Genomic DNA, 110,402 nt, shown 5'->3' on the forward strand with positions numbered 1-110,402 from the left:
GGCATCATCGCGCGCAGCTTCTCGCCGACGATTTCGATCTGGTGTTCGGCATTGATGCGACGACGCGACAGCAAGGTCGGTGCGCCGGCCTTGTTTTCCAGGATGAAGCTCTTGGCGTATTCGCCGGTCTGGATGTCGTTCAACACCTGCTTCATGACCTTCTTGCTCTCTTCGTTGATGATGCGCGGGCCGGTGACGTATTCGCCGTATTCCGCATTGTTCGAGATCGAGTAGTTCATGTTGGCGATGCCGCCTTCATAGATCAGGTCGACGATCAGTTTCAGTTCGTGCAGGCATTCGAAGTATGCCATTTCAGGCGCGTAGCCGGCTTCCACCAGGGTTTCGAAACCGGCCTTGATCAGTTCGACGGCGCCGCCGCACAGCACTGCCTGCTCGCCGAACAGGTCGGTTTCGGTTTCTTCGCGGAAGTTGGTTTCGATGATGCCGGCACGGCCGCCGCCGTTGGCGGTAGCGTACGACAGAGCAACGTCACGCGCAGTGCCGGACTTGTCCTGGTACACCGCGATCAGATGCGGCACGCCGCCGCCTTGGGTGTAGGTCGAACGCACTGTGTGGCCCGGGGCCTTCGGCGCGATCATGATGATGTCCAGGTCGGCGCGCGGCACGACCTGGCCGTAGTGGATGTTGAAGCCGTGGGCGAAAGCGACTGTCGCGCCTTGCTTGGCGTGCGGCGCGACGTTTTCTGCATAGACCTGGCCGATGTTTTCATCCGGCAGCAGGATCATGATGACGTCGGCGCCCTTGACCGCTTCGTTGACTTCGGCAACGTTCAGGCCGGCGTTCTTGGCCTTGTTCCACGAAGCGCCGTCCTTGCGCAGCGCAACGGTGACCTTGCAGCCGGAGTCGTTCAGGTTTTGCGCGTGGGCGTGGCCTTGCGAACCGTAACCGATGATGGTCACGTTCTTGTTCTTGATCAGGGACAGGTCTGCGTCTTTGTCGTAAAAAACTTTCATGATTTTTCCTATTAACTAATTTTTAAAATATGGATGATTGAATATCTACAGAGTTACCAACGATGGTCGTGTCTCAGACCTTGAGAATCCGTTCGCCGCGGCCGATGCCGGAGCCGCCGGTACGCACAGTCTCAAGAATCGCCGCACGGTCGATCGAGTCGATAAACGCGTCCAGCTTGCCCTTGTTGCCTGTCAATTCGATGGTGTAGGTCTTTTCGGTGACATCAATGATGCGACCGCGGAAGATGTCCGCAGTGCGCTTCATTTCTTCACGCTCCTTGCCCACGGCACGTACCTTGATCAGCATCAGTTCGCGCTCGATATGCGCGCCTTCAGTCAGATCCACGACCTTCACCACCTCGATCAGGCGGTTCAGGTGTTTGGTGATTTGTTCAATCACGTCGTCCGAGCCGCTGGTCACGATGGTCATGCGCGACAAGGTGGCGTCTTCGGTAGGTGCAACAGTCAGGGTTTCGATGTTATAGCCGCGCGCAGAGAACAGGCCCACCACACGGGACAGAGCGCCGGCTTCGTTTTCCAGCAGTACAGAAACAATATGGCGCATTACAGATCCTCCGAACCCAAGAGCATTTCAGTCAAACCCTTACCTGCCTTGACCATTGGCCAGACGTTTTCGGTTTGATCCGTAATGAAGTTCATGAAGACCAGCTTGTCTTTCATGCCGAACGCTTCTTTGAGCGCACCGTCCACATCGCCCGGCTTTTCGATCTTCATGCCGACGTGGCCATAGGACTCGGCCAGCTTGGTGAAATCGGGCAAGGAATCCATGTACGACTCGGAGTAGCGCGAACCGTAATCGATTTGCTGCCACTGGCGAACCATACCGAGGAAACGGTTGTTCAGCAGAATGATTTTTGGCGTCAGGTGGTATTGCTTGCAGGTCGCGAGTTCCTGAATGCACATCTGGATCGACGCTTCGCCGGTGATGCAGGCGACGGTCGCATCGGGATTGGCCTTCTGCACGCCCATGGCGTATGGCAGACCGACGCCCATGGTGCCCAGGCCGCCGGAATTGATCCAGCGGCGCGGCTTGTCGAAACCGTAATACTGCGCAGCCCACATCTGGTGCTGGCCGACATCGGAGGTGATGAAGGCGTCGCCCTTGGTGATGTCCCAGACGTTCTTGATCACCGCCTGCGGCTTGATGAACTCGTCCGAGGTTGCGAACTTCAGGCAGTCGCGCTCACGCCACTTGTTGATCTGCTTCCACCAGTTGGCCAGCGCAGGCGCGTTCGGCTTGGTTTCGGCGGCATCCAGCTGGGTCAGCAATTCCTGCAGCACGTCCTTGACGTTGCCGACGATAGGAATGTCGACCTTGACGCGCTTGGAAATCGACGACGGATCGATGTCGATATGGATGATCTTGCGCGCGTTGGAGGCGAAGTGCTTCGGATTACCGATCACGCGGTCGTCAAAGCGCGCGCCGATGGCGATCATCACATCGCTGTGCTGCATCGCCATGTTGGCTTCGTAGGTACCGTGCATGCCCGGCATGCCGACGAACTTGTCGCTGGTCGAGCGGTAAGCGCCCAGGCCCATGAGCGTATTGGTGCAAGGGAAACCGAGGCGATCCACCAGCTTGTTGAGCTCGGGAGCGGCATTCGCGAGAATCACGCCGCCGCCGGTGTAGATCATCGGACGTTCCGCTGTCAGCAGCAGTTGCAACGCCTTGCGGATCTGACCGGAATGGCCTTTGTCGACCGGCTTGTACGAACGCATTTCGACGGTTTTCGGATACTCGTAGGCACAGGTGTGCATCGAGATATCCTTCGGAATATCGACCAGCACCGGGCCCGGACGGCCGGTGGTGGCGATATAGAAAGCTTTTTTCATCGTCTCTGCGAGGTCTTTCACATCCTTCACGAGGAAGTTGTGCTTGACGCAGGGACGTGTGATGCCGACGGTGTCGCATTCCTGGAAGGCGTCCTGACCGATGGCGGTCGAAGGCACCTGGCCGGAAATCACGATCATCGGGATCGAATCCATGTACGCGGTCGCCAGGCCGGTCACCGCATTGGTGACGCCGGGACCGGAGGTCACGATGCAGACGCCGACTTTTTCGGAACTGCGCGAATAGGCATCCGCTGCATGCACCGCAGCCTGCTCGTGGCGTACCAGAATATGTTGGAATTTGTCTTGCTTGAAGATAGCGTCGTAGATGTAAAGCACGGCGCCACCAGGATAGCCGAAGACGTGCTCAACGCCCTCTTCAGCCAGGCAACGGACGAGTATCTCCGCACCGGTGAGGTTTTCTGCACTCATTACTACTTCCTTTCAAGGTCCATTGGAGATTGATCGGATGTTCTCTCCTGGCGAAATCGCACTGATCGACCTGCTTCCTGCGGCATCCCTTCTTTGTGCGGTCACGTCATTTCTGCATCTCAACCGTAGTGAGATTCAAAATGCCGCTCAGCGCGACTCGTTCAGCCTTGGTGCAAGTACACCGTTACGAATTTCTCGCGCTTGTGGCGCGGGTTAGAACAAACAGCTTTTTAAATAAAGCGCGTCTTTGACAATCGCTACATTATGCGTAGCAACGGTAAAGACCATAGAACTTCATGTTGATGAAGCGGACTGACACGTTAATGCGTCGCATCATTTTGGTCAAGCGAATTTAGTGCAGCAGCTCGCAAAACCGCCCTGTAATTGTGCTTTTCCGATAAACACCACCACAAACAAGGGCTTTTTTGCTAGCATGCGCTCTGTTACAAATCCGTACATTCCACCAACATGTCGGAATTGCATCCGATTCATCTATTCCCGGCGCTACATCGACAAGCCGTATTGCATGGCAACTGACAAAGAACTCTCCGATTTTCTCGAAAATGTCGAACGCCGCGCCTTCAAGCAGGCTGTCTACGCCGTGCGCAAGGATGAAGTGGCGCTCGATATTGTCCAGGATGCGATGATCAAGCTCGCCGAGAAGTACGGCGACAAGCCGGCCAACGAACTTCCCCTGCTGTTCCAGCGCATCCTGCAAAACACCATCCATGACTTTTTCCGCCGGGAAAAAGTACGCACCACATGGGTCAGCCTGTTTTCCAGCATCGGCCGCGACAGCGAGAACCAGGAAGACTTCGACCTGCTCGAAAGCTACGAAGCCGAAGAAGGCACCCAGGCCTCGGAATCCAGCGCAGACAAGGTTGAACGCGAACAAACGCTCGCCTTGATCGACGCCGAAGTACAAAAACTTCCAACCCGTCAACGGGAAGCCTTCCTCATGCGTTACTGGCAAGACATGGATGTCGCCGAGACAGCTGCCGCGATGGGATGCTCAGAGGGCAGCGTCAAAACTCATTGTTCTCGCGCAACACACGCCCTGGCTCAAGCTCTCAGGGCCAAAGGAATCACTTTATGAACAACAAAGAACTACAATTTGCTTACCGGGTAAAGCGCGCGCTGGACGCCAATCTGGAACACCTGCCCGAATCGACCACACAAAGCCTGGCGGAAGCCCGTCGCGTGGCACTTGCCCGCAAAAAAACGACCGCGCCGGTTCGCGTCGCGGCGTCGCAATTTGCCCTGGCCGGCGCCATGGGCGGCAACTTCACGCCCTCGTCGTCGTTCTCCTGGCTGGGCCGCCTTGGCGTCGCCATCCCGCTGCTGGCCGGCGTGATGCTGTTTGCCGGCTTGTATGAACACGAACATCAGCAGCGCATCAGCGCCCTGGCCGAAATCGACGCCGGCGTGCTGTCGGATGAACTGCCGCTGTCGGCTTATCTCGATCACGGTTTCAATGCTTATCTGGCGCAGCAAGGCGAATAATTGATGGCAGGCACCCGGACTTCCATGAGCACCGCAGCACGCAACATTCTGGGCTTTACCGTTGCCGCAGTCGTCGCACTGACCGGCCTGTCCGTCCTGACGTGCAAAGCAGTGCATGCGCAAGGCCCGAACACCACGGCGGCAACGCAGCAGCAGCCGGCTTCGGCCACTGCGCTGACCACGCCTTCGAAGATCACCAAGAAACCGGATTCCAAGCCGACCTGGAGTGAACTGACTCCGGTGCAACAGCACGCACTGGCGCCGCTGGCCGGCGAATGGAAGAAGATGGAGTTCAGCAGCAAAGAAAAATGGCTGGTCATCGGCAACAAATTTGCCGCCATGAGCCCTGCCGAACAGGAGCGCATGCAGAATCGCATGCGCGACTGGGTCAAGCTGACGCCGATGCAGCGCCGCTCGGTGCGCGAAAGCTATACCCGCGCCAAGAAGCTGGACGCCGACCAGAAGTCCGCGCAGTGGAAGGAATACCAACAGTTGTCGGACGAGCAAAAGAAAAAACTGTCGCAAGCCAAGCTGCCCAAGCATGTTGCCGCCCTGCCGCCGACTCCGGCCAAGGCTGCGCCGACAATCCAGCTGCCTCCTGAGGCGCTGGAGCAGACGCTGGTGCCGCCGCCGACAATGGTGACACCGACAGTGGTGACACCGACAACCGCGACGCAGACCGAGGTCAAGTAAGGTATCCGAAGCATCCGGGGCTTGCGCCTCTCAGCAAGATTCAGGAAAACAAAAACGCCATGTCGCGCATACGCCCCGACATGGCGTTTTTGCGTGGCTGCGGGCATGTCAGTTTGCCCTGACTCCCCCACAGTTCGCGTATCATGCTTCCCGGCACACACTTGCCCGCGCGCGACCCCGACCGAAAATACTTGCCACCACCAAGAGAAGAGACCGCCTTGAGTTCCGTACCCACGTCTGCAACAGCAACCCCATCCGCTTTGCCCACACCGTCCCTGCGCCGCCGCCTGTGCAGCATGGTGTACGAATCCATGCTGCTGTTCGGCGTGGTGTTCATCTCGACCTGGATCTTCTCGACCGTCCTTGAACAACGCCACGCACTCTACCTGCGCCATGCGCTGGAAAGCTGGCTATTCGTCATCCTCGGCCTGTACTTCATCTGGTTCTGGAGCCATGGCGGCCAGACGCTGGCGATGAAAACCTGGCGCATTCGCCTGGCCGGCAAGGACGGCGCGCCCGTGAAAGCATGGCGCGCGCTGCTGCGCTTCCTGCTCAGTTGGCTGTGGTTCCTGCCGGGACTGGCGCTGGCATGGGCGCTGGGCGCCAAGGGCTGGATGCTGATATGGATTCCCGCTGTCAATGTCGTGGTCTGGGCTGCGCTGATCTACACTGATCCGCAACGCCAGTTTCTGCACGATCGCCTGGCCGGCACGCGGATCGTGGATTTGAATCCGTCCAAAAAGAAACAATAAGCTGCGCTGCAATAAAACGGTCATGCAATCCTGTTACGCTAGTTCTTTCGACCAAAATCAAGAGGCCGTCGCTGCATGATCGCCCGCATTGCCCGAACCCTGCTGCTGACCCAATTCGGCGTCGCCGCCCTGTTCTATCTTCTGCTCGTCAAGCTGCATGTCACCAACGTTCCGCTCGCCGTCGTCCTCAGCCTGGCGATGGTCGGGCTGTTCCGCGCTTCGATCACGGCCAACAGCTTTTTCCTGACCTGGCCCAACCGCGCCAAGTCGGCGCACACGCCTGAACTCACTTGGCCCGGCATCTTCCGGCTGTTTGCCGGCGAATATTGCGCGACCATGGTGTGCTCTTCGTGGGGCATGCCGTTTCAGCGTTTCGACAAGCGCATCTATACCGACACCACTTCATTGCCGGTGCTGCTGATCCACGGCTACGGCTGCAACAGCGGCTATTGGCACTGGATGAGCAAGGCGCTGGAAGAAGCCCACATCACGCATTACGCGGTCGACATGGAGCCGGTGTTCGGCAGCATCGACGGTTATGCGCCGCTGGTCCACGAAGCGGTGCAGCGGCTGGTGACCGAAAGCGGCCAGGACAAGATCGTCATCGTCGCCCACAGCATGGGCGGGCTGGCGGCGCGTGCTTACCTGCGCGACCATGGTTGCGCCAACATCGCCAAGGTCATCACGCTGGGAACGCCGCATCACGGCACCACCATCGCCAACTTCGGCATCGGCATCAACTGCGGCGAAATGAACTGGCTCGGCCGCGCCGAAGAAGGCACCAGCAGCGAGTGGCTGCAAAAGCTCGCCGCCACCGAAGAACCGGCCACGCGCGCCATCATCCTCTCCATCTATTCGCATCACGACAATATCGTTTCGCCGCAAATTTCCTCACACTTGCCCGGCGCCGAAAACGTCCCCATCAGCGGCATCGGCCATGTTGCGCTGGCGCTGAACCCGACCATTCAGGCGCGCGTCGTCGCAGAAATCCATAAGGCGGGGATATAAAAAAACCCGCATGGCGACATGCGGGTTTCGGTGATGCAAGCGCAATTCAAGCGCGGAGTCACTTCTGCGCTTCTTTCGCAGTGTCCTGTATTTTCTGGCCTGCGGCTTCCATCTTTTCACCGGCTTTCTGAGTCAGGTCCTTGGCGCCTTCCTTCATGTCGCCAACGGCCTTGTCCAGCTTCTGGCCGGCTTCTGCAGCCTTCTCCTGCGCCTTGTCAGCCACGACAGCAGCCTGATCGCCGGCGTTCTTCACCGCACTGTCGATCTGCTTGCCCATGGTTTCTGCCGGCCCCGGCGTTTCCTCTTTCTTCTGGCAGGCGGAGATCGCCAGTCCCACCGCGCCGATCGCCAACGCAGCGCCGATTACTTTGATCAATTTCATAGCATCCTCTCACAAGAAAACAGCGGAAAAACATCCTGCCGCACGATAACATGGTGAAGGGACAGCGCGGTATCCAAAACGTAAAAACGGTAATAATTCCCCGCCGAAATAACACTATCTCCAGACTGCCTTCGCCTTACATCAAGGCAAGTTCAGCCTCGGTAAATCCTGCTGCGCGACGCGCTTCCATGTTGAACGGCCCGCGCATCGCCGGCGCCTTGAATTCGACCGTCAGGCGCGCAAACGTCGCAATCGGATCAAGTCCGCGCTGCCCGCACAACCAGCCGTACCAGCGATTGCCGATGGCCACGTGACCGATTTCGTCGCGCATGATGATGTCGAGGATGGCCGCTGCCGCATGGTCGCCGGCCTGCGCCAGCTTGTTGCGCACCGGCGGTGCGGCGTCGAGGCCGCGCGCTTCCATCGTACGCGGCACCAGCGCAATGCGGGCAAGAATGTCGTCTTTGGTTTTCTCTGCCATGTCCCACAGGCTGTTATGCGCGGTGAAGTCGCCATAGGCGTAACCGAGCACCTGCAAATGCGCTTCCAGCAACGAGAAGTGGTAAGCCTCTTCGTCGGCCACCTTGAGCCAGTCGACGTAGAACGCCTCAGGCATGTCCGGGAAACGCCAGATCACGTCAAGCGCCAGGTTGATGGCATTGAATTCTATGTGCGCCAGCGCATGGATCATCGCCGCGCGCCCCTCGTCGGTACGCATCGAACGCGACTTCACCAGCAACGGCGACACCAGCTCGGGATGCGCCGGCCTTCCCGGCACAGGAGCATCGGTAAACAACGCAACGTCACGGTCCAACGTCAGCTCTCCCGCATGCCATGCCTGCGACATGGCGCGCACGCCGGCCGCCTTGGCCGCGCTGTCGGTGTGGACCAGCCAACGCAGCGCGGCGCGGCGCAATTCGCTCAGGACAGAAAACTTGTCGTCAGGAAAATGGGGGTTCTGAGAGGGATTCACGATCATTTATGTCAGCAGCGGTAAAATGGCGGGTTGATGGAACACGGTTTGTCCCAATATGGATGTCTGTGTTCCCGAATAACCGAGGAGACAATTTTATTATGGCAATTTACAAGTTGGAAGAAAACACGCCGGAAATCGCGGAAACCGCCTGGGTGGCCGAGTCGGCCGTGGTAGTCGGCAAGGTCAAGCTCGAAGAGCACGCCAGCGTGTGGTTCAACGTCAGTATCCGCGGCGACAATGAATTGATCACCATCGGTGAAAACAGCAACGTCCAGGAAGGCGCAGTATTGCACACCGACGTCGGCTATCCGATGCACATCGGCAAGAACGTGACGGTCGGCCACCAGGCCATGCTGCATGGCTGCACCATCGGCGAAGGCGCCCTGATCGGCATCCAGGCCATCGTGCTCAACGGCGCCAGGATCGGCAAGAACAGCCTGGTCGGGGCCGGCGCGCTGGTCACCGAAGGCAAGGAATTTCCGGAGAATTCGCTGATCATCGGTTCGCCGGCCAAGGCCGTGCGCACCCTGAGCGAAGAAGATATCGCCCGCATGCGCGCCGGCACCGACAGTTATGTCGAACGCGCACAATTATTCAAAACCAGTCTCAAGCGCATCGCCTGAAGCGCCCTCGAAGCAAGGCAACAGCACAACTGCACGATGCGGCCGCATGACGCCTCTCGTCAGTCAGTGAGCAACAAGAAAGAAACAATGAAAGATACGCTGCAAAAATTCATGGTGGAAAACGCACCGGTTCGCGGAGAACTGGTGGAGATTTCGTCGACCTGGCAACAGGTGCTGGCGCGTCGCGACTATCCGGTTGCGGTCAAGGCGCTGCTCGGCCAGATGCTGTCGGCGGCGGCGCTGCTGACGGCCAACCTCAAGTTCAACGGCATGGTCGTCATGCAGATCCACGGCGACGGCCCGGTCCGCCTGCTGGTGGTCGAGTGCGACTCCGAGCTGCGCCTGCGCGCCACCGCCAAGCTGGTGGAAGACGCCGAAGTGGCCGACGACGCCACGCTGACGCAACTGGTCAACGCCAACGGCGAAGGCCGTTTCGCCATCACGCTCGATCCCAAGGACAAGATGCCGGGCCAACAGGCTTACCAGGGCATCGTGCCGCTGGACGGCGACACCGTCGCCACCGTCATCGAAAACTACATGCTGCGCTCCGAGCAGCTCGACACCAAGCTGTGGCTCGCCGCCGACGACAAGGTGGCGCGCGGCCTGTTGCTGCAAAAGCTGCCGAACCACGGCGGCAAGGACGTCGGCAAAGCCGCGCCCGAGGAAGAGCTGGAAACCTGGAATCGCCTGTCGATGCTGGGCAACACGCTGCGCGCGGAAGAACTGTTGAGTACCGACATCGAGACGCTGATGCATCGCCTGTTCTGGGAAGAAACCATCCGCGTCTTCGATCCTGCGCATCCGGAATTCCACTGCACCTGCTCACGCGAGAAGGTCGGCAACATGCTCAAGATGCTCGGCCAGGCGGAAGTCGAAGATGCACTTTCGACACAGGAAAAGCTCAGCGTCGATTGCGATTTCTGCGGCTTGCATTACGAGTTCGACGCGGTTGATTGTGCGCAGATCTTCCGCACTGAAACACCGGCAGACGCCGTACCGCAGACCGATACGCGTCACTGAGATTCATCTCTGCACGCAAAAATGGCCGCCGCTGGATTCCAGCCGCGGCCATTTTCTTTGTGGAACGGGCTACAGCTTCAGGCCGGAACCAGCAAACCCAACTGCTCTGCATCGAGATAACACCACTCGCCCTCTTCCAGCTCCAGCGCATCCAGCTGCAAACCGCCGATGGCGGTGCGACGCAAGGCGCTGCAATGGTTGCCGGCGGCCGCCAGCATGCGCTTGACCTGATGGTATTTGCCCTGCTCCAGCACGATCTCCAGCAGGTGTGCGTCGAGCTTGCGGCAAGTCACCGCCGCCAGCGGCGCCGGTTCGTCGTGCAACTGCACGCCGCCCAGCAATTGCGCGATCAGTTCATCCGTCACGGCATCGTGCGTGGTGGCCGCGTAGACTTTCGGCACATGGCGCTTGGGCGATGACTGCGCATGGATGAACGCGCCGTCGTCCGACATCAGCAGCAAACCGGTGGTGTCGTGGTCGAGGCGGCCGACCGGCTGCACGTCGCGCCACGAAAACTGTTCCGGCAAAATCGTCAGCACGCCCGGATGGTGGCTGGGCTTGCGCGAACATTCGAAATTGGCGGGCTTGTTCAGGGCAATGTAGACGTGCTCGCGATAGACCCATTCTTCGTCGAACAGCGTGAACGCCAATCCTTCAGTATCGGGTGCGAAACGGTAGTCGTCGACGACTTCGCCATTGATGGCGACTTCGCCGTCTTCGATCAGCGAACGGCAATACTTGCGCGATCCGAAACCTTGCGACTGGAGGATGCGATCCAGGGTCAACTTGCTCATTGCTTGGGCTTTCTGTCTTGTTTGGGCGTCAATATCTGGCGAGCGATGCCGCGCAGGATATTGACCTCTTCGGTTTCCAGTTGCGTGCGCGCAAACAGGCGTTTGAGGCGCGGCATCAATTTTTTTGGACTGTCGGGCTTGAGGAATTCGATCGCCACCAGCGCTTCTTCCAGATGGCGGAACATGCCTTCGATCTCCGCCACGCCAGCCATCTCACCCTGGAAGCCGATGTCGGTGGCCTGCTTGCGGTCGCCCAGTTCGGCCATGCGGCATTCGTAGGCCAGCACTTGCACCGCCTGCGCCAGATTGAGCGAGGAATAATCGGGATTGGCCGGAATGTTGATCAGCACGTTGCATTGCTGCACCAGCTCGTTGGGCAGGCCGAAACGCTCGTTGCCGAAGATCAGCGCCGCGTTCAGTCCGACATCGCCGGCAATTTGCTCTGCAATCGTGCGCGGCGACACCACCGGCGGCGAAAACTCGCGCAGGCGGGCACTGATGGCGGCGGCGAAATTGCAATCCTGCAACGCCTCCTCGATGCTGATCACGATGCGTGCGCCGGACAGCACGTCCTGCGCGCCGCTGGCGAAGGCTATGGCTGCCTCCTCCTGGACCGCATTGGGAAAGCGCGGGTTGACCAGCACCAGCTCGCCGAACCCCATGGTCTTGATGGCGCGGGCAGCCGCGCCGATATTGCCTGGACTGCTGGTTTCCACCAACACGAAACGCAGGCGCTTGAAAACAGAATTATCGATTTTGGGCGTGTTCATTTAAAATAGCGGTATTCGCACGTCAGGAAACATCGTAAGCCGGGCTGTAAGGGATCAAAAACGATCCGGAACACGCCGGGCAATGCCGGTTTGATGACAAACCGGCAATTTTCGGACAGTGCATCGCTCATTAATTTCATAGTTGTGCAAATTTCCGCCGGGTAGCGAACCGGGCGGCGAAGACGCCATTTTAACGGAACCCTCAGGATGCTTATCCCCCCAATGCTCAATACGGCCATCAAGGCCGCTCGCCGCGGTGCCGCCGTCATCAATCGCGCGTCGTTCGACGTCTCGCTGCTCAAGGTCACCAAGAAGCAACACAACGACTTCGTCACCGAAGTCGACAAGGCGGCGGAAGACGCCATCATTGAGGTCCTGAAGACCGCGTATCCCGACCACGCCATCCTGGCGGAAGAGTCCGGCCCATCGGCCAACCTGCACGACGAAAATGAAAACGTCTGGATCATCGATCCACTCGACGGCACCACCAACTTCATCCACGGCTTCCCGCAATACTGCGTCTCGATCGCGCTGCAACAGCGCGGCCAGATCACGCAAGCGGTGGTCTACGACCCTACCCGCAACGACCTGTTCACCGCTTCCAAAGGCGCCGGCGCCTACCTGAACGAAAAGCGCATCCGCGTCAGCAAGCGCGACAAGATCGCCGACGGCCTGATCGGCACCGGCTTCCCGTTCCGCGACATGGACGGCCTGAATGAATACATGAAAATGTTCAAGATCATGACCGAAAGCTGCGCCGGCCTGCGCCGTCCGGGCGCCGCTGCGCTGGACCTGGCCTATGTCGCCGCCGGCCGTCTCGACGGTTTCTTCGAAAAAGGCCTGAAGCCCTGGGACATCGCCGCCGGCTCGCTGCTGGTGACGGAAGCCGGCGGCATCGTCGGCACCTTCAAGGGTGAAGCGGATTACCTGTACAAGGGCGACGTCCTGGCCGGCAATCCGAAGATTTTCTCCCAGCAAGTCAATTTGCTGTCGGAATTCGCATAAGATTCAGGCTTCAGTTCTGCGTTGCAAGCAGCACCAGCAGCCCAGGCATCACGATCCGGCCGGAGAGCCGGAGCAGTCACCAAGTCACGCCAGGGAAGCGCCACGATTCAGTCGATTCAGTCGATTTGCAGCGCTTCCCAGCCACCCAAGGAGACGAGCATGGCAGTCAATTCCATCCCCGAAGGCTACAGCAGCGTCACGCCGTACCTGATCGTCTCCGACACCGCCAGCGCCATCACGTTTTACAAAAAAGCCTTCGATGCCACCGAAGTCATGCGCATCGACGGTCCCCACAATAAAATCTGGCACGCCGAAATCCAGATCGGCAACGCCCGCGTCATGCTCGCCGACGAATTCATCGAAATGGGCATCCATTGCCCCAAGACGCTCGGCGGCGCCGGCGTCAGCATGCTGATTTACGTCGACGACGTCGACGCTGTATTTGTCCAGGCCATCGCCGCCGGCGCCGCCAAACTGCGCGCCGTGCAGGACCAGTTCTACGGCGACCGCTCCGGCGTGCTGCGCGATCCCTTCGGCCACATCTGGTCGATCGCGACGCACAAGGAAGATCTGTCCGACGAAGAAATCCGCAGCCGCTCGCAGGCGCTGCTCAACAAGTGCAAACCCAATCAGGCCTAACCCTTTTCCATCCCATGCCATTCGTCGTCAGCACCGGAAGGCGCATCCATTACGAAGTCAGCGGCCAAGGCCCTGACCTGTTCCTGCACCACGGCTTCACCAGCAGCTCGCAAGCCTGGCGCTTCTTCGGCTTCACCGAAGTACTGCAGCAACACTACCGCGTCATTGCGCTCGATGCGCTGGGCCACGGTCTCAGCGACAAACCGCGCGAGACGGAGGCCTACACGCTGCAGCAACGCAGTGCCGATGTAGTCGCCGTGCTCGACGACCTCGGCATCGGCAAGGTGCATTACTGCGGCTATTCGCTCGGCGGCTGGGTCGGTTACGGCATGGTCCGCCACGCGCGCGAACGCCTGCAATCACTTACCCTCGGCGCCGCGCATCCGTATGCCGACACCAGTTGGGATGCCTTCAAGGGACTCGACGGGACTGACGTCAACGCCTTCATCACCGCATTTGAAAGCGTACTCAACGAACGCATCTCGCCCGAGGTGAAGATGATGATCCGCGCCAACGACCTGCAAGCCTTGGCTGCCGCCGCGCAACAGCCGCGCGTCTCGATGGAGGAATTGCTGCTGCTGATCGACCTGCCCTGCCTGATGTTTTGCGGCGACGCCGATGCGCGTCATGCGGCGGTCGGGCGCTGCGTCGGATTGCTGCCGCGCGCCCGCTTTGTGTCGCTGCCCGGCGTGACGCATTTCGGCGGCCTGATGCAAAGCAAGCTGGTGCTGCCGCCGCTGCTGGAATTTCTCGCCGGACAGTAGGAACCGGGTCTTATTTGAGCTTGTGCACCAGACGACCGGCGACCTGTTCGCCGTTTTTTTCATTGTCGAATTGCTCACGCGCGCGTTGCAAATCCGCGTGATGGCGTTCGGCCCAGTTGTCCAGCGCAATCAGCGTGTCGCTCAGCGATTCTCCCAGCGGGCTCAGTTCGTATTCCACGTGCGGCGTCGCCGTCTCCAGGTTACAGCGCGTCACGAGACCGTTGCGCTCCAGCTCCTTGAGCGTCTGCGTCAACATCTTTTGCGAGATGCCTTCGATCTTGCGCAGCAGCGCGCTGTTGCGCATCGGCCCCGCCGCCAGCGCCGGAAAAATCAGCAAGGCCCACTTGCTGCCGACCAGTTCCAGCGCCTTGCGCGATGGACAGGCGAGACTGTAGATATCGGTTTGCGGTTCTTCGACGGAGAGTTTTTTTACCGGTTTCATGGTTACCAAAAAGTGCCTTCTTGTTGCGCCCGCCCTGCCTGCCTATGCTGAGCGCCTGTTCAATTCACGGAGAAAAATAATGGCCTGGGTATTCCTGTCATTGGCAAGTGTAGTGGAAATCATCATGGCGATCGCGCTCAAGTACGCAAACGGCTGGACCCGTCTCACGCCCAGCCTGATCGGCGTCGGTGCGGCCGCCTGCAGCGTGCTGTTCCTGACGCTGGCCATGCGCAGCCTGCCGGCCGGCACCGCCTATGCGATCTGGACCGGCACCGGTTCGGTCGGCGTCGCGGTGCTCGGCATTTACCTGTTCAACGATGCGCTGTCGCCGCTGCGCCTGCTGTGCATCGCGCTGATCATCGGCGGCACCATCGGCCTGCGCCTGCTGGACGCCTGAGCAGTTTCATCCTGACGCCATTCAAACCCGGCGGCGCGCGCCTTGTGCGGCACGACGCCGGACCAAGATTTATCCACGGCCCTTCCCCGCACCTGTTATACTGCGCCCCGTGCGGCACATTCTCCAGTCAAAGTCCGCTGTCCTCCCGACGTTTCAACCCGTTTGCCTGCGACTGGCGCCCACTGCGGCGACAGGCCGATATTTTTAAAATCCCCACTATGTCATTCTCATCTCTCGGTCTTTCCGAGGAAATCGTTCGTGCCGTAACCGAACAAGGCTATACCACGCCCACGCCAATCCAGATGCAAGCCGTGCCTGCCGTACTCGGCGGCGGCGACCTGCTGGCCGGCGCACAAACCGGCACCGGCAAGACCGCCGGCTTCACGCTGCCGCTGCTGCAACGCCTGTCGTCGGTCGAACGCGTCAAGGTCAACGGCCATGTGCCGATCCGCGCGCTGATCCTGACCCCGACGCGTGAACTCGCGGCGCAGGTCGAAGAAAGCGTGCGCGTCTATGGCAAGTACTTGCCGCTGACTTCCGCCTGCATCTTCGGCGGCGTCGGCATCAACCCGCAAATCCGCCTGCTCAAGCAAGGCGTCGATATCCTGGTCGCCACGCCGGGCCGCCTGCTCGACCACATGCAGCAAAACACGGTCGACCTGAAGAGCGTGCAAGTCCTGATCCTGGATGAAGCCGATCGCATGCTGGACATGGGCTTCATCCGCGACATCAAGAAGATCCTCGCGGTCCTGCCGAAGAAGCGTCAGAACCTGTTGTTCTCGGCCACCTTCTCCGACGAGATCAAGGCACTGGCCGACGGCCTGCTGAATTCGCCGGCAATGATCGAAGTGGCGCGCCGCAACTCCACCGTGGAAGTGATCGGCCAGAAGATCCACCCGGTCGACCGCGACAAGAAGCATCCGCTGCTGGCGCATCTGATCAAGACCAACCACTGGAACCAGGTGCTGGTGTTCACGCGCACCAAGCACGGCGCCAACAAGCTGGTCGAACAACTGGCGCGCGACGAGATCACCGCCATGGCGATCCACGGCAACAAGAGCCAGGCCGCGCGCACCCGTGCCTTGGCCGACTTCAAGGACGGCAAGTTGCAAGCGCTGATCGCCACCGATATCGCTGCACGCGGCATCGACATCGACCAGCTGCCGCACGTGGTCAACTATGACCTGCCGAACGTCTCCGAAGACTACGTCCACCGCATCGGCCGTACCGGCCGCGCGGGCGCCACCGGTTCCGCCGTGTCGCTGGTCTGCGTCGACGAACGCGATCTGCTGAACGACATCGAGCGCTTCATCAAGCGTGAAATCCCGGTCGAAATCGTTCCCGGCTTCGAACCCGATCCGAAGGCCAAGCCGCAACCGATCCAGTTGCGCAGCGAAGGTCATCGCAGCGGTGGCGGCGGCGGACGTCGTCCACAAGGTGGCGGCGGCGGACGTAGCGCCAATGGCGGCGGTGGCAATCGTTCCCAGCAGCCGAAGACCGGCGGCCAGGGTCAGGCGCAAGCCGCCAAGCCGCGTCAAGGCGGTCCGGCCAAGCCGCAAGGTCCGAGCGGTCCGGCGCAGAATCGCGGCCCTGCTGCGCGTCCTGCATCGACCCACCGCTCCGGTGGTCGCGGCAGGTAACATCGTCGTTTCCGTTTGCATCGCCCAGAAAGGCATCCGAATTGATAGCCGTCGTCAAAGCTGACCTCAACAATCCGCGACATGGCGCCGCCATACTCGAGATGCTTGATGCGTATGCATCCGACCTGATGGGAGGCGGCGAAGGCATCAGCGATTTCGTCCGCGCCCATCTGATCGGGGAATTGCGCAAGCGCCCTGCCGTGCATGTGTTCCTGGCGTTCGACGGCGAGCAGGCTGCGGGCTTCGCGAATTGCATCGAAGGCTTTTCCAGCTTCGCCTGCAAGCCGCTGCTCAATATCCACGACTTCGCCGTGGCGCCCGCTCATCGCGGACACGGCATTGCGAAGCTGCTGATGCAGGCAGTCGAGGACTGCGCACGCGAACTCGGTTGCTGCAAGATCACTCTGGAAGTCCTGGAAGGCAATACGGTGGCGCGTTCGCTCTACGCCTCCACCGGTTTCGTCGGCTATGAACTGGATCCTTCTTCCGGCAAAGCGATCTTCATGCATCGTTTGCTGTGACGTAAAAAAGCCCCGGACATCCGGGGCGATCCAGGTGCGCCAGCGCGACGTCGAGATACTCGATATGCCGGCCACTGATCAGACTGGCGTCCGGGACCGAGACGCTGTCTTCCACGCCGGTGTGCATCCCGCACTGATCCGGCGTTTTCTCACGAGAAATCCAGCACTACCCGTGACGGCACGTCGCCGCGCTGCAGGCGCTCGAAGACGTTGTTGATGGCCGACAGCGGCTGCAACTCGAAATCCGCCCTGACCTTGCCGGCGGCGGCGAAAGCCAGCGCTTCGGCCATGTCCTTGCGGGTGCCGACGAACGAGCCGCGTATGGTGATGCAGTTGGCCACCACATCGAACAATGGCGTAGGAAACTCTCCGGGCGGAAGACCGACCAGCACGCAGGTGCCACGCTTGCGCGTCATGGCGACGCCCTGGTGGAATGCCTCCAGCGACGGCGCGGTGATCAGCACGCCGTGCGCACCGCCGTCGGTAACTTCACGCAGGCGCGCGATCGGATCGCCGACACGGGCATTGACGACGGCATCCGCGCCGAGACGCTGGGCATGGGCCAGCTTGCCGTCGTCAATGTCAACGGCGCAGACGCGCAGTCCCATCGCCTTGCCGTATTGGACCGCCAGGTGGCCGAGGCCGCCGATGCCCGACACGGCCAGCCAATCGCCCGCCTGCACCTGGCATTCCTTGATGCCCTTGTAGGACGTCACGCCGGCGCAGATGATCGGAGCGGCCGCTGCCGCTTCCAATCCGGCGGGGATATGGGCGACATACCTGGGGTCGGCCAGGATGTACTCCGCGAAGCCGCCGTTCTTTGTGTAACCGCCGAACTCCGCCTGCGCACACACGGTTTCCCACGCCGCCAGACAGTGCTCGCAATGTCCGCACGCCGAGTAAAGCCACGGTACGCCGACACGATCGCCCATTTTCACTTCGCTGACGCCGGCGCCCATGGCGACCACCACGCCTATTCCTTCATGTCCCGGCACAAAAGGCAGGGACGGCTTGACGGGCCAGTCGCCGTGCGCAGCGTGCAGGTCGGTATGGCAGACGCCGCACGCCTCCGTTTTGACCAGAATCTGTCCGGCCCCCGGCGACGGCAGCGGGATTTCCTTGATGACGAGCGGTCCGCCGAATTGTTCGACTACCGCAGCGAGCATGGTGTTTTTCATGGCATTGCCCAAGATGATGCGACGTCATCATCTGACGCCGGTGAAGCAGGAAACGATGTAACGGCCTACGGCGACCGTTCAGTAAACAATTGACAGCTTGTCGACGACTTTGTGGACGCCGGGAGTCCGCGCCGCTGCCGCGAACGCTTCCTCGCGCTCGGCCAGCGACGCGACCGATCCGTTGAGCGTGATCTGGTCGCCGTTCACCGCCACCTCGATCGCTTTCACGGTCGAATGCGCCCGCCGTTGCAAGGCGGCTTCGATATGGGTCTTGATGTCGGCCGGCCGGGCAACATGTTTCACCGCGATCTGGTTGCTGATGCCGATGACGCCGAGCAGGCTGCGCAAGGCGTTTTCTGCCGCCATGCGTTCATACTGATGGTCCACTTCGCCGCTCAACGTGATCCAGCCGTCTTCCACCATGATCTTGACGCTGTCTTTCGGCACCAGGGCATTCCATTCCAGTCCATGGGACGCCGTTCGCACAATATCGGCATCCGTGCGACAGCTTGAACCCGGCAGCACGACGTCGATTTCCACCGCCAGTCCTTTGACGCCGGCGACACGCTGCGCGGCTTTTTCCGCGGCATATTTTTCCGCGTAGCTGTCCAGATTGCCTGTCAGGGTGACAATACCGTCGCGCACCTCGACGCCAATCTCGTTGTCGTTCACGGCTGCATCCCACGCCAGTTCGTCGGCGACATCCTGCTTGATCTGAAAGTCTGTTTTCATGGCAATACCTTCACGCGGTTATAAGTCATGCCGCAGGACTGCGGCGACTTCATTTGAATACCAGCACCGGGATTTTGCTGTAGGTCAGGACCTTCTGCGTTTCACTTCCCAGCATCAGCTTGTCCAGTCCCTTGCGTCCGTGCGAGGCCATGAAGATGGAGTCGCAGCCGTACTCTTTGGCAAAGCGGAGGATCTCTTCATTCGCATGCGTGCCCTTGACGGTATGGACTTCGCAGTCCGCGCCTGCCTTTTTTGCGCAGTCGGCAATGTAGCCGGCATTGAGTTTGGATTGCGCGAATATCTCGGCTTCGATTCCCTGCAGGCCATATCCGGCACCGAGCTCGGGCATGATCAGGCTGGGGAAGATTTCGGAGACGGCCAGGCCGACGATCTTGCTTCCGTACGAGGCTGCGAAATCCACGGCAGCCGCCACCGCTCGTTTGGACAGTTCCGATCCATCCGTTGCCAGCAATATCTTTTTGAGCATGGTGCCTCCAGGAGAAAGATGCGATGAAGGCCATCGTATGCCTCGTTGCGGGCTATCCATTTGACCTGGATCAAAATCGCGCGATGCAGAAAATGTGTTTGTCGCGCCGCCGGTTCTTGCGGCTTCGTTTGATGCAAGTCAATTCGATCCACACCGAAATCATTAGCATGTCCTGATCCGATGGGCCTCACATCAAGGAGCACGCAATGCGCTACCGATCCATTCTGATTTACGTCAGCAACGCCATCGATCTCGAAGGCCGCATACGGCTCGCGGCCCGCCTGGCATCGGGTCAATCTGTTACCGTAATCGGCCTTGCCATCTCGGGCCTGTCTAGATTCATGTCGCAAGTACTACCGGCAGTGACCGGCAGCGCCGGGGAAGTGCTTCCCGACGCAGCGCCGCTTCCAGCCGAAGAACAAGAACGGCGCGAGAAAAAGCATCTGGACATGACCATTTCATTGGAACGATTTAAGGTCCTGGCGCAGGAATTCGGCATTGCCAGAATCCAGACGCTGCGGGTCGACGACGATGCCGCCGCCGCGCTGAGCAACCATGGCAATGCGGCCGATCTGATCGTCCTGGGTAAAAGCGAACTGCACGGCATCGAGGATCGCAAGGACAGCGACTTCATTGAGTTTGTCGCGCTCAACGCAGCGGCGCCGGTGTTGGCGATCAGCGAAAAGCCGTTTTCCTGGCGGCATGCCCTGATCGCATGGAACGGCAGTAGCGCCGCCGCTCGCGCCGTGCGCAACGCCATTCCGCTTTTGCAAGACGTCGGCGCCATCAGTGCGGTGATTTTCGGCGACGGCATTGTTCCCGGCACCAACGCTTCGGCCTCGGAAGACGAACTGAAGCAATGCCTGTCGTCGCTCGACAAGCCAATTGACATCCTGCATCGTCCCGCCGCGACAGATGTCGGGCATGCGTTGCTGGCGTTGGCGGCGGAGCTTGATGCCGATCTCATTGTCATGGGATGCGTTGCGCATCCGCGCTGGCGCGGCGTCCTGCTGGGCGGGACCACCGGCGTCGTGATCGCGGAGTCGCCGGTCGCGCTGCTGCTGTCGCGATGAGGTGCTGCCGTATTACTGAGAATGCTGCTCATGCAGACGCTGGCAATGCGTGCATCGTTTTGCGGTGGGGTAGGCTTCCAGCCTCGCCTCCGCGATCGTGCAGCCACACTCTGAACACAGCCCGTACTGCCGTTGGCTGATCCTGAGTTTCGTCGCTTCGATGTCAGCCAGTTCCGCAAATTCCTTGCGGGAGAGCGCGTCATCCACCTCCGTCACGTCACAACCGTCCGGATCGTCGGGTACGGTAAGCCTGACCCTAAAGCGGATCGCGGCCTCCTGTCGCTCGAGGATTTCCCGAAAGTGCGTCAACTGTTCTTCCGTGAGATAAGACATGCTTTATTTCCTTATGAATGCAGTTTCATGAACCGGAGACCCGGGACCGGCCGACGATGAATTGTCATGCTGCGGCTTGACTCCATTGCGGGCGGCGGTCAGCGCTCCGTCAGATCCTTGCCCGCGCTTCTTGCTCCTGCAGCGACCTGATCCCCGTTCTTCATCGCCCACAAGGCCGATATCAGGACACCGCCGCCGGCGACGACGCAAATCAGGGCCGCGCCACGCTGGTCGTCGAAGCCAAGAATCCAGGGCGACGCCACCGACCAGCAGCCCAGCATCAACAACACCGCCTCTTCCCAGAGCGCCGGCGCAACGATGGCCAACAGGGCAAAGACTGTAATCGCCGATCCGGTCGCCACTGAATTGCGGGATATTGGCTGCTGCGGATAATCCATCAACCAGGGTGAGACCAACAGCGCTATTCCTACGGTCATCATGACGCAAGCCTGCCAGCGCGAGTCAACATCCGGTTCGGCAAGCGTGTTCATGGCAGTCCTCCTGATTCAACATGTGATCCGATTATGAAGACTGCGCCGCGCGGCACGTTGATCTGCATCAAAAGCCGGATGCAAACGCCGACGTATGCTTGAAAAGCGAAAATTTCAACGGAGAATCGCATGTTCAAGAAAATACTGGTGCCCACGGACGGGTCTGATCTTTCCAATCGCGCGGTGCGGGCGGCGATAGAGTTCGCGAAGGATCACGGCAGCGCGGTGGTCGGGTTGTCGGTCGCGCAGACCCACCCCTATGAATCTTTCACGCTCATCAGCCGCCGGGAAGACTTCTCGTTGCTGTCGGAGTCGCTTCGCCAACGCGCAAGGGACTACGTGCACATCATTGAAGATCTCGCCGAAAAAGCCTGCGTCCCTTGCCAGGTGCATACCGTCGACAGCCCGCAGCCCTGGAAAGCGATCGTCGACGCCGCCGCAGAGCATGCATGCGATTGCATATTCATGGCGTCGCACGGCCGTGGCGGCCTCAACCGTATCCTGCTGGGAAATCAGACCCACAAGGTGCTGGTGCATGGCAATGTGCCGGTAATCATATTCAGATAGCACGAGGAGGCGCGCACCCGGGTTCACGTCTCCGGACCACGTTCCACACGCTCTTTTCGGGCATAAATCCATCGGCTTGATCTGCATCAACGCATCGACGAGCCAGATCGTTAGGCTGACCTCACTGTATTTCTCGAGGTCCCCATGACAACAAAGAAAGCTTCGCCGTCGATCGGCACCGAACGCCTGGCCAGCGCCTGGCTGACGCCGCTGACATTTGCGTATCCGGAGGCCGACAATGACGCCGCCCGCCTGGATCTGATGAGCAACGCCTGGCTGGGACGGCTGACCGGCAATATCTCCCCTGCCGCGCTGCTCAACGCCTACGTCGACTGGCTGACGCATCTGGCGCTGTCTCCTACCAAGCGCGCCGCTCTGATGCAGACGGCCTGGCAAAACTGGTGGCGCATGTATGCCTACAGCCGCAGTTGCCAGCTTGGCAACGAACAGGCCTGTATAGAACCTCTTCCCCAGGATCGCCGTTTCAGCGACCCGGCCTGGCAGCAATGGCCGTTCAACACCATCCATCAGGCGTTTCTGCTGCAGCAGCAATGGTGGCATCGCGCCACCACCGGCGTGCGTGGACAATCCCAGCACCACGAGGACGTCGTCACGTTTACCGTGCGCCAGATCCTCGACATGCTGGCGCCGTCGAATTTCCTGTCGACCAATCCGGTGGCGCAGCACGCGACGCTTGCGTCAGGCGGCGGCAATCTGGCGCAGGGATGGCTTAACGCGATGAGTGACTGGCGCGCGAGCATAGCCCCCGGCGAGGAGGCGCAGCCCGGTGCCTTCAAGGTCGGCAAGGATGTGGCGATTACGCCGGGAAAGGTCGTCTTTCATAACGATCTGATCGAGCTCATTCAATACGCTCCGTCAACCAAGACAACCCATGCCGTTCCCCTGCTGTTCGTCCCGGCGTGGATCATGAAGTACTACATCCTCGACCTGTCGCCCCGGAATTCGCTGGTGAAATATCTGGTGGACCTGGGCTATACGGTCTTCATGATCTCCTGGAAGAATCCGCAGAAAGAAGATCGCGAGCTGTCCATGGAAGACTATCGCAGGCTCGGCGTCATGGCGGCAATCGACGCCGTCACCGCGCAGACCGGAGCGAAACGGATCAACGCCACAGGCTACTGCCTGGGCGGCACGCTGTTGTCGATTGCCGCCGCGACCATGGCGCGCGACGGCGATGACCGCCTGGCCAGCATGAGCCTGTTCGCTTCGCAGGTCGACTTTGAAGAACCCGGCGAATTGTCGCTGTTCATCGATGAAAGCCAGGTCAGCTTCCTCGAGGCCGTCATGTGGGAACAAGGCTACCTGGACACCAAACAGATGGCCGGCGCCTTTCAGTTGTTGCGCTCGAACGACCTGATCTGGTCGCGCCGCCTCAAGCAGTACCTGCTTGGATTGCCCGAAGAAAAAAGCGACCTCATGGCATGGAATGCCGACGCCACCCGCATGCCCTATCGCATGCATTCCGAATACCTGCGCCAGCTGTTCCTGCATAACGACCTGGCCGAAGGGCGCTACTGCACCGAGGGCAAGCCCATCAGCCTGAGCGACATCCGCCTGCCCGTGTTCGCCGTGGGTACGGTCACCGATCACGTGGCGCCGTGGCGCTCGGCGTTCAAGATTCATCGCCTGACCGATACCGACGTCACCTTCGTGCTGACCTCGGGAGGCCATAACGCCGGCGTCGTTTCGCCACCGGGTCATCCGCATCGCAGCTATCAGATCGCCACCCATGCCGATAAGCAGGGCATGGTCGACGCCGATACCTGGCAGGCCGGCGTGGCGCTTCATGACGGTTCCTGGTGGCCAGCCTGGGAAGCCTGGTTGCGCAAGCATTCCGGCAAGCGTACCGCACCACCAGCCCTGCCCGCGCACAGACCCGCGGCGCCCGGCAAATATGTTCTCCAACCTTGATGAACGGAACCTGACCATGCCCGGCTCGCCCTCCATCGCTCCTGCGCCGCCGCTGGTTCCCGGGCAGGACGTCCATCCGGATGCGCGCCGGCGCACCTCCCATGGCCCGACGCCGGCGCAGGCTGCAGAAACGACATTGCGCAGCATTGCCGCCATGACGGCGGAAGCGGGACTCGCGCAGCAGTCCTCGTCGCTGCAAGGACTGACGGCGGAGGAAGCCGGCAAGCGACGCCGACAATACGGCGCCAACGTCATTGCCGCCGGTCCCAGCCTGCAGGGCTGGCGCCAGTTCCTCAAGCTGTTTGCCAGTCCATTGTCGCTGCTCCTGCTCGCGCTCACGACGGTCAACCTGCTGATCGGCGAGACCTGGAGCGGGATCATGATTGGCGTGATGGTCGTGTTGTCGTCACTGCTTTCCTTTGTGCAGGAACACCGCGCCGACAAGGCGGCGCAGCAGTTGCGATCGATGGTGGCCACCACCGCCACGGTGCAACGCGCCGGTCAGGGACACGTTGAATTGCCGCTCGCGGAACTGGTGCCGGGCGACATCATTTTCTTGTCGGCCGGCGATATCGCTCCGGCCGACGTCCGCATCCTCTCGGCCAGGATGCTGTTCATCAGCCAGGCCGCGTTGACCGGAGAATCGCTCCCGATTGAAAAGACACCGGTGGCGGTGTCGAACGCTGCGAACGGCAGCCTGACCGACCTGGCCAACCTTGCGTTCATGGGCACCAACGTGGTGAGCGGAACCGGCGCCGCGCTGGTCATGGCAACCGGCGAGCGCACGGCATTCGGCCATATCGCCGCCGACCTCGTCAAGACGCGCGAGACGACCAGCTTTGATCGCGGCGTCGACAGGTATATACGCCTGATCATCCGCATCATGCTGGTCATGGCGCCGCTGGTGTTCCTGATCAACGGCCTGACCAAGGGCGACTGGCTCGAAGCCCTGCTGTTTGCCGTGGCGGTCGCGGTGGGACTCACGCCCGAGATGCTGCCGATGATCATCACCATCAACCTCGCCAAGGGCGCGCTGGCAATGTCGGAGAAGAAAGTCATCGTCAAGCGGCTCAACGCGATCCAGAACTTCGGCGCGATGGACATCCTCTGCACCGACAAGACCGGCACGCTGACCCAGGACCGCATCATTCTCGAAAAACACGTCGACATTGATGGCGTGGATTCGCAGAAAGTAACCAGGTATGCCTACCTGAACAGTTTCTTCCAGACCGGCTTGAAGAACCTGCTGGACATGGCGATCCTGAACTACGTCGACCCCGGCAAGAAATCAGCAACGCCTGCGGAGACGAAAGCCGAGACGGAAAAGGAATTCCGGAAAATCGATGAACTGCCCTTTGATTTCGAACGGCGTCGCATGTCGGTCATCGTCGAGCAAGCCGACCGCACCCGCCTGCTCATCTGCAAGGGCGCGCCGGAAGAAATCCTGGCCGTCTGCACGCACGCCGAGCATGCAGGTGCGCCGATGCCGCTGGCCGGGCATCACGGCGCGGCGCTCAGCAAGACGGTCGACGATCTCAACGAAGACGGTTTTCGCGTGATTGCCGTCGCTTATAAGGAGTTGCCAGCCGCAACGGTCGATGTTCCCGCGCTCGGCAATGCCGATGAATCGGCGCTGACCCTGGTGGGCTACATCGCCTTCCTCGATCCGCCCAAGGACAGCGCCGGCGAAGCCATCGCCGGACTGCATGCCTGCGGCGTAACGGTGAAAGTGCTCAGCGGCGACAATGGCGCCGTGGTGCGCAACGTTTGCCGCCATGTCGGCTTGTCCGGAGAGCAGGCCGTGCTCGGCAGCGACATCGACACGCTGAGTGACGAGGCGCTGGGAGAACTGGCGGAACACAGCAACATCTTCGCCAAACTGAATCCGCAACAGAAGGCCAGGATCATCCGCTGCCTGCAGGCTCGCCGGCATGTCGTCGGCTATCTCGGCGACGGCATCAACGACGGAGCCGCGCTGAAAGCGGCGGACGTCGGCATCTCCGTCGACAGCGCCGTGGACATCGCCAAGGAGTCGGCCGACATCATCCTCATGCGCAAGAGCCTGATCGTGCTCAAGGACGGCGTGCTGGAAGGCCGCAGGGTGTTCGGCAACATCACGAAGTACATCAAGATGAGCTCCAGCTCGGCATTCGGCAACATGCTCAGCGTGCTGGGAGCGAGCGCCATGTTGCCTTTCCTGCCGATGGCGCCGGTGCAGATCCTGCTCAATAACCTCCTCTACGATTTTTCCCAGACCACGATCGCGACCGATCACGTGGACGCGGAGTACCTGAAGCAACCGCGACGCTGGGAAATCCTCGATATCGGCCGCTTCATGATGGTGCTGGGACCGGTCAGCTCGCTGTTCGATTACATGACCTTCGGCGTGCTGTGGTACGTCTTCGGCGCCGCCGGCCAGCCGTTGCTGTTCCAGTCGGGATGGTTTGTCGAGTCGCTGCTGTCCCAGACGCTGGTGGTGCATGTCATCCGCACCGGAAAAATCCCCTTCATCCAGAGCAAGCCCAGCCTGCCGCTGCTGGCCACCACCGCGGTCATCTGCGTGCTGGCGTTCTGGTTGCCGGCGTCGTCCATTGCACATACGCTCGGCTTGACGGCATTGCCCTTGAATCTGAATGCCGCGATTCTGGCGATCGTCTTCGCTTACCTGCTGATGACGCAATTGATGAAATCCTGGCTCATCAGGCGTTTCGGCTTGAAGTGACTGGCGCATCTTTCGGCGCTCATTTGATTGATATCAAGAAGCAACAGCCGGGCGCCCCGTAGACTGTGCTGCATGGCATCAATCGACGCGGGAGCGAAAGTGAGTTCAGCAAGAATGGCTGCGACAAAGGGAAAACGCACTGTGCGCAGCCGTCTGATCATGGCGCTCGCCGCATTGCAACTTGGCGGATGCGTTTCGCTGGCGCCGGACTACATCCGGCCAGCGCTTCCGGTCCCCACGCACTATCCCAATGCCGCAGCCGCATTGCGCGAGTCCGCCGAACCCATCGGCTGGCGCAGTTACTTCCAGGATGCGCACCTGCAATCGCTGATCGAACTGGCGTTGCAGAACAGCCAGGATCTGCGCCTCGCCCTGGCCCGCGTCGACGAGGCGCGGGCTGCTTACGGGATCGCAGCCGCGGCGCAGTTTCCCACTGTCGGCGCCCAGGCTGGACTGGATCGCGCGCGCGTGCCGGGCGACCTCAACCTGACCGGCAAGCCGCTGATTTCCAGCCAATACCAGGTGGGCCTGGGCATGGCTGGCTGGGAGCTGGACTTCTGGGGCCGCGTGCGCAGTCTGAAGGACGCCGCGCTTGAAAGCTACCTCGCCTCCGACGCCGCGCGACGCGCTGTGCGCATCGACCTGATTGCGCAGGTGGCCATCACTTACCTGACGCTCTCCGAACTCAACGAACGCCTGTTCCTGGCCGGCCAGACGCTTGCCAGCCGCGCCGAAAGTTATCGAATATTCAAGCGTCGCGTCGAGGTCGGTTCGACCTCGCGGCTCAATCTCACGCAAGTCGCCGTGCTGCTGACCCAGGCGCAAAGCCTGGTGGCGCAACTGGAGCAGGAACGCGAGATGCAGATACATCGGCTCGCCCTGCTGGTCGGCACGCAACTCAGCGAAGCGACGCTGCAGCAACGCTTGTCGGAGGTCGAGGCGCCCCGCCGCCTCCATCCCGGCATTCCTTCCGACCTGCTCAACAACCGGCCGGACATCATCGCCGCCGAACACCAGCTGCGCGCGGCCAATGCCAATATCGGCGCGGCGCGTGCGGCATTCTTCCCTCGCATCGCCCTGACCGGATCGGCCGGCACCGCCAGCGCCGAACTGGGCGGGCTGTTCGACAGCGGCAGCCGCGCCTGGACTTTTTCGCCCGGCATTTCCCTGCCGCTGTTCGACGGCGGTCTGCGCAACAGCAATCTCAAGCTGACCGAAGCGCGTCGCCACATTGCCGTGCTCAATTACGAAAAAGCCATCCAGAGCGCCTTCCGTGATGTTTCCGATGCCTTGTCCGCCCGCGTCTGGCTGGACTACCAGGTGGACATCGCCGCCGTGACGCTGGAGGTGCAGGCTGAACGCGCACGCTTATCGACCCTGCGCTACGACAACGGCTCGGCCTCCTTCCTTGAAGTCCTTGATGCGCAACGGGACCTGCTCGTCGCGCAACAACAGCTGGTCCAGCTGCAACGCGCGCTGGCCGCCGGCAATGTCAGTCTGTATGCCGCGCTGGGCGGAGCGGCGGACGATGCCGCTGCCGGCCGGCCGCAGCCCGATCCCAAGAACAATCCGGACACCCCGCCATGACCACTCCTCCGCGTCGCACGCTGTATTCACTTTTGCTCGTCATGGCCGTCCTGGCAGTCGCCTGGTATGGCTGGAAACATTTCCGCGACACCGGGCCCGGCGCCGACTTCGCCAGCGGCAACGGCCGCATCGAAGCCACCGAAATCGACGTCGCGGCGAAACTGCCTGGGCGTATCGACGACATCCTCGTCAACGAAGGCGATTACGTCGCCGCCGGCCAGCCCCTCGCGCATATGCAGATCCAGGTGTTGCAGGCGCAACGTGACGAAGCCGTCGCGCAGAAGCAGCAAGTCGTGGCCGCCGTGGCAAGCGCCCAGGCGCAGGTAGCCGTGCGCGAGAGCGACCGGCAGGCTGCGCTGGCGCAGGTGGCGCAACGTGAAAGCGAACTCGATGCCGCACAACGACGACTGGTGCGCTCCGAAACCCTGGTTCAGGAAGGCGCCTCCTCCATCCAGGAGGTCGATGACGATCGTACCCGCGTGCGCACCACGCAGGCGGCGCTCAGCGCGGCAACTGCGCAAGCCGGCGCGGCGGCGGCGGCCATCAATGCGGCCCATATGCAAGTCACCGGCGCCATGGCCTCGGTGACCGCAGCCACCGCGACGGTCGCCCGCATCGACGCCGACATCGTCGACAGCGCATTGACGGCGCCGCGCGGAGGACGGGTCCAATACCGTGTCGCGCAACCCGGCGAAGTACTTGGCAGCGGCGGCAAAGTCCTCAACCTGGTCGACCTCAGCGATGTCTACATGACCTTCTTCGTGCCGGAGGCGGCTGCCGGCAAACTGGCCATCGGCAGCGACGTGCGGCTGATCCTCGACGCCGCCCCGCAGTATGTGATCCCGGCCCGGGTGTCGTACGTCGCCAGCACCGCGCAGTTCACCCCGAAGACCGTCGAGACCGCCAGCGAACGCCAGAAACTGATGTTTCGCGTCAAGGCGCAGATTGACCGCGACTTGCTGGTCAAGCATCTGCACTTGGTGAAGACCGGCTTGCCCGGCGTGGCCTGGGTCAAACTGGCAGGACAGGCAGACTGGCCTGCCGACCTGGCAGTGAAGGTACCCAAGTGAATGCGCTTGCCTCCGATGGCGCGCAGGAAGTCGTTGCACGCCTGAGCGGCGTCAGCCTGCTGCTGGGAAAGACACAGGCACTGTCCGCCATCGACCTGGTCATCCCGGCCGGGCGCATGGTCGGCCTGATCGGTCCCGACGGTGTCGGGAAATCCAGCCTGCTCTCGCTGCTGGCAGGCGCCCGTCGCCTGCAGCAAGGCCAGGTCGACGTGCTGGGCGGCAGCATGGCGGACCGGCGTCATCGCGACCGGACCTGCCCGCGCATTGCGTACATGCCGCAGGGACTCGGCAAAAACCTGTATCCCACGCTGTCCGTGGAAGAAAACCTGCAGTTCTTCGGCCGCCTGTTCGGCCACGATGCCGCCACGCGCCGGCGCAGGATTGATGAACTGACCCTCAGCACCGGCCTGAGGCCGTTCCTCTCGCGCCCCGCCGGTAAACTGTCCGGCGGCATGAAACAGAAACTCGGTTTGTGCTGCGCCCTGATTCACGATCCCGACCTGCTGATCCTGGACGAACCGACCACCGGCGTCGATCCGCTGTCGCGCGCGCAGTTCTGGGACCTGATCGGCAAGATCAGGGGCGAGCGCGCAGGCATGAGCGTCATTGTCGCCACCGCCTACATGGAAGAAGCGGATCGCTTCGACTGGCTGGTCGCGATGGATGACGGCAAGATACTGGCCACCGGGACACCGCGCGAACTGCACGAGCGTGTCGGCGCGGCGTCCCTCGAAGCGGCGTTCATCGCCATGCTGCCCGAAGCCAAGCGGCGCAATCATCGCGCCGTGGTCGTTACGCCCTTGCAACCGTCCGACAACGAGGAGACTGCCATCGAGGCCAAGGGGCTGACGATGCGCTTCGGGGATTTCGTGGCGGTCGCCCACGTCGATTTCAAGATACGGCGCGGCGAGATCTTCGGCTTCCTTGGTTCCAACGGCTGCGGCAAATCCACCACCATGAAGATGCTGACCGGCCTGATCCCCGCCAGCGAAGGCAAGGCATGGCTGTTCGGCCGTGAAGTCGACGGCAGCGACATCACCACGCGCCAGCGCGTCGGCTACATGTCGCAGGCCTTCTCGCTCTATGGCGAATTGACCGTCAGGCAGAACCTGGTGCTGCACGCACGCCTGTTCCAGGTGCCGGAAAGCGCCATCGCGGCAAGGGTCGATGAAATGGCGCAACGCTTCGATTTGCGCCAGGTGCTCGACAAATTGCCGGAAGGATTACCGCTGGGCGTGCGCCAGCGATTGTCGCTGGCGGTGGCCATGGTCCATCGTCCGGAGTTGCTGATCCTGGACGAGCCGACCTCCGGCGTGGATCCGATCGCGCGCGACATGTTCTGGCAATTGATGATCGACCTGGCGCGCAACGATCATGTGACGATTTTCATCTCGACCCATTTCATGAACGAGGCTGAACGCTGCGACCGCATCTCGCTGATGCACGCCGGCCGGGTGCTGATCAGCGCCAGTCCGGCCGAGCTGGTGCGGCAAAGCGGAGCCGCCACGCTGGAGCAGGCTTTCATCGGCTATCTGCGGGAAGCCGCCGGCGAGCCGGATGCCGGCGCGAATGAGGCCCTTGCACCGGCTGTCGCGGCGGCTGCATCGACTTCGACGCCGGAACAAAAAAACGGTGGTTTCCGCTTCGGCCGCGCGTTCAGTTACGCCCTGCGCGAAACAATCGAATTGCGGCGCGATCCGGTGAGAGCCACGCTGGCCCTGCTGGGAACGGCGATCCTGCTGTTCATCATCGGCTACGGCATCAGCCTCGACGTCGAGAACCTCTCCTACGCGGTGCTCGACCGCGACCAGACCGCGCTGAGCCAAAGCTACGCGCTCAACTTGTCAGGCTCGCGCTACTTCATCGAGAAGGCTGCATTGTCGGACTACAACGATATCGACCGTCGCATGCGCAACGGCGAACTGGCGCTGGCCATCGAGATACCGCCCGGCTTCGCACGCGATCTGGAACGCGGGGCTCCGGCCCAGATCGGCGCATGGATAGACGGCTCCATGCCGATGCGCGCGGAAACCGTGCGCGGCTATGTCCTGGCGATGCACCAGTTATGGCTGGTCGACATGGCAACCCATCGTCTCGGCATGCGGCCGGTTGCAACCAGCTCGGTGGAGACGCGCTATCGCTACAACCCCGACGTCAAAAGCCTGCCGGCCATGGTGCCGGCCGTCATTCCGATGCTGCTGATGATGATCCCGGCAATGCTGGCCGCGCTGTCGGTGGTGCGCGAAAAGGAACTCGGCTCGATCATCAACCTGTACGTGACTCCGGTCACTCGCGCGGAATTCCTGCTGGGAAAGCAAGTTCCCTATGTGCTGCTGGGCATGCTCAATTTCCTGCTGCTGACGCTGCTGGCGGTGAGCGTTTTCGGCGTGCCGATCAAGGGCGATTTCGCTTCGCTGGCGTTGACGGCCTTCGTGTTCATCATCTGCTCGACCGGTTTCGGCCTGCTGGCGTCGACCTTCACCAGGAGCCAGATCGCCGCCATTTTCGTCACCATGATCGGCACCATCATTCCGTGCGTGCAGTTTGCCGGCCTGCTCAATCCGGTGTCATCGCTGGAAGGCGTCGGCGCCTGGATCGGGCGACTGTATCCGGCGTCGCATTTCCTGACCATCAGCCGGGGCATCTTCAACAAGGCGCTCGACCTGTCGGGCCTGATGCCGTCCTTCTGGTCCCTGCTGGCGGCCGTGCCGGTGATACTGGGGGCCTCCGTCCTGCTGCTCAGGAAGCAGGAGCGTTGACATGAAGATCCCACTCTCCTGGCGCGCCGTCGCCAACATCACCCGCCTCGGCGTCAAGGAACTGTGGAGCCTTGCACGCGATCCGGCGATGCTGGTTCTGATCGCCTACACCTTTACCGTCTCCATCTATGTGGCGGCGACGGCCATGCCGGACAGCCTGCACAACGCTGCGATCGCCATCGTCGACGAAGACGGCTCGCCCTTGTCGGCGCGCATTGCCGCCAGTTTCTATCCACCCTATTTCAAGACTCCGGACATGATCTCCCTCAGCCGGATGGATGTCGGCATGGACAATGGCGACTACACCTTTGTGCTCGACATTCCGCCCGGCTTCCAGCGCGACGTGCTGGCCGGTCGTTCGCCGGCCGTACAGCTGAACGTGGACGCCACGCGCATGAGCCAGGCATTTACCGGCAACTCCTACATCCTTGAAATCATCAACACGGAAGTCGCCGAATTCCTCCAACGCTATCGCGGCATCGCCGCCGCGCCCGCTGAACTGGTGCTGCATTCCCGTTTCAATCCCAACCTCGAGCGCGCCTGGTTCGGGGCGCTGATGGAGATCATCAACAACGTCACCATGCTGTCCATCATCCTCACCGGCGCCGCGCTCATCCGCGAGCGTGAGCACGGCACGATCGAGCATCTGCTCGTGATGCCCGTCACGCCCTTGGAGATCATGCTGGCCAAGGTCTGGTCCATGGGTCTGGTGGTTTTGCTGGCGGCGGCGGCGGCGCTGGTGTTCATCGTTCAGGGCGCCTTGCAGGTACCGGTCCAGGGATCGGTCTGGCTGTTTCTCGCGGTGGCGGCGCTGCACCTGTTCGCCACCACGTCAATGGGCATCTTCATGGCGATGCTGGCGCGGTCGATGCCGCAGTTCGGCATGCTGGTGGTGCTGGTGCTATTGCCCTTGCAATTGCTGTCGGGTGGATCGACTCCGCGCGAAAGCATGCCGCTGCTGGTGCAAAACATCATGCTGGCGGCGCCGACGACGCATTTTGTTTCCGCCGCCCAAGCGGTGCTTTACCGGGGCGCGGGGGCGGCCGTGATCTGGCCCCAGATGCTGGCGATCATGGGCATCGGGGCTGCGCTGTTCGCTGCCGCCCTGATGCGCTTTCGCAAAACCATCGGGCAAATGGCCTGAACACCCCGTATCGATACAGCCGCTTCATCCTGACAACGCATTTCCATCCGGAGAACCGCATGCGCAAAGAAGACCTGCTCCTGGTCCAGAATCTCACCTTCGACGAAATCGCCATCGGCGACAGCGCCTCGATAGAGCGCACGCTGACGGCACAGGATATCCAGCTGTTCGCCATCCTGTCAGGCGACGTCAATCCCCAGCATCTGGACGCTGAATTTGCCTCGTCGACCCGGTTTCATGGCGTCATCGCGCATGGCATGCTGGGAGGTGCGCTGATTTCGGCCGTGCTCGGCACCCGCCTGCCCGGCCCGGGAACGGTCTACCTGGGACAGACGCTCAACTTCAGGGCGCCGGCGCGTATCGGTGACAGGCTCACGATCAGCGTGCGCGTCACCGAGCGTCACGAGACCAGCAAACGCCTGTTGCTGGCGTGCTCCTGCATCAACCAGGACGGCGTGACGGTGATCGAGGGCCAAGCCGATGTCATCGCGCCCGTCGAGCGCATTTCGATGCCGCGCACCACCTTGCCCGAAGTGCGGCTCCTTGGCGGCGACGACGGCTTGTTTCGGCTGCTGGAACATGTGCGCCCCATGGGGGCGGTGACGACCGCGGTGGTGCACCCTTGCGACGCGCTGAGCCTGTCCGCCGCCCTGGACGCGCAGGCGGCCGGCCTGATCGTTCCGGTGTTGGTGGCGCCGCGCGCCAGACTCCAGGCGGTCGCCGACGACAACCAGCTGGACATCTCGGCCCTGCGCATCGAGGACGTGCCGCACAGCCATGCCGCCGCGGCACGTGCCGTCGCCCTGGCAGCCGGCGGCGACGTTGCCGCACTGATGAAAGGCAGCCTGCATACCGATGAACTGATGTCGGCGGTGCTGGCCTGCCCCGACATGCGCACCGGCCGACGCCTGAGCCATTGCTTCCTGATGCAGACGCCCAGCTATCCGAGGCCGTTCATCATCACCGACGCCGCCATCAACATCGCCCCGAATCTGGACGAAAAAGCCGACATCATCCGCAACGCCATCGGACTGGCCCAGGCGATCGGCGTGCAGCAGCCGCGCGTGGCGATTCTCGCTGCGGTGGAGACCGTCAATGCGCGCATGGCGGCCACCCTGGACGCCGCCGCCCTCTGCAAGATGGCCGACCGCGGACAGATTAGCGGCGCCATCCTGGACGGTCCGCTGGCGTTCGACAATGCCGTCTCCATCGCAGCGGCGCGCATCAAGGGGATCGTGTCCGAAGTGGCCGGACGCGCTGACATCCTGGTGGTGCCGGATCTGGAAAGCGGCAACATGCTGGCCAAGCAGCTCGAATACCTGGGCGGCGCAGCCAGCGCCGGCATTGTGCTGGGCGCGCGCGTTCCCATCGTCCTGACCAGCCGTGCCGACTCGCGTGAATCCCGCATCGCCTCCTGCGCCATTGCGCTGTTGCTGGCCAATTGCGCGCGGGAGGCGACATGAGCGACTGCATCCTGGTATTGAATTGCGGCTCCTCAAGCATCAAGTTCGCGCTCTTCAATTCGCCGCTTCCGATGCAGCGCACCCCGCTCTGGAGCGGCAAAGCCGACGGCATCACCGGATCTTCGCCGACTTTTTCCGTCTCCGGCCAGGCGACTGAACCGATGCCGGTTGATCGGGATGCGCCCTATCACGCCGCGCTGCTGCGCATCCGCGAGTACACCATTGCCAGGCTGGGCGGGAATCGCATCATCGCCGTAGTGCACCGCGTGGTGCACGGCGGCGCCAAATATTTTGAACCGGTATGCGTCAATCACGACGTGCTTGCCGACCTGCGCAGCTTCATCCCGCTGGCGCCGCTGCACCAGCCGTTTGCGCTGGAGGCGATCGAAAGCTTGCTGCAATCGCGGCCGGAACTGATGCAGATCGCCTGTTTCGATACCGCCTTCCATCACGGCTTGCCGCGTGTCGAGAAGATGCTGCCCATTCCCTACTCGGCCTGGGAACGCGGTCTCCGCCGTTACGGCTTTCACGGCCTGTCGTATGCGTACATGTCCGTCGTGCTGGCGGAACGCCACGGCGATGCTGCCCGCGGCAACACCATCGTCGCCCATCTGGGCAGCGGCGCCAGCTTGTGCGCCATGCAGGACCTGCGCAGCGTCGCGACCACGATGGGATTCTCCGCGCTGGACGGACTGATGATGGGAACCCGCTGCGGATCGGTCGATCCCGGCGTGCTTCTCTATCTGATGGAAACCGAACAGCTTTCCCCGCAACAGCTCGGCCACCTCCTGTACCACGAGTCAGGCCTGCAAGGCATCTCCGGCACGTCCTCGGACCCGCGCGAACTGATCGCGACGGAGGCCGTCGAGCCACGCGCGGCCGACGCGCTGGCGTTATACGTGCGTCGCATCGTACGGGAAATCGGCGCGCTGGCGGCGGTGCTTGGCGGCCTCGACATGCTGGTGTTCACCGCCGGCATCGGCGAGCACAACGCCGAGCTGCGCTCCCGCATTTGCAAGCATCTTGGTTTTCTCGGCCTGAGGCTGGACGACGGCGCCAATGGTGCCGCATCCGCCCTGATCTCATCGCCGCAAAGCCGCGTCGCCGTCGCCGTGGAGCCCACCAACGAGGAATGGATGGCGGCAAGCCTGGCGCAATCGCTGCTGCCCGCAACGTCCGTTCGATACACCGCTTAGTCACCATCGCCAATCACCACTCACCTCAGGAGAACATCATGTACAACACGATTCTTGTCCCCATCGACGGTAGCGTCACCGCCGAATCCGCAGTCGGAGAAGCCCGCGCGCTGGCGGTCTTGTGCAAGGCGCGGGTGCGCTTGCTGCACGTGCTGGACATGACAACGCTAAGCAACGGTTTCGAAGATCCCAACGTCTACATCGCGACCACCAGGCCGCTCGCATTGAAGGAAGCCGAAGACATGCTCGCCCGCACCGCCGCATTGCTGGAAAAGTCCGGGATTACGGTGAACATCGAAATAATGGAGGCCATGGGAGCGCGTGTCGCCGATGTGATCATCGAGCGAGCCGTCACCAACAAGGCCGATCTCATCGTGATCGGGACCCACGGCCGCCGGGGCGTGCATCGCTTCCTCATGGGCAGCGATGCGGAGCAGGTCGCCCGCTTGTCGCCGGTGCCGGTATTGTTGGTCAAGAAAGCCCAGGCCCCGCGTCCGGAGACGACGACCTGAAAATTGACGCACTGTCAAAAAAGCGCGACAGCACCGATAAGAGGAACAATCGATACTGTCGCGCTGCGGGGGAAGGAAAGCGTTTTATTTCCGAGTGCGCGCTTTCACCGCCGGAGCGGCGTCCTTGCCGCTCGCGGCATGCACCAGATCAGTTTCCACGGCATCGATTGCGTTCAAGGCGCTGCTGGTCCATTGTGCATATCCCTTGCTGGCCTGGTCGACCATGTTCTGGAGGAAGGCCATGGCCGGGGCGTTCGATGCAGGCGCGGGGGCAGCGGGCTGTGATCCGGTATTGGCCGCCGCATTCCATGTGGTGGCGGCACGCTGTTGGGCGAACTTGGCCAGGTCGCCCTGCAAGTCCAGCATGATTTTGGTGATTTGCTGGCCGTAGGTGGTGATGTTCTCGAGATCTTGCTTGAGATGACTGGCATCGAGCCATCCGGGAGGGTTTTTGGCGTCCGGCAATTCCAGCTTCTCCGAGCGTTTCGACCAATTGGCGACGCCTTGCTTCCACATGCAAAAATTCAGATCGGCGATACGTAACGCCATGTCGGCGGCATTGCTCGCGACTGCGTTGCACAAGCGCAGCTCGGCGTTGAAGGTGCGCCGGATGTCATCCGGACTTTGCATGGACGGAAAAGAAAACATGGAGAACTCCTTGGTGAACGGCTTTCCTCGGGAAAGCTAGGTGAGATTGACCGAACGGGCCTTGCACCCGCTTACTGCGGAGCGGCCTCGGCATGCTTCACCGGCCGTGCGCCCGCAGCGTTCAGCGCTTTGACCAGCGCCGAATCCATCCTGACCAGATGGTTCAGGAACCATTGGGGAAGCATGTTGAGCACCTGGCGCGGCAGTACGTAATCCCCGCTCATGGCCTTGGGCACGACGTGATGCAAGGTGCTCAGCAACTCCGCATGCTCCTCCCGGTGCACGCGCAGTTCGGGATAGTTTATTTTTTCCATCAACGCCTCTTCTTCCCGGAAATCGTTTTCCAGCAAGGCGACGATGCGCAGCAGACGTGCGGAAAATTCCGGGTCGGGTGCGCTCATGATGTCAGTCAGGTCCTGAATCAGCGCCTTGTGGGCGTTGTCCATCTCGGTGATGCCTAACGACATCTGCGGCGACCATGTCAGTGCTGCCATATCTTCCTCCTGCTTGCATCATGTTCAAAAAAAGTATCCGGCGTCATGCCATGAACTGCCCGCCGTTGGCATCGAAGGTTGCTCCGGTAATGAAGCTTGCGGCGTCATCGGCCAGGAACAGGACCAGGCGGGCGATGTCGCCGCCGTTGCCTAGCCGACCAACGGGGATGCCGGCAACAATTTTGTCCAGCACTTCCTTGGGAACGGCCGCTACCATGTCCGTATCGCAATAACCCGGTGCGATCGCATTGACGGTGATGTTCTTGCGGGCGCTTTCGAGCGCCAGGGATTTGGTGAAACCCAGGATTCCCGCCTTGGCGGCGGCATAGTTGGCTTGCCCGATCTGGCCTCGTTCGCCGTTGACCGAACTGATATTGACGATGCGACCGAAGCCGCGTTCGCGCATGCCCTCGATGGCGTTGCGCGACATGTTGAACACGGATCCCAGGTTGGTGAGGATGACCGCCGACCATTGTTCGGGCGTCATGCGATGCAGCACCGCGTCGCGGGTGATCCCGGCATTGTTCACCAGGATATCGACCGGACCGATTTCCGACTCGACCTGCCGGATGCCTTCGCGGCAAGCCGAAAAATCGGCGACATCCCAGCAAAACACGGGGATGGAGGTCTTTTCCCTGAAGGCTTGCGCAGCGTCGACGTTACTGCGATGCACCGTCGCAACACGATAGCCTGCATCGCGCAAGGCGACGGCAATGGCCGCCCCAAGGCCTCTGGTTCCGCCGGTGACCAATGCAACTCTGTCCATATCGTCCGCTCCTCGCGCAAGCTGAAAGTATTCCGTATGGACAGACTCTATTCCGAAGCGTTTTTTTGTACTTGATCCAAGTCAAAGGAAAAGGACGCGGGTCGAAAAATTCCGGATATTCCAGGACTTGCCAGCACCCACCTGACACCTGAATCGATCTGGCGTCGCGAATGGATGGTGCACGCCGGATCCCGGGCTTTTTCCGCCGTCAACCAGTTAAAATATCAGGCGGCTATCTTCTGGCCGCGCGACTTACCGGAACTCAGGTAGTCGGCAATCGAATCCTGCGTCACTTCCCCAAGATATTTCCCCTCTGCATCGATGACCGGCATCCAGCTGGCGCTGTGCTTGTACATCTTCGACAGCACCACGCGCAGGTTTTCGTCCGGCGTGGCATTGAGGTTGAAAGGCTTGACCTTGTCGCCGCTGACGCCGGCTGTTCCTGTGCTGCGGATATCGCGCCGGCTGACGTAGCCGAGCGCGCGATTGTCGTTGTCGGTGATGGTGAGGTAACGCGCATCCTGGTCGTCCATCAGAGCCATCGCGTCCTGCAACGGCAAGCCCGGACGCGCGGTCGACGGCGTCGTCGCTGCATCGCCCGCGCGCACCAGCAGCAGGCGCTTGAGCGTGTGATCCTGACCGACGAAGGCGCTGACGAAATCATCCTTGGGACGGGCCAGCAAGGTATCCGGATGATCGAACTGCACCAGCTTTCCGGCGCGGAAAATCGCCACCTGGTCGCCCAGCTTGATCGCTTCGTCGATATCGTGGCTGACCATGATCACGGTCTTCTTGAGCTGGCGCTGCATCTGGAAAAACTCGTTCTGGATCGATTCGCGGTTGATCGGATCGACCGCACCGAACGGCTCGTCCATCAGCAGCACCGGCGCATCCGCCGCCAGCGCGCGGATCACGCCGATGCGCTGTTGCTGGCCGCCCGACAGTTCGCGCGGATAGCGCTTGAGGAATTTCGCCGGATCCAGCGCCACCATCGCCATCAGTTCGGTCGCCCGCTCGCGGCAGCGCTTCTTGTCCCAGCCCAGCAGGCGCGGCACGATGGTGATGTTTTCTTCGATCGTCATGTTGGGAAACAGGCCGATCTGCTGGATCACGTAACCGATGTGGCGGCGCAGGCTGACTTCATCGATGCCGGTGGTGTCTTCACCGTTGAGCAGCACGCGGCCGGATGTCGGCGCGATCAGGCGATTGATCATCTTCAGCGTGGTGGTCTTGCCGCAACCGGACGGGCCGAGGAAGACGCATATCTCGCCTTCGGCCACCTTCAGGCTGACCGAGTCGACCGCCTTCACAGGCGTGCCGTCTTTTTGCGTATAGGTTTTGCTGAGTTGTTCGAGTTCTATCATTTTTGCAGTCCTTTCGGAGTCAGAAGTCGTTGCAGGCCTTGCAGCAGCATGTCGGCGACAATCGCCAGCACGCTGATGAGCACGGCGCCCACCACCAGTTTTTGCATGTTGCTCTGGCTGATCGCATGCAGGATCAGCACGCCCAGGCCGCCGGCGCCGATCACGGCGGCGATCGCCATCACGCCGATGTTCATCACCACCGCCGTGCGCACGCCGCCCAGGATCACCGGCAGCGCCAGCGGCAGATCAACCATGCGCAGGCGCTGCCAGAACGTCATGCCGATGCCGATGCCGGCTTCGCGGATGCCGCTGTCGATGTTGTCGAGCGCGAGGAAGGTGTTGCGCATGATCGGCAGCAGCGAGTACAGGAACACCGCGGTGATCGCCGGCAGCGGTCCGATGCCGGCGCCGAATTGCGAGAACACCGGAATCATCAGGCCGAACAGCGCAATCGACGGCAAGGTCAGCACCACCGTGGCCAGACCGAGCAAGGGCGTGGCCAGCCAGCGATGGCGCGTGATGAGGATGCCCAGCGGCACGCCGATGACGATGGCCAAGCTGACGGCGACGCCGACCAGCCGGAGATGCTGCAGCGTCAGGTTGAGGATGTTGCGCCAGTCGCCGGCGAGGTAGTCGATCAGGTTCATGGCCGGCTCCTCAGATCAGTCCCTGCTGCTGCAGGAATTCGGTGACGACCTTGCCGATCGGCTCCTGGTCGATGTCGACGCGCTTGTTCATGTCGGTCATCTTTTCCGTGTCGATGGCGGCGGACAAGGCGTTCAGTTGGTCCGCCAGTTGCGGATGCTCCTGCAACACTTCCTCGCGCACCACGGGTGTCGCCTTGTATGCGGCGAAATAGCCCTTGTTGTCCTCAAGCAGTTTCAGGTTGAAGCCCTTGATGCGACCGTCCGACGAATACGTCAGGCCGACATCGAGCTGCTCGTTGCGCAAGGCGGTGTAGACCAGTCCCGGGTCCATCTGCTTGACTTCGCTGCGGTCGAGCTGGAAGCCGTAGAGCTTCTGCATTGGCTCGAGGCCGTCAGGACGCGACGCGAATTCATAGTCCACGCCCATCAGTTGCGGCTTGCCGCCGGCCTGCTGCTCCTGCGTGATGTGCCGCGCGAGATCTTCCAGCGTGTTGATGCCTTGTTCGTCGGCCAGCTTTTGCGGCATGGCGAAGGCGTAGGTATTGTTGAGGCCGGACTCGTTGAGCCAGACCAGACCGATGTTCCGGTCGAGCTCCTTGACGCGTTGGTAGGTGGCTTCGGCGTCGAGCTTTTCGTCGACATGGTTGTAGACGATCAGCGACGTGCCTGTGTATTCCCACACGACGTCGAGCTGCTTGCTTTCCTGCGCCTTGCGCATGAGCGTCGAGCCGAGGCCGTTCCTGAGATCGACGTCGTAGCCTTTGGCGCGCAGGTACTGCGCAGTCATCGAGGACAGGATCAACTGCTCGGTGAAGTTCTTGCCGCCGACGACCAGCGTGGCGGCCGTCGCTGGCGCCAGCACCGGCAGGCTCAGCGCAAAGACGAACGCACGTAAAAAACAGGATGGTTTCATGATGGTCTCTTTCTTTTTCAAGCCAGGCCGCGACGCGACAGGTACCAGTGCGACAGCAGCGTGACGATCGCGTCCAGCAACAGCGCCAGCAAAGCGGTCGCGGCGGCGCCCAGCAATAGCTGGCCGTGGTTGTTCAGGTAGATGCCGGGGAATATCAATCCGCCCAGGCTTTCTCCGCCGATCAGCATCGACAGCGGCGCGGTGCCGACGTTGATCACCAGCGCCGTGCGGATGCCGCCGACGATGATCGGCAAGGCGTTCGGCAGCTCGACGCGCAGCAGCACCTGATAGGGCTTCATGCCGATGCCTTTGGCGGCTTCGCGCAGCGGCGCCGGCACATTCTTCAGGCCTTCGAAGGTATTGCGCACGATCGGCAGCAGCGAAGCCAGCCACAGCGCCAGGATGGTCGGCCAGTTGCCGATGCCGAAGAAGGCCAGCGCCAACGCCAGCACGGCGATCGATGGAATGGTATTGCCGATGTTGAAGACCTGGATGAAGTACTCGGCGCGGCGCGCCAGCGCCGGTCGGCTCAGCACGACGCCGGCCGGAACGCCGGTGGCGATTGCCAGCAGCATCGACCACGCGACCAACTGCAGATGTTTCCCGGTGTAGTAGATCAGGTCGCTGCGGTATTGCGTGATGACGTCCATCCCGATCCACTGGATCAGGCCGGCGACGGCGAGCACTGAAACGGCTGTGACCGCGGCTGCGCCACCGATGACGTTGCGAAGACTTCGCGTCATGGTTCCCCCTGTGTGGCCGCCATGGTCGAGATCAATGAAATGCCGATATCGAAACCGCGACAGCGCTTTGACTATTTGTAGTGGTTCGTTGCCCTCGCAGGGCTAATCGTTTGGATACGAACCTGTGCTGCCGAGGCAGCGATGAAATCGATCGCGCGAACGCGTAATCGACGATGTATGCATCCGGCGACAGTAAATCGGCATGCCGGACAACGAGACGATCCAAGAGCGGATCAGGAATTACTTAGTAGTTGAACAAGTGTTGTCGCTAGGACAGACGGTAGTATAACCGACTTGCTTAATGAAGTCCAGAAATGACAATTCAAGAAGTCATAACCGGCGCATCTTTAGAAACGAAAAACCGGCCAAAAAGGCCGGTTTTCAAAGGATTTTCGGACAAAACCGCCGCTTATTTGAGCGCTCCGAACACCTTGCCGATGATCGCGCTGCCGGCGCCGATCGGATCGGCGCGGATCGCCTTCTCTTCTTCGCCGATCATGTAGAACAAACCGTCCAGCGAACGCTGCGTGACATAGCCTTCAACCGTGGCCTGGTCGCCCGATACCAGCCCGGTTTTGGCAACCTGGCCCATGGTGCCGTTGTACTTGGCGGAAAGACCGTTTTTATCGGTGATCTTCTTGACGATGGGGAGGAATTTTTCACCGAGCGGCGTGGCGGTCTTCTGGCGGAAGAAATCGGTCACCGAAGTCTCGCCGCCGGACAAGATGTTCTTGGCGTCGCTGACCGACATCGACTTGACCGCATTGATCAGCAGCGGCTTGGCCAGCGGCACGGCCGATTCGGCGGCGCGATTCATCGACACCACCAGGTCATCCAGCTTCTGGCCCTGGCCGGTCATCTTCAGCAGCGGCATGGCTTGCTGCAACGGGCCCGGCAACTGGATCTTGACCTTGTCGTTGTTGAGGAAACCGTTCTCCACGCCGAGCTTGGACACGGCGACATTGGCGCCCTTCTCCAGCGCCGCCTTCAGGCCGCTGGTGGCGTCCTGGTTGCTGAGATCGGACAGCGACAACGCAAACGCCAGCGTGCTGGTCAGCACCAGGGCTGCAGCGATGGGAGCGTGTTTGAATTTCTTGAGGGGCAGCATGGGGACTCCGGAGGAAGAAGACGCGCCATCATAATACGCGCCTTGCGGCCTGCCTAGCGAAGCCCGTCGGTTTTATCTCACTTGCCGCTGCTGTGGCTGCGGGTAAGTTCCATGCCGGCGTTCTTCGGCAAGCGCGCCGTCACCGGCACCGACGCCACCGAGAACAGGCCCACCACCAGGAATGCCGGCCAGAAATCGGCTTCGACGATGGTCGCGTGGCCTTGCAGATAATTCGAGATTTGCAGCACCAGGCCGGCGATGGTCACGCCCATGCCCAGCGACAGTTGTTGCACCACGCTGGCCAGGCTGGTGGCGCGGCCGGCGTCGCGATTGCTGATGTCGGCGTAGGCGATCGAGTTGAGGCAGGTGAATTGCAGCGACGGAAAGAAGCCGCCCATCAACACCACCAGCAGCATCACGTAGTAAGGCGTGTGCGACGAGAAGATGCCGTACGACGCGATCGCCATGCCGGCGAACACCGCATTGACCATCAACACCGTGCGGAAGCCGTAACGGCGCAACACCATCGCCGCCAGCGCCTTCATGAACATCGCGCCGAAAGCCGAGGCGCAGGTGATCGTACCGGCCTCGAACGGATTGAGTCCGAGGCCTTCCTGCAAGGCCAGCGGCAGCAGGAACGGCACCGCGCCGAGACCGACGCGGAACAGCGAACCGCCGAGCACGCTGGCGCGCAAGGTCGGGATCTTCAACAGACGCAGATCGAGCAAGGGATACTCGCTGCGCATGGCGTGGCGGAAATAGAAGAACAAGGCCACCGAGCCGGCCACGCACATGACGATCGGCCACGCCTGCGGCACCAGATGGTTGCCGATCAGCGAAAAGCCCAGCATCGCCACGCCGCCGCAGGCTGTCAGCAGGAAGCCCTTCACGTCCAGCGGCGCCGGATCTTCTTCACGGAAGTTCTGGATATAACGCCCGGCCAGATACAGGCCGAGGATGCAGATCGGGATGTTGATCAGGAAAATCCAGCGCCAATGGAAATACGTCGTGATGAAGCCGCCCAGCGGCGGTCCGATTACCGGTCCCATCAGTGACGGCAGGGTCAGGTAGCTGATGGCCTTGACGAGCTCGGCCTTGGACACCGAACGCACGATGATGATGCGTCCCACCGGCACCATCATGGCGCCGCCGATGCCTTGCAGGAAGCGCGCCGCGACGAAGGTCAGCAGCGAATCCGACAGGGCGCACAGGATCGAGCCGGTCATGAAGGTGATCATCGCCGAACGGAAAATCGTGCGCGCGCCGACCTTGTCCGCGACCCAGCCGGAAATCGGGATGAACACGCCGAGGCTGACCACGTAGGAGGTCAGCGCCAGTTTCAGGGTGATCGGATCCTGGCCGAGATCGCGCGCGAGCGCAGGCAAGGAAGTGGCGATGACGGTGACGTCCATGTTTTCCATGAACAGCGCACAGCCGACGATGAGCGGAACGATAAGCGAGGGGGACACGATGATGCGGTACGACAGGAAAGTGTTCGGGCTGTTTCGGCGGGCGTTGTAGCCGGATGCGTGCTTCTGACAGCCTTCTAAGGTGCGGCAAGTTTACACCACTTGCGGGTTGTGCGTTGCAGCGCGGAAATAAGCAGTTCGCCGGCACGCATGCGCCAACAAGAATCAGCGGAAAAACCGACTCGGCGCTATCCCGAAATGTTTCTTGAACATCGCTGCGAATGCACTCTGACTGGTGTAACCATGATCAAGCGCGACGTCGATGATCTTGTCGCCGCGCGCCAGGTTTTCCAACGCCAGCAACAGCCGCGCCTGCTGCCGCCAGTGACTGAAACGCATGCCGGTTTCGCGCAGGAACAAACGATGGAAGGTGCGCGTGGCGATGCCCAGCTGCTGCGCATGCATGTCCACCGTGGCGTCGTCATCGGGCTGCGCCATCAGCGCCTCGCAGATCACGCGCAAACCGCGATCCGCCGGCAGCGGCAGGTACAGCGGCAGCACCGGCACCGAGCGCAGCTCATGCACCAGCAGGCGCAACAAGTGCCAGTCGCGGCCATCGGCAACCAGCGCCGGCCCGATACCGACAGCAGCGACGATCAGCTCACGCAGCAAGGGCGGGATGTCCAGCACGCAATTCTCCTGCGGCATGTTCGGCAACTCCTGCATGTTGACGAACACGGTACGCATCTTGACGTCGCCGCGCATACGCACCTGATGGTCGACTTCAGGCTGCAGCCAGACGCCGCGCGTGGGCGGCACCACCCAGCGGCCTTCGGCGGTTTCCACCACCAACACACCCTCGATGGCGTACAGCAGTTGCGCATAGGCGTGCCGGTGCAGCTCGATCACATGACCGTGCGGGTAGTCGATCGCCAGCGCCGCAGCGGGGGCATTGGCGTTGATCATGTGGTGGTAATTGGAGGTGTCCATGCAATCTGCTCCTGAATTGTCACTTTTGCGACAACTCCGGGCATGTTAGCACGCGACGGACTTGGCGATCCGCAGCAAGATGGGGGCAATTCCTCATCCACACGACCCAAACCGCCATGCCATTGCGCTCTTACCTTTATCCGTTCCTCGCCATCGTGCTGTGGGCCGGCAACGTCATCGTTTCGAAAATGGCGGCCTCGGCCATCTCGCCGACCGCCATCACCTTCTATCGCCTGATCCTGGTGCTGCTGCTCATGAGTCCGTTCATGCTGCGTCCGCTGTGGCGCAATCGCGCCCAGATCCGGCGCCACTGGTGGCAACTGGGATTGTCCGGGCTGCTGGCGATGGCGCTGTTTCAGAGCCTGTCCTACCGCGCAGCCGAGAGCACCACCGCCACCAACATGGCCATCGTCACTGCACTGATTCCGCTGCTGACGGCGCTGCTGAGCGTCATCGTGCTGGGCGAAGCGATCACGGTCGGCATGGCCGTGGGCGGCCTGCTGTCGTTCACAGGTTTGCTGTATCTGGTCGGACACGGCGACCTTGGCGCGGCGATGCGTGAAGGTGTGCACCTGGGCGATGCGCTGATGTTGCTGGCGGCGTTCTCTTATGCGTTGTACGGCGTGCTGCTGCGTCGCTGGAAAATGAATGTACCGGTCTGGCAGGCAGTGTACGTGCAAGCCGTCGCGGCGCTCGTGCTGATGTTGCCGCAGTTCCTGCTCCTGCCGGCCGGTACGGCGGCGCTGGATGCACGTACGCTGCCGCTGATCGCCTATTCCGGTATCGGCTCGTCGATCCTGTTGTCCTTCCTGTGGATCGAAGGTGTCAAGAAACTCGGCCCGAATCGCTGCAGCATTTTCATCAACCTGCTGCCGGTGCTGACGGCGCTGTTCGCCATCCTCTGGCTCAATGAAAGCATGCATGCCTATCACCTCATCGGCGGGGGTGTCAGCCTGGCCGGGGTGCTGCTGACGCAGATCGTGCAACGGCCCTTGTTCGGCGCACGCGTGGGGTTTCGCTGATTCAGCGCTGATTCAGCCCGCATCATTCCGACCTTCATTTTCGCAGACTGACATCATGATTGCTCATTCCCGCACCAAATACCCTCACCCTCCGACCGTCGACCTGCCCGATCGCCAATGGCCGTCACGCACCATCGGGAAAGCGCCGATCTGGCTTTCGACCGATCTGCGCGACGGCAACCAGGCCTTGTTCGAACCGATGAACGCCGAACGCAAACTGACCTTGTTCCATGAACTCGTCAGGCTCGGCTTCAAGGAAATCGAAGTCGGCTTCCCCGCCGGTTCGCAAACCGATTTCGACGTCGTGCGCACGCTGATCACCGACAAACATATTCCCGCCGACGTCACGCCCATGGTCATGACGCAATTGCGTGGAGAGCAGATCGTGCGCACCGTCGAATCGCTGCAAGGGGCGCCGCGCGCCATCGTGCATTTCTACAACGCGGTGGCGCCGCTGTGGCGTGAAGTGGTGTTCGGCCTCAGCGTGCCGCAGGTGATGCAACTGATCGAGCGCAACGTGCGCCTGCTCAAGGACCTGACCGCGCAACATCCGGAAACCGAATGGATCTTGCAATACTCGCCCGAGACTTTTTGCATGGCCGAGCTCGAGGTCTCGCTGCAAGCCTGCCGCGTCGCCATCGAAACCTGGGACGCCGGACCGGGCCGGTCCATCATCATCAACCTGCCGACCACGGTGGAAGTCAGCACGCCCAACGTCTTCGCCGACCAGATCGAGTGGATGCATCGCCGCTTGCCGCGCCGCGAGCATGTCGTGTTGTCGGTGCATCCGCACAACGATCGCGGCACCGGCGTGGCTTGCGCGGAACAGGCGCTGCTGGCCGGCGCGCAACGCGTCGAAGGCTGCCTGTTCGGCAACGGCGAGCGCAGCGGCAATCTCGACGTGGTGACGCTGGCGTTGAACCTGTACACCAACGGCATCGATCCGCAGCTCGATTTCTCCGACATCGCCGCGGTTGCGCGCGTGGCTGAAAACTGCACCGCCCTGCCCATCCACCCGCGCCATCCCTACGTCGGCGATCTGGTGTTCACGGCGTTCTCCGGCTCGCACCAGGACGCCATCAGGAAAGGCTTCGCGGCGCAGAAACCGGACGGTTTGTGGCGCGTTCCTTATCTGCCGATCGACCCGCAGGACATCGGCCGCACCTACGACAGCATCGTGCGCGTCAACAGCCAGTCGGGCAAAGGCGGCATCGCCTTCCTGCTTGAACGCGATCACGGCATCGTCATGCCGCGCCGCATGCAGGTGGAGTTCAGCGCCATCGTGCAAAAGCACGCCGACGCCAGCGAAACCGAAATCAGCAGCGCCGCCTTGTGGGAACTGTTCGAGCGGACCTATCTCGCCTCGCCCCGGCAAGACGGCCGCGTGCGCTACCTCAGTCATCAACTGAGCAACCCGGGCGCGGCCCAGGATATCGCGCTTGAACTGACTGTCAGCGGTGTCGCGATCCGGTTGAACGGCAGCGGCAACGGCCCCATCGCCGCCACGGTGGACGCCTTGCGCAGCCGGCTGACGGGACTGGAAGGCTTGCGCATCGACAGCTATGAAGAGCGCAGCATCGGCAGCGGCGCCCAGGCCCAGGCATGGGCCATCGTCGAGGCTGCGTCGCCGGGCGTGGCCGGCACGCGCTTCGGCGCGGCGCGCCACGTCAACATCGTGACGGCGTCGATCCTTGCGGTCCTCAGCGCCGCCAATCGCCTGCAATCCTGACGAGGACGGCGCCGTCCCGGGCTTGCTCCGGGCGGCGCCTGCTCAGGAACTAATCCGGTTTCCCACTCGTCAACACAATGACGGCAAGGGGTAAGCCATTCGCGCACCATTCGCTTGCCGCCGGATAATTTCAACGAGAGGAAACTGCATGAGCATGAACACAAACGCGGTCCCCCAAGCCGGTTCCGGCATTCCCGTCCACGACACCCACAGCAAGACCATCGGTTACCTGCTGTGGATTTTCGGTTTCACCGGCGCCCATCGGTTCTACTATGGCAAACCGCTGACCGGCACCATCTGGTTCTTCACGCTGGGCCTGCTGGGCATCGGCTGGATCATCGACCTGTTCCTGATCCCCGCCATGGACAGGGAGGCCGACCAGCGCTTCAGCGGCGGCGCCATCAATTACTCGGTGGCATGGCTGCTGCTGACCTTCCTCGGCTTCTTCGGCGTGCATCGCATGTACATGGGGAAATGGGTCAGCGGCATCATCTACCTGTGCACCGGCGGCCTGTTCCTGATCGGCGTGCTGTACGACTTCTGGACGCTCAATACGCAGATTTCCGAACGCAACCATGCGTCCGGCCTGCGCAGCTGATCACCGCAGTTAATCACTCTTCCCGCACGCGCATGAACACGGCAAAGCGCGGAATGCCGCTATCGTTGAAGCCGCGATAGCGGTACGTCACCAGCGCGCCGATGGGCGGCGGATCGCGACGCTGGGCATCGCTCAGGCCGCTGCCGAGTTTGAAGCGGACGCCTTCCGGCGTCTCCACCTGCAAGGCGCCGAGCATGCCGGCGTACTTTCCCTTGCCGGGAAGATGTCCGGTCACGCGGGCTTCGGTATCTTCATACGGTTTGAATTTGAGCAGGTCGTCGTTGCGCTCGGCGCGGTACAGCGACGAGCCGCGATGCAGCATCAGACCTTCGCCGCCTTGCGCAACGGTGCGATCCAGCAGCACCTGCAAGGCGGCATGATCGGCGACCTTGCGTTGCTCCACCGCTTGCACCCAGGGCAGGTTCATCTTTTGGACGGTGCTGCGCGTCGCGCGCAGGCGTACTGTGAAATCCCCCGCCTGGCCGGGCATGTCAAACACCATGAAACGCATCTTGCTCCAGGCCTTGTCGTCGGGCGTCTGCTGGCGCACTGTCGACACTGCTTGCTGGAAGCCGCCGCGTCCTGCCCACAACTCCCCATCCAGCGCCATGGCCGGCCAACCCGCGAGGAACCAGGCCGGCGCGTGGATCGTTTCGCCACCGCGTGTGAGCAGGCGGCGGCCGTCCCACAAGGCGCGCACACCGTCATATTTTTCGCTGACCCAATAGTCATCGAGCGCGATGCCCGGACGGTAGATGTTGGCCAGCATGACCGGCGCACGTTCAGCTGCCGCGCCGGCCTGCAGGGAACAGAGAAACAGAAGGAAAAAACAAAGACGACGCAAATGCGCGCCAAAGATGGATGTAACGTGCTGCATGAGGCTCCTTCAATGCGAGAAACCCCTCCCCTGTGAATGAAACCCGGCCGGTCCGATCAGACTTTTTCTTGTTCGGGCTTGTCGCTTTTGTCCGCCTTGTAGCGCGTCACCAGCAGCTGGTTGATGCGGTTGCCTTCGATGTCGACTACTTCAAACTTGTATTCGGAGAACAGCGCGAAATCGGTTTTCTTGGGGATCTTTCGCAGCATGTACATGATGAAGCCGGCCAGCGTTTCGTATCCCATCGGATTCGGATAATCGTCGATGTCGAGCGCGTTCATGACTTCGGCCAGCGGCGTAAGGCCGTCCATGAGCCAGGAATTCTCGTCGCGCTTGACGATCTGCTGTTCTTCCGAGGACAGGTTCAGCAGATTGCCCATCAGCACGCTGGTGACGTCGGTGATGCTGATGATGCCGACCACCAGTGCGTATTCGTTGACCACGATTGCGAGGTCTTCATCGACCGCCTTCATGCGCTCCAGTACTTCCCACAGGTTGAGGCTGTCGGGGATCGACAGCGGCACGTGGATCAGCCCCTTGTCCTGCAACGAAAACTGCTCGCCCTTGAGCAGGCGCTTGAGCACGTCCTTGCTGTCGATGTAGCCGAGCACGTCGTCGATGTTGTTTTCACAGACCAGGAAACGCGAATGCGGATGGTCGATGATTTTCTGGCGCAGCATTTCCTCGGTGTCGGTGATCAGGAAGTAGACGATGCTCTCGCGCTGGGTCATGGCCGAGGGCACGTAGCGGCTTTCGAGCTCGAACACGTTTTCGATCAGGTGATGTTCCTGGCGCAGCAGCGCGCCGGCTTGTGCGCCGGCGTCGACGATGGCGTGGATTTCATTGGGCGTGATCACGTCATGGCGCACCTGCGGCAGGCCGAACAGGGTGAAGAACATTTTCGACAAGCCGTTGAAGAACCAGATCAGCGGCTTGAACAAACGCTCCAGCATCAGCATCGGGGTGACCAGCACAATCGCCGCGCGCTCCGGCGCCAGCATTGCCAGGCGCTTGGGCATCAGGTCGGCGAACAGGATGAAGAACGAGGTGACCAGCAGGAAGGAAATCGAGAAGCTGACGGTTTCCAGCATCGGTCCCTGGTAGAAGTTGCCGACCAGGCCGGCCATATGCGGCGTCAGTGCCGGCTCGCCGATCACGCCGCCGAGGATGGCGACCGCATTCAGGCCGATTTGCACTACCGTGAAAAAATTGCCCGGCTGTGCCTGCAAAGCCAGTACCCGCAAAGCGTTGGCGTCGCCTTCCTTGGCCAGCATTTCGAGCCGGATCTTGCGCGACGCCGCCAGGGAAATTTCGGCGCAGGACAAGAATGCGCTGATGACCACGAGCAAGAGGATCAATAAAAAACTGGCGAAAAAACTCATTTTTCCATCTCTTGAAGTCGCTATGCGCCCATTCTCGCCTGCCGCGGGCGAAAAGTACACCCGCGCAACATCCGGCTGCGTGTGCCTCGACCTCAATAGACGTCACGGCGATAGCGGCCGTGCGCGGCCATGGCCTCCAGTGTTTCTTCTCCGAATGTGTCGAGCAGGACCTGCGCCACGCCCGCTGCCATGCCTTCCAGGCTGCCGCAGACATAGATCGCTGCACCGTCGTCAACCCAGCGCAGCAGCTCGTCCCGGGACTCGCGCAGCTTGTCCTGTACATAGATGCGTTCGGCCTGGTCGCGTGAGAACGCCAGGTCGAGTCGCTGCAGTTTGCCTTGCGCCAGCCAGCGTTCGACTTCTTCGCGATGGAAGAAATCCCGCTGCGCCGATCGCTCGCCGAACAACAGCCAGTTGCGATGCCGGCCGGCGGCGATGCGCGCCCTCATGTGCGCGCGCAAACCGGCCAGGCCGGTGCCGTTGCCGATCAGGATCAGCGGCACGTCGGACGCAGGAGGATGGAAACTGCGATTTTCCCGCACGCGCAGATCGATTTCGCCGCCTTCGGCCAGATGCGCCGTCAACCAGCCGGAACCAAGGCCGAGGCTACCATCGGTTAGCACGGTCTGGCGCACCAGCAATTCCAGTTGGCCGTCCTGCGGCAGCGAGGCAATGGAATATTCCCGATGCGGCAAGGGACGCAATTGCCCGACCAGTGTTTGCGGCGTCAGTGCGCCCAATGCCGTCAAGGCTTGCAGGTCGTCGGGCAGCAAACGGCGCGACAGCAATTCGTTCAGGGAAGTCTGGCGCGTCTCGTCGCGTACGGCCTGAAGTCCGTCCATCTGCAATGCATCGAGCAGCGCAGCGACTTTCCCAGGCGCATTGCGCGGGCCGATCTCGGCGATATCGCCGGCTTGCCACGACATGCCTTGCCCGGCGTCCGCAGGTCTCAGAGCAAGATGGAAAGCCGGCGCACCAAGGCTGCCCGGATTGAGCAGGCGACGCTGGGTCAGCAACCAGCGTTCATACACCGGTGCGCTCCAGTCGGCCATCCCGGTATGGCCGCTCAATACACCGAGGTGATGCTGCCAGTGGCGCAAGGCGCCGTTGTCGCCGGCGTCGACTTCGATCGTATCGAACAAACTTTGTGCGCCATGGCCATGCAGCCAGACATCAAGCGCATGGCCGAACGCGCAGTAGCGGCCATAGCTGCGGTCGCCCAGCGCCAGCACGCCGTAGCGCAAACGTTCGAAGCGTCCCGGCCGTCCCATTACCTTGCGCGCAAAACCGGCGGCGCTATCGGGCGCATCGCCCTCACCCGTAGTGCTGACCACGAACAGAATGCGCTGCGTCGACTGCAACTGCGCCAGATCCAGCCGGCCCAGTTCGCACAGGCGCACCGCCACGCCCGCGGCCTGCAGCGACTGTGCAGTCTGCAGCGCCAGCTGTTCCGCAAATCCGGTCTGACTGGCAAACGCCACCACGGTGGTGTCCTCGTCCGCAGCTGCACCATCGGCATCCCAGCGTGCAAGGGCTTGCTGCTTGCGGCGATGCCCGGCGAAGACGACAAAACAGAATACGCAGTAAAACAGCAGCACCAGCGCCGCGGCAAACACGCGTCCGGCCCCGCCTTCAAGCAACTGCATTTGCGCCGCCGCAACCGTCGCGCCGACCGCGCAAGCCAGGCCGAGCAAACCCGGCCGCGGAAAAAAATCGGCGATCGCGCGCTGACTCATGACAGCATCGCCTGCATCGCCGGCGTCATGCTTTCGCGGAAACCGGCGCCGTCGCGGCGCACGAACAGCGCCGCCAGGCCGACCTCCAGCGCAAGCGCCAGGCCGTCTTCATCACCGAGCACCATGAGCGCGGTGGCCCAGGCGTCGGCGGTCATGCAATCGGCGTGCAGCACCGTCACCGAAGCCAGTGCGTGTGCAATCGGCTGGGCCGTGCGCGGATCGATGGTGTGGGAATAGCGCGTACCTGCATGTTCAAAATAACGCCGGTAGTCGCCCGAGGTCGCCAACGCCAGGTCGTGCAAGGCAACGACGCTCTGCATTCCAGGCTCGCTGCCGGTCGGCGCAGGCGGCTGCTCCAGGCCGACCCACCACGGCTGGCCGTCGGCCTTGACGCCGTGGCCGCGCAACTCGCCGCCGACTTCAACCAGGTGACTGGATACGCCGATGCCGCGCAAATGCTCGGCTACCAGATCGACCGCGTAGCCTTTGGCAATCGAAGAAAAATCCAGGTACAAGCCGCCCGGCTGCAGCAAGGCATTGCACGCCCGGTCAATGCGCACACGCTGCCAGCCGCAACGTGCCTGCGCCTGCGCCAGCGCAGCCGCATCGGGCGCTTCCGACCGGACGGGATCCGGACCGAATCCCCACAAGTTGACCAGCGGCCCGATGCTGGGATCGTAGGCGCCGCCGCTGCGTTCGGCCACATCGAGTGCGCAATCCAGCACACGCAGGAAATGCACCGGCGGCACCGGCAATGCTTGCCAGCTGCCGGCTTCGGACTGGTTGTACCGGCTCAGGTCCGAGCTCGCGCTCCAGGTACTCATCTGCGCAATCACCAGATCAAGCTGTTGCTGAATACCGTCGCGGATCATCTCCAGGGCAAGGTGCGGAGGACGGATCAGCTTGACCGACCAGGACGTGCCCATGGTCTGTCCACCGAGGCTCTCGGTCGGCGCATCGGCGGGAACCGGATCGGGCTGAGACAGGCTTAACGGGATAAAGACGCGGTTCATGAAGAATGAAAAATTCGGTTCCAGAAAGAGAAAGCCGCCTCAGCTATGCAACCACGCTGCGACGGCCGGTAAAACAGCGTTCGCCGCCGGTACGGCGAACGCTCGCGTGCAACTCAGGGCGCCAGCACTTCCAACGTCGCGGTGTAATTGGCGCGGCGATCCGTGGCCGGTTTGAGGTTGGGCTTGTTGTCCTTGACCGTGGCTTCCAGCCAATACATGCCGGCCGTCGCCCAGGTCACGCTGAATTTGCCGTCGGCGTCGGTGGTCAGCGTCAGCTCATTCAACTTGTCGCGATAGCGCGTGCCGCCCGGCACCACCGTCACCTTGAGGTTGGCCGCCGGCCTGCCGTCGAGCATCATGCGGAAGCTGGCAGCCTCGCCGGCGATCAGGTCGGTCGGATGCGTGATCGCCTGCAACTCCAGTCCCGTGCCGCTGAGTTCCAGCACTTTTTTGGATGGCTTGCCGGCGGTGACGAAGGTTTCAATGCGGCCTTGCATTTGTGTCACTTGCAGTTCCTTGGCGTCAGCCGGAACGTCCTTGGCCAGCGTCTCGACGGTGCCGCGCCAGCGTTTGGTCTGGCCGGCGGTGTCCTTGTAGGTACCGAACAATCCATTGCTCAACACGGCGATTTTGTAAGTGCCGCTTTGCGTCAGGTGGACGTCGAAGCTGGTGCGCAGTTTGCCGGTGCTGGCATTCTCCGGTTTGACGAACGTGCCGTCGGGCGCGGTCACTTGCAGGCCGTCGAGTTTCAGCGCAAAGCTTTCAAAGAAAAACAGATCGTTGGACACCGCGGCGTCGACGCTGACCCAGGGATCGCTACCCGACAGGACCGTCGACGACGGCAGCAGCCAGGTGCGGTGCGCGTTGGCGGACAACGGCAAACCAACTGCCAAAGTCATGGCTACGGCAGCAATCTTGAATGAGAGTTTCATGTCGTCCCTGGTCTTATGGTTTGTAATCGAGCGTGATTGCGCCGAGTTCGGATTCGCCTTTGCCCTTGGCGGTTTGCGCGGATTTCGGCGGCCATTGGAGCGGCACCTTGACCACTTCGCGGCCGCCGACTTCACGTGCCGCTTCGACCATCAGGATGTAGTCGCCGGCGGGCAGTTGGGCCAGCGGCCCCTTGTCGCCGCTCAAGGTCAGTTGCTGGTCGCCGGCAGGACGCGTGGCGCCGCTGACGCCATCGACCGGCATGTGGACTTCGCGGCCGGTGCGACGCCACCACTGGCGAAGGTCCTTGAGCCACTTCTCGCCTTCCTTGTCCTTTTTCTTGACGTCGTACCACACGGCCAGCGTCGCCGCGACGCTCTGGTCGGGACGCTCCAGCCAGACCGCGACGTAGGGACGGTGATACTCGGCCACATTCAGTCGCGGGATTTCGACTTTGACATTCAGGTCGGCCGCAACCGCCGGCGACCACACCAAGCCCGTCAGGGCAGCCGACAATGCCGTCGGCAAGAGACCAGGAAGCAGCACGCGCATATGACTCAACCTCATTCGTGGATAAAAATTGTTGAAAAAATCAGTGGATGAAAATGATCGCCAGCACCAGCGGCACTACCAGCCCCAAGCCGACCAGCGGCCAGGTGACCGGGCGATTGCCGGCATGCAGTTGCAGCAGGAACAAGCCCGTGATGCAAAACACCAGGCAGGCGACAGCGAAGATGTCGATGAACCAGCTCCAGGCCGCGCCGGTGTTGCGGCCCTTGTGCAAATCGTTGAAGTACGACACCCAGCCGCGATCGGTCTTCTCGTATTCGACCTTGCCGTTGCCGAGATCCACACGCAGCCACGCATCGCCGCCCGGACGCGGCAGCGAGACGTACAGTTCCTCGGGTGACCATTCGCCCGGTTGCGGGCCGACGTCAATGCCGAACTGCTTGTCCAGCCAGCGTGCCAGCGGCGCCGGCACGACGTCCTTGTCCTTGTGCTCCTGTGCGCCCAGTTGCGCCAGCAAATCGCGCGGCAGCTGTGCCTGCTTGCCGGAAACCTGCGGGTGCGCCTCGATCTGCGCCGAATGGTTCAGCGTGATGCCGGTGGCGGCGAACAGCAACATGGCAATGAGACAAATCGCCGAACTGATCCAGTGCCATTGATGCAGGTGCCTGAGCCAGAACGAGCGGCGCTTCTGGTCAGGCAATTTCCCGGCAACGGTGGCTTGCTTCATGATGTGTCGCTGGCGGCCGGAACCGCCTAAATAGTAATAATTCTCAATTATAACTGTGACTATGGAGAAAAATACAGTGTCGGATCAAGGATTTACTTTGCGATACATGCGGCTGTATGCAGATACAAAACAGCCATCCAATGAAAAACGCCGCAGGACCGCTGCGGCGTTTTCAAGGCAAAGCTATCCTGCGCAGGCTCAGCGCAACAGATCGTACGGCCCGCCACGCTGCAAGGCCCGCTGGTAAGCCGGCCGCGCGTGAATCGCTTCCAGGTATTTGAGCAGGTTCGGGTATTGCGCATCCAGTCCGCCGCGCGAACGCGCGCCTTCCACCGGGAAACTCATCTGGATGTCCGCCGCCGAAAAGCTGTCGCCGGCAAACCAGCCGCCGCGGGCCAGCTCTCCTTCCAGATAATGCAAATGTCGCTTGAGTTGCGGATCAACCATGCGAGCCAGCATGCCGCCGCAGATCAGGTGCGCCACCGGCCGGATCAGCGCCGGCACCGATTTCGGCAAGCGGCTGAAGATCAGCTTGAGCAGCAGCAAGGGCATCGCCGAGCCTTCGGCATAGTGCAGCCAGTAGCGATAGCGCAGGCGATCCGGGGTGCCGGCCGCAGGGATGAACCGGCCGTTGCCGTAGCGCTCGACCAGGTATTCAACGATGGCGCCGGACTCGGCGATGGTCAGGTCGCCATCGGTGATTACCGGCGACTTGCCCAGCGGATGCACCTGCATCAGCTCCCTGGGCGCCAGCATGGTCTTGGGATCGCGCTGGTAAAACTTGATGTCGTACTCCAGTCCCAGCTCTTCCAGCAGCCAGAGTACGCGCTGCGAGCGGGAGTTATTCAAATGGTGGACAGTGATCATGTGCTGCGCCTTTCTGTAGAATGCGTCCCAAGAAGCATAACAGCACAATATAAAAAAGCATGCCGCGCACACCCACGACGCCCCAGCTCCCGCTCTACAAGAAATTCGCCGATGAACTGGCGGCGTCGATCCGCGCCGGCGTCTTGCAACCAGGCGAGCGAGTGACCTCGGTGCGGGCAGCCAGCCAACAACACAACCTCAGCGTCACCACCGTGGTGCGCGCCTACGAACTGCTGGAAAGCCGCGGCATCATTGAAAGCCATCCGCAATCCGGCTACTTCGTGCGCAAGACCGCGACGCCGGCCAGCGTGCCGGCCGCCATGACTCTGCTGCCGCCTTCGCATCCCGCCACCCAGCAGCCGCATGAAGTGGACGTCAGCCGGCTGGTGCTGGCCACGCTCAGGACCATCCAGCAGGACGGCACCATTCCGCTCGGCTCACCCTATCCGAATCCGGCGCTGTTCCCGTCGCAGCGCATCGGCCAGTACGCCAGCCGCATCACGCGCAACAGCGACAGCTTCAGCGTCTTCACCGACCTGCCGCCGGGCCATCCCGACCTGTTGCGCCAGATCGCGCGGCGCTATCTGGAAACCGGCCTGGCGGTCGATCCGGAAGACATCATCATCACCGTCGGCGCCACCGAAGCCATCAACCTCTGCCTGCAGGCCGTGGCGCAACCGGGCGACACCATCGCGGTGGAAACCCCGACTTTCTACGCGATGCTGCACGCGATCGAACGCATGGGCATGCGCGCCGTCGAGATCCCGACCGATCCGCTGACCGGCATCGACCTCGACGCCCTCGAAGAATTGCTCAAGACGCAAAAGATCTCGGCCTGCATGGTGATGCCGAATTTCCAGAATCCGCTCGGCTCGATGATGCCGGACGCGCACAAGAAGCGCCTGGTCAAGCTCGCGCATCAGCACAACATGCCGCTGATCGAGGACGCGGTCTACAGCGAACTGTTCTACGGCGCCGCGCATCCGACTTCGCTCAAGACCTACGATCGCGACGGCCTGGTGCTGCATTGCTCGTCGTTCTCCAAGAGCCTGAGCTCGGCTTACCGGGTCGGCTGGGCGATCCCGGGGCGCTACCGCAACCAGGTCGAGAAACTCAAGTTCCTCAACACGCTGGCCACGCCCACCATTCCGCAACGCGCGATCGCCGAATACCTGACCCAGGGCGGCTATGAACGTCACTTGCGCCGGGTGCGCCGCGGCCTGTTGCAGCAGCGCGACCTGATGCGGCATTTCGTGTTGCGTTTCTTTCCGGAGGGGACGCGCGTGTCGGAACCGGCCGGCGGCTACATCCTGTGGATAGAGCTACCGCCGCGCGTGGAGGCAATGGAGTTGTACCGGCGCTGCCTGGTGCTGGGCATCACGATCGCACCGGGACGCATCTTTGCCGCGACCAATCGGTACAGCAATTTCATCCGGCTCAACTACAGTTACACGTGGTCGGCCGAGATTGAAAAGGCGTTGAAGACGATCGGCAAGATCGTCGCGGAATTAAGTTAGGGTCGAACGCCTAACCGTGCAGTTGGATGCCGGCCGCCGTCAGGATGGCGTTGCCGGTGCCGTCGTCATTGACCACCACGGTCGCAATCCCCGCCTCTTCCAGCGCCGTCAAAAATCTTCTCAACGTGCTCATGCGCAGTTCAGTGCGCTTGGACAGGCGCGCCAGCGACAACGGCGCGCCGCTGCGCTGATGCTCCTGGTACAACTCATCCAGGATGCGCACCAGCTCCGGCGGCAACTGTTCTTCCAATGGCTCTTGCGCGGCGTCCATGATCTTGTTCAAGCAGCTTTCGCATGCTGCACGGCGGCGCGATGCAGCAGCACCGGGATCGACTTCGACGTCGGCGTGCGCGCCTTGTCGGCGAAGCTTTCCAGCGGCACCAGCGGATTGGTTTCCGGATAGTAGCTGCCCAGGCAACCGCGCGGGATGTCGTATTCGACCAGCAGGAAACCGTCGGCGCGACGCTCGATGCCGTCGTCCCAGACGCTGACCACGTCGACCCACTCGCCGTCCTTCAGACCCAGCACGTCCAGATCCTGCTTGTTGATGAAGATCACGCGGCGCTGGCCGAACACGCCGCGATAGCGGTCGTCCATGCCGTAGATGGTGGTGTTGTACTGGTCGTGCGAACGTGTGGTCATCAGCGTCATCAGCTTGTCGCCGTGGATCTTGCGCGCGCGATGAATCGGCGTATCCAGCGGGATCGCATGCACCACGAAATTGGCCTTGCCGGTATCGGTTTTCCAGACGCGCTCACGCGACGCGACGCCGAGATGGAAGCCGCCCGGATTGGTGATGCGCTGGTTGTAATCCTTGAAGGAATCGTAGACTTTTTCGATGGCGTCGCGGATGCGCGAATAGTCTTCTGCGTACCACAGCCAGTCGATCTTCTTGCCGTTGTTGCGATGCTTCATGGTGGCTTCGGCGATGTTGGCGACGATCGCGGTTTCCGACATGCACAGTTCCGAGGCCGGCTTGTTGATGCCGTAGGAGACATGCACCATGCTCATCGAATCTTCGACAGTCACACCTTGCGCGCCGCCGACCTGCTTGTCGATCTCGGTGCGGCCCAGCGTCGGCAGGATCAGCGCATCCTTGCCATGCACCAGATGGCTGCGGTTGAGCTTGGTGGTGATGTGCACGGTCAGGTTGCACGAACGCATCGCATCAAACGTGCGCGGCGTGTCCGGCGTGGCCATGGCGAAGTTGCCGCCGAGGCCGATGAAGACCTTGGTGCGGCCTGCCAGCATCGCCATCACCGAACCGACGGTGTCGTTGCCGTGATGGCGCGGCGCCTTGAATTCGAACACTTGTTCCAGGCGATCGAGGAAGGCATCGGTCGGCTTTTCGTCGATGCCGACGGTGCGGTCGCCCTGCACGTTGGAGTGGCCGCGCACCGGGCACAGGCCGGCGCCTGGGCGACCGATGTTCCCGCGCAGCATCATCATGTTGGACAACAGCTGGATGGTGCCGACGGCGTGCTTGTGCTGGGTCAGGCCCATGCCCCAGGTGGCGATCACGGCCTTGCCGCGTACGTAGACCTGGGTCAGTTTTTCGATGTCGTCGCGCGAGACGCCGGACTCGCCGATGATGTCTTCCCAGTTCTGGGCGCGCGCATCGGCGGCGAATTCTTCAAAGCCCGAGGTATGCTCGGCGATGAACTGCACGTCCAGCACGCGCTCGGCGCCTGCCGCCAGGGCCTCGTCGTCGAGTTCGATGGTTCGCTTGATGACGCCCTTGATCAGCGCCAGGTCGCCGCCCAGCGTCGGATGGATGAACATCGAGCTGATCTGGGTGCTGCCCATGGTCAGCATTTCCATCTTGCTTTGCGGATCGGCGAAACGCTCCAGGCCGCGCTCCTTGAGCGGGTTGATGGCCACGATGGTGGCGCCGCGCTTGGACGCATGGCGCAACTCGCCCATCATGCGCGGGTGATTGGTGGCGGGATTCTGGCCGAACAGGAACAAGGTGTCGCACAGGTCGAAGTCGTCCAGCAGCACCGTCCCCTTGCCGACGCCGACGGTGCCAGGCAGGCCGACGCTGGTCGGCTCATGGCACATGTTGGAGCAATCGGGAAAATTGTTGGTGCCGTATTGACGAACGAACAATTGAAACAGGAAAGCGGCCTCGTTGCTGGCGCGACCGGACACGTAAAAGTCGGCCATGTCGGGGTCCGGCAGCGCATTGAGATGTCTGGCGATCAGCTCGTAAGCCTGGGGCCAGGCGATCGGCACGTACTTGTCGCTGACGGCGTCGTAGACCATCGGCGCGGTCAGGCGTCCATGATCCTCAAGTTGGTAGTCCGACTGCTGCATCAGCTCGGCGACAGTGTGGCGCGCAAAGAACTCGTTGGTGACGCGCTTCTTGGTGGCTTCGGCCGCCACCGCCTTGACGCCGTTTTCGCAGAATTCGAAGGTGGAAGTGTGCTCACGGTCGGGCCAGGCGCAGCCGGGGCAATCGAAACCGTCCGGCTGGTTTTGCGACAACAAGGTACGCAGGCCCTTGCCGTCGGCGACGTGCTCCTTGACCAGGTTGAGCGCGACGTATTTCAGCGCACCCCACCCGCCTGCAGGATTGTTGTAGGTTTCGATCTTTGCTTTGCCAGCCTTGGCCATTTGTGCTCCACCAATACAATTTCAGATAATGGGAAGTTTACGGCAAAGGGATCAAAGCGGCGTACACAGTACGCCCCGATTAAAAAGAGTACAGCGAGGAGTACAGCGAAGCGGACGGCGACGACGACGCCGTCGGGAGGTCGGGAGACTTATAAAAATATTGCGCTGGAAAATTGCCTCATTTTCCTTGCCGCCCTCACTCCTCCAGCGGCAAGGCCAGCGTCTCCTTGATTTCTTCCATCACCACATAGCTCTTGGACTGCGCCGCGCCCGGCAGCTGCAGCAGGATGTCGCCGAGCAGTTTGCGGTATTCCGCCATGCCGCGGATGCGCGCCTTGATCAGGTAATCGAAGTCGCCCGAGACCAGATGGCATTCCTGCACCTCCGGGATGCGCAGCACCTCGCGGCGGAACTGCTCGAACATGTTGCCCGACTTGTGGTTGAGCGTGATCTCGACGAACACCAGCAAGGTCGCGCCCAGCGTGGCCGGATCGATGCGCGCGTAATAGCCGCTGATGACGCCGTCGCGCTCCATGCGCTTGACGCGCTCGATGCAAGGCGTGATCGACAGCCCGACCTGCTCTCCCAGCTCTTTCATCGAGATGCGGCCGTCCTTTTGCAAGACCGCCAGGATGCGACGGTCGAGCTTATCCAGGGTGCGTACCGAAAGTTGCTGAGTTCTCATTATTTATTCTCGTTTTTAGCCATTAATACCATAACAAAGACTGGCTCATTACCAATATTATGGTTTTATATTCTACATACTCATCATCATTTCGGGGAATCCATCATGCGCGTCGTCATTCTGGGCAGCGGGGTCATCGGCGTCACCAGCGCCTACTATCTTGCCAGGGCCGGCCATCAGGTTACGGTGCTCGACCGTCAACCCGGACCGGCACTCGAAACCAGCTTCGCCAACGCCGGCCAGATCTCGCCCGGCTACGCCTCGCCGTGGGCCGCGCCCGGCATTCCGCTGAAAGCCCTGAAATGGATGTTTGAAGAACACGCGCCGCTGGCAATCCGCCCTGACGGCACGCTGCAGCAATTGCGCTGGATGTGGCAGATGCTGCGCAATTGCAGCGCCGACCGCTACGCCGTCAACAAGGAACGCATGGTGCGCCTGGCCGAATACAGCCGCGATTGCTTCCGCGAATTGCGCGCCGCCACCGGCATCGACTACGAAGGCCGTCAGCAAGGCACGCTGCAGCTGTTTCGCACGCAGGAGCAGTTCGACGGCGCCGCCAAGGACATCGCCGTGCTGCGCCAGAGCGGCGTGCCCTTCGAACTGCTCAGCCGCGAACAACTGGCCGGCGCCGAACCTGCGCTGGCCAAGGTAAGCCACAAGCTGACCGGCGGCCTGCGCCTGCCCAATGATGAAACCGGCGACTGCCAACTGTTCACCACCAAGCTGGCGAAGATGGCCGAAGAACTCGGCGTGCAGTTCCGCTACGGCGTCGACATCCAGGCGCTGGCAGTGGCCGGCGACGACATCGACGGCGTCGTGTGCGGCAAGGAGCTGGTGCGCGGCGATGCTTACGTGGTGGCGCTGGGTTCGTACTCCGCCAACTTCCTGCGTCGCATCGTCGACATTCCGGTGTATCCGCTGAAGGGCTATTCGATCACCGTGCCGGTGGTCGACTCCCGCGCCGCGCCGGTCTCGACCATCCTCGACGAAACCTACAAGATCGCCGTCACCCGCTTCGACAACCGCATCCGCGTGGGCGGCATGGCGGAAGTGGTCGGTTTCAACAAGGAGCTCAACCCGAAGCGCCGCGCCACGCTGGAGCTGGTCGTCAACGATCTGTTCCCGGGCGCCGGCAATACTGCGCAGGCCAGCTTCTGGACCGGGCTGCGGCCGATGACGCCGGACGGTACTCCAATCGTCGGCACCACGCCATTGAACAACCTGTTCCTCAACACCGGCCACGGTACGCTCGGCTGGACCATGTCGTGCGGCTCGGGCCAATTGCTGGCCGATCTGATCTCAGGCAAGCGCCCGGCGATTGCTGCGGATGATTTGTCGATGGCGCGCTATCTTGGGCAGCGGCAATTTTCCTCGGCGGTCACTGCATGACGCCGGCATAAGCTGGCATAACCTCGCGTAGGGCACGCCAACTCTTCACGCGACTTTCCATTACGCAGGACTTGAAGTCAACCTACCAGGCCGAAGCATTGCTGCTTCGGCCTTTTTGTTGCACCGCTTTCCGCGCGTGTAGGAAAAGCCTCACAACCGTTATCTGGTCGCGCCTACATTGCCATCCCCGCAATAGGTCGATAATCGACGCAGCCCCGGAATTCCTCGGTCCGCAAACGCAAGTCCTCTTGAAGAAAGACCTACGTATGCACGCCCAACTTCATCGCCACGCTGACTGCGGCCCCACCGTCCCGGAGTCCACCCCGACCGCCAAACAAATCGCCCGCGAAGGCGGCCTGCGCTACGTCAATGACGACACGCCCGGCATTCTGCGCAGCCGCAGCGACGGCAGCGATGGTGAATTCATCTATACCGATGCGCACGGCAAAACCATCCACGACGAAGCGACTCTGGCGCGCATCAAGGCCATGGCGATTCCGCCGGCATGGGAAGAAGTATGGATCTGCCCGTGGGCCAACGGCCATATCCAGGCCACTGGCCGCGACTCCCGGCAACGCAAGCAATATCGCTATCACGCGCGCTGGCGCATTGTGCGCGACGAGGTGAAATACCAGCGCATGATCGCCTTCGCGCAAGCGCTGCCACAGATCCGAAAATGCCTGGAACACGATCTGAAGAAGCACGGCCTGAACAAGCAGAAAGTGCTGGCCACGGTGGTGTACCTGCTGCAGGCCACGCTCATGCGCGTCGGCAACGATGAGTACGCGCGCAACAACCAATCCTTCGGCATCACCACGCTGCGCAATCGCCACGTCAAGGTCGATGGCGCCGACATCAAATTCCATTTCCGCGGCAAGAGCGGCGTCCAGCATTCGATCAAGCTGCACGACCCCTACATGGTGCGCATCGTCAGGAAGCTGCTCGACCTGCCCGGCCAGGACCTGTTCCAGTATCTCGACGAAGACGGCAAGACGCACACCATCGGCTCGGGCGACGTCAACGACTACCTGCACGAGATTACCGGCGAGGATTACACCGCCAAGGATTTCCGAACCTGGGCCGGCACGGTGCTGGCCGCGCTGGCGCTGGATGAATGCCGGCAATTCGATTCACAGGCGCAGGCCAAGAAAAACATCGTACAGGCGATCGAACACGTCGCCAAGAAACTCGGCAACACGCCCACCATCTGTCGCAAGTGTTATGTCCATCCGGACGTGATTTCATCGTATCTGGACGGCATGACGGCAGGCCGGCTCAAGGAGCAGGTGCGCGACAACCTGAAGCAGGAAATGCATGCACTGACTCCGGAAGAAGCGGCCGTGCTGGCGCTGCTGCAGCAGCGTTTGCAGCAGGAGCAAAAGGACGTGAAGACGGGGACAAAGAAAAAGAAAGCGGAATAGGAAAGCGGAAATAACCAGGAATGTGTCCGGCATTCATGGGAAGCCGGACACCTGGAAGAAGAGCTACGCCGTGGCCGGCGCCCTCTCCAGCTTGGGCAGGAACGCCGCCAGCAAACCGATCAGCGGCAGGAACGCGCAGACCTGGTAGACGAAGAAGATGTCCGTCACGTCAGCCAGCTTGCCCAGCAACGCGGCGCCGATGCCGCCCATGCCGAACGCGAAACCGAAGAACAATCCCGAGACGGTGCCGACCTTGCCCGGCATCAGTTCCTGCGCGAACACCAGGATCGCCGAGAATGCCGATGCCAGGATCATGCCGATGATCACTGTCAGCACGCCGGTCCAGAACAGGTTGGCATAAGGCAGCATCAGGGTGAACGGCGCTACACCCAGGATCGACGTCCAGATCACCGCCTTGCGACCGACGCGGTCGCCGATCGGGCCGCCGGCCACGGTGCCGATGGCGACCGCGAACAGGAACACGAACAAATGGATCTGTGCATCCTGCACCGACAGCTGGAACTTGCTGATCAGGTAAAACGTGAAATAGCTCGACAGGCTGGCCATGTAGAAGTACTTGGAGAAGATCAGCAGCAACAGGATGCTGACTGCCATGATGACCTTGTTGCGCGGCAGTTCGACAAAGCCGTGCGCCTTCTTTTTCTGCTTGGTCTTGCCGGCCAGTTGCTGGCGCTGGTACCAATGACCGATCTGGCGCAGCACCACGATGGCGATCAGCGCCGCGATGGTGAACCAGGCGATGCTGTGCTGGCCGCCCGGGATGATGATCCACGCCGCGAGCAAGGGGCCCATCGCGCTGCCGGCGTTGCCGCCGACCTGGAACAGCGATTGGGCCAGGCCGTGACGACCGCCCGAGGCCATGCGCGCCACGCGCGACGCTTCAGGATGGAATACCGACGAGCCGGTGCCGACCAGCGCCGCCGCCACCAGCAAGATGCCAAAATTCGGCGCTACCGACAACAGCAGCAGGCCGCACAGGGTCGAGCCCATGCCGATGGCCAGTGAATAGGGTTTCGGATGCTTGTCCGTGTACAGGCCGACCAGCGGCTGCAGCAACGAGGCCGTGACTTGGAAGGTCAGCGTGATCAGGCCGATCTGGGCGAAGCTCAGATGGAAGTTGCCCTTCAGCAGCGGATAGATCGCCAGCAGCAGCGACTGGATCATGTCGTTGAGGAAGTGCGAAAAGCTGATCGCCCCGAGTACGCGGAAGCCGGTCTTTTCGGCGGCCTGCTGTTGGTTTGCCTGCGGCATTTCCGGCGGGTTGAGCGCTGTCTCCATGATGGCCTGTCTAATAATTTTGGGGGAAACCAGGAATTTTAGACCTGTTGGCCTTGCTTGTCTTTTGCCGCCCCATTTTGGGTCGCCTGGCGCCAGACTGGGATCAGCCGGCCTTGCGAAACGTGAGGTTATAGCGGCAATCGCCGGTCAGCGCATGCGTGCCTTGCGCCAGCGTATCGACGCCATGGAAACGCAGTCGCGCGGGACCACCCCACACCACCACGTCGCCGCTTTCGAGACGCATGCGCAGCGGCTTGTCGGCGCGTTCGGCGCCGCCGAACAGGAAGCTTGCCGGCAAACCCAGCGACACCGAAACGATGGGTTGCGCCATGTCGCTTTCGTTCTTGTCCTGATGCAGCGACATGCGCGCGCCGGGCGCGTAACGATTGATCAGGCAGGCATCCGGCAGGAAGTTGTCGAACCCTGCGGCGGCCGCAGCGCGCACCGCCAGCGCAAGGAAGATTTCCGGCATCGCCGGCCACGGCTGCTGCGACAGCGGATCTTCGCGCTGGTAGCGATAACCGCGCCGGTCCGTCACCCAGCCCAGCTCGCCGCAATTGCTCATCGCGACCGACATGGTGTAACCGCCCGGCGTCTGCATCCGGCGGAACGGCGCCTGCGCCGTCACCTGTTGAATCGCCTGCATCAACGCCACTGCATCGTCATCGGCATAGGCGCGCAGCCAGGTCGCGCCGTCGGCGATGGGCTCGATGGACGGTGCACGCAAGGCTGCGAACAAATCGCCGGTCATGAGCGATCCCGCGCCGGCGTCATGACTTGCCGTCGCCTTCCCGCGCAAGCAAGGCCTGCTTGCGCTCCACGCCCCAGCGATAGCCGGACAGCGAGCCGTCCATGCGCACCACGCGATGGCAGGGAATCAACACCGCGATCGCATTCGAAGCGCAGGCGCTGGCGACCGCGCGCACCGCCGTCGGGCTGCCGATGCGTCCGGCGATATCCGAATAGGTCACGCGCTGCCCCGCCGGGATGTCGCGCAAGGCTTGCCATACGCGCTGCTGGAAAGCGGTGCCGCGCACGTCCAGCGGCAGGTTGAGATCGCCCTGCGGCGACTCGATGAAGCCGATGACTTTGGCCACCAGTTTTTCAAATGTCGCATCGCCGCCGATCAGTTCGGCTTGCGGAAACTGGTCCTGCAGGTCACGCACCAATCGATCGGGATCGTCGCCCAGCGTGATCGCGCAAACGCCTTTTTCCGTGGTCGCCACCAGGATCGCGCCGAGCCAGCATTGCGCCACCGCAAAACGGATCTGGGTGCCGCTGCCGCCGGCGCGATACGCGCTCGGCGTCATGCCGAGCCGGCCGCTGGATTCCGCATAGAAATGACCGCTGGAATTGAAGCCGGCGTCGTACATGGCATTGGTGACGCTGCCGCTTTGCGCCAGTCCCGCACGCAGGCGCTGCGCCCGCTGCGCGGCGGCGTAGGCCTTGGGCGTGACGCCGGTTTTCTCTTTGAACACGCGATGAAAATGGAAGCGGCTCATGCCGGCGATCTGCGCCAGCTCATCCAGCGAAGGCAGGTCTTCGGCCTGCTCAATGGCGCGACAGACGGTGGCAATGGCTTGCGCCTGGCGTTCGCCCAGCGCCGCTTCGTTCGGCTTGCAACGCTTGCAGGCGCGGAACCCGGCTTGCTCGGCCTGCACGCCGCTGTCGTAGAAGGCGACGTTTTCGCGGCGGGCCTGGCGCGACGGACACGACGGCCGGCAATACACGCCGGTGGTGCGCACGGCGTAGTAGAACGTGCCGTCGGCGGCCTTGTCGCGCTGCGTGACGGCCAGCCAGCGCCGATCGTCGAGGTCGCCGGCAACATGGGCAACGGCCGCGGCGGAATTGGAATTGGAATTGGTCTTGCGGGTAGACATGATGAACATGATGACACCTTTTGGTTACACGGTCATCGCAGTATAGGAAGCGCTCCGCCCGCTCGCACTCCAAGCCTTGCTTTCAAATCCGGTGTTGTTTCCCGCGTGGAAATCAGGACGAAAACTTGATCCGCTGGCGGCTTTGCGCCGGTTGCGTGACGTGGTCCAGCGGCAGCACATGCGAGTGCTTGACCTGTTTCATGGTGATGTTGGACTTGACGTTGGTCACGCCCGGCAAACGCAGCAAACGCGTCATCATGAACTCGGAAAACGCCGCCAGGTCGGGGGCGACAATGCGCAGGATATAATCCGCTTCGCCGGTGATCGAAAAGCACTCCATGATTTCCGGCATGTCCTGCACCGCTTCCTCGAACTGGATGCCGCGCGTTTCACCCTGACGGTCCAGCGTGACGTTGGTGAAGGCAGTGACGCCGAGGCCGATCACGGCCGGGTCGAGCACCGCGGTATAGCGCTCGATGACATGGGCTTCCTCCAGCCGCTGCACGCGACGGCTGATCTGCGAGGTGGAGAGATGGACTTTCTGTCCGAGGGCGCTGTTGGTGATGTGTCCGTCGCGCTGCAATTCGGCCAGCAAGGCCAGATCAAACCGGTCTACCGTGATTGTGCTCATAACGCCCTCTTTTATGCATGAATTTGAATAATTTGTGCATGATACCGCGAAGAATGCGCGAATAACAATCACATTTTGCACTTCTCCTGCAATAAACTGGCTTCACACACCACCCAGCACGGAGCGAGTGCAAGGGGTTCATACCGACACTGCGCCGGCCCGCTCCGATCAACAGGAGACAGTCATGGGCCAAGCCATACCGAATACCTCTTCCAACACACGTAGCACCGACCTGTTCGACAACCCGATGGGCACCGACGGCTTCGAGTTCGTCGAATACGCTGCGCTCGACCCGCTGCCGATCGCCGCCGTGCTGGAATCGATGGGCTTTGCGGCGGTGGCCCGCCATCGCTCCAAGAACGTCACGCTGTACCGCCAGGGCCAGATCAATTTCATCATCAACGCAGAACCGGACAGCAAGGCAGTCGAATTCGCCAAGGTGCATGGCGCCTCGGTCAACGCGATGGCCTTCCGTGTCAAGGACGCCGCCGCCGTCTACAAGCGCGCGCTGGAAATGGGCGCCGAAGGCGTGCCCGCCAAGCTTGGTCCGATGGAGCTGAACATCCCTGCCATCAAGGGCATCGGCGGTTCGCTGCTGTACCTGGTGGATCGCTACGGCGAGCGCGGCTCGATTTACGACATCGACTTCGAATTCTTTCCCAACGTCGAGCGCAATCCGGTCGGCGTCGGCCTGACCTATATCGATCACCTGACCCACAACGTGGTGCGCGGCGCGATGGATACCTGGTCGTCGTTCTACGAGCGCCTGTTCAACTTCCGCGAAATCAAGTATTTCGACATTGAAGGCAAGCTGACCGGCCTCAAGTCCCGCGCGATGACCAGCCCCTGCGGCAAGATCCGCATCCCGATCAACGAGAGCGCCGACGACAAGTCGCAGATCGAGGAATTCATCAAGCAGTACAACGGCGAAGGCATCCAGCACATCGCACTGGGCACCGACGACATCTACCAGACCGTGCGCACGCTGTACCAGCGCAAGGTGCCGCTGCAAGACACCATCGCCACCTATTACGACCTGGTCGAGCGCCGCATTCCCGGCCACAAGGAAGATCTGGCCGCGCTGCGCGAGTTGAAGATTTTGATCGACGGCGCACCGACCGAAGGCCAGGGCCTGCTGCTGCAGATTTTCACGCAGACGCTGATCGGACCGATCTTCTTCGAGATCATCCAGCGCAAGGGCAATGACGGATTCGGCGAAGGTAATTTCAAGGCGCTGTTCGAGTCAATCGAACTGGACCAGATTCGCCGCGGCGTGATTTAAGCAATTGCCAGGAAATCTTCGGAAAAGAAAAGGCGCGCCGCTGGCCCCCTGATCAATCTTTCTTGCCCGCCACCAGCGCCGCCATCGCGGCAGCATTGGGCTGCGCGCCGCTGAGCAAGCCGTCGACGACACCGGTGCGATTCTGCGCCGGCTGGTTCTGGCTGACCTTCCATTTGCCGACCAATGTGGTGATCGTGATTTCAATCCCGACGATGGCGCCGATCATCTTGTCGATGTAATCCGGCGGCGCATCGCCGACCGACCAGGGTTGCGCCATGGCGGCTTCATGATGCGTCGTCAGCCTGGTCACGAGGCTGCGCAGCCATTCAGCGTCGTCGATGACGCGCATGGGTCCGCCGGCATGCACGACGGCGTAATTCCAGGTCGGCACGGCCTTGCCGTTTTCCTTCTTGGTGGGATACCAGGATGGCGAAATGTAGGCGTCCGCGCCCTGGAAGACGGCCAGCGCGTCCGTCGTCGCCACGAAATCTTTCCAGACCGGATTGGCGCGGGCGACATGTCCGCGCAGGACGCCATGCTCGCCTTCACCGGCGCTCAGGATCAGCGGGATATGATTGACGTCCAGTCCGGCCGAGGTCTGCGTGACCAGCGTGGACAAGGGATGGTCCTGCATCAGGCGATGCAGGACGTTGAGGTCGGATTCGGCGAAATGGCTGGGTAGGTACACGTGTTTTCCCTTGCTGTAGGCGGCTTGATGCAGGCTTCGTTCAAGCGATCCACTGTAACCGACCTTGCCGGTTTTTCACAGGAGGCAAAACACTCGACAATGCCGGCTGCACGTTGTGAAAAACTCGACAACGCGCGGCCGGCAATGTGATTCAGGCGTGTCCCAGATACGCCTTGCGCACGGCGTCATTGGCCAGCAGATTGGCGCCGGTGTCGGCCAGCACGACGTGGCCGTTTTCCAGCACGTAGCCGCGATCGGCCACGCCCAGCGCCTTGTTGGCGTTTTGCTCGACCAGGAACACGGTGACGCCCTGGTCGCGGATGGTGCGGATGATTTCAAAGATCTGCGCGATCACCAGTGGCGCCAGGCCCAGCGTCGGCTCATCCAGCAAGAGCAGGCGCGGCTTGCTCATCAGCGCGCGGCCGATGGCCAACATCTGCTGCTCGCCGCCCGACATGGTGCCGGCGCGCTGGCCAGCCCGTTCTTTCAGGCGCGGAAACAGTCCGAACACATGCTGCACGCCCTCTTCGATCTGGTCGTTGGTGGCGAAGAACGCGCCCATCTTGAGGTTTTCCAGCACCGTCAGACTCGGGAACACACGGCGGCCTTCCGGTGAAATCGCCATGCCGAGGCGCATGATTTCATGCGTCGAACGCTGCGTGATGTCCTGGCCTTCGAAGATGATCTTGCCGCTGGAGGCGCGCGGCTTGCCGCACAAGGTCATCAGCAAGGTGGTCTTGCCGGCGCCGTTGGCGCCGATCAGCGTGACGATCTCGCCCTTCTCCACATTCAGCGATACGCCATGCAGCGCTTCGATGGCGCCGTAATGGGTATGTACCTGTTCAAACTGCAACATCATTCTTCTCCCAGGTAGGCTTTGATCACGCGCTCGTCATTGCGCACCAGTTCCGGCGTGCCGGTGACGATGGGCTTGCCGTGCTCCATCACGAGGATGCGGTCGGAGATGCCCATGATCAGGCTCATGTCGTGTTCGATCAGCAGCACGGCGACGCCGTGTTCGCGGCGCAGGCGGTTGATCAGTTGCTGCAGCTCCTGCTTCTCTTGCGGATTGAGGCCGGCGGCCGGTTCGTCCAGCAACAGCAGGCGCGGCTTCGTGATCATGCAGCGGGCGATTTCGACGCGGCGCTGCAAGCCGTACGACAAGGTCCCGGCTTCACGATTGGCCAGCGCCGTCAGGCCGAGCTGATCGAGCCAGTAGGCGGCACGATCCAGCGCGTCCTTCTCGGCGCGGCGATAGCCGGGCAACTTCAGCAAACCCGACACCAGGTTGTTGTTGATCTGGTTGTGCTGCGCCACCAGCAGGTTCTCGACCACGCTCAAGGTCTTGAACAGGCGGATGTTCTGGAAGGTGCGCACCAGGCCCTGCTGCGCCACGACGTGGCTGGGCTTGCGCGCAATCGATGCGCCGCCCAGGCTGATTTCGCCGCTGCTCGGCTGATAGAAGCCGCTGATGCAGTTGAACACGGTGGTCTTGCCGGCGCCGTTGGGACCGATGATGGCGAAGACTTCCTGCTCCATCACCGACAGCGACACGCCGTCGACCGCCAGCAGGCCGCCGAAGCGCATCGACAGGCCGGATACGTCCAACAAGGTTTGATTGTTTGTTGTCATCGCGGTCATCGTGGCAACTCCACGTGAGGACGCGTCGCCGGCAACAGGCCCTGCGGACGCCACATCATCATCAGCACCATCACCAGGCCGAAAATCAGCATGCGATATTCGGCAAAGCTGCGCGCCACTTCCGGCAAAATCGTCAGCAGGATGGCCGCCAGGATCACGCCCAGCTGCGATCCCATGCCGCCCAGCACCACGATGGCCAGGATCAGCGCCGACTCGATGAAGGTAAAGGATTCCGGATTCACCAGTCCTTGGCGGGCGGCGAAGAAGCTGCCGGCCAGGCCGGCAAACGCCGCGCCCAGCGTGAACGCCGAGAGCTTGATCCTGGTCGGATTGATGCCCAGCGAACGGCAGGCGATTTCGTCGTCGCGCAAGGCTTCCCACGCGCGTCCCATCGGCATGCGGATCAGGCGGCTGGTCACGAAATACGTGAACAGCACCAGCAGCAGCGCGACGAAATACAGGAAGATCACCATATGTCCGCCCTGGTAGGTCAGGCCCAGCATGTCGTGGAAAGTCGTGCCGCCTTCGACGCTGGCGTTGCGCGCCATTTCAATGCCGAACACGGTTGGCTTCGGAATGCCCGACACGCCGTCGGGACCGCCGGTCAGCGAGGTCATATTGTTGAGCAGCAAGCGGATGATTTCACCGAAGCCCAGCGTGACGATGGCGAGGTAATCGCCGCGCAGGCGCAGCACCGGGAAACCGAGGATGAAGCCGAACAGCGCCGACATGCCGGCCGCGATCGGCAGGCATTCCCAGAACGTGAAACCGAAATACTGATTCAGCAAGGCGTAGGTATAGCCGCCGACCGCATAGAAGCCGACGTAGCCGAGATCGAGCAAGCCGGCGAAGCCGACCACGATGTTCAGGCCGAGCCCGAGGATCACGTAGATCAGCGCCAGCGTCACCACGTCGACATTGCCGCGCGAACCGAAGAACGGCCACACCAGCGCAATCGCGAACAGGAACAGCAAGGCATAACGCTGCTGGCGCGGCTGCAGTTGCGGCAGCGCCGGCAGGCGTATTTTCCTGGTGCTGCGCGTCAGCGCCGGCTTGATCAGCTGGAACACGAACACCACCAGCACGGCGATCAGCACCGGCGTCCAATGGGCGTTGAGCACCACGCGATAGCCTTCGAGCTGCAGCTGCAGGCCGAGCATCGGCGTGGTCAGGATGGCGGTCAGGATCGCCGCCGCCACGGCGTTTTTGAGTGTAATCGGCATCAGACTTTCTCCACGTCCGGTTTGCCCAGCAAACCCGTAGGACGGAACAGCAGGATCAGCACCAGCAAGGCAAAGGACACCACGTCCTTGTACTCGGCCGGCAGGTAACCGGCGGCAAAGGTTTCGGCCAGGCCCAGCAGCACGCCGCCCAGCATCGCGCCGGGAATGCTGCCGATGCCGCCCAGCACGGCCGCGGTAAACGCCTTGATGCCGGCAATGAATCCGATATACGGATTAAGCTTGCCGATGGTCAGTGCGATCAGCACGCCGCCCACCGCCGCCAGCATCGCGCCCAGCACGAAGGTGAAGGAAATCACGCGGTTGGTGTCGATGCCCAGCAGGTTGGCCATGCCCATGTCTTCCGCGCAGGCGCGGCAGGCGCGGCCCATGCGCGAACGCGCGATGAACAGCGTCAGGCCGACCATCAGCAGCAAGGTGACGCCGACGATGATCATGCGCGAATACGGGATCGTGACGGTGAAATCGCTGCCCATCTGGAACTCGATGGCGCCCGAGATCAGCACCGGCACCGACATGTCGCGCGAGCCCTGGCCGATCTGCACGTAGTTCTGCAGGAAGATCGACATGCCGATCGCCGAGATCAGCGGCACCAGGCGCGGTCCGCCGCGCAGCGGACGATATGCCACGCGCTCGACGGTCCAGCCGTACAGGCCGGTGACCACTACCGAGACGATCAGCGCGGCGCCCAGCAGCAGCGGCAGCGGATAACCCGCCTGCACGCCGATGGCGGTGAGCGTGACCAGCCCGATGTAGGAGCCCATCATGTAAATTTCGCCGTGCGCGAAATTGATCATGCCGATGATGCCGTAGACCATCGTGTAGCCGATGGCGATCAGCGCATAGATCGCGCCCAGACTCAGCCCGTTGACTAGCTGCTGGGTCAGTTGAGGGAGCAGTTCATTCATAGGAAACCTGGCAAATGTAGATGTGCAAATGCCCCATTCTTACCGCAATGGGGCATTTGCATGGTTGACGTCAGTAAGGACGACTACTGCAAGCCGTTAAAAAAACAACCTGAACTTACTTGGCTTCAGTCTTCGTCGCGTCTTTATGCCAGGTGAAGACCACGAACTTGAACGACTTCAGGTCGCCCTTTTTGTCGTATTCAACAGTGCCGATCGGCGTCTTGAAGGAATTGGCGTGGATGTACGCTGCAACCTTGGTCGGATCAGTCGACTTGGTGGCGGTGATCGCATCGGCGATGACCTTCACGCCCGAGTATGCAGGCATCTGGAACGGACCGTTAGGATCACGCTTTTGCGCAGCGAAAGCCTTGACCAGCGCGGCATTGGCAGGATCGGCGGCGAAGTCGGCCGGCAGCGTCACCAGCATGCCTTCGGAAGCAGGACCGGCGATGGCCGTGATGTCCTTGTTGCCGACGCCTTCAGGACCCATGAACACGGCCTTGACGCCTTGTTCGCGCGCCTGGCGCATGATCAGGCCCATTTCAGGGTGGTAGCCGCCGAAGTAGACGAAGTCCACGCCTTGCGATTTCAGCTTGGTGATGACCGCGGAGTAGTCGCTGTCGCCGGCGTTGACGCCTTCAAACACGACGACGGGAATCTTCGCCGCATCCAGGCCGGCCTTGACCGAAGTCGCCACGCCTTGACCGTACGATTGCTTGTCGTGCAGAACGGCAGCCTTCTTCGGTTTCAGCTTCTCGACCACGTATTTGGCGGCGGCAGGACCTTGCTGGTCGTCGCGGCCGATGGTGCGGAAGATGTACTTGTGCGGCTTGGCTTCAGTCAGCTGAGGCGCAGTCGCCGACGGCGTGATCATCACGACGCCTTCGTTTTCATAGATGTCGGAGGCAGGAATGGTCGAACCCGAGCACACGTGGCCAATCACGAACTTGATGCCCTGGCTGACGATCTTGTTGGCGACCGCGACTGCTTGCTTCGGCTCACAGGCGTCATCCATCAGAACGGCTTCGAACTTGTTGCCGCCGGCGCCGCCGGCTGCATTGATTTGCTCGATCGCGGTCAGCGCACCTGCCTTGACCATGTCGCCGTATTGGGCGACGGCGCCAGTCATCGGACCGGCGATGGCGATCTTCACGGTTTCAGCCTGGGCAATGCCGGCGAAGGAAATAGCGGAAACGGCAACACCAACGGCCATCGCGACTTTGGTCAGACGGCGGTTCAAAGGGAATACGGATTTCATTGAATTTCCTCCAATTTATTTATGCGTTACAGGTCAATAACGTGAGCAGGCTATAGATAAGGCACTACATCTTTATAGATGCTGGCACCATGGGGCAGGAGTGTAACATTTTCGTCATATACGACATATTTTTTTATGTCGACACCCCCATAATTGCGATATTTGCGCATCCCGATAATATTTCTCACATTTTTCGTTCAAAAAACAAAAAAACCTTTTCCCATATTTCCAAATCCATGCTTGTTGCGGCGCACCCAGCATGGCCGGAAATGCTTGAAAACCGCCCTGTAAACGTTGCCGCCCAGGAAAAAACGCCGCCTGAATTATTCAGCGCGGCGTTCTTCAAGGCGGACGGTGAAATTACTTAGAACTGCTCCCAATCCGACTCGCTGTCCGGCGTCCTGGGCACCACCAATTTCGGCGTGCTGCGAGGTTGCAGGGCTGTCGTGCGCGGCGTGACGTCGATGGCGCGTTTGGCGACGGTCGCCGTCTTTTTCACATCGCTCACGGCACGCACTTGCGCCTGACCGATATTGAACACGCTGACCACTTCCGACAAAGTGGCGGCCTGGTCCTGCAGCGATTGCGCGGCGGCGGCGGCTTCTTCCACCAGCGCGGCGTTCTGTTGCGTGACTTCGTCCATCTGGGCGATGGCCTGGTTGACCTGCTCGATGCCGGCGCTCTGCTCCTGGCTGGCCGAACTGATTTCGCCGACGATGTCGGTCACGCGCCTGACGCTGGCGACCACTTCCGCCATCGTCGCGCCGGCCTGCTCGACCAGCCGGCTGCCGGAGTCGACCTTGCCGACCGAATCGTCGATCAGGGTCTTGATTTCCTTGGCGGCGGCGGCGGAGCGCTGCGCCAGGCTGCGCACTTCGGAGGCGACCACGGCGAAGCCGCGACCTTGCTCGCCGGCGCGCGCTGCTTCCACCGCGGCATTCAAGGCCAGGATATTGGTCTGGAAGGCGATACCGTCGATGACGCTGATGATATCGACGATCTTGCGCGAGGAGTCATTGATCGCGCCCATGGTGTCGACCACCTGGCCGACCACGCTGCCGCCCTGGATCGCCACGGCCGATGCCGATTCCGCCAGTTGATTGGCCTGGCGCGCACTGTCGGCGTTCTGCTTGACGGTCGAGGTCAGTTCTTCCATCGACGAGGCGGTTTCTTCCAGCGAACTGGCCTGTTCTTCCGTGCGCGACGACAGGTCGAGATTACCGCTGGCGATCTGGGTCGACGCCGTAGCGATGGTGTCGGTGCCGGTGCGCACCTGCGACACGATGTTCAGCAGACTGTCGTTCATGGCCTTGAGCGCGCCCATCAATTGTCCGGTTTCGTCGCGCGACTGGACCTCGATGCGCGCGGTCAGGTCGCCGGCGGCGACGCGCTGGGCGATGCCGACGGCGCTTGTCAGCGGACGCGACACAATTGCCGCAACCCAAAATGCCAGCAGCAATCCCAGCGCCACGCTGATGCACAGGATCACCACAATCCAGATGCGTGCCGCTTCATAGGTGCTGGAGGCGGTCTGGTCGGCGATGGCGCTGCCGGCTTCGTTGATGCCGCTGAGGCGATCGAGCTGCTCGGTCATCGCCAGGTAGAGCTTGGTCGAGTCGCCGCGAATCAGCAGGCGCGCCTCGTCGTTGAGACCGCCGCGTGCAAGCATCACGATCTTCTGGTTTTCCGCCAGATAGGCTGCGAGGTTCTTCTTGAATTCGGGATAGACGATCTTCTCGTCCGGCTCCGAAATCAGCGGCGCATAAATGCTGTCGAATTTTTTCAGCTGGGCCAGTTGCCCCTCGATCGATTTCTCATAGAGTGAGAAATCCGCTTCGTTGTCGGATTGGATGTGCTGCAGTTCCGCCACGCGGATGCGGCTCAGCGCGGTCTTCATTTGCAGCGCGGCGCGCATTGCCGGCAGCCAGTTGGTGCTGATGTCGGTGGAGGCTTGATTGACGCGCGCAATCTGAGCGATCGAGAAGGCGCCGAGAAGCGTGGTCAATAGCAGTACCGCCACAAACGACAGCAACAGTTTGTGGGCGATTTTCAAGTTGTAAAACCATTTCATGAGATGCTCTTTGGGATCAAGGAAGTGCGGTTGCCGCGTCCCCGTGATGACGTGGGGGCGTGGAAGAAAGCAGAAGACAGCGTCGGGGCTATGGTTGCCCCTGTGGCGTTGGTGGCTTGCCGGCGGTATTGAAGAACTGCTTGCCGGCTTCCGTATGTGATTTTCATTGCGATATTTTTTTATTGCGCCACTGTCGGAAGAGCGGCGCTGTGAAGCTTGAATGCACGGTGAAACTTGATTCTTTACGGCAACGCGCGCAATTTCTTGAGCGCTCTTTGTTACTCTTCACAATTTCACTGACCAATTTCGCCCGCATGCCCCTGTCCACTCATCCGGCCCGACGATGGCTGCAACTGCTCGTCTTTATCCTGTTCGTCGCTATCGTTGCAGCTGCCGGCGCCGCCGAACTGCGCCAGTATCGTTATCAACAAATTAACATCAACACTTGCACCGTCGACCCGCAGCAAGACACCCTGCGCATGTACTGGAAGGATCCGGCCGGCAAGGTGTTCGGCACCTTCTCGGCGCTGCGCAACTGGCTGCGCCCGCAAGGCAAGGACATGGTCTGCGCCACCAACGCCGGCATTTATGACAAGGAGCTCCGGCCGCTAGGGCTCTACGTCGAAGGCGGCGTGACGCTGCGCAAGCTCAACACGCGGCGCAATGCCTACGGCAATTTCTATTTGCAGCCCAACGGCGTCTTCATCGTCGAAGAAGGACGCGCGCGCATCGTCGATACCGCCACGGTCGACGGCGACCGCGAGCGCTGGCTGTCGCAGGCGGTGTACGCGACGCAATCGGGACCGCTGATGCTGCGCAACGACGAGATCAACGCGGCTTTCGATCCGGGCTCGATCAACCTGTTCGTGCGCAATGCCGTATGCATCGATCCGGCACAGAAAGTCATCCTCGCCATCGCCAGGAATCCGATCAGCTTCCATGATTTCGCGCTGTTCCTGCGCGACCGCTTGCGTTGCGTCGACGCGCTCTACCTCGACGGCAACATCTCGCGCATGTATCCCTCGCTGGAGGCCGATCTCGGTCCGGCGTTCGGGGCCATCATTGCGGTGGTGAAAACAGCAGACAAGTAGAGCGCTTGCAAATGCGCATATCGACATGCGAAATCCTTCGTTCTCCCGCGCAAGGGGATATGTGACCATCGCGCCTTGCTCGCCTCGCCCATTCAGGGCGCCAGCAATTTACCTATCCTCGGGAGAAAAAATGCGTCGCTGGTCGGTTTCCGTATTATTCGCTTTGCTGGCGCTGGTCGCCAATGCCGTGTCGGCACAGGACAAGCAAAAGATCAAGGTAGGCGTCTCGGTCGGCAACGCCGAGCAGACTTTTGAAGTGGTCAAGAAAGTCGCCGCGCGCGATGGCCTCGATATCCAGATCGTCACCTTCAGCGACTACCTGCAGCCCAACGAAGCGCTCAACGCCGGCGACCTCGACGCCAATGCCTTCCAGCACCAGCCCTTCCTCGACAGTCAGATCAAGGCGCGCGGCTACAAACTGACGCCGGTCGGCCTGACCATCACGGCGCCGCTGGGCATCTATTCGAAGAAATACAAATCCGTCGATCAACTGCCGCAAGGCGCCAGCATCGGCATCCAGAACGATCCGTCCAATGGCAACCGCGCCTTGTTGCTGCTGCAAAAATACGGCCTGATCAAACTGAAGCCGGGTGTCGGTGAAAAAGGCATCAACGCGACTCCGCTCGACGTGATCGAGAATCCGAAGAAACTGAAACTGATCGAGCTCGACGCTGCGCAGTTGCCGCGCTCGCTCGACGACCTGGCCGCGGCATCGATCAACAACGATTACGCGGTCAAGGCCGGCCTGTCCCTGCAACGCGACACCATCGCGGTGGAAGACGCCAAGGGGCGCTACGCCAACCTGATCGTGACGCGCACCGAAGACAAGGACAAGCCATGGGCGAAGAAGCTCGTGAAGGCCTATCAATCGGCGGAAGTGCGCAGTTTCATCGAAAGCGAATTCAAGGGTTCGCTGGTGCCGGCGTTCTGAGGATCTGATCGACTCCATGGGCGAACATCACAAACCGTTCGCCCATAAAAAAGACCCGCAGACTCTGTGCCGCGGGTCAAAATCCCTTTCAAGAGGGAGGTTGAAGGAACAGTTCAACCATTTTTAGGATTCCCTCTTGCGGACAAAGTTCGCACTTCTTCCAAACCCTTGTCCAATATCTTCAACTTTCGCTGAAGACTGCGCGTGCCGGAGTCATCCGGCATCATCGCGTTCCTGCTTCCCCAATTTGTCAGGGCTTCTTGTCGCCGGTTCCGCCTGCGTCAGCCGGTGGTGGCGCAGCCGGAGTAGCCGGTGCTGCCGGTGGCGGCGCAATCGCCGGCGGAGTTGGCGTTGCCGGCGCGGGGGTCGCGCTCGAATCGGTCGCCGGCGCCGGTGTGGCGGGCGCTTCATCGCGCTTGTTGCAACCGGCCAGAAGAGCCGTGAACATGACTGAAGCTAAGACTGCATGGCGTACTAACATAGTTGCCTCCAAGAGTTGTTGAACACGAATGGGTACGACAGGTCCAGGCAAGTCCCTGCTACCTCCACAAATTTAGATGTTCTCGGATTCAATCGTTCCCGCCCCGTCGCGGTCATCTTGTAGGAGAATTGCGCATCTTTGCGTAAGTATCCGCAACAAAACCTCCCGATAATTTCTTTTTCACCGCTCATGCGTCCTTGCGCCCCCGTGTTGTTGCACCATTTTTTCTTTTCCGCTCTCCTTACTGCCTGCGGCCTGGCCACAAGCGGGATTGCCTTGGCCGACGTCACTCCGTTGACAAACCGGCAATGCGCAATAATGCAAGAAAACCAAGTATTGAGCGCGGCCAATCCCGTGCCTTGCGAGCGTCTCGTGCTGGTTTCGTTTTCCTATCGCGACTTCGGCGGCAAACTGCATGATGACGGCAGCGTGGTCGTACTCGACGCCGTGGCGCCGCAAGTGCAAGCGATTTTCAATGAACTGCTGGAACGCAAATTCCCGCTGCAGCGGGCGCAGCCGATGGAGATTTATCACGGCGACGACGAAGTGTCGATGGAGCACAACAACAGTTCAGCCTTCAACGGTCGTCCGATCACCGGCGGCGGCGCCTGGTCCAAGCACGCCTACGGCGTCGCGATCGACATAAATCCCTTGCAGAACCCCTACATCGGCAAAGATGCCGCAGGACAGACCAGGGTGCAGCCATCCGCAGCGAGCGCGTATAGTTCGCGCAAGCTGAGGCCAGGCATGGCGGAGCAAGTGCTGGAAGTCTTCTTCCGGCACGGCTTCCTGGTCTGGGGCGGGTATTGGAAACAGCCAATCGACTATCAGCATTTTGAAATCGGCAGCCGCGATTTCATCGGTCGCCTGGTGACGCTGCCGAAGGATCAGGCGCGCGCCGAATTTGCTTCCTATGCGCAAGGCTATGACGTGTGCATGCAGCGCAGCGACATCGTCGCCATGCCAAGCCTGGCGACGCGCCGCAAGGCTTGCGCCGGACAGAGCAAGCGCTGAAGCAACGCTTGCCGGGACTACCTGACAGCTACTCCAGCAACACCCGCAGCGCCTCCGCGCGTACCACGCCGTTGCTGTCGCCGCGCACCAGCACATCGGCGCGCTGCCGTAGATAAGTTTTGGCATCCGGCTGTTGCAACAACGGCCGCACCTGACCCAGGGCATCAATCAGCAAGGGTGTCAGCCGGTCGAGTTCGGGGCGAATGTCGCGCGCCAGATCGGGCGGACTGGCGAAACGTGCGTGCGCTTCCTGCCGCCATTGCGCATGCAATGCCGCCTGGATGATTTTCCCGGCATCGAATTGCGCCTGGAAGAAGCGGCGCATGAATGACTTCTCTTGCGTATCCGCAGTCTTCAGCGACGCCGTGAGATCATCGAGGATCTGGCGCTCGCGTGCGGGATCATTGATCGGCGCGCCGGAATTCCACTTCGTCTGCGCCACCTTCACGGCCACGTCGAGACGTTGATCGATCAGGGTCAGCAAACCGTCGATTTTCTGCCGGGCGGCATCGTTCGGCGTAGTCGACATGGATTGACAGCCCGCCAGCAGCAGCATCAATACGAAGGCTTGCAACAGTACACTCAGGCGCGCGGCGTAGCGCAATGAATTCATCGCGGTCTCTCAAAAAAATGGGAACCGCCATTGAAACACAATCGCCGCCGCCTTGCCCTCTCTTGTCGCCGTGCAATGGGTTGCACGCCCACACCGGGCATGTGAGTTTGAGATTTTTCCTATATTGCGCGACACGCTGACCCGGGACAATGCAAGCATCTCTTTCACGCTCCGAGAATGTCATGCAATTCATTTTCCTGATCTGGCCGATCCTGCTGTTGCCTGTTTTTGTGACCTGGCTCACGCGTCCGGTTGCCCCGCTGCCGACACGCTCCTCCGCGTCACGTCGCGCGACTTCCCCCTCGCCCGCCGCACGCAAACCCGCGCAGCAACTCACCGCAGCCGAACACCGCCGCAACTCGCCCGCCTACCGCCGCGCCGCCGTCGAAGCTTACGAAACCATGCTGGCGCTGGAGATCGATGACCATGACGAGAATGATTTCAACGCAAGCTCGCCCATCGTGCAGTTGCAAGGAAAAGACGCCGCCTCTTCACGCTCGTAAAGCTGTGTAAGTTTCCCCGCACGACGTCAAGCGCGCGAATTTCCTCCCCTATACTGGCTTCGCTGGAACAGAACACAGAATTCGTCCGTTCGCTTTTTGTCCGTTAGTTTTTATAGGGGTGACCACATGACCAACACCGTATCGTCGAGCACTGCTGCCGCCAATGTCCACGCGCAACAGCAAGCTGCATCCAAACGCAAATCCACCGTCGACTTCGCCAAGCTGGTCGCCAACGCCGGCGGCGACATCAAGACCGACACCAACACGGCAACCAAGCAAACCAACGGCGCCACCGCCATCGTGCAAAGCGACGGCGCCAAAGTCACGGCATGATTGCGCGCCGGCAGCGATGCCGGCGATGTTGGCGATGTCGGGAATGGGAATTATCGAAAATGAAAAAAGCCACGTTCGCGTGGCTTTTTGTTTGTGCGGCGTAGTGATTTCACGATGACGACGTGACGGCGCAAGCAATCACCATCCGTGCCACAAAGCAAAAAGCCCCGATCCTTTTGGGAAGTCGGGGCTTTCGCCTGAATCTTGGTTGCGGGGGCAGGATTTGTCCGTTATCTACCATTCAAAATTTGCTGAAAATGGACATGTTTCCAAAAATACAAGCAAAGTATGAAAGGTCCGCGTCGGGTCGCTTCCGGCAATAAAAAATGCCGGCTCATGTGGCCTTTTGGCTGGGTCAGGCAACGGCCATCAGATTGTCTGAACTTGGCGATCAATTGCAGCGACCAAATCCTCTATTGGACAGGGCTTCACCAGCGAGGCCGCGAAGACATTTAAAACAGCCCAGGTATTTGGCAATGGCGTGGCACTTAGCAAAACAATTGGAATATGAGATAGCTCATTCCTGACCACCATCGCCAAATCGAGGCCATCCATTACCGGCATACGCATGTCCGTCAAAATTACATGCACTCCTCCATCCCGCACAATCCGCAGAGCTTCCGCACCATTTGCTGCAGTCACGACTCGATAGCCAGACATTTGCAGCACATCCGCGAAAATGCTCCGCGCATCGGGGTTGTCTTCGGCAACAAGTACTGTAAATGACTGCCGGTCAATGAATTCCATTACGTTCTCGGCACAAGTTAAAAGCCAGAAGAACAAGTATGACCACTTTGCGTCAGGAAAATTCCGAAAAAGCATCAAAAATGTCGCTGTTGAGCGACATTTGGCAACCACTTCGATCACGCCAAAAAATGCCCGCGAACGCGGACGCGTCTTTAATGAACGAAGTCCGCCTATCGCAAATAACGCAAGAAAAAATGAGGCGGGCGGCTGTTGGAACCCGGCTATGTAGCTCGAACTCGTCTAGGGTTGACGGACGTGGGGGCGGAATTTGTCCGTTATCTACCGTTTCGCATTAAGTAGACAACCTAAAAATGTTGCATATTCACATCAAATAACTTCAAAAAATGCATATATGCGCCACGCATGCCACTACCGGAGCCCATAACAAGCCAGGTCAACCTATGGTACGGATTCGCTTCTGCTCTTGTTCTATAGCCCGAAAAGATTCAGCAACAACAATCACCGCCGCACTCAAAGCATCATCCGCAAAGCTAGCGGGGAAAATCTCATCCGGCGAGTAGTCAGCAGTAATGCGATGGGCGTATGCCAATCGGAGAGACTTTGCAAGCCCTTTAGATATCCCGTAATTGGGATCTGTTTTCGGAACCATCGGCATAGCGAGCTGCGCAAGCAACTGCTCGTGCCGCCCGCGCGCTGCCCCTACCGAACCTGGGACCTTGAGGCACAGATGATAAGAGTAAGCTGCATGAAAGGCTGCGTAATAGGCGCGGCTAGCCACCCCACGGCGACCCGCTTCATTATCCTCTGCGATTCGTAGATTCTGGGCTACCACCAGACTTTCATTTGGCTTTACCGGCATCTTTATTCTTCTTCAGCAAAACTGACCGCACTACCATCGGTGTAGACATCTGACTTATTGGCCTGCACGAAGGCAACATCGAAAACTAAGCTTTTCTTGATCTGCAACTCATCCTCAAGCTCAGCTAGTTCAATATTCATTTTAAAAATCTCTGCAGGCTCAAGCGGCACTACAAAACATACCGTAAACAATTCAGGGGCCTGCTCACTACCCGCCAGGGAGCGCTTCAGAACAACTCTAATTCGGCGCCTTCTGAGCACTTCAGCTGCGGCCTCCATGTGCGCAGCAATATCCTGATCGGAAATGCCATGCTGATCTAAAAGCCTAATAACTGATCGCAGTGGAGTGTGAATATCAGGAATCTCGAGATTCATTTTCTCAGCCTCATCAATGTAGGAGCTAAGAACCCTAAATGCGCAACACTCCAACGCCAACGGCAACAGGATCGTAAATGATCCTCGATTCGGCCGCCCATAGGAGGAAAAATGCTCCTGCGCCTTCAAGAATCTCCCAGCCTCAATGAGGCCTTGCATCAAATTAAGCACAGGCACATCGGAGCCATGCAGTGCGAGGCTATTTCTAAGACAGGATTCAGCCTCATCGAATCTCATAACATACGTGTAGAGAAGCCCCATGACACCATCCCACTGATAGCGCCGCTCGCTCTGCAAAGGACGAGCTTTGCGCACCATCTGATGCCACGCAAAATCTTCCTCCAAGAAATATCGGCTCCGAGATACTTTCTCGACCAATTCTTGGATCAGGGAATTCGCTATTGTTTTCGGTAAAGGTTGCATTGTCTGCCTCAAGTTGACCAGATGGTATCACAGGGCAAAATCAGACTTGGTCTGCTTCCCAGCTATACCTCCTCGGCACAACATATTGAATTAACATCTACTTCTTGGGACTACGCTCAGGCGCCGCAAGAAAAGCGAAAGTTTTCTTCAAGGTGCAAGAAATTTCTGATACATTAAGTTTCCTCAAATCAACTATAAAAAGTCAAATGAAACGTTTGATATCAGGTTTACTGTTTACTGGTCTAGCTTCTAGCTCCTTCGCACAGAACAATATTGCACCGCCGGTGAGCGATGTCGTGCGTAACTGTTCATACTCTGGCTGCCAATTGACGTGCACCAATCCGCAGGGCGTCATTACAGTCAAAGAAGCAACGAGCTCCTCGATCAGAACCATCATGCTCAGCAATGGGACAACCGAATTCCGACTGAATGACGGTTACAACGGCGTGAGAACGATTTTCGTTGCAAAGGAATATCTCATCTGCTCGATCACGGGAGAAAAATAGGCTCTTTTGAAACACACAATTTCGCCTTTTATTGGCTTCCGCCGATAAAACGACGAAATAAGCTAAGGCCTATAACTCCCTCGACTTCGACTGCCTCTACTAAATAAGCTATGCCCATTGCCCTACAAAGGCCAGGGGCATAGCGCAGTTACCGTCAAAAGAAAGCTACAAACAGATCTGCGTCAATTCTCCATACGCAGGTCGCTGATCATCTGCTCTGCACGGCGGTACTTGTCGATGCAGGCGTTGAGGTCCCGCACGATGTCATCGCCTTCGAGGGCGAAATCGAGAATTCGCCCAGCAGCCGCTGGCAGAAGGTCGGCTCGCGCTTCTCGATCCCCAGCGGCGGCAGCTTGGGTAGCGGCGGCTGCACTAGCCGCGTCGACGGCGACTGACAGCCGCACAGCACCAGTGCGCAGCTCATCACGCAAAACATCCATCCGTTTTTTTGCATCGTCTTTCTCCTTTTGAAAAGCGGCCGTCATGTTGGCGAAGGCTTGCTGGCCTCCGCGCTCGGCTTCTCGGTACCGCTCGGTGGCGCTGGCCAGGGCAAGCGCATGCTGCTCACTGACCTCCGCCGCCCTCCCCTCATCGATCTGCGCCTGGCGGTGGCCACCCCATAGGTAACCGCCAATCAGGCCCAGGCAGAGGGCGAGCACGACAGCGCCGAAGCTCTGAATTCGGTTCATGGGATAACCTCCAGCGCACGCTCCCAAATGGCCTTGCGCTCGGTAAAGCCATTGGCATCACCGATGGCGGCCGTTTTCTTGCCCCGGTTGACCACGTCGCTCACACCATCGATGTCGCCGGCATCAGCCCATTTGGCCAGGCCATTGACTGACCAGAACCAGCCGGCAACGCGACAACCGTGGACCGGCTCGCACAACAGGCGCGGCTGCTCCACGCAATCCACGTGCAGCGCCATCATGGCGGCCAGGTGATTGAGGTAGCCGGTGATCTGGATCGGGCCATGCCCTTTCCAGAAGCGGCCCGGCGTCGAGCCGTGGGCAGACGCGATCCGGATCGCCTCCGGATTGGTGTTTCCGAGATCTGCCCGGTTGTCATAGGCGGCGCCGCTGGCCAGCTCCTCCATGAAATGGAACTGGCCCGACTCGTGGCCGATCTGTGACAGGAAGGCCGCCATGCGCAGGCGCGTATCGATCCCAAATTCCTGCATGGCTGCATTGAGGGGCTCCAAAAACAACGATGCCCGCGTGGAAGCGGGCATGATGCGTTGGAGCTGGGCAAGCGTGAGTATCATCTCGGCTCTCCTATGTCTGTTGCGCGACGGTTGCGGTAGATCCACCCACCGGCCAACAGGCCAGCCACCCCGACGTTCGAGATCACCTCAGCCGGTTGCGGGCTGATGTAGCCATACAGCGGCCCGGCAATCACGCCAAATGCACCCAGGGCAGAAATGACGTACCACGCGCGCACCAGGTGATTGCTGCGATGGTTCATTCGATTCAGTGCGAAGACGCAATGGAGGAAGAGCGCGAGGCTGGCCGCTAGATTCACGACCAGCAGGTAATTGGTAGCGAGCATGATCTTGATCATTTGGACGGCTCCTGGTTGATGTTGCCCCCTCCGAATTTGGTGCGCACCCAGCCCAGCCCCAGCGGAATCACTGTTTGGGAACTCGCCCCAATCAGAAAGCCGCTGAAGAGCCTTGTCGCCTCTGAATACTTCCCGGACCAGGCGAACGCGTCGGACTGGATGGCCCAGGCGTGCAGCATGGGACCAACGTAGCCGCCCATGAGCGCACTGGTGATCAGGATCATGACGGCCCGTGGGCGAGATACTGGAGGCAGGCTGGAGAGCATGGCCAGGCCACCGGCCAGCCCTGCCAGCAGCATCTCGTACTGCAGTCCCAGGAATGACCCTGTAATGGTGATGGTGCCGACGGCAAACGCCCCCGAGCCGGCGCCGATCACTGCCCCTGTTGTTGGTTCTGGCATGTATGTCCCCGAAAGAAATGAAAAAGCCGCCAAGCGGCGGCCGTGTTATGCAGACGTCTGCACTGCAGGATGGTTATTCCAGCTGCGGCGCAAGCACCCGCGCGTTTTCGGGCAACTGCGACGTGAGCCATACTGGTACCGGACCGCCGCCGTCGTACTGGAGTTCTTGCCCGTCGACCATCACCGCAGTGCCGATGGTGTATTCCGCGAAAATGGCCGGCTCATCGCCCACGACCGCCTGCGCCATGTAGAAGAGGTGGTCGCGGCGATGATCTTCGACCAGCTTCCATTCGCCCTCACTCACGCGCGCAACGAACCCTTGCGGCGCCGCCGGCGGCGCATCGAGCAGAGCGCCATAGGGGATATTGAAATCGCCCGGCTGCAGCGGCAACTCGAAGGCCTGGGCGGGATAAAGGAAGAAGCCCAGCGCATCGGCCTGGTACACGGCTATCGAATTCATAAATACCTTTCATAGATTAGCTACCCAAGCACGGGTAGAAGTCGTGCAACATCAGACGAGGACCTCAAATGTGAAGCCGAGGAAAATAGGCCGTATGCTTGGGGGCCGTTTCAGCGGTTCCAGTGCTGCCGGTGCCGTCGCTGCCGGTGACATTGGCGGTGGGCGAAACCTGCCAGACTGTATGGCCTGGCCTCCCGCCGATGCTTGTGGTAATGCCGACATCGTGGACGTGCGACTTGAGACTGTCTGCCTTGAAGGAACCCAGGGCTCTTGCAGTAGCCGTGTCAGCGTCAGGCGCGCCCGCTGCCTCACGGGGAAACGTGTTACGCAAGTCGGGAGCCCGGAAGGTAGCAGCGTCGACGTCTACAAACCAATGCGCGCCAATATTCGCTGTCCAAACAGCCTGGGTCACGACAAGCCCATTTTCCTGAGCGTAGCCCCACAGCGCCGCATATGCGGTTTTGCTCAAAACCCCGCCCACAGCGTCGATTTCAGACGCCAATGGTGCGACTGTATGTCCAGAGATTCGCCGGCCGCATAATGGACTGCGGTAGCCGGTGTAATAGGCGCTTGCTGACCAACGCCATACCTCGCAAAGCTCTTTCACGAGAATAGGTCCGACATCCACATTCGGGATGCCAGTAATGGAATACGATTTCACTGCGATGGTACCGATCAACTGCTGAATCGCCGTCAGCAACATGGTGTAAGACGAGCCGTCGACCGCTCCGCCCCCTGCCTCGATGACTCGGCTGATCTCCTCCTGGACATGATCAAACCAGTCCGCCTCCAGATCAGTCGCAGGAACGCCCGTAACAGCATTCCCGTTAGTGAAACCGGGCTTACCGGCACCAAACTTGTCGGCGACCTTCGTCGCCGTAGAAATTCTCTTCATGCTGCAACTCCATAGGAAATATACAAAACGGTGTGCGCCGGCCGATAGCGCGCGAGAATGCAGGCCAGCGAAGAGTCACCCCAGCGACGAATCGGCGCGTTACAAGGACTTGTCGCGTTCATGGTGCGGATAGTCACGCTGCCTGGCACATTGATCCGCCAGGCATAGCGCCACCCGCCCTGGTTCAGTGAAGCGTTACACTTGGAGTACGCCCGAAAGGGGCGAAACTCGGTGATGGTGCAACCCGGATAGCCGAGCACCTCAAGCAGGTTGATGAAGAAGGCCTCAGACTGTCCGCCCTGCCAAGCCAGCTTTTGGCGCAAGCGCTGACGCCGCTCGTCAGGCGTGAACGCCAGATCCATGCACTCATCGGGCAGGCCGGTGACGCGCTCCCAGTCCGAAAGAAGCTCCGAGGCGGTACGAGGGTCCGCCTCCTCGATCAGCTGGTCAGCCCGGCCGTCCACCCTGGCCAGTTCATCCGCCTTGGCCAAGAGTAGCTTCGCCAAGCCGGTATCCAGATCTCGGGGCCACACTGGGCCAGACGGCAGCAACTCCAGCAGTTGCGCCTGGTAATGTTCAGCGGTCATGGCCATGTGATCACCCCCAGCGTGCCGATGCTTCCAACGGGATTGATCACGTCCGCTGCCGGCGCTGCCAGTGTGTAGTCATCCTCGCCCGCCGCCGAGCTAATGGCCGCCCGGATATGGGAGAGCTTGACGGTGCCGCCGGGGATCGCCTCTCGCCGCAAGAGATCGACCAGCTCGGCCCTGATCGCCTCGCGCGTAGCCGGGGTATTCGGACTCAATTGCGTGAACTGGAAATTGATGGGCGCGCTGGTCGGCGCTGCCACGTACAGATCCGCAGTGACCGGCTTCTTCGCATCCAGATGGGCCTTCACCGCCGCCACGGCCGCAGCATCAGGAATCGGCACGGCATCGTTATCGCGCATGAAGCGTACCGTCACGGTGCCGGCGCCCATCTCGTTCGGGTAGACCCATGCCCGCGTCACGCCCTGAACCTCCAGCGCCCAAGCCTCATAGTCCGATTTGGTGCCGCCGTTCGGTGGCTGCTGAATACGCTCCAGCAAGCGAGCACGCCAGGCGTCGACCGTTTCCTGCTCGGCGCCATCGGTGATACCGGCGGGGCCCACGGTCATGCTGCTATCCAGGCCATCGATGGGCGTGACGAGTTTGAGCCCCACGCCTGCTGCCGTGTTGCCCGCCGTTCCAGCCACCACGGCAACGAGTGGAAGCGCTCCGGCGCCCACGGCCAGATTGACCGCAGCAGAGGTCTTGTATTGCACCCCGTCCTGACGCTGAATCAGCGTCCCGGCTGGCACAGTCAAGGCGGCAAAGGCGTTCCCCGAGGCGAAGCCGATTGACGGCGCCGCCGTCTTTCTAGGTACCTTCCAGATGCTGGCGTATCGGGCGAGGTGATCTTCATCACAGCGGTCGATCATCAGCTGATCCGCGAGCCAGTCCAGATGGCCATGCAGCCCATCAATCGCACCGGATTGCACCACGGCCAGCACATTAAGCGTGGCTACCGAAAGCCGGGCCTCGGCACCGGTGAGCCGGCCGTTGATATCGGCGAGCGCTCGCGTTACCAGCTCTCTCAGAGTTGGCCTGTCAAATGGCATTACATCCTCCCTTGATTGATATTCGACCAGGCGAAGTCGAAGCGATACTTGGCCGGCGTCTTCTTCGGTCGCGTGACCGTGACGGCAAGACCAAGCCAGCCCTGGCGCACGATCTGCGCATCGACCTGGACAGAATCGACGACACCATCCTGGACGAGCCAGAACAGTGCCTCCTGCCCGTATTCCCTCGCCTTCGCCACCACCTCGGCCAATTGCTTTTCCCGCGCCAGCAACCAGAGGCGGGAGCCAATGCGCCGGCCTTCGCCGGCACCGCCGAGGGCATCGCCCCACCAGCCGCGCTTCGACGAACTGGCGTCAGGCAAGGGGTCGTCATCCTCCGCACGCCGGTCGCTGAAAAGCGAGATCAGGATCGCGGTCTTGATGTCGTGATCCGTGACCAGGTCGCCGTTGAGAACAGCAATGTCGCCACGATGATTGGCGGCGTCCCAAAAGATCTCGATATCCATTACATCTGCCCTTGATCTTTCCCGACCCGACCACCTTCCGGGTTGCTGTGGTCGTGGTTGTTGTAGACGGCGCGCATGGAGGACATCTTCTTATCTCCGTGATCGCTGATATCGCCGTCTGCAGAGATGCTGCCGGTCACCTTGAGGTCACCGGCCATTTTGACCAGGGGGATATTCATATCGACCTCGGGCGCGTTCTGGATCGTGATCGGCTTGCCACCACCATCGATCACGATGCCGGTGCGGGTGAGATGCACCTTCTGCCCCTGGTCGTCGTAGATCGCCATCTCCCCGTCCTTCAGGCCGCGTAGGCGGTACCGGCGATCATCTACCGCCACGATCACCGAATGGTCCCGGTTACCGCCGATGAAGGTTGAGAGGAACTCGGCGCCGGCCTTCGGTACCGACGTGAAGCCATACTGCTGCACCCGCTCCATCTGGTCGTAATCCTCGCCATCCATGAGCTTGCCGCGAATCAGCTGGATCGCGCCGGCATCACTGACTTTGCTGACAATGCCTCGGCCCAGCATGAGGTTGATCTTTGCCTTGAAGTCAGCAGTTGCTTCTCTTATTAATGCCAAGATGTCCATCATTTCCCCAAGACGTTGAATCGGCCTGCGCCCGCCACACCGGAGGGCTCCGGGATCTCGGGCAATTGGTCAAACGCATTGCGCGACACCAGCTGCAGCACCGTCGTGGAGCCACCTTCATCGAGCTTGAACGCGGCCGATGAGATCAACCACCAGTCATCCAGGCGCATCCAGGGACAGCGAATCCGGACCATCTTGTTAATCTCCCACAGCTCGCCGGTTGCTTCCTCCCGCCAGCCCTGCACGGTGACGGTCACCTTGCGCGCCTTCGCCTCTCGGTTGGAGGCTTCCCACTCGGCGCGCTTTTGGCACCGTGCGGCATCGGCTTGCGTTTCCGCCACGATGATCAGCGGACGATAGCGTCCGATCTGACTGTTTCCCGTCTTGCTGGAAGGCGCCCGCTTGATCGTGCCCTTCGGCGCGGAATGAACCACATCGAACCGATCCGCACCGGGCGCGCCCGTCTGGCCCTGGACCGTGATTTCACTGAAGAGCGCGGCATGGCTGTTCTCAAAAGAGGCCTGCAGGATGTTTTTGCCGTGCTGCAAAACCGTCTCGCAATCACCGCCCAAGCCTGCCCGCGTGATGACGAGGCCGCCTTCGCGGTCAGATACGAACAACACGCCCTCGCCCCTGGCCAGCTTGTCCAGCGTTCGGAATACGGTCTCGCCAGCCTGGCAGGCTTGGCGCGGCACCTTGCCGCTGACGCGAGTCTTCTTCGGCGGCGTTCCCTTCTTTCCGGCCTTCTTCTGCTTGGTGGAGAGCCTTTTGCCATTCACCGTTTCATCGAAAACGGTGATACCAAAAGGCTTACAGAGCGCCTCGGCGATCTGCTCCAGCGTCTGGCCGGCGAATGACGTGGTCGGCGCCGAGCAGTCCACCAGGTCGCCAGCCTTATCCCGGCCGGTTACCTTGATCTCATGGCTGTTCTGGTCATAGGTCACCGCCACCACGTCGACATACCCGGTGATCACCACGTCGTCCCCGATGAGGATCTCGCAGAATTCCCCAGGTGCGATCACCCAGTCCACCGGCTGTTCTGGCCAGCGCTCGGTGAGCGCCAACTCAAAGTTGCCGGCCAGCTGCTCGATGCTCGTCCGCACCGAGACAGCCTTCCAGCCGCCATAGATCTGGCCGCCCACCCGCAGGGTGAGCAAGTTCGAATCCGCCATCGTCACTCCGAAACAAATTGAAGGGGCTGGCCGGCAGGAACGAAGCCAGGATGCGCGACCGCGTTGCGACTCACCAGGTCATCCGCCCTGCCCTGCGCATACCAAGCATCCCCGTAGAAGTCATGGGCCAGCACGACGGCCGGCCGCACCTGCTGCGGCGTCACGGATACGAGACTCGGCAGCGCCACCGTGTTGCTGGCCAGGTGCTGGAGTGCCACCGTGCGCAGCTGTACCACCGCCTGGCTGGTGGCCTGGCTGACCTTGTCAGAAAACAGAATGGCATCCGCGCGCTGGACGATCTCCGAGCGCAGAGCTTGCGCCTCGACGGTCGTGGCCGGCTGTGTGGTGGCCAGCTTATAGATGCGATTGGATGTTGCTCCACCGCGCACCAGGTCACTGAAGGCCGTCTGATTGTTCACCACCGCGATCCGAGAAGCCGTGGTGGCCGTAACTGCCGAGGCTGACTCGGCCAGCCCTTCCGAAAAGTTGAAGAACGATAGCCACTTCTGAGCCCCACCAATCAGGCCAAGCACTCCCTGCGCCAAAGAGAGCGGCGCGTCCAAGCTGTTGCGCAGGTTTTCCGGCAACAACGACGTCAGCACCGACGTGGGATCGGCCCTGATCCAGTCCAGCGCGCCAAGGTCGACATCCGGTAATGCCATCAGATCATCGACCTGGCCGAGTGCGTCATCGACCGCAAAGTCCGGCAGGCCGTCCACTGAGAACTTATCCGAAAAATCCTTGGCGAAAGAGGCATCACAGGCGTTCACCTGGTCTGCCAGCTTGGCCTCGGTATCGTCCGATGTCTTCGGCTCCTCCTGCTTGCCGGCCTCCAAGAAGGTGATGGTGAACTTCGCCATGCCACCCTCGCGGGTGGATTCAGAAAGCGTCACCTCGCCAAACACGGTCACCGCGACCGTGCCGTAGTAAGGATGGACCAGCTGGCCGGGGCCAGCCTTCTCGATGGCTTCGATCAGCGCATCGCGCGGCACCATGTAGTCGTTGTCCCCAGCCGGGTCGCCCAGGACAAACGCCTCGACCTTGTACTCTCGCGCTCGCCGTCCCATATCCTCCGGATAGGGAATATCACGCTGCGGATACTCATGCCGGGCGATGCGCCGGCCGATGCTCATGCCGGAGCTGTCGACGTTGAACTTCACGCCACGAAAACTCGCCTGGCGCAGGTTGTCTCGCCATGCCATGCGTCTCTCCTTTACATCATGGCCAGGCCGGCCGTGACATCAATATCCATCGCATTGCCAGCGCGCGTCAGCTCGGTCACCTTCGCGCCCGCGCCCTCCACCTGGATCTTCAGCGTGCCGCCGACTTCGGTCTTCCCGGCGCTGGCGGCCTTTGCTGCAGTGAGGTTGTTGGCCCGGTCAGTGGCGAACGAGAATTTGAAATCCTTCATTGCGTCTGGCATCAGCTTGTCCGGGAGGATCGTCTTGATGATCCCCAGGATGCCGTTGGCAAGGCCCTGCCAGCTCTCCAGCCATACCTGGATCAGGCCGTCGAAGAACCCGACATTGAAAACACTCTTGATCCGATCCCAGGCACCACTGACGTAGGAGACGATGTTGTCCCAGTTTTTGTAGACGATCACACCGAAGGCCACGACCCCAGCGATCAGCAGACCGATGGGGTTCGCCAGCATCACACCCCACAACGCCTGCAGCCCGCTCATCGCCGCCGGCAGCATCGTCCAGGCGAAGACGCTCAGCTTCACCATGGCCACGCCGAGCGCCCAGCCCAGCTGCCCGAATGCCAGCAGCACCGGCGACATCAACCCGCCGAGCATGATGAGCGTTGAGACGGTCGGCCCGAAGGCACTATTCATGGCTTTGAAGACAGAGCCCACCTTCTGTGCCACCTGCCAGAGCCCCTGGAACAGCTGCACGCCGATATCGATGATGGCCGGCAGCTTCTCCAGGAAGGCGTCGAATTTGCTCTCGATCAGGCCACGATTGGCCACCGTCCATTTCTGGATGTTCTCGAACATGGGCTGGATCTTCTCGGCCAGCTTCAGCCCGAGGAAGTTCTTGATACCCTCGAAGGTGCCCTGCAGGCGCTTCCACATCTTGTCGAAGGAATCGGCCTGCTGCAGCTGGTCGTCGGTAAAGATCCGACCGTCCGCCGTCATCTGCTCATACTTCTCGCGAATACCATCAGCACCACGGTTCATGGTGCCCATCATGATCTCGCCGCTCTTGCCCATGAGCTCCAGCAGCACGGCCTGCTTGGCCAGATCCTTGTTGGAGCCCTTGAAGGCGTCTGCCATGCGCTCAATCACTTCCTCGGGCTTCATGCCCTTGAGCTGGGCCATGGACAGTCCTACACCAGCAAACGCCTGCTGCTGTTCCTTCCCACCAGCCAGCGCCAGGCCCATGGCCTTTTTCAGCTTGCCCATGGCGGCGGCCGCATCTTCCATGGTGCCGCCGTCTTCCTTCACCAGCTCGCCGAAGACCTGCAGCTTCTGCGCGTTGATCTGGTATTTCTCGGCCAGATCTCCGACGCTATCAGCGGCCTCGGCTGCAGCGATGCCGAAGTGCAGGATCTCGCCGACCGTGCCGGCATACACCCCGCCGATACCAACCGTGGCCGTGGCCAAGCCCACCAGCGACTTGGACAGCGCCCCGACCGCCGATTTCACCTTGCCAAGACCAGTGGCGTCATACAGCTTGCCCAGCGACGCGTGCAGATCGCCGGCAGGCTTGATCAATCCTTCGAGCTTGGTGCCGATCTCGTTCAACGTGGCCGAAGCCTTGTCGATGGCCGAGATCACCAGCTCGGATTTTGTTTGTTGAGTTCCCATACGAATCTCGCGGGCAAAAGAAAAGCCCCGCCAGGTTTCCCGGGCGGGGCTTATCGAACTGCTGTTGCTTTAAGAGAAGAGAATGCCGAAGAGCTTGATCATGAAGGGGACGCCATACCAGACGATTCCCCCGAGAATAAACAGACCGATCAAGGCCGGTATCAGTCCAATCAGACCGATGCCGAACATCGACAGGCCAATCAGACCAGTCTTCAGATCGGTCGCTTCCTTCTTAGATTGAGCAGGCTTTTCCATGGGCTCATTCTAACAAGAACGCCCCCACCGTCAAGACGCCCCTTGCATTCTCCGTTGCGCTTCAATCACCTTTCCTGCTTCCTCGACCCAGAAGTCAAGCTCCCAGGTATCCATCTCCCAGATCTCGCTCGGAGGAAAATGGTAGAAGTGAGCGATCAGGCCGACGGCGTCGCGCCAGTGACACCGACCAAAAAAGGAGCCGACTCCCCGAGGAGCGCAAGCACGTCGACCGCATCGAGGTCGTCCAGCACCTCATGCGGCAAGCCGTTCATGGCGGCGATCAGCTGCAACTGGGTACCGACTCGCCCTTCCGCCGAGCTAGGATTCAAGCCCTTCATCTCGCGGGCCTTCAGGCGCCGCAGCTTCAGGATCTTGATCTCGAAGCCGTCCGGTGCCAGGATCGGCACCTTCAGCGCGTAGGTAACCGCATCCACCTTCAGCCCGTCCAGCGGCAAAGGAGCGGCCCCATCGCCGACCGGCGCCGCAACGGGCGCCGGCAGCGTGGCCGATGGCACTTGTGCAGACGTCTGCACTGCCGGCGCCGCTTCTTGAGAGGTGGCCGGATAGAACGGCTCATAGGTCTGATTGCTCATGCTTGCTCCGCAGGTGCGCCGATGAATTTGAGCGATGCCTTGCCGTCACCGGCTTGGGGGCCAATAGGCGTGGCGAGGCTGGCGCCACGCTGAATGTACTGCTGCCCGGAATCGCATTTGAAGACCACCGTACCATTCTGGATGGCATTGATGGCGCCGATGTCGGTCTTGCCACTGACAGCGATATCGAATTCGATCTCGCTATGCACCGGCTTCTCGGTCCAGCCGAGAAAGCCAAAGTCGCCGACCACCGCCGTGCGCTCAACCCCGCCGGGGTTGATCTTCGCGGTGCCCGGCAGACTGGCGATGCTCTCACCATTGACGCGGATGAATGCGCGCCCGAAATACATATCTGCCATGTTTCTCTCCTGTTACAGACGGAACTGGATCTGCGCCGCAAAAATGCGGAACTGATTGACCAGGTTGGGCGGCAGGCGGACATCGACGCGGTTCACATCGGATGCGTTGCGTGCCACCAGCAGGTCGGACTTGAACTGATCGATGTCTTCCATCAGCCCAGCATCCACCCAATCCAGCGCGAGCGCGATCAGCTCGGCACGAATGTCCTGCGGCGTGACGAGTGCCTGGCCGGGCGCCGCCTGCGTGCCATCGTTGGCCAGCTTGTAGCGGGGGAAGCGCTGCGCGATACGTGCCCGCACCTGGTAGCGCATCAGCGACAAGGTGTACATCGTTTCCACGTCGCGATAGCTCGGATCAACCAGGCCGGCCGCATTGGTTTTGTAGTTCGTCACCGCACGCTCGATCACCACATTGCCGCCGTTGTCGACCACCGTGGTGGCGCCGCCGTACGACAAGACGTTGTTGCGCTCGGCGCGGGTGAATCGCTTGTTGGCGGGTGCCGGCAAGCGGTTCGGCAAAGCCAGCGTCTGCAGAGGGCGGGCCGGGTCAATCGCCAGGTAATACGCGGCGGTCGCGCCGGCCAGCGCGGCCTTTTCCCATACCGGGCCGGGCTCGCCACCGGTCTCGCAAGTCCAGCTGGTGATGTGCGAGTTGTTGCGCGCGCTCAATGCCGAGTTGAGGGTACCCACCGTACCGCGCAAGCCGATATGGCAATGGCCGTCGTTCTGCAGTAACGGCCCCCAACGGTTGTTCAGCTCGACCTCCATCAATGCCAGATTGGGCGCATCGTTGAAGGCCATGATGATGTTGTTGTACTGCGTGGCGCCGATGTTGGAGAGCGCCGTCGCGATACTGGGGTCCGCCGTACCACCCGAGAGCTGCGCCAGCGCGACGCCCAGACCTGCGGGCGTTTGCTGGATCAGCGGGTAGTAGTTGAGCTGCATCATCAGATCATTGGTCAGCGTGCCCTTGTGGCGCGCTGTCACGGTCACCACACCGACGTTGCTGGTCGCTGTGACCACCAGATCCGGATTCGCGTTAATCGCTGCGGCCAGTGCTGTCGCAATGGTCGTCGGCGTGTCCGTGGTGGAGACAGCAACTTGCACGAGATCTTCGCCGATGTACAGATTCAGCGTGCCGCCCACCGTAGCTGCGCCGGTGATGGTGACGGTGCCGGTTGCAGCCGTGCCGGCGCCGTTATCGGGCACCGCCACCACCCAGGTCTCGATGGTATCGGTCACGTCGAAGATACTGCCCACCATGGATGCGCCAATCGAACCGCGGCCGAACGCTGCAACTCCACCATCCTTACCGCTGATCTGATACGGGGTGTTGGCCGGGGCGGTGCCAGTGGCGAGCGACTGCGCGATCAGCAGGATGCGCTGCGGCATGTTGACCGGCGCGTTGATGGCCTTGCTGTTGTCGAACTCGACATACTGACCAGGGGTCAGGAGGTTGACCGGGATCTGGTTGAAGGAAATCGAAGCTGCTGCGCCCATCATGCACCTCCGCCGTCAGTCTTGCCTGCCTTCGGCTTCTCATCGGTCACGTCGCCATCGGCCAGGCGGCGCAGCCAGAAAGAATCGTTCTCGTCCACGGGTACTCCGTCCGCTGTCACTTCACGGCCGGTTACGGGGTCGCGCACGATCCTCCCTTCTACGGGATAGATCACTTTCATTTCTTTGCTCCTATTGAGGAAGGGTGATTTTTGCGGATGCGTCGATCTGGCCGTCCGGCGTGGCCGGCTGCGGCGGATCATTGCGGGGCGAGGACATGTCGATCTCCACCGAGACCACCTCCAGATCATCTGCGACCGGCTGCGGCTCCCAGATGTACTTGGCCTCGTAGTTCATGGTCAACAGCGCCGCCTCATTGGAAGCCGCGCTGGTGTAGTCCGGATCGCTCCCCTTGTAGCGGAAGGCCACCGTCAAACCACCCAGGCGCTGATCGACGGCCAGCAGCGCCTCGATGGGCGCCGCCAGTTCGTCAAGTCGGTCGACCACATCGTGGCCGTCCTGGACGTAGACCTGCACCATGAACATCACCGTGCGCAGCTCCTGCCATTGGTCGCTCAGATCTTCAACCGTCTCACCACCGTTAATCACGTTGGCAAAGGGCAGTTTCCGATTCGAGAGCGGCTTCGTCCTGGCCTCGAAGAGATTGGCCAGCGTCGGATGCGGCTCCAGGAGCTGATAGATTTTCTCGCGGATTTGCTTGCGGATGTGCATGGTCAGGCCTCGATGATCTGCGCGATGGTGAGTTTGCCGTCCTCGACTGCCTTCGGCGGTTGCTGCACGCGCCACTGGCTACCGTTGATCGTCAGCACCTCCTCTTCCGCCAAGCCCGGCAGCGAGCCGGTGATATACATGATGGTCGAGGTGTTTTGTACGAGCAGCTGGTCGCCAAGCACCAGTTCGTCCGGGTTATCGAAGATAACCAGAACGTCCAGTGCCTGGCCGCCCGTGGACGGTTGCCAGTGAGCGTTGTCGCCGAAGTCCCGGAAGAACGTCGTCAGGTCTTCGGCCAGCTTCATCAGCTGGCCTTGCCGGCGTCGTCCAAACCAACTGCGGACGCATCCACCGAGGCTGCAGCCTCCTGGGCCTGGAAGGCGGCAGCGATGCCCTGGGCGATAGCAGTGGCCAGTGCCTCGTGATCCAGAGCCACCGTGGCGGTTGCCGCAGCAGCGGGCAGTTCCACCTTCAGCGCACGGCTGCGGGCTTCTTCAGCCTTCAGCGCCGAAGCGCGGTCCTTGTCCTCGGCATACTCCAGCTGGTGCGCACCATCGCCGACTTCCTGCTCGAGGGTGATAATGTCGCCCTCGCTGTAGACCTTCTCACTGCCCTTGGCGTCCACGGTGCGATAGATGAAGCCTTCGCGGACGATGTAACGTTTGGCTGCCATTTGGCTTTCCTTTCAAAGATTCTCGGATGTGCAGACGTCTGCACAGGAGCCCCCGGCCCGGTAACGGGCACGGCGGCAATCAGTTCACGCCGATTACGCGGTCAGCGCATCCGACATGACGGCGAAGCTCGCGGCATGACGCGCAGCGATATCCACCGACTGCATGGCACGCAATAGCACGCCACCTTGCTTGAAGGCAGTGCTGTCATACGGGTTCGGCGTGATCTCCAGTGCGCCCCATTCGCCGATCAGCAGCTCGGACCAATTGCCGAAGAAGACTTCGGAGCAGACGCCGGCCGAAGTACCCTTGGTCAGGTTCGAACGCACTTGGTTGGAACGGGCGACCGGGTAGCCGTTGATTTCACCGGGGGTACCCGAGCGCTGGCCACCGGGGCTGTTCGTCCACAGGTACTGGCCGGTTGTCGCCTTCAGCTTCTTCAGCCAGCCGACCGACTTGGCGTTGGCCAGGTACGACATCGAATCAACGTCGGCGTTGGCGGTGGCCACGGCGGTCTCCAGGTCGATCAGATGATCGATGGTCAACTGAGCGCCATTGGTGCCACCGACCACCGAGCCGATGCCGGACATGTTGGCGATACCCAGCGGCATACCACCGGTGCCGGTACCAGACAGCGCGGCCAGATCAATGCCCAACGCCATCTGCGCGATCAGATCCGCGCGGGCCAGCATCTCGATGTCCGGCGTGGCCTGGATCAGCATCTGGCGAGTGATCGCCGAATAGGTGCCCAGGCTCTTGAGCGTGAGACTCACCTTGTCGAAGGTGGCCTCGGACTCGGTCAAGTTGCCACCTTCCGTGACCCAGAAGGTGCTGGAAGCGCCGTTCTGACGCGGGATATCCACGTTGCCAACCAGGCCGGACAGGATGGTGGCGCCGAGCTGGAAGACACGGGCGCGGTTGCGCAGGATGTCGATGAAGCTGCCAGACAGCAAATTGGTGGCAACCATCACGCCTCCCGTGGCCGCAGCACCGGCTGCATACTGCGCGCGCTGGGCAAAAGGCACATTGGTCGGCATGAAGAAACCGCTGGTGGTCTTGCCCATGCGCTTACCGATATCGTTGGAAACTTCCAGCTCGAAGCCGGCCTTCTTCCAGTCGTTCGACAGGACTGCGTTGATTGCGCGCAGCATCGAGTAACCGGCCTTCTCCTTCTCGGACATGTCCGGGGAGTAGCCGTCGCCCATATTGGCGACCGGGTTAGCCTTACGCTGCAGCTGGAGATCCAGTACGGCGCCGCGCGCCTCCGAGATCGATGCGCCTTTGCGAATCAAGCCTGTGCGCACGTCATCGGGCACGCCGTGCTGGCGGCACATGCTGTCGATTTCATCGATGCGCTTGCGCTCTTCTTCGGCGCCCTGGCTGCGTGCTGCGCTATGGTCGACCGGGTTAGCGACGCCAACGCCACCGGCACCTCCGCCGGTCGCGCCATCGTCCGCCTGGTTGCGCAGAACGCGCGGGGAGTGACGGTGCTTGTACATATCTTGTTGCTCCATGTTGTCGGCCGGGGCCGGTTGGGATTGATGGGCCTGCGCTACAGCCCGGGGATTACTGGCATCGAGGCTGCGACCGACACCTACAGTCGGGTCGGCCGGCACCGTTACCAGCGAGATCTCATACGGTTCCCAGTCGGTCGCCGTATAGATTTCGTTCTCCACGTCATCCTCGAATTTGAAGACGCGGTATTGAAAGGAGGCATTGACCAGGATGCCGTCGTCGCACTGGTTCAAAGCCCAGTCGCCACGTTCATCCTTGCCGAAGCGGACCGTCACATAGCCACGACGGTCCCCGCCGAGTTCGAGCGATTCCACGATGCCCAACAGGTCATCGCGGTTGTGGTTGAAGAGGAGCGGCATGCTGCCCTGGCGCACGCCGGTGCGCATGGCGCCGGGGGCATGACTCAGGATCTCGGTGCCGTACCACATGTCGCAGGGTTCCTCCGAGCTGAAGGGGAAGCGCACGGTCCGCGCTTCCATATCCACTGCCAAGGGTCCATCTGCCCGCAGAGTCAGCAGCCGCAACTGCGACGCGCCGACCACGGGCGGTTTTCTCGTTTTCGTTCCCATCACGACTCCAAAAAGAAAAACCCGCCCAGGTAGCCCTGGACGGGTTCGATGTTTGCCGATGCTGGCGGTCAGTCTTGGTCGGTTGCTGGCTCTTCTCCCTCCTGCCCAGTGTCCGCTGTCGGATCAGGTGGCGGGTCGTCGGTACCGGCCACGGCCTTATCCTTCTCATCGACCTTGGCTGGGTCAGTGTCAAAGACCAGTTCCATGTCGCTGGCCATGTCCAGCTCGGAGCGCCTTGACCGGTAGACGTCCTCAATATCAGCACCACCGTTTGTCTGCGCGATCACGTCACTAGCTGACATGAAGCCGCAACGCACGGCCATTTTGTATGCTGCGACTTCTTTGGTTGGGTCAATCCAGCCCCATCCGCGTGGCTTCCAGCGCTCGCGCTGATACTTGCGCTGCTTACTGTAGAAGTCGGGGATATTCACCTGGCCGGCCAACACGGCAGCGGAAAGCCATTCCTGCTTGATCGGGCTGCAAAGATTGCGAATCAGCCAGCCCTGGATGATGCGCCACAGATCCCGGTCATCCAGCAGCGACAGACGTGAGCTGCTGTAGTTGCTCTGCGAGTAGTCACGGGACAGCGACTCGTAGCTTGTACCGATACCGGCCGCGATCTCGCGTAGCATGAATCGCATGAACGGCTCCAGCGCTGCATTCGGCCGAGAGGGGTTGAAGCCCACGAAATCCTCACCGGGCGCCAGGTAGCGGAATGTACCCGGTTCAGCATCCATCACCTGACGATTGGCGACCACGGCATCAGGCATGGGATTCTCCTGCGCCTTGATGAAACCGACGATGTTCGCCGAGGCGCGAGCCGCGACAATCTCGGCCTCGCCATAGCCCTTCATATCATTCAAGCGCCGCAGCACCGTATGCATCCATGGCACGCCACGCGTCTGCGGCCACCGTTCCACCATGTAGAGGTGGATGATTTCGTCGGCGGGCACCCGAATGTAGTTGCTGGCCTGGAAGGTCCGGAACTGGAAGTCGCCAGGATGTGATGGATAGAGCCAGTAAGCCACCGCCCTGCCCCATTGGTCGACCTCAACGCCCATGCGAATGGCGTTGCCGTTTGGCGCCATCGCGGTCTGCCAGTTGTCGAGGAGCCGATCCGCCTCCAGCACCTCCAGCGCCAGCGGTGCCTTGCCGCCACCGAACGGCTGGCGCACCTTCCGCACCAGCACCTCGCCATCCTCCGCGACACGGCCGATTACGAAAGCCAGTAGATCAGACATGTGCAGCTTACCGCCCGTGTGGCAGATCTCGGCCTTGCACCACTCCGCGTATTCCTCTTCGATTGAATCATTAAGCGAAGTAAGCAGCTTGCCTCGCGCATCGGCGATCTGGGCTTGGAAGCCAACGCCAGTGCCTACGACGTTGTTTTTGATGATTCTGATGGCATTCTTCGCGTGACCGTTGTCACGCACCAGCTCACGCGACCGCGCACGTAGCAACCGCAAGCTGGTCAATATCTCGGAATCGGCCGAGGTGTTCAGCGCCGTCCAGTCTGACGTGAGGCGATTGAACTGGGCGCCCGCGTAAGTTCGTTGCGCTTCTGCTGCAGCCGCGCGCTTGCGCTGGACATCCCGCTCGGCGTTCCACTGCCGCAGCAGCACCGATCCCTTCTGCGCCACGCGCTCTTCGTTGTACCAGCTGGTCGAGGTCATGACGTAAACCTTACGTAGTAGTTTCTCGGGTTCGGGCCACCGGTGGCGGCGGCCTTCTCTTCCTTCTCCCGCAGCACACGAGTACGCCAGTAGTTCACTGCCTCGATCAATTCGGCGGCGGTGAAATACTCGGCGTTGCGTGGTCCGATTGCATACTTCTTCGTCTTCTGTCCGCTGCTCGTTAGGTCAGCCAGCGCCTTCTCAGCATCGACCAGCGCACGCTGCGCCAGGCTACGCCCGTCAAATCCGTCCGCCGTGATGGCGGCCAAGTTCGCCAGCACCTGCAACTGGCCGCTGCCGGCGGTCACTCGCTCGGCGCCCTTGGTCAGCACCGCTTGCCACCAGTAGGGTCCGGCCTGCAGGCCCTGACTGGCGGCAGCGGTCAGGGCGAATGTCCAGCCACCTGATCCGTCTGCAGTGCCTGGAAGGTCTAGCTTGGTCGGACCGCGTAGCGCAAACTGCAGTACCCAGGCAGAGCTGCTGTAGTCGCTCCCGCGCACAGCCAGCGCCGGCTCCTTCCACTGGAGGGAATCGCCCGCTGTGAGTTCGGTTGGAATATTCATGGTTACCAGCTCGATGCTTTGAACCCACCACCAGGGCGGGGAAGATTAAATGACCGTGGCTTCTTGGTCGGCTGCGGCTTCGCCGGGGCCGGCGCGGCAGCGGGTTGCGCCGCTGGAACTGCTGCCGGCGCCTCGAAGATGTCCTTCTGTCGAACGGCATCCTCCAACATCGCCCAGTGAGATTCCTTGTACAGATGAATCTTGAGCGACCTGGCCGCATGCAACGCGTACACCTCGCAGTCCAGTGCCTCGTTGCGCACGCCCGACTTCTTCTGCCACACCTTTTTGTTACGCAACGTCCGATGAGGTGCCTTGACCTCACTGGTGATCTGCTCGTAGTAATCCGGGCGAACAGTCTTGTACCAGTGCATACGCCCCGGCCCCTTGCCCTGCAGACGAATCCGCCCCGCACCAGAGTCCTGCCCCAGCAGCAGATCCTTCGCTCGCTCGGTGCCGACCATGAACGGCTTCACGCCAAACTTCGCAGCCTTGTTCTGCCGGTTCGTATCGATGGACGGACGCGGCGGCGCGAAGATCTCCCGACCATCGTCGGATGAGGCCCCCTTCACGGCCAGATACCCACGGTTCAGGCGGTCCCGAACGAACGCATACACCGCGTCCGAAGTCTGACCATCCGACGAGTCGATAGACACTGCACGGATCGACAACTGGCTACCGCCTTCGTGCGGGATCGGTTTGGACAACAGCTGATCGAGGTCAATCCACGCCCCCTCATTCGGGATCAGGGTCTTGCCGTGGATCTCACCCCAGTAGAGCAACCAGCTTTCCTCCCCTCGTCCCCAGACACGGATGACCACCGCGATCCGGTCATGCTGCACGTCGCAGCCAGCAGTAACCACCAGGCCTCCCCACGGAACCACCAGCTCCTCGTAGTCCTCGGCCCGGTCCTTCAGGGCATCCAGGTCTGGGAGCTCGCTGGCGTATTCATACGACTTGCCCTCGGTGTTATTGCGGAAGACACGCATCTTCGTGTCGTCGCCCTGCGCCAGGGCGTGCTTGGCCGACAGATACTTCTCCACCAGGTGCGGCATGGTCGAGCCAGGGAACGGGGAATACACCTCGTTCAGCCAGAAGCCGGCGACGCCGTGGAAGGTAGCAGTCGCCCGCCACATGCCCTTTCGCACGTTGCGATTCTTCTCGGCATCGGTCCACAAGGCGCCACAATGCGGGCAGCGATACCGGGCCGAAGATGGAACCGCATGGCCGAAGACCTCATGGTGGATCTCGGGGTTGTCCAGCCAGACGACGTTTTCCCACTCCAGGACATGCGCCTCGCCGCACTCATGGCACGGGATGAAAAACTTGCGCTGGTCCGACAGCAGGTATGCCTGCTCGATCTTGCTGACGCCGGCAATCGTCGGTGTGCCGCCGAAGATGATCTTGCGGCGCGCGAAGGTCTTGGTGCGCTCCTCCAGGGAGGAGATCGTATCGCCCTGTTCCTTCACGTTGTCGTTACAGTCGTCCGGCTCTTCCACCGCAACCACGGGAGCGGGCGTCGACTTCACCGAGGCCGGCGAGTTGGAACCGACGAACTTCAGGAAACCACCGGGGAACTGTTTGAAGTCCACCCGGTTTTCCTTGTCTCGCTTCTTCGAGACCGGGATCTTGTCCATCAGCCGAGGCGTGGCCTCGACCATGGGCACGAACTTTTCGTCGTTGTATTCCTTCGCCGCCTTGTCCTTCGAGAACATGACGATGATCGGGCACGGATCGATATCGATCCGCTTACCCAAGTAGTTGTTGAGCACGCCGTCCGTCCAGGCAATCTGCGACGACTTCTGTGCGACCACCTTGAAGACCGCCGGATCATCCAGCGCCTCATGGATGCCATGCACCCATGGCGTGATGTCCGGGTTATACCGGCCGGGCTTGGCCGATGCCTTAGCCGATAGACCCCGATGGCGGCGCGCCCACTCGGTCGTCGTCAACTTCTCCGGCGGCACCAGCGTGGCCACCAGGCGCGTCAGCAAAGCGCCCACCGCTTGGGTCGTATCGGGCGAGCTGGCCGAGGGCGGCATACGTGTGTTCATTGAGGAGAGAGACATCGACATTCACTTCATACAAGGTGGACAGCTCGGATGCCAGCTTGTCGTCGCGCGCCAGCAGCTCGGAGCGGAATGCTCCGACCATGTTCATCAACTGCCGCTCCAGCTGCTCGACGTTGATCAGCAGGCCACGCTTCTCGGCGACCTGCAGCAGCTTCAGCTCCCGATCCACCCGCTCGGTCAGCACGCGCTCGCGCACCAGATCGAGGCCGTCTTCCGACTTGTGGCCGGCGGCCTGGGCGCGCAGCTGGCGGATGTACGCCTTGCGGATCTCATCCATGTCCGCCGTCTGCCAGGCCACGCCCAGTTTTTCGAGCAGGCGGCTCACGGCCGACTGATCCAGATCCAGATGGTCGGCGATTTGTTGCTGTGTGGGCATGGAAAATATGACCCCCTTAGGCGGCCAAAAAGTAGAGAAAAATCGCGATGCATACGCCCGTACGCACAGGTCGCGGGGAGGACCCGGCCGTTTATTTCTTGAGCAACAGGTAGTTGATCTCCTGCGCCAAGACCTTGGGGAACTGCTCCTGCACCCTGGCCATCACCTTGTCCTGGACGGTCTTGTTGCTGAAGCCCTTGGGCACGCTGACGGTGAAGAGTTCACCGATGGGCAGGCGACCCCGACCGAACTTGAATCGACCGAATGCCTGCCCGGTCTGCTGGAACGAACCTTTGTATCCCCCACGGGCGAACACGCCACGGTGGCCGGATCGCATTGACCGGATAAAGGCATGAGGGACGGTAATGGTCTTTCCCTTGATCCTGACCGTGACACCAGCCTTGGACTGGCGCGCGTTGAACGCGATCATCGGCAGCGGCTTACCTTCTGCTGTGACGACCGCCTGCAGCGATCCCCGACCAGCCCGGCGGATTGAGATGCTCTTGCTGATCACACGGGAACTGATCTGGTATTGATCCTTGATCTCCCGAGCTGCAGCAGTCTTACCCTGAGCCGCGACCTTATTGATCGCGCGGGTGGTGGCCTTATCACGCACGCCTGAGGCCAACTTGGTCATCTGTGCGGCGGCCTTGCTGATATCGGTCCGGACATCGAAACGAAACATATCTTCTCCAGTGCAAACGTCTGCACGCCCATACTGGTGGCCGCGTATGGCGGCGGCCTCGCCAATAATTCGGGCAAAAAAAAACCGCGCAGCAGATGCTTGCGCGGTTCTTACGGACTTCTGACGTGTATCGAAAACGGACTATATATGACCGCAATTTGGCAAGCAAGCTTTTTTTAGCCTGTGGAAAACTCCAGGGCGGCACGAATCGCACCCAACGCCTCAAGTTCCAGCACCTTCAGCTTGTCCTGAATATTCTTGGTGTGCCGACGAGCGGTGCGCTGATTCATGTGAACCCGGTCGGCTGCATCAATGACCGAGACCCGCTTATCGAAGAAGTTCATGATGATGGCCTCGCGGACATGCCCGAACGATATCCCCGTCACCTGGAACGCAGACCACTCCCGCAGATAGACAATTGACTCGCGCCACTCTGGCAGAGCCCGGTCACCCTGGCAGCAGGGGCAAGCTTCATACTTCGGCGAGAAGCGCGCCACGAGGCAATGCCTGTGAGCCTCACTCAGGCGATCAAGCTTCTTCCGTATCATGCCGGCCTGTGCCGCGCCATCAGTTGACACCAAGCCCTTACCCTGCCCCAACGCCTCCAGACTACCCAGCTTGGACATTGGTGACAAAGGATACTGCTGGCTCTGGAAGTTGAAGGCGAACTTCAGCGCCTCATGCTCATTGCGGAACAAATCGTTGATATCGATCCCAAAAACCGTGTTCATGTTTTCCCTCACTTGTCGCTGTTATTGCCGGTCAATGCCGGCGGCCGTTGCTTACCAAGCCACCGATTCATGACGCGCAGCTCTTTACTGCTCGATTCGATGACGATTTCGATGTAGACGGGTGGAAGCACGATCTGGCGCTCCTGGCTAACACCACGTTCGTCCCAATAGATCTCAACGCTCCCTCGCTTAAGAGGAGTTCCAATGTGCGAGCCATTCTCTTGCGCATAGAAGAGCGGTTCCCCACGAAGCGACCGCCGTATCTGCCGATCCACCGGAAGTAGTCCATGCTCTCTTCGAAGGTCATCGATCATGCTGGCGACCATTGGCATTTCCTGACGCAGATTGCTCATCCGACTAACCTCCCCTCGGACAAAAAAAGGTTGGCGGCAAGGTTGGACGGCGCAAAGCCAATACCCATGCGGCTTTGCCAACCTCCTAACCTCGCTAACCTACTTTTGAATGGATTTGAAAATAAAAAAAGGAAAAAGAAGTCCCTACGCGTGCGCGCGTATGCGCACGTGTACGTGAGAATGTGCAAAAAAGGTTGGGAGGTTGGCGAAGCCGCTATGGTGGCGGCTTTCAGCCGTCCAACCTTCAAAGTGAAGGGTTGGACGAGGTTGGGAGGTGAGACGAGAATCATCGCCTTTTCCGCACGCGCAACTTGCACGCACGATCCCTGGCAGGATGATACTCGGCAACACATCACAACGCTAGAAGGGGATCGCATAATCGCCCTCCTCCGCCATCTTTGGCTCGACAACAGCAGGCTTTGGACGCACGTAGAAATACTCCCGCGCCCCATTCGGATCACGCTCCTTTTCCCACCCCAGCTTGCGCATACACGCCGAAATGCGCATGGTCTCGTTCTTCGACTGCGAGAGCTTGCCGATCTCGATGTGCAAGGCCCGCGTAAGCAGCTCACGCGCAGTCACACGATCCAGCTTCCTAACACTCAGAGAATTGCCATCGGCATCAATTCCCTCTACGTAGTCGTACAGCCGCCCGATCCATTGGTCCGGGATCTCGCGATCATCCTGCGCCGGCATGATCAGGCGGACATCCTGGTCACGTGTGGCGTACCACTTAACCCCTTTGCGCCACATCGCGACGGCTTCACCGAACAACTGGTCCCTCACCTCGGCCAGGCCAACCGTGTCGACGCGACCACATTTCACAGGCCAGAAGCGGCGGCTGCCTGTTGGGTCTTTGAAGTACTGCCCTTCGTTCGTCGTCGCTGCAAACAGGGTGCGCCGAGGAAGGTTGCGCATACGCCTGCCATATGGCTCGCGGAAGCGGTCCTTCTTACTCGACATGAATGCTTTAACTGCCGTCACTTCGGACCGATTGAACTGCTCCAGCTCAGCCACCTCATACAGCAAGATCCCCTGGATCGAGAGATAGCCGTCCTTCTCTCCCATTCGGAAGGGAGTGTCCGCGTACCAGGCACCACCTAGAACCTCCAGCGCCGTAGACTTACCAGCGCCCTGGCCGCCCTCAAATACCGGCGCGCAGTCGTGCTTGATGCCAGGAACATAGGCGCGTGCAGCGAGACCGACAAGGAACATCGTGGAGACCAGGCGCGTGTAGTCGGAATCTTCAGCTCCCCAGTAGCGATGGAAGGCGTCAGCCACGCGGGACTGGCCATCCCACTTCGCCTCACACTCAGACATATAGTCCGTAACCGGATTGAATGCATGACGGCGGGCGACCTGCGCCACTGCCTTCTCGATTTCACCGATGCTCGACACGATCAGGCCGTAATGCTGACCGAGGAACAGGCCCAGGAAGAAGTCGTCACTTTCTGTCCACTCACCTGGCTCAGACTCCCAGGGAGGATCTCGCCGCTTCATCAGAAGTTCGGAGAACTTGTCGAAGGCCACAATCCCCTGGAGATCGGGATCATGCGTCAGCGCGAGGAAGACGTTTTCCCGACAGGGCTTCACACCGGTCGCCCCATAGAGCATCATCGCCTTGATCTGCGCACGGTCCATGCTGCCTGCGCCAGCCGGACGTTGGGGGACATCCTCTGGCGTAGGCGCATCGACCCATGCAGGCACGTCGTCATCGCTGACCGATGCTGGCGATGCGGGCGCGGCCGCCTCCTCCAAAGGCTCTGCCACCCAAGCAGGCCGCACGTGGGCAAGCCACGCACACACATCCTCTTTCGTTCCGCCCGCAGCAATCAGATCGGCCACATCCCAACCATCCTCGACCTCGCCCGGAGGAGGAATGTCGACGAACTGGATCGAGCAGCCCTGGGCAAAATTCAACTCAGCCACCGCTTGCATCGCCACCATGCCCGGCTGCTCGACTTCAGGCTTTACCTCGCCAGCCTTCGCGTGGTTCTCTTTGTAGCGCTGCGCATCGGCGTCTGCCCATAGGAGCAACGAACGGCCGGCCAGAAGCGACCAGTCAACTTTCTTGACCGCCTTCCCACCACCAGGCCAGGACACGACATCCCAGGCGTCGCCCACAGCGGCCCTAGCCGCGTCAGCGCACTTCTCTCCCTCTACCACCAAAACAGGGAAGCCTTCCCTGAGCGGTTGAGGAAGGTAAAGGGGCCGTGGCTCACGCCACTGAATCCAATGCCATTTCCTATTGCCGGTATTCTCGTCCTGCGCGTAGACGCATGGCAAAACTTCCTTGCCACCGTTCGATGTGACGAACCGGCAAACGATGCCTAAAAGCTGCCGCTGCTGGTCCCGATACTCCCAAACCATTTGCGGCCGTCCTCGCACTGGATGAGCGACCGGATACGGTAACGCCGCATCGGGAATAGGCAGAATCGGGCACCAGGAACTAGCTGATTTCTTCTCCTTCGGAGGCGCTCCTACCCCTTTGCCGGCTTGC

General features: G+C 61.0%; 118 protein-coding genes (1 of these 118 running past the window's edge). 38 read left to right on the top strand and 80 right to left on the bottom strand.

Annotated features, from left to right (window positions below; genetic code table 11):
• From ilvC to DXT88_RS13585, 3 genes are all read right to left on the bottom strand, one after another.
• A partial coding sequence (ilvC, locus tag DXT88_RS13575) for a ketol-acid reductoisomerase (RefSeq protein ID WP_265214200.1) occupies nucleotides 1-974 on the bottom strand: 974 nt, incomplete at its 3' end.
• A 73-nt stretch (nucleotides 975-1,047) separates the two neighbouring features.
• Nucleotides 1,048-1,539 carry an acetolactate synthase small subunit gene (gene ilvN / locus DXT88_RS13580; RefSeq protein WP_007882202.1) on the bottom strand — a complete coding sequence of 164 codons (492 nt, stop codon included), beginning with the start codon at nucleotides 1,537-1,539 and terminating at the stop codon, nucleotides 1,048-1,050.
• Nucleotides 1,539-3,257, bottom strand: a complete 1,719-nt coding sequence (locus DXT88_RS13585) for an acetolactate synthase 3 catalytic subunit (RefSeq protein WP_016832326.1) — start codon at nucleotides 3,255-3,257, stop codon at nucleotides 1,539-1,541. The genes ilvN and DXT88_RS13585 overlap by 1 nt, the downstream gene beginning before the upstream one ends.
• Before the next feature lie 526 nt (nucleotides 3,258-3,783).
• Here DXT88_RS13585 and DXT88_RS13590 point away from each other — a divergent pair.
• The 5 genes from DXT88_RS13590 to DXT88_RS13610 all read left to right on the top strand — a co-directional run bounded on the left by DXT88_RS13590 (nucleotide 3,784) and on the right by DXT88_RS13610 (nucleotide 7,213).
• On the top strand, nucleotides 3,784-4,353 hold the full coding sequence (locus DXT88_RS13590; protein WP_016832325.1) for an RNA polymerase sigma factor: 570 nt from the start codon (nucleotides 3,784-3,786) through the stop codon (nucleotides 4,351-4,353).
• Nucleotides 4,350-4,760: a DUF3619 family protein gene (locus DXT88_RS13595; RefSeq protein WP_016832324.1), complete on the top strand. Its 411-nt coding sequence runs from the start codon at nucleotides 4,350-4,352 to the stop codon at nucleotides 4,758-4,760. Before DXT88_RS13590 ends, DXT88_RS13595 begins: the two co-directional genes overlap by 4 nt.
• Before the next feature lie 24 nt (nucleotides 4,761-4,784).
• The gene (locus DXT88_RS13600; protein ID WP_265214202.1) at nucleotides 4,785-5,453 is read left to right on the top strand and encodes a DUF3106 domain-containing protein; all 669 of its coding nucleotides are present in this window, start codon (nucleotides 4,785-4,787) and stop codon (nucleotides 5,451-5,453) included.
• Nucleotides 5,454-5,671: 218 nt separating this feature from the next.
• Nucleotides 5,672-6,205 carry an RDD family protein gene (locus DXT88_RS13605; RefSeq protein ID WP_407649337.1) on the top strand — a complete coding sequence of 178 codons (534 nt, stop codon included), beginning with the start codon at nucleotides 5,672-5,674 and terminating at the stop codon, nucleotides 6,203-6,205.
• Between the two features lie 75 nt (nucleotides 6,206-6,280).
• Nucleotides 6,281-7,213: an esterase/lipase family protein gene (locus DXT88_RS13610; RefSeq protein ID WP_016832319.1), complete on the top strand. Its 933-nt coding sequence runs from the start codon at nucleotides 6,281-6,283 to the stop codon at nucleotides 7,211-7,213.
• A gap of 58 nt (nucleotides 7,214-7,271) precedes the next feature.
• Here DXT88_RS13610 and DXT88_RS13615 read toward each other — a convergent pair whose 3' ends face one another.
• Nucleotides 7,272-7,595 carry a hypothetical protein gene (locus tag DXT88_RS13615; protein ID WP_265214203.1) on the bottom strand — a complete coding sequence of 108 codons (324 nt, stop codon included), beginning with the start codon at nucleotides 7,593-7,595 and terminating at the stop codon, nucleotides 7,272-7,274.
• Nucleotides 7,596-7,731: 136 nt separating this feature from the next.
• Entirely contained in the window at nucleotides 7,732-8,574 is an 843-nt protein-coding gene (locus DXT88_RS13620) for a ferritin-like domain-containing protein (protein ID WP_016832317.1), read from the bottom strand.
• Nucleotides 8,575-8,669: 95 nt separating this feature from the next.
• Here DXT88_RS13620 and DXT88_RS13625 point away from each other — a divergent pair, with 95 nt between their 5' ends.
• A complete protein-coding gene (locus tag DXT88_RS13625) occupies nucleotides 8,670-9,194 on the top strand; it encodes a gamma carbonic anhydrase family protein (RefSeq protein WP_016832316.1) in 525 nt (174 codons plus the stop codon).
• A gap of 87 nt (nucleotides 9,195-9,281) precedes the next feature.
• Nucleotides 9,282-10,214: an Hsp33 family molecular chaperone HslO gene (hslO, locus tag DXT88_RS13630; protein WP_029362997.1), complete on the top strand. Its 933-nt coding sequence runs from the start codon at nucleotides 9,282-9,284 to the stop codon at nucleotides 10,212-10,214.
• A gap of 77 nt (nucleotides 10,215-10,291) precedes the next feature.
• On the opposite strand, the gene DXT88_RS13635 is transcribed toward hslO, so the two are convergent.
• Entirely contained in the window at nucleotides 10,292-11,008 is a 717-nt protein-coding gene (locus tag DXT88_RS13635) for a pseudouridine synthase (protein WP_265214205.1), read from the bottom strand.
• Nucleotides 11,005-11,778: an RNA methyltransferase gene (locus DXT88_RS13640; protein WP_265214206.1), complete on the bottom strand. Its 774-nt coding sequence runs from the start codon at nucleotides 11,776-11,778 to the stop codon at nucleotides 11,005-11,007. The genes DXT88_RS13635 and DXT88_RS13640 overlap by 4 nt, the downstream gene beginning before the upstream one ends.
• A gap of 207 nt (nucleotides 11,779-11,985) precedes the next feature.
• Between DXT88_RS13640 and DXT88_RS13645 the strand changes: the two genes are divergently transcribed.
• The 3 genes from DXT88_RS13645 to DXT88_RS13655 all read left to right on the top strand — a co-directional run bounded on the left by DXT88_RS13645 (nucleotide 11,986) and on the right by DXT88_RS13655 (nucleotide 14,186).
• Nucleotides 11,986-12,783 (top strand): inositol monophosphatase family protein, encoded by a 798-nt coding sequence (locus tag DXT88_RS13645; protein WP_029362996.1) that lies wholly within the window; start codon nucleotides 11,986-11,988, stop codon nucleotides 12,781-12,783.
• Nucleotides 12,784-12,942: 159 nt separating this feature from the next.
• On the top strand, nucleotides 12,943-13,422 hold the full coding sequence (locus DXT88_RS13650; RefSeq protein ID WP_265214208.1) for a VOC family protein: 480 nt from the start codon (nucleotides 12,943-12,945) through the stop codon (nucleotides 13,420-13,422).
• Between the two features lie 14 nt (nucleotides 13,423-13,436).
• Nucleotides 13,437-14,186: an alpha/beta fold hydrolase gene (locus tag DXT88_RS13655; RefSeq protein ID WP_265214209.1), complete on the top strand. Its 750-nt coding sequence runs from the start codon at nucleotides 13,437-13,439 to the stop codon at nucleotides 14,184-14,186.
• Nucleotides 14,187-14,196: 10 nt separating this feature from the next.
• Here the strand turns inward: DXT88_RS13655 and DXT88_RS13660 are convergent, their stop codons facing one another.
• On the bottom strand, nucleotides 14,197-14,628 hold the full coding sequence (locus DXT88_RS13660) for a winged helix-turn-helix transcriptional regulator (protein WP_265214210.1): 432 nt from the start codon (nucleotides 14,626-14,628) through the stop codon (nucleotides 14,197-14,199).
• A gap of 79 nt (nucleotides 14,629-14,707) precedes the next feature.
• On the opposite strand from DXT88_RS13660, the gene DXT88_RS13665 reads away from it, so the two are divergent.
• The 3 genes from DXT88_RS13665 (at nucleotide 14,708) to DXT88_RS13675 (ending at nucleotide 17,186) form a co-directional block, all read left to right on the top strand.
• A complete protein-coding gene (locus tag DXT88_RS13665; RefSeq protein WP_029362995.1) occupies nucleotides 14,708-15,025 on the top strand; it encodes a DMT family transporter in 318 nt (105 codons plus the stop codon).
• 218 nt (nucleotides 15,026-15,243) lie between these two features.
• A complete protein-coding gene (locus DXT88_RS13670; RefSeq protein WP_265214214.1) occupies nucleotides 15,244-16,665 on the top strand; it encodes a DEAD/DEAH box helicase in 1,422 nt (473 codons plus the stop codon).
• Nucleotides 16,666-16,706: 41 nt separating this feature from the next.
• Nucleotides 16,707-17,186, top strand: a complete 480-nt coding sequence (locus DXT88_RS13675; RefSeq protein ID WP_265214216.1) for a GNAT family N-acetyltransferase — start codon at nucleotides 16,707-16,709, stop codon at nucleotides 17,184-17,186.
• Nucleotides 17,187-17,335: 149 nt separating this feature from the next.
• On the opposite strand, the gene DXT88_RS13680 is transcribed toward DXT88_RS13675, so the two are convergent.
• From DXT88_RS13680 to DXT88_RS13690, 3 genes are all read right to left on the bottom strand, one after another.
• The gene (locus DXT88_RS13680) at nucleotides 17,336-18,364 is read right to left on the bottom strand and encodes a zinc-dependent alcohol dehydrogenase (protein WP_265214218.1); all 1,029 of its coding nucleotides are present in this window, start codon (nucleotides 18,362-18,364) and stop codon (nucleotides 17,336-17,338) included.
• Nucleotides 18,365-18,442: 78 nt separating this feature from the next.
• Complete coding sequence (locus DXT88_RS13685; RefSeq protein ID WP_265214220.1) at nucleotides 18,443-19,096, bottom strand: BON domain-containing protein; 654 nt, start codon at nucleotides 19,094-19,096, stop codon at nucleotides 18,443-18,445.
• Nucleotides 19,097-19,145: 49 nt separating this feature from the next.
• Nucleotides 19,146-19,643: a universal stress protein gene (locus DXT88_RS13690; protein ID WP_265214222.1), complete on the bottom strand. Its 498-nt coding sequence runs from the start codon at nucleotides 19,641-19,643 to the stop codon at nucleotides 19,146-19,148.
• A 146-nt stretch (nucleotides 19,644-19,789) separates the two neighbouring features.
• Here DXT88_RS13690 and DXT88_RS13695 point away from each other — a divergent pair, with 146 nt between their 5' ends.
• Complete coding sequence (locus DXT88_RS13695; RefSeq protein ID WP_265214223.1) at nucleotides 19,790-20,656, top strand: universal stress protein; 867 nt, start codon at nucleotides 19,790-19,792, stop codon at nucleotides 20,654-20,656.
• A 12-nt stretch (nucleotides 20,657-20,668) separates the two neighbouring features.
• On the opposite strand, the gene DXT88_RS13700 is transcribed toward DXT88_RS13695, so the two are convergent.
• Together DXT88_RS13700 and DXT88_RS13705 are read right to left on the bottom strand one after the other, a co-directional pair.
• Complete coding sequence (locus DXT88_RS13700; protein ID WP_265214225.1) at nucleotides 20,669-20,989, bottom strand: TraR/DksA family transcriptional regulator; 321 nt, start codon at nucleotides 20,987-20,989, stop codon at nucleotides 20,669-20,671.
• 98 nt (nucleotides 20,990-21,087) lie between these two features.
• Nucleotides 21,088-21,480, bottom strand: coding sequence for an SPW repeat protein (locus DXT88_RS13705; protein ID WP_265214227.1), 393 nt, complete (start codon nucleotides 21,478-21,480; stop codon nucleotides 21,088-21,090).
• 129 nt (nucleotides 21,481-21,609) lie between these two features.
• On the opposite strand from DXT88_RS13705, the gene DXT88_RS13710 reads away from it, so the two are divergent.
• The 10 genes from DXT88_RS13710 (at nucleotide 21,610) to DXT88_RS13755 (ending at nucleotide 36,432) form a co-directional block, all read left to right on the top strand.
• A complete protein-coding gene (locus DXT88_RS13710; RefSeq protein ID WP_265214229.1) occupies nucleotides 21,610-22,047 on the top strand; it encodes a universal stress protein in 438 nt (145 codons plus the stop codon).
• Between the two features lie 144 nt (nucleotides 22,048-22,191).
• Nucleotides 22,192-23,979 (top strand): PHA/PHB synthase family protein, encoded by a 1,788-nt coding sequence (locus tag DXT88_RS13715; protein WP_016832290.1) that lies wholly within the window; start codon nucleotides 22,192-22,194, stop codon nucleotides 23,977-23,979.
• A 16-nt stretch (nucleotides 23,980-23,995) separates the two neighbouring features.
• A complete protein-coding gene (gene mgtA / locus DXT88_RS13720) occupies nucleotides 23,996-26,701 on the top strand; it encodes a magnesium-translocating P-type ATPase (protein WP_265214234.1) in 2,706 nt (901 codons plus the stop codon).
• A 114-nt stretch (nucleotides 26,702-26,815) separates the two neighbouring features.
• Entirely contained in the window at nucleotides 26,816-28,288 is a 1,473-nt protein-coding gene (locus DXT88_RS13725) for an efflux transporter outer membrane subunit (RefSeq protein WP_407649338.1), read from the top strand.
• Entirely contained in the window at nucleotides 28,285-29,358 is a 1,074-nt protein-coding gene (locus DXT88_RS13730; protein WP_265214236.1) for an HlyD family secretion protein, read from the top strand. Before DXT88_RS13725 ends, DXT88_RS13730 begins: the two co-directional genes overlap by 4 nt.
• Nucleotides 29,355-32,117 (top strand): ribosome-associated ATPase/putative transporter RbbA, encoded by a 2,763-nt coding sequence (gene rbbA, locus DXT88_RS13735; RefSeq protein ID WP_265214238.1) that lies wholly within the window; start codon nucleotides 29,355-29,357, stop codon nucleotides 32,115-32,117. The genes DXT88_RS13730 and rbbA overlap by 4 nt, the downstream gene beginning before the upstream one ends.
• Before the next feature lies 1 nt (nucleotide 32,118).
• Entirely contained in the window at nucleotides 32,119-33,261 is a 1,143-nt protein-coding gene (locus tag DXT88_RS13740; protein ID WP_265214240.1) for an ABC-2 transporter permease, read from the top strand.
• A gap of 59 nt (nucleotides 33,262-33,320) precedes the next feature.
• The gene (locus DXT88_RS13745; protein WP_265214241.1) at nucleotides 33,321-34,724 is read left to right on the top strand and encodes a bifunctional enoyl-CoA hydratase/phosphate acetyltransferase; all 1,404 of its coding nucleotides are present in this window, start codon (nucleotides 33,321-33,323) and stop codon (nucleotides 34,722-34,724) included.
• Nucleotides 34,721-35,920 carry an acetate/propionate family kinase gene (locus DXT88_RS13750; protein ID WP_265214243.1) on the top strand — a complete coding sequence of 400 codons (1,200 nt, stop codon included), beginning with the start codon at nucleotides 34,721-34,723 and terminating at the stop codon, nucleotides 35,918-35,920. The genes DXT88_RS13745 and DXT88_RS13750 overlap by 4 nt, the downstream gene beginning before the upstream one ends.
• Nucleotides 35,921-35,958: 38 nt before the next feature.
• Nucleotides 35,959-36,432 (top strand): universal stress protein, encoded by a 474-nt coding sequence (locus DXT88_RS13755; RefSeq protein ID WP_265214245.1) that lies wholly within the window; start codon nucleotides 35,959-35,961, stop codon nucleotides 36,430-36,432.
• 84 nt (nucleotides 36,433-36,516) lie between these two features.
• On the opposite strand, the gene DXT88_RS13760 is transcribed toward DXT88_RS13755, so the two are convergent.
• The 10 genes from DXT88_RS13760 to DXT88_RS13805 all read right to left on the bottom strand — a co-directional run bounded on the left by DXT88_RS13760 (nucleotide 36,517) and on the right by DXT88_RS13805 (nucleotide 45,514).
• The gene (locus DXT88_RS13760) at nucleotides 36,517-37,080 is read right to left on the bottom strand and encodes a hypothetical protein (RefSeq protein ID WP_265214247.1); all 564 of its coding nucleotides are present in this window, start codon (nucleotides 37,078-37,080) and stop codon (nucleotides 36,517-36,519) included.
• A 71-nt stretch (nucleotides 37,081-37,151) separates the two neighbouring features.
• The gene (locus DXT88_RS13765; protein ID WP_016832283.1) at nucleotides 37,152-37,574 is read right to left on the bottom strand and encodes a bacteriohemerythrin; all 423 of its coding nucleotides are present in this window, start codon (nucleotides 37,572-37,574) and stop codon (nucleotides 37,152-37,154) included.
• A 43-nt stretch (nucleotides 37,575-37,617) separates the two neighbouring features.
• Nucleotides 37,618-38,340 (bottom strand): acetoacetyl-CoA reductase, encoded by a 723-nt coding sequence (gene phbB / locus DXT88_RS13770; RefSeq protein ID WP_016832282.1) that lies wholly within the window; start codon nucleotides 38,338-38,340, stop codon nucleotides 37,618-37,620.
• A gap of 224 nt (nucleotides 38,341-38,564) precedes the next feature.
• The gene (locus DXT88_RS13775; protein WP_265214250.1) at nucleotides 38,565-39,704 is read right to left on the bottom strand and encodes an osmoprotectant ABC transporter ATP-binding protein OsmV; all 1,140 of its coding nucleotides are present in this window, start codon (nucleotides 39,702-39,704) and stop codon (nucleotides 38,565-38,567) included.
• Entirely contained in the window at nucleotides 39,701-40,351 is a 651-nt protein-coding gene (locus tag DXT88_RS13780; RefSeq protein ID WP_265214252.1) for an ABC transporter permease, read from the bottom strand. The genes DXT88_RS13775 and DXT88_RS13780 overlap by 4 nt, the downstream gene beginning before the upstream one ends.
• 10 nt (nucleotides 40,352-40,361) lie before the next feature.
• On the bottom strand, nucleotides 40,362-41,264 hold the full coding sequence (locus tag DXT88_RS13785; protein WP_265214254.1) for a glycine betaine ABC transporter substrate-binding protein: 903 nt from the start codon (nucleotides 41,262-41,264) through the stop codon (nucleotides 40,362-40,364).
• A 17-nt stretch (nucleotides 41,265-41,281) separates the two neighbouring features.
• Nucleotides 41,282-42,007 (bottom strand): ABC transporter permease, encoded by a 726-nt coding sequence (locus DXT88_RS13790; protein ID WP_265214256.1) that lies wholly within the window; start codon nucleotides 42,005-42,007, stop codon nucleotides 41,282-41,284.
• A gap of 409 nt (nucleotides 42,008-42,416) precedes the next feature.
• Nucleotides 42,417-43,115, bottom strand: a complete 699-nt coding sequence (locus DXT88_RS13795) for a DUF4197 domain-containing protein (RefSeq protein ID WP_265214258.1) — start codon at nucleotides 43,113-43,115, stop codon at nucleotides 42,417-42,419.
• Nucleotides 43,116-43,192: 77 nt separating this feature from the next.
• Nucleotides 43,193-44,527: an MFS transporter gene (locus DXT88_RS13800; protein ID WP_407649344.1), complete on the bottom strand. Its 1,335-nt coding sequence runs from the start codon at nucleotides 44,525-44,527 to the stop codon at nucleotides 43,193-43,195.
• A gap of 222 nt (nucleotides 44,528-44,749) precedes the next feature.
• The gene (locus tag DXT88_RS13805; RefSeq protein ID WP_016832274.1) at nucleotides 44,750-45,514 is read right to left on the bottom strand and encodes an AraC family transcriptional regulator; all 765 of its coding nucleotides are present in this window, start codon (nucleotides 45,512-45,514) and stop codon (nucleotides 44,750-44,752) included.
• Nucleotides 45,515-45,630: 116 nt separating this feature from the next.
• Here DXT88_RS13805 and DXT88_RS13810 point away from each other — a divergent pair, with 116 nt between their 5' ends.
• The 3 genes from DXT88_RS13810 (at nucleotide 45,631) to DXT88_RS13820 (ending at nucleotide 48,863) form a co-directional block, all read left to right on the top strand.
• Nucleotides 45,631-46,536 carry a DMT family transporter gene (locus tag DXT88_RS13810; RefSeq protein WP_016832273.1) on the top strand — a complete coding sequence of 302 codons (906 nt, stop codon included), beginning with the start codon at nucleotides 45,631-45,633 and terminating at the stop codon, nucleotides 46,534-46,536.
• 55 nt (nucleotides 46,537-46,591) lie between these two features.
• Entirely contained in the window at nucleotides 46,592-48,265 is a 1,674-nt protein-coding gene (locus DXT88_RS13815; protein ID WP_265214262.1) for a 2-isopropylmalate synthase, read from the top strand.
• 148 nt (nucleotides 48,266-48,413) lie between these two features.
• Nucleotides 48,414-48,863, top strand: coding sequence for an NINE protein (locus DXT88_RS13820; RefSeq protein ID WP_265214263.1), 450 nt, complete (start codon nucleotides 48,414-48,416; stop codon nucleotides 48,861-48,863).
• 13 nt (nucleotides 48,864-48,876) lie between these two features.
• Here the strand turns inward: DXT88_RS13820 and DXT88_RS13825 are convergent, their stop codons facing one another.
• From DXT88_RS13825 to DXT88_RS13860, 8 genes are all read right to left on the bottom strand, one after another.
• Nucleotides 48,877-49,740 carry a DNA ligase gene (locus tag DXT88_RS13825; RefSeq protein WP_265214265.1) on the bottom strand — a complete coding sequence of 288 codons (864 nt, stop codon included), beginning with the start codon at nucleotides 49,738-49,740 and terminating at the stop codon, nucleotides 48,877-48,879.
• Nucleotides 49,741-49,796: 56 nt separating this feature from the next.
• Nucleotides 49,797-51,122 carry a hemolysin family protein gene (locus tag DXT88_RS13830; RefSeq protein WP_016832269.1) on the bottom strand — a complete coding sequence of 442 codons (1,326 nt, stop codon included), beginning with the start codon at nucleotides 51,120-51,122 and terminating at the stop codon, nucleotides 49,797-49,799.
• 92 nt (nucleotides 51,123-51,214) lie between these two features.
• Nucleotides 51,215-52,858 carry a sulfite reductase subunit alpha gene (locus DXT88_RS13835; RefSeq protein ID WP_265214268.1) on the bottom strand — a complete coding sequence of 548 codons (1,644 nt, stop codon included), beginning with the start codon at nucleotides 52,856-52,858 and terminating at the stop codon, nucleotides 51,215-51,217.
• Nucleotides 52,855-53,871, bottom strand: coding sequence for an FAD:protein FMN transferase (locus DXT88_RS13840; RefSeq protein WP_265214270.1), 1,017 nt, complete (start codon nucleotides 53,869-53,871; stop codon nucleotides 52,855-52,857). Before DXT88_RS13840 ends, DXT88_RS13835 begins: the two co-directional genes overlap by 4 nt.
• A 113-nt stretch (nucleotides 53,872-53,984) precedes the next feature.
• Nucleotides 53,985-54,803, bottom strand: a complete 819-nt coding sequence (locus DXT88_RS13845; RefSeq protein WP_265214272.1) for a DUF4198 domain-containing protein — start codon at nucleotides 54,801-54,803, stop codon at nucleotides 53,985-53,987.
• A gap of 13 nt (nucleotides 54,804-54,816) precedes the next feature.
• Nucleotides 54,817-55,353 carry a DUF2271 domain-containing protein gene (locus DXT88_RS13850; RefSeq protein WP_265214273.1) on the bottom strand — a complete coding sequence of 179 codons (537 nt, stop codon included), beginning with the start codon at nucleotides 55,351-55,353 and terminating at the stop codon, nucleotides 54,817-54,819.
• A gap of 40 nt (nucleotides 55,354-55,393) precedes the next feature.
• On the bottom strand, nucleotides 55,394-56,038 hold the full coding sequence (locus tag DXT88_RS13855; protein WP_265214275.1) for a PepSY-associated TM helix domain-containing protein: 645 nt from the start codon (nucleotides 56,036-56,038) through the stop codon (nucleotides 55,394-55,396).
• Between the two features lie 198 nt (nucleotides 56,039-56,236).
• A complete protein-coding gene (locus DXT88_RS13860) occupies nucleotides 56,237-56,905 on the bottom strand; it encodes a glutathione S-transferase (protein WP_265214276.1) in 669 nt (222 codons plus the stop codon).
• Nucleotides 56,906-56,964: 59 nt separating this feature from the next.
• Between DXT88_RS13860 and DXT88_RS13865 the strand changes: the two genes are divergently transcribed.
• Nucleotides 56,965-58,422: an aminotransferase-like domain-containing protein gene (locus DXT88_RS13865; RefSeq protein WP_265214278.1), complete on the top strand. Its 1,458-nt coding sequence runs from the start codon at nucleotides 56,965-56,967 to the stop codon at nucleotides 58,420-58,422.
• Nucleotides 58,423-58,432: 10 nt separating this feature from the next.
• Here the strand turns inward: DXT88_RS13865 and DXT88_RS13870 are convergent, their stop codons facing one another.
• From DXT88_RS13870 to DXT88_RS13880, 3 genes are all read right to left on the bottom strand, one after another.
• Complete coding sequence (locus tag DXT88_RS13870; RefSeq protein WP_265214279.1) at nucleotides 58,433-58,705, bottom strand: helix-turn-helix domain-containing protein; 273 nt, start codon at nucleotides 58,703-58,705, stop codon at nucleotides 58,433-58,435.
• A complete protein-coding gene (locus DXT88_RS13875) occupies nucleotides 58,702-61,038 on the bottom strand; it encodes an FdhF/YdeP family oxidoreductase (protein ID WP_265214280.1) in 2,337 nt (778 codons plus the stop codon). Before DXT88_RS13875 ends, DXT88_RS13870 begins: the two co-directional genes overlap by 4 nt.
• Nucleotides 61,039-61,234: 196 nt before the next feature.
• Nucleotides 61,235-61,723, bottom strand: a complete 489-nt coding sequence (locus DXT88_RS13880; protein ID WP_016832249.1) for an Lrp/AsnC ligand binding domain-containing protein — start codon at nucleotides 61,721-61,723, stop codon at nucleotides 61,235-61,237.
• A 105-nt stretch (nucleotides 61,724-61,828) separates the two neighbouring features.
• On the opposite strand from DXT88_RS13880, the gene DXT88_RS13885 reads away from it, so the two are divergent.
• Together DXT88_RS13885 and DXT88_RS13890 are read left to right on the top strand one after the other, a co-directional pair.
• Nucleotides 61,829-63,112 (top strand): D-amino acid dehydrogenase, encoded by a 1,284-nt coding sequence (locus DXT88_RS13885; RefSeq protein WP_265214281.1) that lies wholly within the window; start codon nucleotides 61,829-61,831, stop codon nucleotides 63,110-63,112.
• Nucleotides 63,113-63,378: 266 nt separating this feature from the next.
• A complete protein-coding gene (locus DXT88_RS13890; protein WP_265214283.1) occupies nucleotides 63,379-64,533 on the top strand; it encodes a DNA topoisomerase IB in 1,155 nt (384 codons plus the stop codon).
• A gap of 63 nt (nucleotides 64,534-64,596) precedes the next feature.
• Here DXT88_RS13890 and DXT88_RS13895 read toward each other — a convergent pair whose 3' ends face one another.
• The 4 genes from DXT88_RS13895 to DXT88_RS13910 form a co-directional block, all read right to left on the bottom strand.
• The gene (locus tag DXT88_RS13895; protein ID WP_265214284.1) at nucleotides 64,597-65,832 is read right to left on the bottom strand and encodes an MFS transporter; all 1,236 of its coding nucleotides are present in this window, start codon (nucleotides 65,830-65,832) and stop codon (nucleotides 64,597-64,599) included.
• Between the two features lie 103 nt (nucleotides 65,833-65,935).
• Nucleotides 65,936-66,583: a DNA oxidative demethylase AlkB gene (gene alkB / locus DXT88_RS13900; protein WP_265214285.1), complete on the bottom strand. Its 648-nt coding sequence runs from the start codon at nucleotides 66,581-66,583 to the stop codon at nucleotides 65,936-65,938.
• A gap of 19 nt (nucleotides 66,584-66,602) precedes the next feature.
• Entirely contained in the window at nucleotides 66,603-67,712 is a 1,110-nt protein-coding gene (gene ada, locus DXT88_RS13905) for a bifunctional DNA-binding transcriptional regulator/O6-methylguanine-DNA methyltransferase Ada (RefSeq protein WP_407649345.1), read from the bottom strand.
• Between the two features lie 112 nt (nucleotides 67,713-67,824).
• Nucleotides 67,825-68,343, bottom strand: coding sequence for an Lrp/AsnC family transcriptional regulator (locus tag DXT88_RS13910; RefSeq protein ID WP_016835679.1), 519 nt, complete (start codon nucleotides 68,341-68,343; stop codon nucleotides 67,825-67,827).
• A gap of 184 nt (nucleotides 68,344-68,527) precedes the next feature.
• Between DXT88_RS13910 and hppD the strand changes: the two genes are divergently transcribed.
• A complete protein-coding gene (gene hppD / locus DXT88_RS13915) occupies nucleotides 68,528-69,625 on the top strand; it encodes a 4-hydroxyphenylpyruvate dioxygenase (protein ID WP_265214287.1) in 1,098 nt (365 codons plus the stop codon).
• A 52-nt stretch (nucleotides 69,626-69,677) separates the two neighbouring features.
• Here the strand turns inward: hppD and DXT88_RS13920 are convergent, their stop codons facing one another.
• The 6 genes from DXT88_RS13920 to DXT88_RS13945 form a co-directional block, all read right to left on the bottom strand.
• Nucleotides 69,678-70,313: an FMN-binding negative transcriptional regulator gene (locus tag DXT88_RS13920; RefSeq protein ID WP_265214288.1), complete on the bottom strand. Its 636-nt coding sequence runs from the start codon at nucleotides 70,311-70,313 to the stop codon at nucleotides 69,678-69,680.
• Nucleotides 70,314-70,464: 151 nt separating this feature from the next.
• Nucleotides 70,465-71,169 (bottom strand): ABC transporter ATP-binding protein, encoded by a 705-nt coding sequence (locus tag DXT88_RS13925; protein ID WP_265214289.1) that lies wholly within the window; start codon nucleotides 71,167-71,169, stop codon nucleotides 70,465-70,467.
• Nucleotides 71,169-71,954: a high-affinity branched-chain amino acid ABC transporter ATP-binding protein LivG gene (gene livG / locus DXT88_RS13930; protein ID WP_407649340.1), complete on the bottom strand. Its 786-nt coding sequence runs from the start codon at nucleotides 71,952-71,954 to the stop codon at nucleotides 71,169-71,171. Before livG ends, DXT88_RS13925 begins: the two co-directional genes overlap by 1 nt.
• On the bottom strand, nucleotides 71,951-73,177 hold the full coding sequence (locus tag DXT88_RS13935) for a high-affinity branched-chain amino acid ABC transporter permease LivM (RefSeq protein WP_016835675.1): 1,227 nt from the start codon (nucleotides 73,175-73,177) through the stop codon (nucleotides 71,951-71,953). Before DXT88_RS13935 ends, livG begins: the two co-directional genes overlap by 4 nt.
• Nucleotides 73,177-74,103 (bottom strand): high-affinity branched-chain amino acid ABC transporter permease LivH, encoded by a 927-nt coding sequence (livH, locus tag DXT88_RS13940; protein WP_016835674.1) that lies wholly within the window; start codon nucleotides 74,101-74,103, stop codon nucleotides 73,177-73,179. The genes DXT88_RS13935 and livH overlap by 1 nt, the downstream gene beginning before the upstream one ends.
• 115 nt (nucleotides 74,104-74,218) lie before the next feature.
• Nucleotides 74,219-75,316, bottom strand: a complete 1,098-nt coding sequence (locus tag DXT88_RS13945; protein ID WP_193365589.1) for a branched-chain amino acid ABC transporter substrate-binding protein — start codon at nucleotides 75,314-75,316, stop codon at nucleotides 74,219-74,221.
• Between the two features lie 134 nt (nucleotides 75,317-75,450).
• Here DXT88_RS13945 and DXT88_RS13950 point away from each other — a divergent pair, with 134 nt between their 5' ends.
• Entirely contained in the window at nucleotides 75,451-75,729 is a 279-nt protein-coding gene (locus tag DXT88_RS13950; RefSeq protein ID WP_265214293.1) for a hypothetical protein, read from the top strand.
• On the opposite strand, the gene DXT88_RS13955 is transcribed toward DXT88_RS13950, so the two are convergent.
• Entirely contained in the window at nucleotides 75,726-77,432 is a 1,707-nt protein-coding gene (locus DXT88_RS13955) for a methyl-accepting chemotaxis protein (protein ID WP_265214295.1), read from the bottom strand. The two genes, DXT88_RS13950 and DXT88_RS13955, sit on opposite strands and share 4 nt — an antisense overlap.
• Before the next feature lie 314 nt (nucleotides 77,433-77,746).
• Between DXT88_RS13955 and DXT88_RS13960 the strand changes: the two genes are divergently transcribed.
• On the top strand, nucleotides 77,747-78,523 hold the full coding sequence (locus DXT88_RS13960; protein WP_265214297.1) for a phosphodiester glycosidase family protein: 777 nt from the start codon (nucleotides 77,747-77,749) through the stop codon (nucleotides 78,521-78,523).
• A gap of 130 nt (nucleotides 78,524-78,653) precedes the next feature.
• Entirely contained in the window at nucleotides 78,654-79,454 is an 801-nt protein-coding gene (locus tag DXT88_RS13965; protein WP_265214299.1) for a MetQ/NlpA family ABC transporter substrate-binding protein, read from the top strand.
• 250 nt (nucleotides 79,455-79,704) lie between these two features.
• On the opposite strand, the gene DXT88_RS13970 is transcribed toward DXT88_RS13965, so the two are convergent.
• Entirely contained in the window at nucleotides 79,705-79,902 is a 198-nt protein-coding gene (locus DXT88_RS13970) for a hypothetical protein (protein WP_238534049.1), read from the bottom strand.
• Nucleotides 79,903-80,253: 351 nt separating this feature from the next.
• On the opposite strand from DXT88_RS13970, the gene DXT88_RS13975 reads away from it, so the two are divergent.
• Nucleotides 80,254-80,949 (top strand): M15 family metallopeptidase, encoded by a 696-nt coding sequence (locus DXT88_RS13975; protein ID WP_265214301.1) that lies wholly within the window; start codon nucleotides 80,254-80,256, stop codon nucleotides 80,947-80,949.
• 28 nt (nucleotides 80,950-80,977) lie between these two features.
• On the opposite strand, the gene aroQ is transcribed toward DXT88_RS13975, so the two are convergent.
• Nucleotides 80,978-81,562, bottom strand: a complete 585-nt coding sequence (gene aroQ / locus DXT88_RS13980) for a gamma subclass chorismate mutase AroQ (protein WP_265214303.1) — start codon at nucleotides 81,560-81,562, stop codon at nucleotides 80,978-80,980.
• Between the two features lie 182 nt (nucleotides 81,563-81,744).
• Here aroQ and DXT88_RS13985 point away from each other — a divergent pair, with 182 nt between their 5' ends.
• Complete coding sequence (locus tag DXT88_RS13985; protein ID WP_265214305.1) at nucleotides 81,745-82,065, top strand: hypothetical protein; 321 nt, start codon at nucleotides 81,745-81,747, stop codon at nucleotides 82,063-82,065.
• A 126-nt stretch (nucleotides 82,066-82,191) separates the two neighbouring features.
• On the top strand, nucleotides 82,192-82,398 hold the full coding sequence (locus DXT88_RS13990; protein WP_053198463.1) for a hypothetical protein: 207 nt from the start codon (nucleotides 82,192-82,194) through the stop codon (nucleotides 82,396-82,398).
• 369 nt (nucleotides 82,399-82,767) lie between these two features.
• On the opposite strand, the gene DXT88_RS13995 is transcribed toward DXT88_RS13990, so the two are convergent.
• The 3 genes from DXT88_RS13995 to DXT88_RS14005 form a co-directional block, all read right to left on the bottom strand.
• Nucleotides 82,768-83,145 (bottom strand): response regulator, encoded by a 378-nt coding sequence (locus DXT88_RS13995; protein WP_265214309.1) that lies wholly within the window; start codon nucleotides 83,143-83,145, stop codon nucleotides 82,768-82,770.
• Nucleotides 83,146-83,539: 394 nt separating this feature from the next.
• On the bottom strand, nucleotides 83,540-83,965 hold the full coding sequence (locus DXT88_RS14000) for a hypothetical protein (RefSeq protein ID WP_265214311.1): 426 nt from the start codon (nucleotides 83,963-83,965) through the stop codon (nucleotides 83,540-83,542).
• A gap of 2 nt (nucleotides 83,966-83,967) precedes the next feature.
• Entirely contained in the window at nucleotides 83,968-84,762 is a 795-nt protein-coding gene (locus DXT88_RS14005; protein WP_265214313.1) for a hypothetical protein, read from the bottom strand.
• A gap of 104 nt (nucleotides 84,763-84,866) precedes the next feature.
• On the opposite strand from DXT88_RS14005, the gene DXT88_RS14010 reads away from it, so the two are divergent.
• Nucleotides 84,867-85,268 (top strand): hypothetical protein, encoded by a 402-nt coding sequence (locus DXT88_RS14010; RefSeq protein WP_265214315.1) that lies wholly within the window; start codon nucleotides 84,867-84,869, stop codon nucleotides 85,266-85,268.
• Nucleotides 85,269-85,450: 182 nt separating this feature from the next.
• Here the strand turns inward: DXT88_RS14010 and DXT88_RS14015 are convergent, their stop codons facing one another.
• From DXT88_RS14015 to DXT88_RS14160, 30 genes are all read right to left on the bottom strand, one after another.
• Nucleotides 85,451-85,957 (bottom strand): lysis protein, encoded by a 507-nt coding sequence (locus DXT88_RS14015; protein WP_265214317.1) that lies wholly within the window; start codon nucleotides 85,955-85,957, stop codon nucleotides 85,451-85,453.
• Nucleotides 85,954-86,529: a glycoside hydrolase family 19 protein gene (locus tag DXT88_RS14020; protein ID WP_265214319.1), complete on the bottom strand. Its 576-nt coding sequence runs from the start codon at nucleotides 86,527-86,529 to the stop codon at nucleotides 85,954-85,956. Before DXT88_RS14020 ends, DXT88_RS14015 begins: the two co-directional genes overlap by 4 nt.
• Nucleotides 86,526-86,825: a hypothetical protein gene (locus tag DXT88_RS14025; RefSeq protein WP_265214321.1), complete on the bottom strand. Its 300-nt coding sequence runs from the start codon at nucleotides 86,823-86,825 to the stop codon at nucleotides 86,526-86,528. The genes DXT88_RS14020 and DXT88_RS14025 overlap by 4 nt, the downstream gene beginning before the upstream one ends.
• On the bottom strand, nucleotides 86,822-87,226 hold the full coding sequence (locus DXT88_RS14030; RefSeq protein WP_265214323.1) for a restriction endonuclease: 405 nt from the start codon (nucleotides 87,224-87,226) through the stop codon (nucleotides 86,822-86,824). Before DXT88_RS14030 ends, DXT88_RS14025 begins: the two co-directional genes overlap by 4 nt.
• Before the next feature lie 73 nt (nucleotides 87,227-87,299).
• Nucleotides 87,300-87,686 carry a phage tail protein gene (locus DXT88_RS14035; protein WP_265214325.1) on the bottom strand — a complete coding sequence of 129 codons (387 nt, stop codon included), beginning with the start codon at nucleotides 87,684-87,686 and terminating at the stop codon, nucleotides 87,300-87,302.
• A gap of 64 nt (nucleotides 87,687-87,750) precedes the next feature.
• Nucleotides 87,751-88,581, bottom strand: coding sequence for a phage tail protein (locus DXT88_RS14040; RefSeq protein ID WP_265214327.1), 831 nt, complete (start codon nucleotides 88,579-88,581; stop codon nucleotides 87,751-87,753).
• The gene (locus DXT88_RS14045) at nucleotides 88,578-89,174 is read right to left on the bottom strand and encodes a YmfQ family protein (protein ID WP_265214329.1); all 597 of its coding nucleotides are present in this window, start codon (nucleotides 89,172-89,174) and stop codon (nucleotides 88,578-88,580) included. Before DXT88_RS14045 ends, DXT88_RS14040 begins: the two co-directional genes overlap by 4 nt.
• Nucleotides 89,165-90,220, bottom strand: a complete 1,056-nt coding sequence (locus DXT88_RS14050) for a baseplate J/gp47 family protein (protein ID WP_265214331.1) — start codon at nucleotides 90,218-90,220, stop codon at nucleotides 89,165-89,167. Before DXT88_RS14050 ends, DXT88_RS14045 begins: the two co-directional genes overlap by 10 nt.
• Nucleotides 90,220-90,687 (bottom strand): phage GP46 family protein, encoded by a 468-nt coding sequence (locus DXT88_RS14055; RefSeq protein ID WP_265214332.1) that lies wholly within the window; start codon nucleotides 90,685-90,687, stop codon nucleotides 90,220-90,222. Before DXT88_RS14055 ends, DXT88_RS14050 begins: the two co-directional genes overlap by 1 nt.
• A complete protein-coding gene (locus tag DXT88_RS14060) occupies nucleotides 90,687-91,280 on the bottom strand; it encodes a phage baseplate assembly protein V (RefSeq protein WP_265214333.1) in 594 nt (197 codons plus the stop codon). Before DXT88_RS14060 ends, DXT88_RS14055 begins: the two co-directional genes overlap by 1 nt.
• A complete protein-coding gene (locus DXT88_RS14065; RefSeq protein WP_265214335.1) occupies nucleotides 91,277-92,449 on the bottom strand; it encodes a phage baseplate assembly protein in 1,173 nt (390 codons plus the stop codon). The genes DXT88_RS14060 and DXT88_RS14065 overlap by 4 nt, the downstream gene beginning before the upstream one ends.
• 2 nt (nucleotides 92,450-92,451) lie before the next feature.
• Nucleotides 92,452-93,651, bottom strand: a complete 1,200-nt coding sequence (locus DXT88_RS14070; RefSeq protein WP_265214337.1) for a DNA circularization protein — start codon at nucleotides 93,649-93,651, stop codon at nucleotides 92,452-92,454.
• 11 nt (nucleotides 93,652-93,662) lie between these two features.
• Complete coding sequence (locus DXT88_RS14075) at nucleotides 93,663-95,261, bottom strand: phage tail tape measure protein (RefSeq protein ID WP_265214339.1); 1,599 nt, start codon at nucleotides 95,259-95,261, stop codon at nucleotides 93,663-93,665.
• A gap of 69 nt (nucleotides 95,262-95,330) precedes the next feature.
• Complete coding sequence (locus tag DXT88_RS14080; protein ID WP_265214341.1) at nucleotides 95,331-95,516, bottom strand: hypothetical protein; 186 nt, start codon at nucleotides 95,514-95,516, stop codon at nucleotides 95,331-95,333.
• A 155-nt stretch (nucleotides 95,517-95,671) separates the two neighbouring features.
• The gene (locus tag DXT88_RS14085) at nucleotides 95,672-96,109 is read right to left on the bottom strand and encodes a phage tail assembly protein (protein ID WP_265214342.1); all 438 of its coding nucleotides are present in this window, start codon (nucleotides 96,107-96,109) and stop codon (nucleotides 95,672-95,674) included.
• Nucleotides 96,106-96,468, bottom strand: coding sequence for a phage tail tube protein (locus DXT88_RS14090; protein ID WP_265214344.1), 363 nt, complete (start codon nucleotides 96,466-96,468; stop codon nucleotides 96,106-96,108). The genes DXT88_RS14085 and DXT88_RS14090 overlap by 4 nt, the downstream gene beginning before the upstream one ends.
• Nucleotides 96,469-96,480: 12 nt before the next feature.
• Entirely contained in the window at nucleotides 96,481-97,971 is a 1,491-nt protein-coding gene (locus tag DXT88_RS14095; RefSeq protein WP_265214345.1) for a phage tail sheath C-terminal domain-containing protein, read from the bottom strand.
• Nucleotides 97,968-98,147, bottom strand: coding sequence for a DUF2635 domain-containing protein (locus DXT88_RS14100; protein WP_171939034.1), 180 nt, complete (start codon nucleotides 98,145-98,147; stop codon nucleotides 97,968-97,970). The genes DXT88_RS14095 and DXT88_RS14100 overlap by 4 nt, the downstream gene beginning before the upstream one ends.
• Before the next feature lie 10 nt (nucleotides 98,148-98,157).
• Entirely contained in the window at nucleotides 98,158-98,697 is a 540-nt protein-coding gene (locus DXT88_RS14105) for a hypothetical protein (protein WP_265214349.1), read from the bottom strand.
• A gap of 2 nt (nucleotides 98,698-98,699) precedes the next feature.
• Entirely contained in the window at nucleotides 98,700-99,002 is a 303-nt protein-coding gene (locus DXT88_RS14110; RefSeq protein WP_265214351.1) for a head-tail joining protein, read from the bottom strand.
• Complete coding sequence (locus DXT88_RS14115; protein ID WP_265214353.1) at nucleotides 99,002-99,370, bottom strand: hypothetical protein; 369 nt, start codon at nucleotides 99,368-99,370, stop codon at nucleotides 99,002-99,004. Before DXT88_RS14115 ends, DXT88_RS14110 begins: the two co-directional genes overlap by 1 nt.
• Nucleotides 99,371-99,463: 93 nt before the next feature.
• The gene (locus DXT88_RS14120) at nucleotides 99,464-101,452 is read right to left on the bottom strand and encodes a phage major capsid protein (protein ID WP_265214355.1); all 1,989 of its coding nucleotides are present in this window, start codon (nucleotides 101,450-101,452) and stop codon (nucleotides 99,464-99,466) included.
• A 68-nt stretch (nucleotides 101,453-101,520) separates the two neighbouring features.
• Nucleotides 101,521-103,125 (bottom strand): phage portal protein, encoded by a 1,605-nt coding sequence (locus DXT88_RS14125; protein ID WP_265214357.1) that lies wholly within the window; start codon nucleotides 103,123-103,125, stop codon nucleotides 101,521-101,523.
• Nucleotides 103,122-103,688, bottom strand: a complete 567-nt coding sequence (locus DXT88_RS14130) for a hypothetical protein (RefSeq protein ID WP_265214359.1) — start codon at nucleotides 103,686-103,688, stop codon at nucleotides 103,122-103,124. Before DXT88_RS14130 ends, DXT88_RS14125 begins: the two co-directional genes overlap by 4 nt.
• 2 nt (nucleotides 103,689-103,690) lie before the next feature.
• Nucleotides 103,691-105,688, bottom strand: coding sequence for a phage terminase large subunit family protein (locus tag DXT88_RS14135; RefSeq protein WP_265214530.1), 1,998 nt, complete (start codon nucleotides 105,686-105,688; stop codon nucleotides 103,691-103,693).
• The gene (locus DXT88_RS14140) at nucleotides 105,591-106,133 is read right to left on the bottom strand and encodes a MarR family transcriptional regulator (protein ID WP_265214361.1); all 543 of its coding nucleotides are present in this window, start codon (nucleotides 106,131-106,133) and stop codon (nucleotides 105,591-105,593) included. Before DXT88_RS14140 ends, DXT88_RS14135 begins: the two co-directional genes overlap by 98 nt.
• Nucleotides 106,134-106,224: 91 nt before the next feature.
• Nucleotides 106,225-106,818 (bottom strand): phage tail protein, encoded by a 594-nt coding sequence (locus tag DXT88_RS14145; RefSeq protein ID WP_265214363.1) that lies wholly within the window; start codon nucleotides 106,816-106,818, stop codon nucleotides 106,225-106,227.
• Between the two features lie 176 nt (nucleotides 106,819-106,994).
• Nucleotides 106,995-107,549 (bottom strand): DNA-binding protein, encoded by a 555-nt coding sequence (locus DXT88_RS14150; protein ID WP_265214365.1) that lies wholly within the window; start codon nucleotides 107,547-107,549, stop codon nucleotides 106,995-106,997.
• A gap of 8 nt (nucleotides 107,550-107,557) precedes the next feature.
• Nucleotides 107,558-107,902, bottom strand: coding sequence for a hypothetical protein (locus DXT88_RS14155; protein WP_265214367.1), 345 nt, complete (start codon nucleotides 107,900-107,902; stop codon nucleotides 107,558-107,560).
• A 360-nt stretch (nucleotides 107,903-108,262) separates the two neighbouring features.
• Nucleotides 108,263-110,402: the 3' portion of a VapE domain-containing protein gene (locus DXT88_RS14160; RefSeq protein WP_265214368.1), read on the bottom strand. The gene runs 368 nt beyond the window's last position; 2,140 of the gene's 2,508 nt are visible here — the last part of the coding sequence; its start codon lies off the right edge, out of view — the gene reads right to left on this strand; its stop codon occupies nucleotides 108,263-108,265.

It is taken from the genome of Herbaspirillum lusitanum, assembly GCF_026127345.1.
In the GTDB taxonomy this organism is placed as follows: Bacteria; Pseudomonadota; Gammaproteobacteria; order Burkholderiales; family Burkholderiaceae_D; genus Herbaspirillum; species Herbaspirillum lusitanum.

Bases quoted from the DNA above. Each gene is read 5' to 3' on its own strand.
- aroQ (WP_265214303.1), bottom strand. From the start codon at position 81,562: ATGAATTCATTGCGCTACGCCGCGCGCCTGAGTGTACTGTTGCAAGCC.
- DXT88_RS13755 (WP_265214245.1), top strand. From the start codon at position 35,959: ATGTACAACACGATTCTTGTCCCCATCGACGGTAGCGTCACCGCCGAA.
- DXT88_RS13860 (WP_265214276.1), bottom strand. From the start codon at position 56,905: ATGATCACTGTCCACCATTTGAATAACTCCCGCTCGCAGCGCGTACTC.
- mgtA (WP_265214234.1), top strand. From the start codon at position 23,996: ATGCCCGGCTCGCCCTCCATCGCTCCTGCGCCGCCGCTGGTTCCCGGG.
- DXT88_RS13715 (WP_016832290.1), top strand. From the start codon at position 22,192: ATGACAACAAAGAAAGCTTCGCCGTCGATCGGCACCGAACGCCTGGCC.
- DXT88_RS13990 (WP_053198463.1), top strand. From the start codon at position 82,192: ATGACCAACACCGTATCGTCGAGCACTGCTGCCGCCAATGTCCACGCG.
- hppD (WP_265214287.1), top strand. From the start codon at position 68,528: ATGGGCCAAGCCATACCGAATACCTCTTCCAACACACGTAGCACCGAC.
- DXT88_RS13745 (WP_265214241.1), top strand. From the start codon at position 33,321: ATGCGCAAAGAAGACCTGCTCCTGGTCCAGAATCTCACCTTCGACGAA.
- ilvN (WP_007882202.1), bottom strand. From the start codon at position 1,539: ATGCGCCATATTGTTTCTGTACTGCTGGAAAACGAAGCCGGCGCTCTG.
- DXT88_RS13760 (WP_265214247.1), bottom strand. From the start codon at position 37,080: ATGTTTTCTTTTCCGTCCATGCAAAGTCCGGATGACATCCGGCGCACC.
- DXT88_RS14075 (WP_265214339.1), bottom strand. From the start codon at position 95,261: ATGGGAACTCAACAAACAAAATCCGAGCTGGTGATCTCGGCCATCGAC.
- DXT88_RS13610 (WP_016832319.1), top strand. From the start codon at position 6,281: ATGATCGCCCGCATTGCCCGAACCCTGCTGCTGACCCAATTCGGCGTC.
- DXT88_RS14085 (WP_265214342.1), bottom strand. From the start codon at position 96,109: ATGAGCAATCAGACCTATGAGCCGTTCTATCCGGCCACCTCTCAAGAA.
- DXT88_RS13740 (WP_265214240.1), top strand. From the start codon at position 32,119: ATGAAGATCCCACTCTCCTGGCGCGCCGTCGCCAACATCACCCGCCTC.
- DXT88_RS13700 (WP_265214225.1), bottom strand. From the start codon at position 20,989: ATGTCTTATCTCACGGAAGAACAGTTGACGCACTTTCGGGAAATCCTC.
- DXT88_RS14120 (WP_265214355.1), bottom strand. From the start codon at position 101,452: ATGGGAACGAAAACGAGAAAACCGCCCGTGGTCGGCGCGTCGCAGTTG.
- DXT88_RS13845 (WP_265214272.1), bottom strand. From the start codon at position 54,803: ATGAAACTCTCATTCAAGATTGCTGCCGTAGCCATGACTTTGGCAGTT.
- DXT88_RS14105 (WP_265214349.1), bottom strand. From the start codon at position 98,697: ATGCACATCCGCAAGCAAATCCGCGAGAAAATCTATCAGCTCCTGGAG.
- DXT88_RS13950 (WP_265214293.1), top strand. From the start codon at position 75,451: ATGGGGCAGGAGTGTAACATTTTCGTCATATACGACATATTTTTTTAT.
- DXT88_RS13650 (WP_265214208.1), top strand. From the start codon at position 12,943: ATGGCAGTCAATTCCATCCCCGAAGGCTACAGCAGCGTCACGCCGTAC.
- DXT88_RS13710 (WP_265214229.1), top strand. From the start codon at position 21,610: ATGTTCAAGAAAATACTGGTGCCCACGGACGGGTCTGATCTTTCCAAT.
- DXT88_RS13655 (WP_265214209.1), top strand. From the start codon at position 13,437: ATGCCATTCGTCGTCAGCACCGGAAGGCGCATCCATTACGAAGTCAGC.
- DXT88_RS13615 (WP_265214203.1), bottom strand. From the start codon at position 7,595: ATGAAATTGATCAAAGTAATCGGCGCTGCGTTGGCGATCGGCGCGGTG.
- DXT88_RS13775 (WP_265214250.1), bottom strand. From the start codon at position 39,704: ATGATAGAACTCGAACAACTCAGCAAAACCTATACGCAAAAAGACGGC.
- DXT88_RS13895 (WP_265214284.1), bottom strand. From the start codon at position 65,832: ATGGAGACAGCGCTCAACCCGCCGGAAATGCCGCAGGCAAACCAACAG.
- DXT88_RS13820 (WP_265214263.1), top strand. From the start codon at position 48,414: ATGAGCATGAACACAAACGCGGTCCCCCAAGCCGGTTCCGGCATTCCC.
- phbB (WP_016832282.1), bottom strand. From the start codon at position 38,340: ATGGACAGAGTTGCATTGGTCACCGGCGGAACCAGAGGCCTTGGGGCG.
- DXT88_RS14065 (WP_265214335.1), bottom strand. From the start codon at position 92,449: ATGGCGGATTCGAACTTGCTCACCCTGCGGGTGGGCGGCCAGATCTAT.
- DXT88_RS13790 (WP_265214256.1), bottom strand. From the start codon at position 42,007: ATGACGCGAAGTCTTCGCAACGTCATCGGTGGCGCAGCCGCGGTCACA.
- DXT88_RS13585 (WP_016832326.1), bottom strand. From the start codon at position 3,257: ATGAGTGCAGAAAACCTCACCGGTGCGGAGATACTCGTCCGTTGCCTG.
- DXT88_RS13885 (WP_265214281.1), top strand. From the start codon at position 61,829: ATGCGCGTCGTCATTCTGGGCAGCGGGGTCATCGGCGTCACCAGCGCC.
- DXT88_RS13625 (WP_016832316.1), top strand. From the start codon at position 8,670: ATGGCAATTTACAAGTTGGAAGAAAACACGCCGGAAATCGCGGAAACC.
- DXT88_RS13795 (WP_265214258.1), bottom strand. From the start codon at position 43,115: ATGCTGCCCCTCAAGAAATTCAAACACGCTCCCATCGCTGCAGCCCTG.
- DXT88_RS13690 (WP_265214222.1), bottom strand. From the start codon at position 19,643: ATGGATAGCCCGCAACGAGGCATACGATGGCCTTCATCGCATCTTTCT.
- DXT88_RS13730 (WP_265214236.1), top strand. From the start codon at position 28,285: ATGACCACTCCTCCGCGTCGCACGCTGTATTCACTTTTGCTCGTCATG.
- DXT88_RS13840 (WP_265214270.1), bottom strand. From the start codon at position 53,871: ATGAACCGCGTCTTTATCCCGTTAAGCCTGTCTCAGCCCGATCCGGTT.
- DXT88_RS14040 (WP_265214327.1), bottom strand. From the start codon at position 88,581: ATGAAGAGAATTTCTACGGCGACGAAGGTCGCCGACAAGTTTGGTGCC.
- DXT88_RS14115 (WP_265214353.1), bottom strand. From the start codon at position 99,370: ATGGCAGCCAAACGTTACATCGTCCGCGAAGGCTTCATCTATCGCACC.
- DXT88_RS14140 (WP_265214361.1), bottom strand. From the start codon at position 106,133: ATGCCCACACAGCAACAAATCGCCGACCATCTGGATCTGGATCAGTCG.
- DXT88_RS13910 (WP_016835679.1), bottom strand. From the start codon at position 68,343: ATGAGCACAATCACGGTAGACCGGTTTGATCTGGCCTTGCTGGCCGAA.
- DXT88_RS14090 (WP_265214344.1), bottom strand. From the start codon at position 96,468: ATGGCAGATATGTATTTCGGGCGCGCATTCATCCGCGTCAATGGTGAG.
- DXT88_RS14095 (WP_265214345.1), bottom strand. From the start codon at position 97,971: ATGATGGGCGCAGCAGCTTCGATTTCCTTCAACCAGATCCCGGTCAAC.
- DXT88_RS14070 (WP_265214337.1), bottom strand. From the start codon at position 93,651: ATGGCATGGCGAGACAACCTGCGCCAGGCGAGTTTTCGTGGCGTGAAG.
- DXT88_RS14055 (WP_265214332.1), bottom strand. From the start codon at position 90,687: ATGGATATCGAGATCTTTTGGGACGCCGCCAATCATCGTGGCGACATT.
- DXT88_RS13600 (WP_265214202.1), top strand. From the start codon at position 4,785: ATGAGCACCGCAGCACGCAACATTCTGGGCTTTACCGTTGCCGCAGTC.
- DXT88_RS13855 (WP_265214275.1), bottom strand. From the start codon at position 56,038: ATGAAGCAAGCCACCGTTGCCGGGAAATTGCCTGACCAGAAGCGCCGC.
- DXT88_RS13825 (WP_265214265.1), bottom strand. From the start codon at position 49,740: ATGCAGCACGTTACATCCATCTTTGGCGCGCATTTGCGTCGTCTTTGT.
- DXT88_RS13880 (WP_016832249.1), bottom strand. From the start codon at position 61,723: ATGAGAACTCAGCAACTTTCGGTACGCACCCTGGATAAGCTCGACCGT.
- livH (WP_016835674.1), bottom strand. From the start codon at position 74,103: ATGAATGAACTGCTCCCTCAACTGACCCAGCAGCTAGTCAACGGGCTG.
- DXT88_RS14030 (WP_265214323.1), bottom strand. From the start codon at position 87,226: ATGCCAGAACCAACAACAGGGGCAGTGATCGGCGCCGGCTCGGGGGCG.
- DXT88_RS13995 (WP_265214309.1), bottom strand. From the start codon at position 83,145: ATGGAATTCATTGACCGGCAGTCATTTACAGTACTTGTTGCCGAAGAC.
- DXT88_RS13595 (WP_016832324.1), top strand. From the start codon at position 4,350: ATGAACAACAAAGAACTACAATTTGCTTACCGGGTAAAGCGCGCGCTG.
- DXT88_RS14025 (WP_265214321.1), bottom strand. From the start codon at position 86,825: ATGATCAAGATCATGCTCGCTACCAATTACCTGCTGGTCGTGAATCTA.
- DXT88_RS14125 (WP_265214357.1), bottom strand. From the start codon at position 103,125: ATGACCTCGACCAGCTGGTACAACGAAGAGCGCGTGGCGCAGAAGGGA.
- DXT88_RS14130 (WP_265214359.1), bottom strand. From the start codon at position 103,688: ATGAATATTCCAACCGAACTCACAGCGGGCGATTCCCTCCAGTGGAAG.
- DXT88_RS13970 (WP_238534049.1), bottom strand. From the start codon at position 79,902: ATGTTCACGGCTCTTCTGGCCGGTTGCAACAAGCGCGATGAAGCGCCC.
- DXT88_RS14005 (WP_265214313.1), bottom strand. From the start codon at position 84,762: ATGCAACCTTTACCGAAAACAATAGCGAATTCCCTGATCCAAGAATTG.
- DXT88_RS13960 (WP_265214297.1), top strand. From the start codon at position 77,747: ATGCCCCTGTCCACTCATCCGGCCCGACGATGGCTGCAACTGCTCGTC.
- DXT88_RS13590 (WP_016832325.1), top strand. From the start codon at position 3,784: ATGGCAACTGACAAAGAACTCTCCGATTTTCTCGAAAATGTCGAACGC.
- DXT88_RS14015 (WP_265214317.1), bottom strand. From the start codon at position 85,957: ATGAACCGAATTCAGAGCTTCGGCGCTGTCGTGCTCGCCCTCTGCCTG.
- DXT88_RS13680 (WP_265214218.1), bottom strand. From the start codon at position 18,364: ATGAAAAACACCATGCTCGCTGCGGTAGTCGAACAATTCGGCGGACCG.
- DXT88_RS13620 (WP_016832317.1), bottom strand. From the start codon at position 8,574: ATGATCGTGAATCCCTCTCAGAACCCCCATTTTCCTGACGACAAGTTT.
- DXT88_RS14110 (WP_265214351.1), bottom strand. From the start codon at position 99,002: ATGAAGCTGGCCGAAGACCTGACGACGTTCTTCCGGGACTTCGGCGAC.
- DXT88_RS13665 (WP_029362995.1), top strand. From the start codon at position 14,708: ATGGCCTGGGTATTCCTGTCATTGGCAAGTGTAGTGGAAATCATCATG.
- DXT88_RS14045 (WP_265214329.1), bottom strand. From the start codon at position 89,174: ATGGCCATGACCGCTGAACATTACCAGGCGCAACTGCTGGAGTTGCTG.
- DXT88_RS13830 (WP_016832269.1), bottom strand. From the start codon at position 51,122: ATGAGTTTTTTCGCCAGTTTTTTATTGATCCTCTTGCTCGTGGTCATC.
- hslO (WP_029362997.1), top strand. From the start codon at position 9,282: ATGAAAGATACGCTGCAAAAATTCATGGTGGAAAACGCACCGGTTCGC.
- DXT88_RS14020 (WP_265214319.1), bottom strand. From the start codon at position 86,529: ATGATACTCACGCTTGCCCAGCTCCAACGCATCATGCCCGCTTCCACG.
- DXT88_RS13890 (WP_265214283.1), top strand. From the start codon at position 63,379: ATGCACGCCCAACTTCATCGCCACGCTGACTGCGGCCCCACCGTCCCG.
- DXT88_RS13935 (WP_016835675.1), bottom strand. From the start codon at position 73,177: ATGCCGATTACACTCAAAAACGCCGTGGCGGCGGCGATCCTGACCGCC.
- DXT88_RS13835 (WP_265214268.1), bottom strand. From the start codon at position 52,858: ATGAGTCAGCGCGCGATCGCCGATTTTTTTCCGCGGCCGGGTTTGCTC.
- DXT88_RS13815 (WP_265214262.1), top strand. From the start codon at position 46,592: ATGATTGCTCATTCCCGCACCAAATACCCTCACCCTCCGACCGTCGAC.
- ada (WP_407649345.1), bottom strand. From the start codon at position 67,712: ATGTCTACCCGCAAGACCAATTCCAATTCCAATTCCGCCGCGGCCGTT.
- DXT88_RS13810 (WP_016832273.1), top strand. From the start codon at position 45,631: ATGCCATTGCGCTCTTACCTTTATCCGTTCCTCGCCATCGTGCTGTGG.
- DXT88_RS13705 (WP_265214227.1), bottom strand. From the start codon at position 21,480: ATGAACACGCTTGCCGAACCGGATGTTGACTCGCGCTGGCAGGCTTGC.
- DXT88_RS13635 (WP_265214205.1), bottom strand. From the start codon at position 11,008: ATGAGCAAGTTGACCCTGGATCGCATCCTCCAGTCGCAAGGTTTCGGA.
- livG (WP_407649340.1), bottom strand. From the start codon at position 71,954: ATGACCGCGATGACAACAAACAATCAAACCTTGTTGGACGTATCCGGC.
- DXT88_RS13850 (WP_265214273.1), bottom strand. From the start codon at position 55,353: ATGCGCGTGCTGCTTCCTGGTCTCTTGCCGACGGCATTGTCGGCTGCC.
- DXT88_RS14060 (WP_265214333.1), bottom strand. From the start codon at position 91,280: ATGATGGACATCTTGGCATTAATAAGAGAAGCAACTGCTGACTTCAAG.
- DXT88_RS14145 (WP_265214363.1), bottom strand. From the start codon at position 106,818: ATGTTTCGTTTCGATGTCCGGACCGATATCAGCAAGGCCGCCGCACAG.
- DXT88_RS14080 (WP_265214341.1), bottom strand. From the start codon at position 95,516: ATGGAAAAGCCTGCTCAATCTAAGAAGGAAGCGACCGATCTGAAGACT.
- DXT88_RS13765 (WP_016832283.1), bottom strand. From the start codon at position 37,574: ATGGCAGCACTGACATGGTCGCCGCAGATGTCGTTAGGCATCACCGAG.
- DXT88_RS13925 (WP_265214289.1), bottom strand. From the start codon at position 71,169: ATGTTGCAGTTTGAACAGGTACATACCCATTACGGCGCCATCGAAGCG.
- DXT88_RS13975 (WP_265214301.1), top strand. From the start codon at position 80,254: ATGCAAGAAAACCAAGTATTGAGCGCGGCCAATCCCGTGCCTTGCGAG.
- DXT88_RS13685 (WP_265214220.1), bottom strand. From the start codon at position 19,096: ATGAAAACAGACTTTCAGATCAAGCAGGATGTCGCCGACGAACTGGCG.
- DXT88_RS13750 (WP_265214243.1), top strand. From the start codon at position 34,721: ATGAGCGACTGCATCCTGGTATTGAATTGCGGCTCCTCAAGCATCAAG.
- DXT88_RS14150 (WP_265214365.1), bottom strand. From the start codon at position 107,549: ATGAACACGGTTTTTGGGATCGATATCAACGATTTGTTCCGCAATGAG.
- DXT88_RS14035 (WP_265214325.1), bottom strand. From the start codon at position 87,686: ATGAATTCGATAGCCGTGTACCAGGCCGATGCGCTGGGCTTCTTCCTT.
- DXT88_RS13945 (WP_193365589.1), bottom strand. From the start codon at position 75,316: ATGGCCGTTGGTGTTGCCGTTTCCGCTATTTCCTTCGCCGGCATTGCC.
- DXT88_RS13640 (WP_265214206.1), bottom strand. From the start codon at position 11,778: ATGAACACGCCCAAAATCGATAATTCTGTTTTCAAGCGCCTGCGTTTC.
- DXT88_RS14100 (WP_171939034.1), bottom strand. From the start codon at position 98,147: ATGAAAGTGATCTATCCCGTAGAAGGGAGGATCGTGCGCGACCCCGTA.
- DXT88_RS13785 (WP_265214254.1), bottom strand. From the start codon at position 41,264: ATGAAACCATCCTGTTTTTTACGTGCGTTCGTCTTTGCGCTGAGCCTG.
- DXT88_RS13805 (WP_016832274.1), bottom strand. From the start codon at position 45,514: ATGGACACCTCCAATTACCACCACATGATCAACGCCAATGCCCCCGCT.
- DXT88_RS14155 (WP_265214367.1), bottom strand. From the start codon at position 107,902: ATGAGCAATCTGCGTCAGGAAATGCCAATGGTCGCCAGCATGATCGAT.
- DXT88_RS13725 (WP_407649338.1), top strand. From the start codon at position 26,816: ATGGCTGCGACAAAGGGAAAACGCACTGTGCGCAGCCGTCTGATCATG.
- DXT88_RS13965 (WP_265214299.1), top strand. From the start codon at position 78,654: ATGCGTCGCTGGTCGGTTTCCGTATTATTCGCTTTGCTGGCGCTGGTC.
- DXT88_RS13875 (WP_265214280.1), bottom strand. From the start codon at position 61,038: ATGGCCAAGGCTGGCAAAGCAAAGATCGAAACCTACAACAATCCTGCA.
- DXT88_RS13645 (WP_029362996.1), top strand. From the start codon at position 11,986: ATGCTTATCCCCCCAATGCTCAATACGGCCATCAAGGCCGCTCGCCGC.
- DXT88_RS14000 (WP_265214311.1), bottom strand. From the start codon at position 83,965: ATGCCGGTAAAGCCAAATGAAAGTCTGGTGGTAGCCCAGAATCTACGA.
- DXT88_RS13780 (WP_265214252.1), bottom strand. From the start codon at position 40,351: ATGAACCTGATCGACTACCTCGCCGGCGACTGGCGCAACATCCTCAAC.
- DXT88_RS13670 (WP_265214214.1), top strand. From the start codon at position 15,244: ATGTCATTCTCATCTCTCGGTCTTTCCGAGGAAATCGTTCGTGCCGTA.
- DXT88_RS13955 (WP_265214295.1), bottom strand. From the start codon at position 77,432: ATGAAATGGTTTTACAACTTGAAAATCGCCCACAAACTGTTGCTGTCG.
- DXT88_RS13800 (WP_407649344.1), bottom strand. From the start codon at position 44,527: ATGGACGTCACCGTCATCGCCACTTCCTTGCCTGCGCTCGCGCGCGAT.
- DXT88_RS14050 (WP_265214331.1), bottom strand. From the start codon at position 90,220: ATGCCATTTGACAGGCCAACTCTGAGAGAGCTGGTAACGCGAGCGCTC.
- alkB (WP_265214285.1), bottom strand. From the start codon at position 66,583: ATGACCGGCGATTTGTTCGCAGCCTTGCGTGCACCGTCCATCGAGCCC.
- DXT88_RS13695 (WP_265214223.1), top strand. From the start codon at position 19,790: ATGCGCTACCGATCCATTCTGATTTACGTCAGCAACGCCATCGATCTC.
- DXT88_RS13660 (WP_265214210.1), bottom strand. From the start codon at position 14,628: ATGAAACCGGTAAAAAAACTCTCCGTCGAAGAACCGCAAACCGATATC.
- DXT88_RS13865 (WP_265214278.1), top strand. From the start codon at position 56,965: ATGCCGCGCACACCCACGACGCCCCAGCTCCCGCTCTACAAGAAATTC.
- DXT88_RS13985 (WP_265214305.1), top strand. From the start codon at position 81,745: ATGCAATTCATTTTCCTGATCTGGCCGATCCTGCTGTTGCCTGTTTTT.